At 59.1% G+C, this 115,343-nt stretch carries 103 protein-coding genes, 1 tRNA gene and 4 pseudogenes (2 of these 108 cut by a window edge); 53 read left to right on the top strand and 55 right to left on the bottom strand.

The window, feature by feature from the left end:
- The 5 genes in view from xerC to lptM are tightly spaced (at most 13 nt apart) and all read right to left on the bottom strand, a layout consistent with a single transcriptional unit that may run on beyond the window.
- On the bottom strand, positions 1–355 hold the 5' portion of the coding sequence (xerC, locus tag KP808_RS00810; RefSeq protein ID WP_058402146.1) for a tyrosine recombinase XerC. Its footprint begins 545 nt before the window's first position; 355 of the gene's 900 nt are visible here — the first part of the coding sequence; it begins with the start codon at positions 353–355; its stop codon lies off the left edge, out of view.
- A gap of 2 nt (positions 356–357) precedes the next feature.
- Positions 358–1,092, bottom strand: a complete 735-nt coding sequence (locus KP808_RS00805; protein WP_058402145.1) for a DUF484 family protein — start codon at positions 1,090–1,092, stop codon at positions 358–360.
- Positions 1,093–1,105: 13 nt separating this feature from the next.
- Positions 1,106–1,936 carry a diaminopimelate epimerase gene (gene dapF / locus KP808_RS00800; protein ID WP_005734557.1) on the bottom strand — a complete coding sequence of 277 codons (831 nt, stop codon included), beginning with the start codon at positions 1,934–1,936 and terminating at the stop codon, positions 1,106–1,108.
- A gap of 4 nt (positions 1,937–1,940) precedes the next feature.
- Positions 1,941–3,188, bottom strand: coding sequence for a diaminopimelate decarboxylase (gene lysA, locus KP808_RS00795; protein WP_004659605.1), 1,248 nt, complete (start codon positions 3,186–3,188; stop codon positions 1,941–1,943).
- 9 nt (positions 3,189–3,197) lie between these two features.
- Entirely contained in the window at positions 3,198–3,344 is a 147-nt protein-coding gene (gene lptM, locus KP808_RS00790; RefSeq protein WP_002555817.1) for an LPS translocon maturation chaperone LptM, read from the bottom strand.
- A 237-nt stretch (positions 3,345–3,581) separates the two neighbouring features.
- Between lptM and cyaY the strand changes: the two genes are divergently transcribed.
- The 3 genes from cyaY (at position 3,582) to rnk (ending at position 4,692) form a co-directional block, all read left to right on the top strand.
- Positions 3,582–3,914 (top strand): iron donor protein CyaY, encoded by a 333-nt coding sequence (cyaY, locus tag KP808_RS00785; RefSeq protein ID WP_058409780.1) that lies wholly within the window; start codon positions 3,582–3,584, stop codon positions 3,912–3,914.
- A 2-nt stretch (positions 3,915–3,916) separates the two neighbouring features.
- Complete coding sequence (locus KP808_RS00780) at positions 3,917–4,147, top strand: DUF1289 domain-containing protein (protein ID WP_044295754.1); 231 nt, start codon at positions 3,917–3,919, stop codon at positions 4,145–4,147.
- A gap of 137 nt (positions 4,148–4,284) precedes the next feature.
- Positions 4,285–4,692, top strand: a complete 408-nt coding sequence (gene rnk, locus KP808_RS00775) for a nucleoside diphosphate kinase regulator (RefSeq protein WP_057401476.1) — start codon at positions 4,285–4,287, stop codon at positions 4,690–4,692.
- Positions 4,693–4,861: 169 nt separating this feature from the next.
- Here the strand turns inward: rnk and KP808_RS00770 are convergent, their stop codons facing one another.
- From KP808_RS00770 to rimA, 7 genes are all read right to left on the bottom strand, one after another.
- The gene (locus KP808_RS00770) at positions 4,862–7,708 is read right to left on the bottom strand and encodes a class I adenylate cyclase (protein ID WP_230017267.1); all 2,847 of its coding nucleotides are present in this window, start codon (positions 7,706–7,708) and stop codon (positions 4,862–4,864) included.
- Positions 7,709–7,891: 183 nt separating this feature from the next.
- Positions 7,892–8,140, bottom strand: a complete 249-nt coding sequence (locus KP808_RS00765) for a TIGR02647 family protein (RefSeq protein WP_003367562.1) — start codon at positions 8,138–8,140, stop codon at positions 7,892–7,894.
- Positions 8,141–8,356: 216 nt separating this feature from the next.
- On the bottom strand, positions 8,357–8,632 hold the full coding sequence (locus KP808_RS00760; protein ID WP_230017266.1) for a hypothetical protein: 276 nt from the start codon (positions 8,630–8,632) through the stop codon (positions 8,357–8,359).
- Positions 8,633–8,723: 91 nt separating this feature from the next.
- The gene (gene gltP / locus KP808_RS00755; protein WP_002555824.1) at positions 8,724–10,055 is read right to left on the bottom strand and encodes a glutamate/aspartate:proton symporter GltP; all 1,332 of its coding nucleotides are present in this window, start codon (positions 10,053–10,055) and stop codon (positions 8,724–8,726) included.
- 456 nt (positions 10,056–10,511) lie between these two features.
- Positions 10,512–11,417 (bottom strand): 30S ribosomal protein S6--L-glutamate ligase, encoded by a 906-nt coding sequence (gene rimK / locus KP808_RS00750; RefSeq protein WP_003318100.1) that lies wholly within the window; start codon positions 11,415–11,417, stop codon positions 10,512–10,514.
- Positions 11,414–11,890 carry a retropepsin-like aspartic endopeptidase RimB gene (gene rimB, locus KP808_RS00745; RefSeq protein ID WP_002555826.1) on the bottom strand — a complete coding sequence of 159 codons (477 nt, stop codon included), beginning with the start codon at positions 11,888–11,890 and terminating at the stop codon, positions 11,414–11,416. The genes rimK and rimB overlap by 4 nt, the downstream gene beginning before the upstream one ends.
- A gap of 16 nt (positions 11,891–11,906) precedes the next feature.
- The gene (gene rimA / locus KP808_RS00740; RefSeq protein ID WP_122280186.1) at positions 11,907–12,689 is read right to left on the bottom strand and encodes a S6 modification regulatory phosphodiesterase RimA; all 783 of its coding nucleotides are present in this window, start codon (positions 12,687–12,689) and stop codon (positions 11,907–11,909) included.
- Positions 12,690–12,860: 171 nt separating this feature from the next.
- On the opposite strand from rimA, the gene KP808_RS00735 reads away from it, so the two are divergent.
- From KP808_RS00735 to KP808_RS00720, 4 genes are all read left to right on the top strand, one after another.
- Positions 12,861–13,268, top strand: coding sequence for an RNA-binding S4 domain-containing protein (locus KP808_RS00735; RefSeq protein ID WP_044310511.1), 408 nt, complete (start codon positions 12,861–12,863; stop codon positions 13,266–13,268).
- A gap of 172 nt (positions 13,269–13,440) precedes the next feature.
- Positions 13,441–14,343: an Hsp33 family molecular chaperone HslO gene (gene hslO / locus KP808_RS00730; RefSeq protein WP_122259072.1), complete on the top strand. Its 903-nt coding sequence runs from the start codon at positions 13,441–13,443 to the stop codon at positions 14,341–14,343.
- A gap of 179 nt (positions 14,344–14,522) precedes the next feature.
- Entirely contained in the window at positions 14,523–16,067 is a 1,545-nt protein-coding gene (locus KP808_RS00725) for a phosphoenolpyruvate carboxykinase (RefSeq protein ID WP_219170737.1), read from the top strand.
- Positions 16,068–16,195: 128 nt separating this feature from the next.
- Positions 16,196–16,699, top strand: coding sequence for a GNAT family N-acetyltransferase (locus tag KP808_RS00720; protein ID WP_003435032.1), 504 nt, complete (start codon positions 16,196–16,198; stop codon positions 16,697–16,699).
- A 95-nt stretch (positions 16,700–16,794) separates the two neighbouring features.
- Here the strand turns inward: KP808_RS00720 and KP808_RS00715 are convergent, their stop codons facing one another.
- From KP808_RS00715 to KP808_RS00695, 5 genes are all read right to left on the bottom strand, one after another.
- Positions 16,795–17,502, bottom strand: a complete 708-nt coding sequence (locus tag KP808_RS00715; RefSeq protein ID WP_044310509.1) for a hypothetical protein — start codon at positions 17,500–17,502, stop codon at positions 16,795–16,797.
- Positions 17,503–17,631: 129 nt separating this feature from the next.
- Positions 17,632–18,081: a hypothetical protein gene (locus tag KP808_RS00710; protein WP_044295756.1), complete on the bottom strand. Its 450-nt coding sequence runs from the start codon at positions 18,079–18,081 to the stop codon at positions 17,632–17,634.
- Positions 18,082–18,530: 449 nt separating this feature from the next.
- Positions 18,531–19,244 carry a cupin domain-containing protein gene (locus tag KP808_RS00705; RefSeq protein ID WP_058409785.1) on the bottom strand — a complete coding sequence of 238 codons (714 nt, stop codon included), beginning with the start codon at positions 19,242–19,244 and terminating at the stop codon, positions 18,531–18,533.
- Between the two features lie 160 nt (positions 19,245–19,404).
- Positions 19,405–20,262 (bottom strand): GNAT family N-acetyltransferase, encoded by an 858-nt coding sequence (locus tag KP808_RS00700; protein ID WP_058409786.1) that lies wholly within the window; start codon positions 20,260–20,262, stop codon positions 19,405–19,407.
- Positions 20,263–20,407: 145 nt separating this feature from the next.
- A complete protein-coding gene (locus tag KP808_RS00695) occupies positions 20,408–20,761 on the bottom strand; it encodes a hypothetical protein (RefSeq protein ID WP_230017265.1) in 354 nt (117 codons plus the stop codon).
- A 35-nt stretch (positions 20,762–20,796) separates the two neighbouring features.
- Here KP808_RS00695 and KP808_RS00690 point away from each other — a divergent pair, with 35 nt between their 5' ends.
- The 11 genes from KP808_RS00690 to KP808_RS00640 all read left to right on the top strand — a co-directional run bounded on the left by KP808_RS00690 (position 20,797) and on the right by KP808_RS00640 (position 33,813).
- The gene (locus KP808_RS00690; RefSeq protein WP_058400889.1) at positions 20,797–21,465 is read left to right on the top strand and encodes a haloacid dehalogenase type II; all 669 of its coding nucleotides are present in this window, start codon (positions 20,797–20,799) and stop codon (positions 21,463–21,465) included.
- A gap of 66 nt (positions 21,466–21,531) precedes the next feature.
- Positions 21,532–22,806, top strand: a complete 1,275-nt coding sequence (locus KP808_RS00685; protein ID WP_058400888.1) for an NAD(P)/FAD-dependent oxidoreductase — start codon at positions 21,532–21,534, stop codon at positions 22,804–22,806.
- Between the two features lie 90 nt (positions 22,807–22,896).
- Positions 22,897–24,534 carry an ABC transporter substrate-binding protein gene (locus tag KP808_RS00680; protein WP_058400887.1) on the top strand — a complete coding sequence of 546 codons (1,638 nt, stop codon included), beginning with the start codon at positions 22,897–22,899 and terminating at the stop codon, positions 24,532–24,534.
- Between the two features lie 31 nt (positions 24,535–24,565).
- Positions 24,566–25,522 (top strand): ABC transporter permease, encoded by a 957-nt coding sequence (locus KP808_RS00675; protein WP_002555958.1) that lies wholly within the window; start codon positions 24,566–24,568, stop codon positions 25,520–25,522.
- Complete coding sequence (locus tag KP808_RS00670) at positions 25,519–26,397, top strand: ABC transporter permease (RefSeq protein WP_004659576.1); 879 nt, start codon at positions 25,519–25,521, stop codon at positions 26,395–26,397. The genes KP808_RS00675 and KP808_RS00670 overlap by 4 nt, the downstream gene beginning before the upstream one ends.
- 1 nt (position 26,398) lies before the next feature.
- On the top strand, positions 26,399–28,240 hold the full coding sequence (locus tag KP808_RS00665; RefSeq protein ID WP_230017264.1) for an ABC transporter ATP-binding protein: 1,842 nt from the start codon (positions 26,399–26,401) through the stop codon (positions 28,238–28,240).
- The gene (locus KP808_RS00660; RefSeq protein WP_002555955.1) at positions 28,237–28,548 is read left to right on the top strand and encodes a (2Fe-2S)-binding protein; all 312 of its coding nucleotides are present in this window, start codon (positions 28,237–28,239) and stop codon (positions 28,546–28,548) included. The genes KP808_RS00665 and KP808_RS00660 overlap by 4 nt, the downstream gene beginning before the upstream one ends.
- Positions 28,527–29,936, top strand: coding sequence for an FAD/NAD(P)-dependent oxidoreductase (locus KP808_RS00655; RefSeq protein ID WP_058400884.1), 1,410 nt, complete (start codon positions 28,527–28,529; stop codon positions 29,934–29,936). The genes KP808_RS00660 and KP808_RS00655 overlap by 22 nt, the downstream gene beginning before the upstream one ends.
- Positions 29,933–31,087 (top strand): NAD(P)/FAD-dependent oxidoreductase, encoded by a 1,155-nt coding sequence (locus KP808_RS00650; protein ID WP_230017263.1) that lies wholly within the window; start codon positions 29,933–29,935, stop codon positions 31,085–31,087. The genes KP808_RS00655 and KP808_RS00650 overlap by 4 nt, the downstream gene beginning before the upstream one ends.
- A complete protein-coding gene (gene argE, locus KP808_RS00645; protein ID WP_230017262.1) occupies positions 31,084–32,241 on the top strand; it encodes an acetylornithine deacetylase in 1,158 nt (385 codons plus the stop codon). The genes KP808_RS00650 and argE overlap by 4 nt, the downstream gene beginning before the upstream one ends.
- 114 nt (positions 32,242–32,355) lie before the next feature.
- Positions 32,356–33,813 (top strand): NAD-dependent succinate-semialdehyde dehydrogenase, encoded by a 1,458-nt coding sequence (locus KP808_RS00640; RefSeq protein ID WP_230017261.1) that lies wholly within the window; start codon positions 32,356–32,358, stop codon positions 33,811–33,813.
- Positions 33,814–33,951: 138 nt separating this feature from the next.
- On the opposite strand, the gene KP808_RS00635 is transcribed toward KP808_RS00640, so the two are convergent.
- Complete coding sequence (locus KP808_RS00635) at positions 33,952–34,881, bottom strand: 2-hydroxyacid dehydrogenase (RefSeq protein ID WP_230017260.1); 930 nt, start codon at positions 34,879–34,881, stop codon at positions 33,952–33,954.
- Positions 34,882–35,165: 284 nt separating this feature from the next.
- On the opposite strand from KP808_RS00635, the pseudogene gabT (KP808_RS00630) reads away from it, so the two are divergent.
- The 4 genes and pseudogenes from gabT (KP808_RS00630) to KP808_RS00615 all read left to right on the top strand — a co-directional run bounded on the left by gabT (KP808_RS00630) (position 35,166) and on the right by KP808_RS00615 (position 39,599).
- Positions 35,166–36,471 (top strand): annotated as a pseudogene (gabT, locus tag KP808_RS00630) (4-aminobutyrate--2-oxoglutarate transaminase).
- An 81-nt stretch (positions 36,472–36,552) separates the two neighbouring features.
- Positions 36,553–37,209 (top strand): HAD family hydrolase, encoded by a 657-nt coding sequence (locus KP808_RS00625; RefSeq protein ID WP_058409791.1) that lies wholly within the window; start codon positions 36,553–36,555, stop codon positions 37,207–37,209.
- A 47-nt stretch (positions 37,210–37,256) separates the two neighbouring features.
- Complete coding sequence (locus KP808_RS00620; RefSeq protein ID WP_002555947.1) at positions 37,257–37,745, top strand: Lrp/AsnC family transcriptional regulator; 489 nt, start codon at positions 37,257–37,259, stop codon at positions 37,743–37,745.
- Between the two features lie 357 nt (positions 37,746–38,102).
- Entirely contained in the window at positions 38,103–39,599 is a 1,497-nt protein-coding gene (locus KP808_RS00615; protein WP_230017259.1) for a methyl-accepting chemotaxis protein, read from the top strand.
- 9 nt (positions 39,600–39,608) lie between these two features.
- Here KP808_RS00615 and KP808_RS00610 read toward each other — a convergent pair whose 3' ends face one another.
- From KP808_RS00610 to KP808_RS00570, 9 genes are all read right to left on the bottom strand, one after another.
- Positions 39,609–41,192, bottom strand: a complete 1,584-nt coding sequence (locus KP808_RS00610) for an ABC transporter ATP-binding protein (protein ID WP_044324527.1) — start codon at positions 41,190–41,192, stop codon at positions 39,609–39,611.
- Between the two features lies 1 nt (position 41,193).
- On the bottom strand, positions 41,194–42,216 hold the full coding sequence (locus tag KP808_RS00605) for an ABC transporter permease (RefSeq protein ID WP_230017258.1): 1,023 nt from the start codon (positions 42,214–42,216) through the stop codon (positions 41,194–41,196).
- Entirely contained in the window at positions 42,216–43,283 is a 1,068-nt protein-coding gene (locus tag KP808_RS00600; protein ID WP_003367615.1) for a microcin C ABC transporter permease YejB, read from the bottom strand. The genes KP808_RS00605 and KP808_RS00600 overlap by 1 nt, the downstream gene beginning before the upstream one ends.
- Before the next feature lies 1 nt (position 43,284).
- Entirely contained in the window at positions 43,285–45,168 is a 1,884-nt protein-coding gene (locus tag KP808_RS00595; protein ID WP_230017257.1) for an extracellular solute-binding protein, read from the bottom strand.
- A gap of 144 nt (positions 45,169–45,312) precedes the next feature.
- The gene (locus KP808_RS00590; protein WP_230017256.1) at positions 45,313–48,138 is read right to left on the bottom strand and encodes a TonB-dependent receptor; all 2,826 of its coding nucleotides are present in this window, start codon (positions 48,136–48,138) and stop codon (positions 45,313–45,315) included.
- Between the two features lie 99 nt (positions 48,139–48,237).
- On the bottom strand, positions 48,238–48,639 hold the full coding sequence (locus KP808_RS00585) for an ExbD/TolR family protein (protein ID WP_002555939.1): 402 nt from the start codon (positions 48,637–48,639) through the stop codon (positions 48,238–48,240).
- A complete protein-coding gene (locus KP808_RS00580) occupies positions 48,639–49,325 on the bottom strand; it encodes a MotA/TolQ/ExbB proton channel family protein (protein ID WP_003435083.1) in 687 nt (228 codons plus the stop codon). Before KP808_RS00580 ends, KP808_RS00585 begins: the two co-directional genes overlap by 1 nt.
- 74 nt (positions 49,326–49,399) lie before the next feature.
- Positions 49,400–50,221, bottom strand: coding sequence for an energy transducer TonB (locus tag KP808_RS00575; protein ID WP_456107275.1), 822 nt, complete (start codon positions 50,219–50,221; stop codon positions 49,400–49,402).
- Between the two features lie 1,166 nt (positions 50,222–51,387).
- Positions 51,388–52,542, bottom strand: a complete 1,155-nt coding sequence (locus KP808_RS00570; protein WP_230017254.1) for a cysteine desulfurase family protein — start codon at positions 52,540–52,542, stop codon at positions 51,388–51,390.
- Between the two features lie 424 nt (positions 52,543–52,966).
- Here KP808_RS00570 and KP808_RS00565 point away from each other — a divergent pair, with 424 nt between their 5' ends.
- Positions 52,967–53,437, top strand: a complete 471-nt coding sequence (locus KP808_RS00565; RefSeq protein WP_002555835.1) for an Lrp/AsnC family transcriptional regulator — start codon at positions 52,967–52,969, stop codon at positions 53,435–53,437.
- Positions 53,438–53,520: 83 nt separating this feature from the next.
- Positions 53,521–53,769 (top strand): hypothetical protein, encoded by a 249-nt coding sequence (locus tag KP808_RS00560; protein WP_230017253.1) that lies wholly within the window; start codon positions 53,521–53,523, stop codon positions 53,767–53,769.
- Here the strand turns inward: KP808_RS00560 and KP808_RS00555 are convergent.
- From KP808_RS00555 to KP808_RS00545, 3 genes and pseudogenes are all read right to left on the bottom strand, one after another.
- Positions 53,694–53,861: pseudogene (locus KP808_RS00555) on the bottom strand (DUF4411 family protein); the annotation flags it as partial. The gene KP808_RS00560 and the pseudogene KP808_RS00555 sit on opposite strands and share 76 nt — an antisense overlap.
- A 9-nt stretch (positions 53,862–53,870) precedes the next feature.
- Positions 53,871–54,545 carry an HAD family hydrolase gene (locus KP808_RS00550; RefSeq protein ID WP_005745756.1) on the bottom strand — a complete coding sequence of 225 codons (675 nt, stop codon included), beginning with the start codon at positions 54,543–54,545 and terminating at the stop codon, positions 53,871–53,873.
- 283 nt (positions 54,546–54,828) lie between these two features.
- Entirely contained in the window at positions 54,829–55,650 is an 822-nt protein-coding gene (locus tag KP808_RS00545; protein WP_230017252.1) for a helix-turn-helix transcriptional regulator, read from the bottom strand.
- Between the two features lie 97 nt (positions 55,651–55,747).
- Here KP808_RS00545 and KP808_RS00540 point away from each other — a divergent pair, with 97 nt between their 5' ends.
- Positions 55,748–56,635, top strand: coding sequence for an SDR family oxidoreductase (locus KP808_RS00540; RefSeq protein WP_230017251.1), 888 nt, complete (start codon positions 55,748–55,750; stop codon positions 56,633–56,635).
- Positions 56,636–56,762: 127 nt separating this feature from the next.
- Here KP808_RS00540 and KP808_RS00535 read toward each other — a convergent pair whose 3' ends face one another.
- The 8 genes from KP808_RS00535 to KP808_RS00495 form a co-directional block, all read right to left on the bottom strand.
- Complete coding sequence (locus KP808_RS00535; RefSeq protein WP_002555839.1) at positions 56,763–57,062, bottom strand: hypothetical protein; 300 nt, start codon at positions 57,060–57,062, stop codon at positions 56,763–56,765.
- A 148-nt stretch (positions 57,063–57,210) separates the two neighbouring features.
- On the bottom strand, positions 57,211–57,576 hold the full coding sequence (locus KP808_RS00530) for a histone-like nucleoid-structuring protein, MvaT/MvaU family (RefSeq protein WP_057403422.1): 366 nt from the start codon (positions 57,574–57,576) through the stop codon (positions 57,211–57,213).
- Between the two features lie 441 nt (positions 57,577–58,017).
- The gene (locus KP808_RS00520; RefSeq protein ID WP_268257617.1) at positions 58,018–59,565 is read right to left on the bottom strand and encodes a M10 family metallopeptidase C-terminal domain-containing protein; all 1,548 of its coding nucleotides are present in this window, start codon (positions 59,563–59,565) and stop codon (positions 58,018–58,020) included.
- Between the two features lie 318 nt (positions 59,566–59,883).
- On the bottom strand, positions 59,884–60,288 hold the full coding sequence (locus KP808_RS00515) for a hypothetical protein (RefSeq protein ID WP_230017250.1): 405 nt from the start codon (positions 60,286–60,288) through the stop codon (positions 59,884–59,886).
- Between the two features lie 204 nt (positions 60,289–60,492).
- Positions 60,493–61,212, bottom strand: coding sequence for a hypothetical protein (locus KP808_RS00510; RefSeq protein ID WP_230017249.1), 720 nt, complete (start codon positions 61,210–61,212; stop codon positions 60,493–60,495).
- On the bottom strand, positions 61,209–61,673 hold the full coding sequence (locus tag KP808_RS00505) for a GNAT family N-acetyltransferase (protein ID WP_230017248.1): 465 nt from the start codon (positions 61,671–61,673) through the stop codon (positions 61,209–61,211). Before KP808_RS00505 ends, KP808_RS00510 begins: the two co-directional genes overlap by 4 nt.
- Positions 61,674–61,704: 31 nt before the next feature.
- Positions 61,705–62,475, bottom strand: coding sequence for an SDR family NAD(P)-dependent oxidoreductase (locus KP808_RS00500; RefSeq protein WP_230017247.1), 771 nt, complete (start codon positions 62,473–62,475; stop codon positions 61,705–61,707).
- A 299-nt stretch (positions 62,476–62,774) separates the two neighbouring features.
- Positions 62,775–63,071, bottom strand: a complete 297-nt coding sequence (locus KP808_RS00495) for a chorismate mutase (RefSeq protein ID WP_230017246.1) — start codon at positions 63,069–63,071, stop codon at positions 62,775–62,777.
- A gap of 415 nt (positions 63,072–63,486) precedes the next feature.
- Here KP808_RS00495 and KP808_RS00490 point away from each other — a divergent pair, with 415 nt between their 5' ends.
- The gene (locus tag KP808_RS00490) at positions 63,487–63,828 is read left to right on the top strand and encodes a hypothetical protein (RefSeq protein WP_230017245.1); all 342 of its coding nucleotides are present in this window, start codon (positions 63,487–63,489) and stop codon (positions 63,826–63,828) included.
- Positions 63,829–64,044: 216 nt separating this feature from the next.
- Here KP808_RS00490 and KP808_RS00485 read toward each other — a convergent pair whose 3' ends face one another.
- The 3 genes from KP808_RS00485 to KP808_RS00475 all read right to left on the bottom strand — a co-directional run bounded on the left by KP808_RS00485 (position 64,045) and on the right by KP808_RS00475 (position 66,274).
- Positions 64,045–64,809, bottom strand: a complete 765-nt coding sequence (locus KP808_RS00485; RefSeq protein WP_230017244.1) for a hypothetical protein — start codon at positions 64,807–64,809, stop codon at positions 64,045–64,047.
- A 157-nt stretch (positions 64,810–64,966) separates the two neighbouring features.
- Positions 64,967–65,302 carry a hypothetical protein gene (locus tag KP808_RS00480; protein WP_005745763.1) on the bottom strand — a complete coding sequence of 112 codons (336 nt, stop codon included), beginning with the start codon at positions 65,300–65,302 and terminating at the stop codon, positions 64,967–64,969.
- A 228-nt stretch (positions 65,303–65,530) separates the two neighbouring features.
- Positions 65,531–66,274, bottom strand: a complete 744-nt coding sequence (locus KP808_RS00475; protein ID WP_230017243.1) for a hypothetical protein — start codon at positions 66,272–66,274, stop codon at positions 65,531–65,533.
- 133 nt (positions 66,275–66,407) lie between these two features.
- Here KP808_RS00475 and KP808_RS26030 point away from each other — a divergent pair, with 133 nt between their 5' ends.
- Positions 66,408–66,785, top strand: coding sequence for a DUF6678 family protein (locus KP808_RS26030; RefSeq protein WP_407692666.1), 378 nt, complete (start codon positions 66,408–66,410; stop codon positions 66,783–66,785).
- Positions 66,786–67,865: 1,080 nt separating this feature from the next.
- Here KP808_RS26030 and KP808_RS00470 read toward each other — a convergent pair.
- From KP808_RS00470 to KP808_RS00455, 4 genes are all read right to left on the bottom strand, one after another.
- Entirely contained in the window at positions 67,866–68,291 is a 426-nt protein-coding gene (locus KP808_RS00470) for a DUF1493 family protein (protein ID WP_057440765.1), read from the bottom strand.
- The gene (locus KP808_RS00465) at positions 68,292–68,723 is read right to left on the bottom strand and encodes an STM2901 family protein (protein ID WP_122258661.1); all 432 of its coding nucleotides are present in this window, start codon (positions 68,721–68,723) and stop codon (positions 68,292–68,294) included.
- A 10-nt stretch (positions 68,724–68,733) separates the two neighbouring features.
- The gene (locus KP808_RS00460; protein ID WP_057403957.1) at positions 68,734–69,237 is read right to left on the bottom strand and encodes an Hcp family type VI secretion system effector; all 504 of its coding nucleotides are present in this window, start codon (positions 69,235–69,237) and stop codon (positions 68,734–68,736) included.
- Between the two features lie 432 nt (positions 69,238–69,669).
- A tRNA-Arg gene (locus KP808_RS00455) sits at positions 69,670–69,746 on the bottom strand.
- Between the two features lie 168 nt (positions 69,747–69,914).
- Between KP808_RS00455 and KP808_RS00450 the strand changes: the two genes are divergently transcribed.
- The 5 genes and pseudogenes from KP808_RS00450 (at position 69,915) to KP808_RS00430 (ending at position 76,091) form a co-directional block, all read left to right on the top strand.
- Complete coding sequence (locus tag KP808_RS00450) at positions 69,915–71,183, top strand: FAD-dependent monooxygenase (RefSeq protein ID WP_230018991.1); 1,269 nt, start codon at positions 69,915–69,917, stop codon at positions 71,181–71,183.
- A gap of 45 nt (positions 71,184–71,228) precedes the next feature.
- Positions 71,229–71,309, top strand: a pseudogene (locus KP808_RS00445) (LysE family translocator); the annotation flags it as partial.
- Positions 71,310–71,637: 328 nt separating this feature from the next.
- Positions 71,638–73,080, top strand: coding sequence for an NADP-dependent succinate-semialdehyde dehydrogenase (gabD, locus tag KP808_RS00440; RefSeq protein ID WP_230017242.1), 1,443 nt, complete (start codon positions 71,638–71,640; stop codon positions 73,078–73,080).
- Positions 73,081–73,259: 179 nt separating this feature from the next.
- A complete protein-coding gene (gabT, locus tag KP808_RS00435; RefSeq protein WP_005732800.1) occupies positions 73,260–74,540 on the top strand; it encodes a 4-aminobutyrate--2-oxoglutarate transaminase in 1,281 nt (426 codons plus the stop codon).
- A 156-nt stretch (positions 74,541–74,696) separates the two neighbouring features.
- On the top strand, positions 74,697–76,091 hold the full coding sequence (locus tag KP808_RS00430) for a response regulator (RefSeq protein WP_122258657.1): 1,395 nt from the start codon (positions 74,697–74,699) through the stop codon (positions 76,089–76,091).
- 259 nt (positions 76,092–76,350) lie between these two features.
- Here KP808_RS00430 and KP808_RS00425 read toward each other — a convergent pair whose 3' ends face one another.
- Positions 76,351–77,349: a GGDEF domain-containing protein gene (locus KP808_RS00425; protein ID WP_044324137.1), complete on the bottom strand. Its 999-nt coding sequence runs from the start codon at positions 77,347–77,349 to the stop codon at positions 76,351–76,353.
- A 129-nt stretch (positions 77,350–77,478) separates the two neighbouring features.
- Positions 77,479–78,663 carry a delta-9 fatty acid desaturase DesA gene (gene desA, locus KP808_RS00420; protein WP_044321075.1) on the bottom strand — a complete coding sequence of 395 codons (1,185 nt, stop codon included), beginning with the start codon at positions 78,661–78,663 and terminating at the stop codon, positions 77,479–77,481.
- A gap of 155 nt (positions 78,664–78,818) precedes the next feature.
- On the opposite strand from desA, the gene dibA reads away from it, so the two are divergent.
- From dibA to KP808_RS00390, 6 genes are all read left to right on the top strand, one after another.
- The gene (gene dibA / locus KP808_RS00415) at positions 78,819–80,747 is read left to right on the top strand and encodes a phosphodiesterase DibA (protein WP_057403403.1); all 1,929 of its coding nucleotides are present in this window, start codon (positions 78,819–78,821) and stop codon (positions 80,745–80,747) included.
- A gap of 196 nt (positions 80,748–80,943) precedes the next feature.
- Positions 80,944–81,126 (top strand): sulfur starvation response protein OscA, encoded by a 183-nt coding sequence (gene oscA, locus KP808_RS00410; protein WP_002551397.1) that lies wholly within the window; start codon positions 80,944–80,946, stop codon positions 81,124–81,126.
- A 150-nt stretch (positions 81,127–81,276) separates the two neighbouring features.
- Positions 81,277–82,287, top strand: a complete 1,011-nt coding sequence (locus tag KP808_RS00405) for a sulfate ABC transporter substrate-binding protein (RefSeq protein ID WP_002551396.1) — start codon at positions 81,277–81,279, stop codon at positions 82,285–82,287.
- A 94-nt stretch (positions 82,288–82,381) separates the two neighbouring features.
- Positions 82,382–83,203 (top strand): sulfate ABC transporter permease subunit CysT, encoded by an 822-nt coding sequence (gene cysT, locus KP808_RS00400; protein WP_230017241.1) that lies wholly within the window; start codon positions 82,382–82,384, stop codon positions 83,201–83,203.
- 13 nt (positions 83,204–83,216) lie between these two features.
- Entirely contained in the window at positions 83,217–84,089 is an 873-nt protein-coding gene (gene cysW, locus KP808_RS00395; protein WP_004662918.1) for a sulfate ABC transporter permease subunit CysW, read from the top strand.
- A 2-nt stretch (positions 84,090–84,091) separates the two neighbouring features.
- Complete coding sequence (locus KP808_RS00390; protein ID WP_002551393.1) at positions 84,092–85,072, top strand: sulfate/molybdate ABC transporter ATP-binding protein; 981 nt, start codon at positions 84,092–84,094, stop codon at positions 85,070–85,072.
- Between the two features lie 561 nt (positions 85,073–85,633).
- Here the strand turns inward: KP808_RS00390 and KP808_RS00385 are convergent.
- The 3 genes from KP808_RS00385 to KP808_RS00375 are packed head-to-tail and all read right to left on the bottom strand — an operon-like array spanning position 85,634 to position 88,604.
- Positions 85,634–86,446, bottom strand: coding sequence for a sulfite exporter TauE/SafE family protein (locus KP808_RS00385; RefSeq protein ID WP_230017240.1), 813 nt, complete (start codon positions 86,444–86,446; stop codon positions 85,634–85,636).
- On the bottom strand, positions 86,439–87,692 hold the full coding sequence (locus KP808_RS00380) for an NAD(P)/FAD-dependent oxidoreductase (protein WP_230017239.1): 1,254 nt from the start codon (positions 87,690–87,692) through the stop codon (positions 86,439–86,441). Before KP808_RS00380 ends, KP808_RS00385 begins: the two co-directional genes overlap by 8 nt.
- A gap of 27 nt (positions 87,693–87,719) precedes the next feature.
- Entirely contained in the window at positions 87,720–88,604 is an 885-nt protein-coding gene (locus KP808_RS00375) for an MBL fold metallo-hydrolase (RefSeq protein WP_219170705.1), read from the bottom strand.
- A gap of 265 nt (positions 88,605–88,869) precedes the next feature.
- Between KP808_RS00375 and KP808_RS00370 the strand changes: the two genes are divergently transcribed.
- Positions 88,870–90,192 carry a sigma-54 interaction domain-containing protein gene (locus KP808_RS00370; protein WP_230017238.1) on the top strand — a complete coding sequence of 441 codons (1,323 nt, stop codon included), beginning with the start codon at positions 88,870–88,872 and terminating at the stop codon, positions 90,190–90,192.
- A gap of 360 nt (positions 90,193–90,552) precedes the next feature.
- Here the strand turns inward: KP808_RS00370 and KP808_RS00365 are convergent, their stop codons facing one another.
- Positions 90,553–91,122 carry a xanthine phosphoribosyltransferase gene (locus tag KP808_RS00365; protein ID WP_054071560.1) on the bottom strand — a complete coding sequence of 190 codons (570 nt, stop codon included), beginning with the start codon at positions 91,120–91,122 and terminating at the stop codon, positions 90,553–90,555.
- Between the two features lie 53 nt (positions 91,123–91,175).
- Complete coding sequence (rep, locus tag KP808_RS00360) at positions 91,176–93,185, bottom strand: DNA helicase Rep (RefSeq protein ID WP_004660029.1); 2,010 nt, start codon at positions 93,183–93,185, stop codon at positions 91,176–91,178.
- A 205-nt stretch (positions 93,186–93,390) separates the two neighbouring features.
- Here rep and KP808_RS00355 point away from each other — a divergent pair, with 205 nt between their 5' ends.
- Positions 93,391–95,055 carry a putative bifunctional diguanylate cyclase/phosphodiesterase gene (locus tag KP808_RS00355; RefSeq protein WP_230017237.1) on the top strand — a complete coding sequence of 555 codons (1,665 nt, stop codon included), beginning with the start codon at positions 93,391–93,393 and terminating at the stop codon, positions 95,053–95,055.
- 12 nt (positions 95,056–95,067) lie between these two features.
- On the opposite strand, the gene KP808_RS00350 is transcribed toward KP808_RS00355, so the two are convergent.
- Entirely contained in the window at positions 95,068–96,447 is a 1,380-nt protein-coding gene (locus KP808_RS00350) for a NorM family multidrug efflux MATE transporter (protein WP_230017236.1), read from the bottom strand.
- Positions 96,448–96,602: 155 nt separating this feature from the next.
- Here KP808_RS00350 and KP808_RS00345 point away from each other — a divergent pair, with 155 nt between their 5' ends.
- The 6 genes and pseudogenes from KP808_RS00345 to KP808_RS00325 all read left to right on the top strand — a co-directional run bounded on the left by KP808_RS00345 (position 96,603) and on the right by KP808_RS00325 (position 105,256).
- Complete coding sequence (locus KP808_RS00345; RefSeq protein ID WP_002551384.1) at positions 96,603–97,523, top strand: LysR substrate-binding domain-containing protein; 921 nt, start codon at positions 96,603–96,605, stop codon at positions 97,521–97,523.
- Between the two features lie 184 nt (positions 97,524–97,707).
- Positions 97,708–98,781, top strand: a pseudogene (locus KP808_RS26025) (Cache 3/Cache 2 fusion domain-containing protein); the annotation flags it as partial.
- 42 nt (positions 98,782–98,823) lie between these two features.
- Positions 98,824–99,684, top strand: coding sequence for a methyl-accepting chemotaxis protein (locus KP808_RS26020; protein WP_407692690.1), 861 nt, complete (start codon positions 98,824–98,826; stop codon positions 99,682–99,684).
- Between the two features lie 1,195 nt (positions 99,685–100,879).
- Positions 100,880–102,520, top strand: a complete 1,641-nt coding sequence (locus tag KP808_RS00335; RefSeq protein ID WP_230017234.1) for a Na/Pi cotransporter family protein — start codon at positions 100,880–100,882, stop codon at positions 102,518–102,520.
- Between the two features lie 69 nt (positions 102,521–102,589).
- Entirely contained in the window at positions 102,590–103,966 is a 1,377-nt protein-coding gene (locus tag KP808_RS00330; protein ID WP_230017233.1) for a M16 family metallopeptidase, read from the top strand.
- A 96-nt stretch (positions 103,967–104,062) separates the two neighbouring features.
- A complete protein-coding gene (locus KP808_RS00325) occupies positions 104,063–105,256 on the top strand; it encodes a DUF5924 family protein (RefSeq protein WP_058409836.1) in 1,194 nt (397 codons plus the stop codon).
- Positions 105,257–105,260: 4 nt separating this feature from the next.
- On the opposite strand, the gene KP808_RS00320 is transcribed toward KP808_RS00325, so the two are convergent.
- Together KP808_RS00320 and argH are read right to left on the bottom strand one after the other, a co-directional pair.
- Positions 105,261–106,502 (bottom strand): nucleoside recognition domain-containing protein, encoded by a 1,242-nt coding sequence (locus KP808_RS00320; RefSeq protein WP_058409837.1) that lies wholly within the window; start codon positions 106,500–106,502, stop codon positions 105,261–105,263.
- Positions 106,503–106,937: 435 nt separating this feature from the next.
- On the bottom strand, positions 106,938–108,332 hold the full coding sequence (gene argH / locus KP808_RS00315) for an argininosuccinate lyase (RefSeq protein WP_016980491.1): 1,395 nt from the start codon (positions 108,330–108,332) through the stop codon (positions 106,938–106,940).
- Positions 108,333–108,465: 133 nt separating this feature from the next.
- On the opposite strand from argH, the gene KP808_RS00310 reads away from it, so the two are divergent.
- From KP808_RS00310 to KP808_RS00280, 7 genes are all read left to right on the top strand, one after another.
- Positions 108,466–109,548, top strand: a complete 1,083-nt coding sequence (locus KP808_RS00310; protein WP_044321083.1) for a sensor histidine kinase — start codon at positions 108,466–108,468, stop codon at positions 109,546–109,548.
- Positions 109,545–110,291 carry a LytR/AlgR family response regulator transcription factor gene (locus tag KP808_RS00305; protein ID WP_002551374.1) on the top strand — a complete coding sequence of 249 codons (747 nt, stop codon included), beginning with the start codon at positions 109,545–109,547 and terminating at the stop codon, positions 110,289–110,291. The genes KP808_RS00310 and KP808_RS00305 overlap by 4 nt, the downstream gene beginning before the upstream one ends.
- 225 nt (positions 110,292–110,516) lie before the next feature.
- Complete coding sequence (hemC, locus tag KP808_RS00300) at positions 110,517–111,458, top strand: hydroxymethylbilane synthase (protein ID WP_058402445.1); 942 nt, start codon at positions 110,517–110,519, stop codon at positions 111,456–111,458.
- Positions 111,455–112,228 (top strand): uroporphyrinogen-III synthase, encoded by a 774-nt coding sequence (locus KP808_RS00295; protein ID WP_058402446.1) that lies wholly within the window; start codon positions 111,455–111,457, stop codon positions 112,226–112,228. Before hemC ends, KP808_RS00295 begins: the two co-directional genes overlap by 4 nt.
- Before the next feature lie 53 nt (positions 112,229–112,281).
- The gene (locus tag KP808_RS00290) at positions 112,282–113,403 is read left to right on the top strand and encodes a uroporphyrinogen-III C-methyltransferase (protein ID WP_057403653.1); all 1,122 of its coding nucleotides are present in this window, start codon (positions 112,282–112,284) and stop codon (positions 113,401–113,403) included.
- Positions 113,400–114,644: a heme biosynthesis protein HemY gene (locus tag KP808_RS00285; protein ID WP_230017232.1), complete on the top strand. Its 1,245-nt coding sequence runs from the start codon at positions 113,400–113,402 to the stop codon at positions 114,642–114,644. Before KP808_RS00290 ends, KP808_RS00285 begins: the two co-directional genes overlap by 4 nt.
- A 216-nt stretch (positions 114,645–114,860) precedes the next feature.
- Positions 114,861–115,343 carry the 5' portion of a disulfide bond formation protein B gene (locus tag KP808_RS00280; RefSeq protein WP_230017231.1) on the top strand. 45 nt of this gene lie beyond the right edge of the window, so only the first 483 of its 528 coding nucleotides appear in the window; the start codon lies at positions 114,861–114,863; the stop codon falls past the right edge of the window.

Genomic DNA, 115,343 nt, shown 5'->3' with positions numbered 1-115,343 from the left:
ATTGCGCGGTGCGGTCGGTGTCCAGCGTCTTGGGCAGACGCCGTTCCCCCTTGGGCGGTGACAGGCCGTTTGCCGGGTCGTGCTGGCAGATGCCTTCGCGATTGAGGTACTTGTAGAAACCGCGCACCGCCGACAGCATGCGCGCCAGACTGCGTGAAGACTGGCCCTGCTGGTGCTGGCGGGCGGTAAAGCTGCGCAGGTGCTGGATATCCAGATCATTCCAGCTCGACAGTTGCGCCTTCTGGCAATACGCCAGAACCTTGCTCAGATCGCGCCGGTAGGCTTCAAGCGTATGAGGCGACACCTGACGCTCACTGCGCAGGTGCATGCAGTAGGCGTCCAGATGCTGTTCCATAGCTAGCGAACCGAGCGTAAAGAGTGAGCGAAACGCGGCAGCAGGCGGCTCAGGACATCGGCGATGTAACTGAGGAACAGGGTGCCGACCGAGCTTTTATAATGCTGCGGATCACGGCTGCCGATGGCCAGCACGCCATGCAAGCCCAGGTGATTGAGGCTGGCGATGGCGGAAGAGCCGACTTCCTTGCCTTGCTCTGCGCCAAACAGGAACGCCAGTTCATGCTCACGCAGAGCGCCGCAGATGATTTTCTCGCCAATCAGGCCGCCGATGGATTTCTGTGCTTCGGCGCTGCTGACCCATCGCCCCACTTGCATCGGGCTGTCGCTGAACAGGATCAGGCTGACGAAGGGCACCTGAAAGTCCTGACGCAGGCTGTCTTCGACAGCGATGACCAGTTCGTCCAGGCTGGTGGCATCCATCAGGGCGAGGTTCAGGCGTCGGGTCTTTTCGAACAGGCGGTCGTTGTCCCGTGCGACGTCCATCAGTTGCGACAGGCGATGACGCATTTCGATGTTGCGCTCGCGCAGCAGCTTTAGCTGACGCTCGACCAGCGAAACGGTATTGCCACGCTGGTGCGGGATGCGCATCGACACCAGCAGCTCGTCGTGCTCGGCGAAGAAGTCCGGGTGCTCAAGCAGAAAGGCGATGACCGCCTCTGCTTCAAGGTCTGGCGCTGCGCTATCGACAGGCGATTCGCAGGGTGTGCCTGTTGAAGCGGGAGGTTGATCGGTCATGGCAGTTACTCACTCAAAGACGAACTTGGCCTTCATAAACCCTGACGGCGGGGCCGGTCATCATGACAGAATGTCCCGGGCCAGCCCATTCGATGGACAGGCGACCTCCGGGCAGGTCGATCAGCAGCGGCGAATCCATCCAGCCCTGGCTAATGGCAGCAACCGCCGCCGCACAGGCGCCGGTACCACAGGCCTGGGTTTCCCCGGCACCACGCTCCCAGACACGCAACTGCGCACGCTGACGATCCACCACGTGGAGAAAGCCCACATTGACCCGTGCCGGAAAGCGCGGGTGATGCTCGATCTTCGGCCCCAGCTCGTGGACCGGCGCGTTATTGATGTCATCGACACGCAATACGGCATGCGGGTTGCCCATGGACACAGCAGCCAGTTCGATATTCTGCCCGTCTACTTCGACGTTGTAACGGGTGGCCTGCTCCGGAGCTTCAAAAGGTATTTCTTCCGGGACAAACCTGGGTGGCCCCATATCGACGCTGATCTGCCCGTCGCTGCGGATATCCAGCTCGATGATGCCGCTTTTGGTCTCGACGCGTATCTGCTTCTTGGCCGTCAGGCGCTTGTCGAGTACGAAACGGGCAAAGCAGCGCGCGCCGTTGCCGCACTGCTCGACTTCGGAACCATCGGAATTGAAGATTCGATAGCGAAAGTCCACATCCGGGTTGTTCGGTGCCTCGACCAGCAAAAGCTGATCGAAACCGATACCGGTGTGGCGGTCGCCCCATTGTTTGGCATGCTTGGGCAAGATGTGCGCGTGCTGACTCACCAGGTCCAGGACCATGAAGTCGTTACCCAGCCCGTGCATCTTGGTAAAACGCAGCAGCATGGGATTACTCCGGCAGCAGGCTTTCGCCAGCGAACAGCTCGGCCACGGTTTCGCGACGACGCACTTCAAAAGCCTGGGAACCGTCGACCAGTACCTCAGCAGCACGGCCACGGGTGTTGTAGTTCGAACTCATGACGAAGCCATAGGCACCGGCTGAATGGACCGCCAGCAGATCGCCTTCGGCCAGCGCCAGCTCGCGCCCTTTGGCAAGGAAATCGCCGGTCTCGCAGATCGGCCCGACGATGTCATACGCACGAGGCTCGCCGTCGCGCGGACGCACCGCTGTGACGTCCATCCACGCCTGATAAAGCGCTGGGCGGATCAGATCGTTCATCGCCGCATCGACGATGGCGAAATCCTTGTGCTCGGTGTGCTTGAGGTATTCGACACGGGTCAGCAGCGCGCCTGCATTGGCCACGATGAAGCGCCCCGGCTCGAACAACAGCCCCAGATCACGACCGGCAAGTCGTTCGCGCACGGCTTTGATGTAGTCGGCCGCCAGCGGAGGCTCTTCGTCGCGATAACGCACACCAAGACCGCCACCCAGATCGATATGGTGCAGGTGAATGCCGCAATCGCCCAGGCGATCAACCAGGTCCAGCAGGCGATCCAGCGCATCAATGAACGGCTCGAGCGTGGTCAGTTGCGAGCCGATATGGCAGTCGACCCCGATCACTTCCAGGTTCGGCAGTTGCGAAGCGCGAATGTAGACGTCTTCGGCATCTGCAATGGCGATGCCGAACTTGTTTTCTTTAAGGCCGGTGGAGATGTAAGGGTGAGTGCCTGCATCCACATCCGGGTTGACCCGCAGCGATATCGGCGCACGGACGTCGAGTTCGGCAGCCACTTCCTGCAGGCGCTCCAGCTCGTCGGTGGATTCGACGTTGAAGCAATGCACGCCGACTTCAAGGGCGCGACGCATGTCTTCACGGGTCTTGCCGACACCGGAAAAGACGATCTTTTCGGCTTTGCCGCCTGCGGCCAGCACACGCTCGAGTTCGCCGCGCGAAACAATGTCGAAACCGGCGCCAAGACGCGCCAGGACATTGAGCACACCCAGGTTGGAGTTGGCTTTTACGGCGAAGCAGACCATATGCGGCATGCCGCTCAGCGCATCGGCGTAGGCACGGTATTGCGCTTCGATATGAGCGCGCGAGTAGACATAGGTCGGTGTGCCGAAGCGCTCGGCAATGGCAGACAATGCTACCCCTTCCGCGAACAGCTCACCGTCGCGGTAGTTGAAGGCGTCCATTGAATTCCCTTAAAGGTGCTTGTGCGATTGCGATTTGGCTTGTTCATCCGGAGTTTTGGTGTCATCCGGCAGATACAGCGGGCCTTTCTGGCCGCAGGCCGTAACAAGACAAGCGACCGCGACAAGCGCAGCAAGCGAAGAGATCAGGCGCTTCATGGCGAAATCCTTTGTAAAAGCATTAATTGCGCCAGAGTATACCGACCACCCGGCAGCTTGCCTATGCGATGGATCTCCCGTCTGGCGGGCCTTTGGCGTGAATGTCGGGACAGAGCTATGGCTGACGGGATTAATGCGCGCATCCGTCGCCGATGATGGGTAAGCTTTGCATTTGCCTGGCAGCGTCCGTATCTTGCCCCTCTGCGCCATCAGCAGACACTTATCGAGGTTCCCGCAATGAGTTTGACCGAAGCCCGTTTTCACGACCTCGTCGATGCGACTCAGCATAATATCGAAGATGTTTTCGATGATAGTGGACTGGATGTCGACCTGGAAAACTCGGCCGGTGTACTGACAGTCAAGTTCGAAGGCGGCTCGCAGCTTATTTTCAGCCGTCAGGAGCCGCTGCGTCAGCTGTGGCTGGCAGCCCGCTCCGGCGGCTTCCATTTCGATTATGACGAAGATAGCAGCCGTTGGGCATGCGACACCAGCGATGAGCTGCTCAGCGAGATGCTTGCGCGCATCACCCTTGAGCAAGCCGGTGTCGAACTGGATTTCGACGATATCTGATCGTGAGCCAGTCCCCCGTTCGACCGCCCAAACCGCTTTTCAGCAACGTCAGCCCGGCTGTACCGTCGCCCTGTATCAGCCTGTGTCGGCTCGATGAGCAGAAGGTTTGCCTTGGGTGCTTCCGCCATGTCGAAGACATACGCGAATGGCGCTCGGCCGATGACCATCGTCGTCGACAGATTCGCCATGAGGCGGACCAGCGTCGAGCCACTGCGGGCCAGACAGCAGGCTGATACCGTGTCGGGTTGTGTATTTACTGCGCTGTGTTAGTGTCGGACTCTGCTTCTCCAGATTGAGAGGCCCGTAGAACCCCGCCCACCCCGGCGGGGTTTTGTTTTATTCATGGAGAATAAAGGAGTCTGCCCAGACCATGACCACAGCACCTTCGATCATCCTCACCCGCCTCGATGTACAGCGTCTTGAGAGTTTCATCGACAGCCAGGACGAAAACACGCCGGGCATCCAGGCGTTGCAGGCCGAACTGGACCGCGCCGACCAGGTAGTGGGCCACGATGAAGTGCCTGCGGGCGTTGTGACCATGAATTCGCGTGTGCATTGCCGTGAAGAAGTCAGCGGCAAGGATTACCACCTCAAGCTGGTTTATCCACAGGATGCGGGCGCAGACGGCACCGTCTCGGTTCTGGCACCAATGGGCTCGGCGTTGCTGGGTCTGCAGGTCGGCCAGCACATTGACTGGCCAGCACCGGGCGGCAAGACCCTCAAGCTGACCTTGCTGGCAGTGGAATATCAGCCGGAAGCCGCGGGCGAGTACGAGTAATCGAAGGCGCTGCATCCGTAGAGCGCCTCCGCATTCAAGAGCGGACGCAGAGCGTCCAGAACGGCATTCCCACGCTGGAGCGTGCGGAACGATAGGCGGCCCGCAGAACACCTATCGTGCCAATGCTCCGCGTTGGAACGTTAGGCGCGCGGGGCAGGACAAGCGTACGTCAGGCCTGGTCCATCGCCTCGTTCAACAGCTTTTCCAGCTCGGCCTTGTGATGCAGGAAGAGGATGCTTTGTCCATGCCGGTCATCCAGCAGCCCGGACAGATCCAGGTCGGTGATGTAACAGCGATAGCGCTGGGGTTCCAGGCGTTTGCCGAGAATTTGCCGGGCAACGGCGGCATACAACTGATCGCCATATTCCAGCTCGGAAAACTCGCAGTTATCGCAGTACAGCGTGGCGGTCAGCTGTCCGGGCGAGGTTTCTTCGATGATTGCCTGCACGTCATAAAACGCCTTGTCCGCCGCAGTCGGTGCCAGCCGATGTTCAACACGCCGGGCAAGCCCAGGGCCGGAAGGCAGCACTTGGTAATACAGGGTTTCCAGCGAAACCGACTCGGACGGGTCGTCCAGCGGCAATGACGCGCCTCGGCGATAAACCAGCGATTGAAGAAAACGCTGCAGTGGCGTCAGCAGGCTTTGTTCGTCGTGATACGGCAGGCGCTGGTGCCAGAGCGAATTGTGTTCGTCCAGCACATACACGTCGGCATCCGGCTCGTTGATTCGGTAGAACACCTGAATACATTCAGGCTGACCAAGTGGCAGGATCAGGGCCAGATCGTGGCCGTCGAGTGCCTGAGGGTCCAGATGCAAAGGGCTGTACAACGGCAGCTCTTCACCCAGGTACTTGAACAGGCCTGGCAGGCTGTTGACCACTACATGACCGACCTGTCCGGGTTTGATCTCCAACACGTGATACTGCTGCTGCACCTGAATCAGATAACGGTGGTTCAACTGCCTGGCGAGTAATAACCGGGCCGTGCTGATCAACTCTTCAACCCGCTGGGCGATGGCAGGCGCCCGGTTATGACAGAAGCAGCGCACCCGAATCTGCGGCTGTTTACCGCTCTGCGGCAGGCTGCCGAGCAGTTCGCTCATGCAGTCGAGCAGGGCATGCGGGCCGTCATAGCGGCTGACCAGCGTTTCGTTCCAGGTATTGAGGGTGATCTGGTCCAGCGTCAGCACCAGATTCTCCCGGACGCCCGCGTAACTGAGCGAGTCGGTGCGCTCGGTGGTCATCAGAATATTAAGGTCGCGGTGATGCCTGAGCGGGTCGACACCGACATTGACCAGCAACAGTATCTCGCTGGGTGTACTGGGCATGAGCAGCTCGTCGTCGCTGACCTCGGGCAGCGGCAGTTCAATACTCTGCTGCAAGGCACCCAGCAGGTTGAACAACTCGAACTCGCTCAAGTCACTGGCGCCTGGATGCAGCGCCACGCGGGTCGTGGTGTCGATCACGTTGTTGCGGTGGCACCAGGTCAGCAGCTCAAGCAATTCCCGGCTGCGCTTGATCGGCGAAAAGTTCGGCCACTCGTGAATACCCAGGTTGCCGTTGTACAGGGCCCACTGATGCTTGCCTGGCTCGCGCTTGTCAGGAGAATGCACCAGCGTCAGCGTGTCTTCTGCAAGGTCCGGGGCGATGCCCGGATTGATGAACTCGACCTTGCCCGCCTTGCGCTCGAAAGCCGCATACAAACGCCGACCGAGTATGGTCAGGTCACGAGCATTGAGCGCATCGGCGGTGCTTTGCGTTCTGGCGAACCGGGTCTGAAAGCGATAGCTGTAATTGAGCTCGTTAACCAGCGCACGACGCTCGCTGGCCACCTGGCGGACTTTCCACTGGCTGCGGCTGTCGAGCAGCGCCAGTTGTCGTTCATCCCAGCCCCACTCAGAGGTCAGGCGCTCCAGCAGCAGGCGTTGCCAACCGGTGTTGCGCTGACGGCTCGAGCCGGTGAGCTTTTTGTTGACCTTCAGGTACAGGCTGCGCCGCACCAGTTCCAGCCGCTCTTGCTCGTTGCGTGCCTGTAGATGCTCTTCGATACGCCGGTACACAACCACGTACGGGTCCAGCTCATCCAGGTCCAGCTGGTTGGCAAACACCGCTTGCTTGAAACGCAGGCTCAGGCACTGCACGCGAGGATGCTCGCTGGAATAGACCTCGATCAACAGCAGCTTGAGCACAGACTTGTAGGGCGACTCGATGCCTTTGAACAACTGCCACAATCCGGCACCGATGAACTCGGCCGGAGGAATGTGCGACATCGGACCGAGATCGAGCACCTCGCTGGCGCGGATGAAGCGCTTGCTCAGCAGGGTATGGGTGTAATCCTCGTAATTCTGCTCCTCATAGACCGGCACCAGCCACCACATCGGGGTGCGCCCGGCGAGCCAGATCGCCGTGCGATAAAACTCGTCGAGCAACAGGTAATGCTGAGTAGTCCCGCAATCGTCCGAGCTGAGCTGCGAATCGCGCTCGCCACTCTTGAAACGCTGTGGGTCGATCAGAAAGAAATGCGCCTCTGCGCCCATCGTCGCAGCCCAGGCTTCAAGTGCCTGGCATTTCTTGCGCAGTTCGGCGATAGCCTCCGGGTCCAGCTCGCTGTCGTGGCAGACCCAGACATCCATATCGCTTTGTTCAGCCTGAGCCAGCGTGCCCAGGCTGCCCATCAGAAACAGGCCGTGAATCGGCTGGGGAGCGTTACCACGCCGGACCTTGTACGAGAAGGAGCGCGTCAGGCGTTGCGCTTCAGCCAGCGCCAGCGTGTCCGGTTCGTACTGCGAGACGCCGGCAGGTGTGGCACCGGAAACGTAACCGGGCAGCAGAGGGTGGTTGACGTGAAAGAACAGCGGCAGCAGGGTCAGAACGCTTTGCTGGCGGGTCGACATGCCTTCGAGGGCACGCGCGTATCGCCCGTCATTGAGAGACAGGAAACGGTTGCGCAGCTGGCTGAGAACCTTGCGGTCGATGCCCTCATCCAGGTCGGGGCGAATTTCAGGATTACGCGTCATCGCAACTCAAGGCATCTGGCCTGTGCAGGCGTGGAATTACTGAGCAAAGATGGCGGAGAAGGTTTGCAGCCGAGAGAAGAGGATTCAGTCGGGTTGTTATTCTGACGCCAGAATCCTGTATCGACCGGCGTTCAGATAAGTGAAGGGCCTGCCACGCTTTTTTGTGCGCAGGCCCTGCGACCGTCAGGCAGCTTGTTTGGAAACGTTGAGGATGGTCAACAATGATTGGGCATGTTGAGCGGCCTCAAGCCCGAGGCTGGTCAGATAACCGCCATCGACCTGGGTCGTCAGTCCTTTATCGAAGAGTCTTTGTGCTGCTGCGACGGCCGTGGGCGCCGCTACATGGTGGACTTTGAGGCCTTCCTGGGTGTTTCCCAGATTGAACAGTGCAAGGATTTCCAGTTCGGCAACCAACTCAGGGGTATACGACATAGGTACTCCAGACTTTTTGTAGTAGTACGACCTCACCGGCTGGCGGGTGTGCTCTGGAATCGACGTGTCCGATCTGCGCTCGTCGGTTCTGGATGACCGTTAAAGCCCGTTTGGCGTGTGGCCCCGGAGGATCAAGCGGCAGCGGGGCATTTGCAGTGTAGTCAGCGTCTGAAGTGTTTGCAGCATATATCTTGCTGGCATGCTCGGACCGCAGGATTACTTTTCCGGCGGCAGATCGGGCAGGGCGCGCAGCGCTGCTTCATACCATTGCGTGTCAAACGGACGGTCCTGCTCCAGCAAGGCATCGATCTCGATGGCCAGCACGTGGGCCATCATCTCCAGAATATCCTCACGCTCATAGTTCACCAGGGTCAGCATGTTGAAGACCGCTCTGGCTGCAGGCGGTTTACCAGCTTCGATCTGGTTTTCGATGGCTTCGATCAGGGTCGAGGCGGCAAATTCTTCTTCGTCATTATCGATGTCGTCGGTCATGGTCACTCCTCAGGTAAGGCAGGCAGTCTAACCGGCGACCTGAAAACAACAAACCCCGGAGGTCCGGGGTTTGCCAGCGTATTGGCGAAGATCAGTCAGCCGTCGGCTGGCCCATCGGCACAGGTTCCTTGCTGCGCCAGTGCGGCAGGGAGTTCCAGTAGCGCTCGCCCTTTTCATCGTCGTACATGCCTTCCCAGCGCGAGATGACCAGCACTGCCAGGGCATTGCCGATCACGTTCAAGGCGGTGCGCGCCATGTCCATGATCCGGTCGACACCGGCGATGAATGCCAGACCTTCCAGCGGGATACCGGCGCTGCCCAGCGTTGCCAGTAGCACCACGAAGGAAACACCCGGCACACCCGCGATACCTTTGGACGTGACCATCAGCGTCAGTACCAGCATCAGCTGCGCGCCAATCGACAGGTCAATGCCATACAGCTGGGCAATGAATATCGCCGCAATGCTCTGATAAAGCGTCGAGCCGTCGAGGTTGAACGAGTAACCCGTCGGCACCACGAAGCTGCAGATCGCTTTCGGCGCACCATAGGCTTCCATCTTCTGGATCACGCGTGGCAGTACGGTTTCGGAGCTGGCGGTGGAGTAGGACAGAATCAGCTCGTCCTTGAAGATGCGCATCAGCCTGATCACCGAGAAGCCGAATGCCCGAGCGATCAGTCCCAGCACCACGAAGGCAAAGAAAGCGATGGCCACGTACACCAGAATCACCAGCTTGGCGAGCGGCAACAAGGAGGCGAAACCGAAGTTGGCGACGGTCACCGCAATCAGCGCGAACACGCCGATCGGCGCGTAGTTCATGATCATGTGTGTGACCTTGAACATGGTTTCCGAGACGCCCTGAAACAGCTTCACCAGAGGCTCACGGACCTCTGCCTGCAGGCTGGAAAGCCCGAGACCGAACAGCACCGAAAAGAAGATGATCGGCAGCATCTCGCCACGCGCCATGGCAGCAAAGATGTTGGACGGGATCAGGTTGAGAATGGTCGCGATAAACGCGTGATCATGCTGAACTTCGGCGGTGGTCTGCTGGTATTTGGAGATATCCACCGTACCCAGCGTGCTCATGTCGATGCCAGTGCCCGGATGGAACACATTCGCCAGCACCAGACCCACCAGAATGGCGATGGTGGTCACCACTTCGAAATAGAGGATGGTCTTCAGACCGATACGCCCCAGTTTCTTGGCGTCGCCCACACCCGCGATGCCTACAATCAGCGATGCGACAACGATAGGAATAACGATCATCTTGATCAGACGAATGAAGATATCGCCCGCAGGCTGCAGGAGATTGGTGATCCACCAGGCCTTCTCGGCGCTGAAATGGTTGAGCAGCGCACCCACCGCGATACCCAGTACCAGTCCGATCAGAATCTGCCAGGCCAGACTCAGCTTTGCCTTCTTCATATTATTACCCTTGTTCAAAGTGGCTTGGGCAAGTCCAAGACCGATGCGCCGAGCGTGCTTTGCAAAGCAGTTTCAGGGCAGGGGATCCCTTTGGAAATGTCCCGAGAAGGTCACCGCAGACGAGCATCCCGGCTCTGTAGCAGGCGAAAAAAGTCGCAACTATTCCCATGGCACGCGCATACGTCTAATGCCGTAAACGACTACCTCATGCTCAATCGGCATACAAATAAGCAGAAATGTGTTGATTTATGTCGCGAGGCGAGAGGGCTATTCAGCGCGAAGGTGGCTAAAACGTCGTCTTCGGCCTGATGGGGAGAAGCGGGTTTGCAGAAAGAACATAGCGCTGCTGAATCGATTACTCGGCGCATTTAACAGATGTACGGTAGTGCAGTGCTCAGGCCAGCTTATCCGCAGACAAGCTCATGGCCTGAGCGATTGAGTCGAGTCGCCGCCCTGTCAGCCTTTTCCTTTGGTGCGAGTCATGTGCGGGCCGCTGTTTTTCTCCAGATACTCGATAATCATCCCGGCCACATCCTTGCTGGTGGTGACTTCAATGCCTTCCAGGCCAGGTGACGAGTTGACCTCCATCACCAACGGGCCGTGATTGGAGCGCAGAATATCCACACCCGCCACACTCAAGCCCATGACCTTGGCTGCACGCAATGCTGTCATGCGTTCTTCCGGGGTGATCTTGATCAGGCTGGCGCTGCCGCCACGGTGCAGGTTGGAGCGGAACTCGCCCGGTTTGGCCTGACGCTTCATCGAGGCGATGACCTTGTCACCGACAACGAAGCAGCGAATATCGGCACCGCCCGCTTCCTTGATGTACTCCTGCACCATGATGTCCTGCTTGAGGCCCATGAAGGCTTCAATCACCGATTCGGCTGCCGTGGCGGTTTCGCACAGCACCACGCCGATGCCCTGAGTGCCTTCCAGCACCTTGATGACCAGCGGCGCGCCGTTGACCATCTGGATAAGGTCGGGAATATCGTCAGGCGAGTGGGCAAAGCCTGTAACCGGCAAGCCGATGCCCCGGCGTGACAACAATTGCAGCGAGCGCAACTTGTCGCGCGAGCGGGCAATGGCGACCGATTCATTGAGCGGAAAAACGCCCATCATTTCAAACTGACGCAACACCGCACAGCCATAGAAAGTCACCGAAGCACCGATGCGCGGAATCACCGCATCGAAGCCCTCCAGAGGTTTGCCGCGGTAGTGGATCTGCGGCTTGTGGCTGGCGATGTTCATATAGGCGCGCAGGGTGTCGATCACCACCATCTCATGGCCACGCTCAATGCCAGCTTCGACCAGACGACGGGTGGAATACAGACGCGGATTACGCGAAAGCACAGCGATCTTCATGCAACACCTGAGGAAGTAGAGGCCGGGAACACCGGCTTGTCTTGTACGTAAGTTATGCCCGGATTGACCACCAGTTGGCCGTCGATCAGCGCTTTGGAACCCAGCAGCAGTCGATAACGCATCGACTTGCGGCAAGCCAGTGTGAATTCCACTGGCCAGATACGATCACCCAGGGCCAGCGTGGTGCGAATGACGTAACGCACCTGCGCGTGGCCGTTGGAGCTTTTAATGGTTTTCATGGCAACCAGTTGCGCCTCGCAGCGGCGATGGCGCAACTGAACCACAGTGCCCAGATGCGCGTTGAAGCGCACCCATTTCTGGCCATCGCGCTCAAAAGGTTCGATTTCGGTGGCATGCAGGCTTGACGTGCTCGCACCGGTATCGATTTTTGCCCGCAGGCCCGCCACCCCCAGGTCGGGAAGCGCCACCCACTCGCGCAGGCCGATGACTGTCAGATGGTCGAATGTCTTCAATGCGATTCCGTATTTCTCAAGACTTCTGCCAGGCGTCAGGTGCTATCTGCGCCAGGGCTTTGAATGCAGGTTTGGCGAACAGATAGCCCTGCATCAGGAAAATGCCGCAATCGGCGAGAAAGTCCCGCTCCTCAACCTGCTCTATACCTTCGGCAATGAGCTTAATCCCCAAGTCCGAACACATTGTGACAACACCACGAACAATAGCCTGACGCGCGCGATCACGATGAATGTCGCGAATCAGGTTCATGTCGAGTTTTATCAGGTCTGGCTGAAAATCCGCGAGCAGCGTCAGCCCGGAATACCCGGCACCGAAATCATCGATAGCGGTCATAAAGCCGAACTCGCGATATTCGCGCAGAATGTTGCTCAAATGACCATTGTTGTTCACATGCTCGCTTTCGATGGTTTCGAAAATCAAGCGCTCGATAGGGAAGTTGTGTTGCCTGGCGGCCTCCAGCGTACTGCGGATGCACAGCTCGGGACGATACACGGCGTTGGGCAAGAAGTTGATCGACAAACGCTCGGTCATGCCCAGTTTCGCGGCACCAGCAATGGCGGTGGTCCGACAGGCCTGATCGAATCGATAGCGATTCTGGTCTGTGACCTGACTCAGGACTGACATTGCGCCCTCGCCATTGGGCCCGCGAACCAGCGCCTCATGGGCGAAAATCGACTGGTCGTGATGGTTCACGATCGGCTGATAGGCGTAGTCAAACGAGAAATCCAGCTCTGGACTGCCAGTGCATCCAGCACACCCTTTTCTAGGGGCGGTCAACGAAGTTGGAAAATCTGTCACGTCGCGCTCCATTTAGGTGTGGGGCAATAAAAAGATGAATAGCTGTTTTTGACAAGCACATATCGGTTACTTCATGTTCATGGGGGCACAGAAAAAGCGGGCGAGCATGTGCCGTCGCTTTGTTTATCTGGCCTGGTAAAGTTCAGACTGTCACATTGATGAGGAATTCAAATGGCGCAAAAGCCAGAAGAAGACGATAAGGTCCGCCTGGATAAATGGCTCTGGGCCGCGCGCTTTTTCAAAACACGTGCGCTGGCCAAAGCGGCTATCGAAAGCGGCAAGGTGCACTGTCGCGGCGAACGTTGCAAGCCCGGCAAGGAGCCGCGTATCGGTGACGAGTTTCAGATTCGCATGGGCTTCGACGACCGCACGGTGGTGGTCGAGGCATTATCCATCGTTCGGCGAGGCGCGCCGGAGGCTCAAACGCTGTATCACGAGACGCCCGAGAGCATCGCCAGACGCGAGAACGCGGCGGCTCAGCGCAAGGCCGGCAACCTGGGAGTAACCACCGACGGAAAGCCGACCAAGAAGCAACGCCGGGAGCTTTTCGGTTTCCGCGCCAGCCAGAGCAACGACTGAAACACTGCACCGGGCAGCTCCGGCGATCAGCCCGAAGGGCCAACCCGCTTGGAAGCGCACCGGATAGCTCCTAAAATGCCGGTCAATCCGCATGGCCACGGCGCTTTCGAGTGCCGGACGGTGCTTGCTCAGCCGCGTGCCATCCAATGTCATTACTTCAGATACCTTCCCTATGCATGATTTACCGGACACCGATTTCACCCAGCGCTTCATCTTCGACGAAAGCGACGTTCGAGGAGAACTGGTCGCTCTGGAGCGCAGTTACGCCGAAGTGCTCGCCAAGCATCCCTATCCGGAGCCGGTCGCGCAGTTGCTCGGCGAACTGATGGCGGCAGCTGCTCTGCTCGTCGGCACCCTCAAATTCGACGGCCTGTTGATCCTGCAGGCTCGCTCCAGCGGCGCAGTGCCATTGCTGATGGTCGAGTGCTCCAGCGAACGTGAGTTACGTGGCATCGCTCGATACGACGAATCGCTGATCAATCCCGGCGCGGGCCTTCAGGACATGATGCCTGACGGATCGCTGGCGCTGACCGTCGACCCGCGCCAAGGCCAGCGTTATCAGGGCATCGTAGCGCTGGATGGGGTTGACTTGTCGGAAAGCCTCTCCAACTACTTCGTGATGTCCGAGCAGCTGGGGTCGCGTTTCTGGCTCAAGGCTGACAGTCATCGTGCGCGTGGATTGCTGCTGCAACAATTGCCTGCCGCGCAGATCACCGACGCTGAAGAGCGTGATGCCAACTGGGAGCATGTCATCACCCTGGCCAACACTCTCACGGCCGAAGAAATGCTGAGTCTGGATAACCAGACCATCCTGCATCGCCTGTTCCACGAAGACCCGGTTCGCCTGTTCGATATTCAACCGATCTGCTTCCGTTGCAGCTGCTCTCGCGAACGATCTGCCAACGCGCTGGTCAGTCTCGGGCTGGAGGACGCGCAGCAATTGGTTATCGAGCACAACGGCACTATCGAGATCGACTGCCAGTTCTGCAACGAGCGCTACCTGTTCGATGCCACTGACGTTGCACAGCTGTTTGCTGGCGGCGGTGTCGATTCGCCGTCTGACACGCGCCATTGATCAGCGCGTAAAGCCCCTCAGAATACGGTATGGGCCCTTGTAATGCTGTTCTGACAGGAGGGTCCTACCATTTCTGGGCATTTCTGGCATAATCCGGCCCACTTTTACGCTGTAGTAGTGGTTGTTTTTTTACTACAAAACCGTTTGGAGCACTCGGCTACAGGCCGACGGGGAACCTCATGACGCAAATCAACAACGCTGTGCACACCGATCTGAGCACCGACGAACTGGTCAAGGAAGCCCTTGCCCGTAACGAAGGCGTACTTTCCGACACTGGCGCACTGGTTGTGGAGACAGGCCATCGTACTGGCCGTTCGCCGGTCGATCGTTTCATCGTTGAAGAGCCGAGCACCCAGGACGCAATCGCCTGGGGCCCGATCAACCGCAAGTTCCCGGCCGAGAAATTCGACGCCTTGTGGAACCGCGTCGGTGCGTACCTCGCCGAGCGCGAGCGCTTCGTTTCCCACGTTCATGTAGGCTCCGATCCTGCGCACTACCTGCCCGTCAAGATGACCACCGAGACTGCGTGGCACAATCTGTTCGGCCGTTGCCTGTTCATCAACCCTGAACAGTACAACCCGGCTGGCAAGGACGAGTGGGAAATCCAGAACGCGCCATGGTTCGTTTGCGACCCTGAGCGTGACGGCACCAACTCCGACGGCACCGTTATCATCAACTTCGCCGCTCGCAAGGTACTGATCGCAGGCATGCGTTATGCCGGCGAAATGAAGAAAGCCATGTTCTCGGTGCAGAACTTCCTGCTCCCGGCTTCGGACGTTCTGCCGATGCACTGCGCAGCCAACATGGGCGAAGAGGGCGATGTAACCCTGTTCTTCGGCCTGTCCGGCACCGGCAAGACCACCCTGTCCGCCGACGAAAGCCGTTACCTGATCGGTGACGACGAGCACGGCTGGGGCGAAGGCGTGGTGTTCAACATCGAAGGCGGTTGCTATGCCAAGTGCATCGACCTGTCCGAGAAGAACGAGCCGGTCATCTGGAAAGCCATCCAGCACGGCGCGGTACTGGAAAACGTCGTACTCGACCCGGTCACCAAAAAAGCCGACTACGCCGACAGCAGCCTGACCCAGAACAGCCGTGCGGCCTACCCGCGCGAACTGATCGAAAAACGCGCACCGAAAAACCTCGGCGGCGAGCCAAACGCCGTGATCTTCCTGACCTGCGACCTGACCGGCGTCCTGCCACCAGTGTCGATCCTCAGCGAAGAACAGGCTGCCTACCACTTCCTGTCGGGTTACACCGCACTGGTCGGTTCGACCGAAATGGGTTCGGGTTCGGGCATCAAGTCCACCTTCTCCACCTGCTTCGGCGCACCGTTCTTCCCGCGTCCGGCTGGCGAATACGCTGAACTGCTGATCAAGCGCATCCGCGGCTTCAAATCCAAGGTCTACCTGGTCAACACCGGCTGGACCGGCGGTGGCTACGGCGTCGGCAAGCGCTTCAACATCCCGACCACCCGTGGCGTGATCGCAGCGATCCAGAGCGGCGCACTGATCGGTGTCGAAACCGAGCACCTCGACACCATCAACCTCGACGTACCGAAGTCGGTACCCGGCGTCGATACCGGCCTGCTCAACCCACGTAACACCTGGGCTGACAAAGCCGCCTACGACGAAGCAGCAAAAGCACTGGCTGGCCTGTTCGTGGAGAACTTCAAGAAGTTCGACGTGAGCGACGCCATCAAGGCTGCGGGTCCGAAGTTGTAATTAAACATCTTCAGGGTCACACGCCCGTGTGACCCTCGAAAATGCTCAAGCAAACGCCTCGACTTGTCGGGGCGTTTGCTTGTCTGAAATACTGATTTCCACTGAGAACGATGGCCAGGAGGTGTGTTGTGGGGGTAACCGGGATTCAGATACGGCGTTTCGTGCCGAGCGACGAGCAAGGTGTATCGGCGATGATTCTGCCCATCCAGCGCGAAGAGTTCGGTATTCCCATCACCGCCGAAGACCAGCCTGACCTGAAAGCGATTCCGGACTTTTACCAGACCGGCACAGGGGATTTCTGGGTCGCGGTACAAGACGATCAGGTCATCGGCAGCATCGGCCTCAGGGACATCGGCGCAGGCCAGGCAGCACTGCGCAAGATGTTTGTCGCCGCGCCGTTTCGCGGCCGGGAATTCTCCGTTGCAGCCAGACTGCTCGAGCGCCTGATCGAGGAATCAACTCGCAAAGGCGTCACCGAAGTATTCCTGGGCACGACCGACAAGTTTCACGCTGCGCATCGCTTCTATGAAAAGCACGGCTTTAGAGAGATCACGAAGGAGGACCTGCCTGCGAGCTTTCCGTTGATCGCGGTGGACAGCAAGTTCTATGTGCTGGGCCTGAAAGAACAATGACGTGGCTACACCGCAGCGGTGTCGGCGAACCGCAATGCAGCAGAACGCGGACAGCCATAGAGGGCACGCGAACCCGCGTGCTCCGTCACAGGCGCTCAAGTCCCCTGAGTGCCTGACTGGCTTTTCAGCGTGTTGAAAATGTCCATCGCCGAGCTGTCCCCCGATGTAATGTTGGCGGCGTAATGGGCGGGGTATTGGGCTTTTTCTATGGGTGGCAGCTGATCATAATGGGCGAGAAGCATGACCAGTGTTTGCGTGCTTTTGCCGGTTTCATTGTATTCGTCGGTATAGCGTTTACACATCGCCCTGTTCCAGTTTTCCTGTTGAACATGGTTTTCGGACGAAGCCGCGCTTCTCTCATTAATGGTGAAGTCGCCACTTTCGTCATACATAACCAACCTCAATTGATCCTGAGATAAGCCTGCGAACGGGTTGGTGCCTGATCCATTCTTGAACGAAGTCGCCTGCCGCGCTCTTTCGAGCCGCGCAGGGTCGTCCGTATCCGGAATCTCTGCGTCGTGCAGTTTCCTATTGGCGTGATAGCTGTTGCCTGCAATTTTGTCACTAATACTGTTTGCCAGAGACCTCAGGCTTTTGAAGTCAAGACTGCTGTCGCGAGCCTGAGCTCGTGCGGCACTACTACTTAATTGACGGGACAATGTCGAGAAGGTGGCACCGTCAATAGCAGATGCAGAATCAAGCTCTTTCAGGCTGGAGTTTAAAGTCGTGGCGGAGGTGCTTTTCTCGACAGTCGTTAGTGCAGTTTTATGGGTGAGGTGTGTGAGGGATGTTGTATCAATCATGCTGCGTCCTCGCGGCAGAGGCCAATCCATGGCTTTATATTCACTCTTTATATCGGCCCAGCCAGACACCGCTTTAGTTTTCCGCTGAAAAGCGTGCGTATCAAAATGCGACACGCACGCTCCGGGGGCTTATTTCATGGTGAATTCAGCAGCCCACGCGTAGGTGGAGAGATTGGTGGCGCGAGACGTCGCCGCGCAGACTGCGCCGCCTTCAGAGTTTGCAGTCCGGTTCCATTTCGGCACCTTGGCCCCGCCTGCACCGGGAAGCTTTATGAAGGTGGTCGAGAATACGCAAACCTTGGAACCCATGACGTAGCGAACACTGGCGTAGCTGGTATCCGGCGAGAGAGTGCTTTGCACCGAGTAAACATTTGAATCTCCAATTTGGACTTTCGGAGCAATAGCCGTTCTGGCATTAAGCCGAGTCGACATTTCGTTGCGAGTGACCGGCTTATACTCCGCCACCTCCGTTCCAAGATTCTTGAACGTCACAGTGACCGGGGGTCCCGCTTGCGCCGTAACGCTGGTGCACAGTGTTGCAAAAGCAAGGGAAGCCAATAAGGTCTTGTTGGTTTTCATCGGGAATAATCCTTGAGTTAAATGAGTAATTTCATATTGATTTTGAATAAGGTAAACGCAAGACGAAACGGGGTAGCGGTCGTTCGTGCCCATACGGATCGTTCAGCTTATAGCGTGTCGCGGAGGGTTAGTAAGTCGTGCGCACAGTGAATGCGTCGGTCAGATAAAGTATCTCCAGTCAACATGATAGATAAAGGTTAAGCGATGCATAAAGCGCATGACTGCCTTGATGGGCCCGTCAGGAGCAAGTTTTAACTTGCTGAAATTAGTTATTGTTTTTTAACACAGGCGACACGGAAGGCAAGTAGGAAACTTCTGATTCTTCGTGCATTGGCGAAAGAAATTTTTAATTCTTGTCTTTTAGCGCTGCATTGGATTAACTGCGCTGGCGAGAGCTAAACATGTAAGTATATTGCGCCCTGCAAGACTGAAGGGCGCAATAGCTTTCTTCACGTCACTGCATAAAACTTGCGCACATACCCCGTGCTGGTCCATTTGCAAGGCGCGCCCTGGGCGACGAATACGGTGTCGCCTGTGTTCACGGTCAGGCTAGGGCCGTTTTCCAGGCTCAACCCTACGCTGCCTTCGATCAGGTTCATCAGCTCATGGATTTTGTGCGGGCGCGAGATGCGCTCGTAGGGTGTGGAGTCCCAGACGCCGATGCGCAAAGTGCTTGCGGTGTCTTCAAACAGGTTGTTGCTGCGGCACTGCGGCAGCGCGCTGATCATGATCGCCGGGTCTGGCGGTGAGGACGGTGTGAGCATGGCGAGGCGGTCCAGAGCGGTAATACCGGGTTTGTCGGGGCCATTGGCCTGAGTGGATACGCAGAACGCCCAGAGGCTGTCCGGTTGCGCTTCGATACGTACTTGCGTGCCACGACCGATCACGGCACTTTCGCCGGTGCTGATGGTGATGCTGCCGGTGCCAGAGGTCAGCGTGACGCTGCCGCGATGCATCACCAGCATTTCGGTGTAGGGGTAGGCCTCCACCGAGAGCGCCGTACCCAATTCAACGATGCCAGCCGCAATACCCTGTTCATCGACAAATGCTGTGCGGCGGCCACTGTCGAACGGGTCATGCGCATCAATGGGGCCGGTGGTGAATTCGGTATCTACCGGGCTGAGGTCAGCGCGGGCCAATAGCAGGACTGTGGGTTGGGGCATTGGGTTGGGCTCCTGAAGTTGAAGAGTGACTGATCGTTCCCACGCTCTGCGTGGTAATGCCTTTCGTGACGCTCTGCGTCACATGCTCAAGACCGGACGCAGAGCGTCCAGAACTGCATGCCAACGCAGAGCATTGGCACGATGATGTTCTTCCGGGCGATCAGCCGATCGCCTGGGTAATCAGCGCAAACTGGCGCACGCCCTGGCGGGCTTGCGGAACTGCGCCCATGCTCATGCAGGTCACGCTGTCGACACGCTTGAGGCCAGCTTCGTCCAGCCAGTCGGCCAGGCCGCAGTCGGTCGGGATGTCGATGCGTACAAATGCGTAAGGCACTTTGGCCAGCAGTTGCTCGATCATGTGGCGGGCCTGTTCCACCGTCTGGGCGACAACAGGGCCGATGCACAGGCCACGGCCGAAAGGACGCAACAGGGCAAAAGCCTGCAACTGGCCATCGCGTTCGATGCCGACTGCGTGCTCAAGGTTATTCAGCACATCGCCCAGCGTTGCCGAACGGTCCATGCCCGAACCGGCGTTGGCCAGTTCCAGCACGCGAGCGTGGTCAGCCTCGCTCAGCGCACGACTGCTTTCCTGTGCTTTCAATACGGTTGTGTCGGGCAGTTGTGCCTGCCCCTGACGCTGTTGAACCTCACCAAAACTGACGAAGCCCATTTTTTCGTACAGCGGGGCGCCGGCAAGTGTTGCATTGAGGATGGCGGTGCGCGGCGGCACGCTGCCGACAGCAAGCTCCATCAATTTGCGGCCAATACCCTTGCCTTGATAGTCGTCGCTGACAATCACCAGACCGATAGTGGAAAACTCGCCCTGATGGCAGGCGAAGGCACTGCCGATCAAGCGACCGTTATGTACTGCAACAAAGCCTTGGGCGACACGTTGCAGCATGGCCCAGTCTTCCAGTCGATGCGGCCACTTCAGGGCAATGGATAACTCATGAGCGTTGCCGACGTCGGCTGCGGTCATGGGGCGAAATTCAAAGTCGAGGCGTTGCTGAGCGAGCATGACGTGTCTCCGTCCAGAAGGATGCACCGGCAAAATAAAGGCTGCGGCAAGCTTGCTGTATCCCACCTGATGCGGGCGCTGACAAGAGGTCTGCAAGCATTCGGCAGATTCCACAAACCGCCGTTCGCCAGACCACAGTTACTGCTTAAATCGGGCGGGCACCCGGCAGCAAATGCTTGTGGTTTTTCTTCGGCTTCAGGCTCTTTATATAGCCGCCGGAATTTGCTGCTCGCAGATCACTGGCGCGGCGCAGTTTCTGCGGTGCAAACCCGCGCCCTTGAGCCCGAGCGCCCTGAAAAGGGTCAAAAAAGCGCCAAAAACCGGGGGCTGCCCAAGGCTGGAGCGCCCCGCAAAGTCTGCTGAGCGCGCACCTCAAAACGGTGGTTTCTATCAAGCAGCCATCACTTTTAACGCCATCTGCTGATTTCACGGTGTTGTAATGAGGTTGTGCTGCAGCGTGCATCACCGCCCTTGGAAATGAGGCCGGATTGCTCGTCATGCCATGACCTCAACGAACTTTCAGGACCGCACACAATGAGCTTTCTTCGACCAAAATTCATTACGTTCGACTGCTACGGCACCTTGACCAATTTCCACATGGGCACCATGACGCGCGAGCTCTTTGCCGACCGCGTTCCGGCTGAACAGATGGATCAGTTCGTCAAGGATTTTTCGGCGTATCGTCTGGATCAGGTCATGGGGGACTGGATGCCGTACGACGAAATTCTCAAGGTTGCACTGGCTCGCACCTGCAAGCGCTGGAACGTTGAATACCGCGAAGAAGGCCAGCTGTATTACGACGCCGTGCCGACCTGGGGCCCACATGCTGATGTGCCCGCCGGGCTGTCGAAAATCGCCGACAAGATCCCGCTGGTGATTTACTCCAACGCCAGCGACAGCCAGATCATGTCCAACGTCGACAAACTCGGCGCACCGTTTCACAAGGTGTTCACCGCTGACCAGGCCAAGGTCTACAAGCCACGTCTGGCAGCCTTCGAATTCATGCTCGATAACCTGGGTTGCGGCCCGGAAGACATCTTGCATGTGTCTTCAAGCTTCCGTTACGACCTGTTTTCCGCACACGACATGAAAATCAAGAACAAGGCATTTGTGGCGCGTGGTCATGAACAGCCAGCTCACAGCTCTTATGAATACCACCAGATCCCGGACATCGGCGGGCTTGCCGGGCTGGTCGGCCTCTAAACCGGACAACTCGCGCAACACCGGCATTTTTCAAGGTGCTCTTCTATGAGTGACAAGGGGAACAGAATGCGCAGTGAGTCTTACTGGCTCGATACGGCTCCAGACTTTACCGGCGCGCAGGACGGCGCAGTGGAGGGGCAGGCTGACGTTGTGGTGGTCGGTGGCGGTTTCACCGGTCTTGCGGCGGCGCGTGCATTGGCCTTGAAAGGTGCCAGCGTGGTGGTTCTGGAAGCTGGCCGGGTGATCGGCGAAGCGTCGGGCCGCAACGGCGGACAGTGCAATACCGGCGTGGCTCAGGACTACGCGTCATTGAGCGCGACCCTGGGGGCCGATCAGGCGCGCGAGTATTACAAGGCTTATGAAAGTGCGGTGCAGAGCGTCGTCACGGTGGTCGAGCAGGAAAACATCGCCTGTGACATCAAGCGTAACGGCAAGCTCAAGCTGGCGGCCAAGCCAGGGCATTACGAAGGACTGGCGCGCACCTGCGAGCTGATTCGTCGTGAGGTCGATGCCGACGTTGAGTTGCTGTCTGCTGAGGACGTGCGCGCCGAAATCGGTTCAAACGAATTCCACGGTGGCCTGCTGCAGCGCAACGGTGTGCAGATGCACGTCGGCCGTTTCGGCCTGGGCCTGGCCGATGCGGCTGTGCGCCACGGCGCAAAGGTGTATCAGGGTGCCACGGTGAAGGACTGGAAAGCCAACCGTGGCGGCTTCGTGGTCAACACCTCGAAAGGCTCTATTCAGGCCGGGCAGGTGTTACTGGCGACCGGTGCCTGCCAGCACGGCGGTTTGGGCTGGTATCGCCGACGCATCGTGCCGGTCGGCAGTTTCGTCATCGTTACCGAAGTATTGCCACAGGCGCTGATTGACCAGCTGTTTCCCAACCAGCGCGCTTACGTGACCAGCCGTTTGATCGGCAACTATTTCCGTCTGACTCCGGATAACCGCCTGCTGTTCGGCGGGCGGGCACGCTTCGCCATGTCCAACAGCAGTTCCGATGCCAAGAGCGGCAAGGTGCTGCAAGCGGCGATGGTGCAGATGTTCCCGCAACTGGCGCACGTCAAGATCGACTACTGCTGGGGCGGGCTGGTGGACATGACGTCCGACCGTCTGCCGCGTGCAGGCGAACACAACGGCGTCTTCTACTCGATGGGTTATAGCGGCCATGGTGTGCAGATGTCGGTGCATATGGGGCGGGTGATGGCTGAGGTCATGGAAGGCAAGGCGTTGGCCAATCCCTGGAAAGACCTGAACTGGCCAGCCATTCCCGGCCACTTCGGCAAGCCGTGGTTTCTGCCGCTGGTAGGTGCGTATTACCGCTATCAGGACAGCCGCCACTGAGTTTTTGTTTAACCGTCGTGTGTGCTTGAAGGACGCTCCGGCCAACCGTGAGCAACTCGGAATTTCCCCTTTTCGACAGGTAGAACTGATATGGCTGACAAAAAAACCGACTCCCAGCTGATCACAGGCGAAGACAGCCTGCGTGTTTTCGAAGGTCTCAATCGTGGTCTGTCGCGGCGCGATGCGTTGCGTATGCTGGGTGTTGCAGGTGTGGTTGCGGCGGGCTCGACCAGCCTGTTCGGTGCGGCGGGCAAGGTTTTTGCCGACGACGCCGATGCGCCTGTCAAAGGCAAGCCAGGCGGGCGCATTCGTGTAGCGGGCATGTCCAGCTCCACCGCTGACACACTTGATCCGGCCAAAGGCGCGCTGTCTACCGACTACGTTCGCCATTTCATGTTCTACAACGGTCTGACCCGTTTCGACAGCCATCTGGTTCCGCACATGGAACTGGCCGAGAAGATCGAGAGCGACAACGCCACGGTCTGGACCGTCACCCTGCGCCAGGGCGTGACCTTCCACAACGGCAAGGCATTGACCGCTGGCGACGTGGTGTTCTCCCTGTCGCGCCACAAGGACCCGGCCACCGGCTCGAAAGTGCTGCCGCTGATGGCGCAGTTCTCCGAGATCAAGGCCACCGGCCCGCTGGAAGTGCAGATCACCCTCAGCTCGCCAAACGCCGAGTTGCCTTCGATTCTCGCGGTTTCGCACTTGTTGATCGTGCCCGAAGGCACGACAGATTTCAGCAAGGGCATCGGTACCGGCCCGTTCACCGTCAAGGAATTCAACCCTGGCGTGCGCTCGGTCAGTGCGCGCAACCCTAACTACTGGAAACCAGGCCTGCCGTACCTGGACGAGATCGAATTCATTGCCATTGCCGACGAGCCGTCACGCGTCAACGCGCTGCTGTCCGGCGACGTGCACATGATCAACGAGGTCAACCCGCGCTCCACCACACGCATCGCGGCCAGTGCCAAGCACCGCGTTGTGGATGCGCCGTCCGGCAACTACACCGACCTGATCATTCGCCAGGACCAGATGCCCGGCAAGAGCCCGGAATTCACCGAGGCCATGAAGTACCTGCTGGACCGTGAGCAGGTCAAATCGGCCGTGTTCCGTGGCTATGCCCGCGTCGGTAACGACCACCCGATTGCACCCGGCTCGCGCTACTTCAACGCTGACCTGCCGCAACGCGCCTATGACCCGGAAAAGGCCAAATTCCTGCTCAAGAAAGCCGGCATGGAAAAAATCACCATGGCCGTAGCGGCATCGCCTGCTGCGACCGGTTCGGTGGACATCGCCGTGCTGCTGCAACAGTCGGCCAAACAGGCCGGGCTGACGCTCAACGTCAACCGCCTGCCGAGCGATGGCTACTGGTCCAACCACTGGATGAAGCACCCGCTGAGCTTCGGCAACATCAACCCGCGACCGAACGCCGACGTGATCTTCTCGCAGTTCTTCCAGTCCTCGGCACCGTGGAACGAATCCGGCTGGAAAAACGATCAGTTCGACCAGTTGCTGCTGCTGGCCCGCGGGGAAACCGACGACGCCAAGCGCGCCAAAATGTACGGCGACATGCAGACTCTGGTGAGCCAGAACTGCGGCATCGGCATCCCCGTGTTCATCAGCAACATCGACGGCGTGGACAAGCGCGTTCAGGGCTATTCCAGCAACCCGCTGGGCGGCTTCATGGGCTACATGTTCAGCGAGCAGGTGTGGCTGGACGCATAAATGCAACGCTGAACCGAGCAGGAGGATGCAGATGAATAGCAACACACTCTGGTTGATCGTGCAGCGCTTCGGCGCGGCGATCGTGACGTTGTTGATCGTTTCCATCGTGGTCTTCGCCATTACGGCGGTGTTGCCTGGAGACGCGGCACAACAGGCCCTTGGGCAATTCGCGACGCCTGAACAGGTCGCCGCATTGCGTACAAAACTGGGCCTGGATCAGCCAGGTGTGGTGCGTTACCTGCATTGGTTGACCAACCTGCTCGGTGGCAACTTCGGTGAGTCGGTGTCCAACGCAATGCCGGTGTCCGAGCTGATTGCCGGGCGCTTTCCGAAAACCCTGATGCTGTCGGCAACTACCGCGCTGGTCTCGGTACCACTAGCGCTGGCACTGGGCATTGGCGCAGCGATGTACCGCGGCAGCCGCCTTGATGGGGCGCTGAGTTTCATCACGCTGACCCTGGTGGCGGTGCCCGAATTTCTGGTGGCTACCCTGGCGGTGCTGATTTTCGCCGTTAATCTGGGCTGGCTGTCGGCGTTGTCGTATGGCGGTGACGTCAGCTCGCCGTGGCAGTTCATGCGTACTTACGCGCTGCCGGTGATGACCCTGTGCTGCGTGATCGTGGCGCAAATGGCGCGCATGACCCGCGCTGCGGTCATCGACCAACTGGACAGCCCGTATGTGGAAATGGCCCGCCTCAAGGGCGTCAGCCCGGTGCGTATCGTACTGCGCCACGCCTTGCCCAACGCTATCGGGCCCATCGTCAACGCGGTGGCGCTCAGCCTTTCCTACCTGCTGGGCGGCGTGGTCATCGTTGAAACCATCTTCAACTACCCCGGCATCGCCAGCCTGATGGTCGATGCTGTAACCAACCGTGACATGGCGTTGGTTCAAGGCTGCACCATGCTGTTCTGCTCCGCTTACCTGGGTCTGGTGCTGATGGCCGACCTGTGTGCAATTCTTTCCAATCCGAGGCTGAGAACCCAATGACTCAATTCATTGCGAAATCGACGCCTGAAGCGCCGGCACCGGTGCTGCGCAAAAAAGCGTCCCGCCCCACCTCATGGCTTGGCTTGCTGGGCGCAACGGTGTGCTTTATCTGGCTGATGGTTGCGCTGTTCGGCCCTTGGCTCGCGCCGCATGCTGTTGGCGAAGTGGTTTCCGACAACATGTTTGAAAACATGAGCGCGCTTTATCCGTTCGGTACTGATTACCTGGGCCGCGACATGCTCAGCCGGGTGCTGGTCGGCGCGCGCTTTACAGTAGGCCTGGCGCTGATCTCTGCGGTACTGGCGAGCGGCATCGGCACGCTTTGCGCGCTGTTGTCGGTGGTCGCGCCAAAATGGCTGGACGAAATCATCAGCCGCCTGATGGACGCGTTCATCTCGATCCCCAGCAAAATGCTGGCGCTGATCATGGTCTCGGCGTTCGGCTCCTCCGAAGTGCTGCTGATCTGTACGGCGGTATTGAGCTACACGCCGGGAGCGTTTCGTATAGCGCGCAGCCTGGCGGTGAATATCGAGGCGCTGGAATACGTGCAAGTGGCGCGCACGCGGGGTGAGGGTCGTATCTACATTGCCTGCCGGGAAATTCTGCCGAACATGCTCAACCCGGTCATGACCGACCTGGGGCTGCGTTTTGGTTTTATCGTGTTACTGCTCAGCGGCATGAGCTTTCTGGGGCTTGGCGTGCAGCCGCCCGATGCCGACCTTGGCTCGCTGGTACGCGAGAACATCGGCGGCCTCAGCCAGGGCGCTCCGGCCATCGTGATCCCGGCGCTGGCCATCGGCACGCTGACCATCGGTGTCAACCTGTTCATCGACCGGCTGGCCTCACGGCGCGGTCGCCGCTCGGGAGGGCATTGAGATGAGCCAGTTGATTCGTGTGCAAGACCTGCGTGTGGTTGCCGAGGGCGACCATGGCGAGCTGGAGATCGTCAAAGGCGTCAGCTTCTCGCTGGAAAAAGGTGAAGTGCTGGCACTGATCGGCGAGTCGGGCTCCGGCAAGACCACCATCGCGCTGGCCCTGCTCGGTTACGCCCGACGCGGTTGCAAGCTGGCTGGCGGGGTGGTTCAAGTGGGCGAGCACGACATGCTCAGCCTGCCCGAAAGCCAATTGCAGGGCCTGCGTGGCAACCGCGTTTCCTACATTGCACAAAGCGCCGCAGCCGCCTTCAACCCGGCGAAAAAGCTGATCGATCAGGTGATCGAAGGTGCGCTGATTCATGGTCTGGGCAGCCGCGCGGAACTGGAAGCCAAGGCTGTCGAGCTATTCCGCGACCTGGCCCTGCCCAATCCGGAAAGCATCGGCCGGCGTTACCCGCATCAGGTCTCGGGTGGCCAGTTGCAGCGCGTCATGGCGGCCATGGCGCTGATCAGTGATCCGTTGCTGGTGATCCTCGACGAGCCGACCACCGCACTGGACGTCACCACGCAGATCGACGTGCTGCGTGCATTCAAGCGAGTCGTCCGCGACCGGGGTGCCACGGCAGTCTATGTCTCCCACGACCTTGCGGTGGTGGCGCAGATGGCTGATCAGATCGTAGTGCTCAATGGCGGGCGGATTATCGAGCAGAGCAGCACTGAAGCGCTGCTCAAAGGCCCGGAAGACGCCTACACCCGCAGCCTGCTGGCAGCGGCGCGGCCCGACAAAGTGCTGAAACCGGCCAGCGAAGTGGTCAAGGACAGCACGCTGTTGACCATCAAGGGCCTGACGGCGGGCTATGGCAAAAAGAACCTGCAAGGCATGCCGATGATTCGCGTGCTGGAAGACATCGACCTGACCATTCGCCGTGGTCAGGCCATTGGCGTGATCGGCGAGTCCGGTTCGGGCAAGTCGACCCTGGCCCGTGTGGTCGCCGGTCTTCTGGACCCGGCGCACGGCAGCCTGACATTCGACGGTGCCGAATTGTCCGGTACCCTCGCGGGACGCACCGAAGAGCAATTTCGGCGCATCCAGATGGTGTTCCAGAACGCCGACACCGCGCTCAACCCGATGCACAGCATCAGCGCAATTCTGGCGCGCCCGCTGAAGATGTATTTCGACCTGAAGGGCAAGGCCCTGCGCGATCGCATTGACGAACTGATGGACCTGGTGCGCCTGCCCCCTGAACTGGCAGAGCGGCGCCCCAACGAACTGTCGGGTGGCCAGAAACAACGTGTCAACCTGGCCCGCGCGCTGGCGGCCAAGCCGGACCTGATCCTCTGTGATGAAGTGACCTCGGCGCTGGATACCGTGGTGGGCGCGTGCATCCTTGAACTGCTTGGCGAACTGCGCCGCAAGCTGGGTGTTTCCTACCTGTTCATCAGCCATGACATTTCCACCGTCCGCGCGCTGTGCGACGACATAGTGGTGATGTACAGCGGCCACAAGGTCGAAGAGGGCAGCCGCGAAGCGTTCAGCCGTGTGCCATTCCATCCGTACACCGACCTGCTGGTGCACTCAGTGCCAGAACTGCGTCAGGGCTGGCTGGAAACCTGTGGTGTGACCAGCGGCAAGCTGCCACCCATCAGCGCCCCGGCCAACAACCCCGAGCTGTGCACCTTTCTCAACCGTTGCCCGGCCCGTGTCGAAGGCCTGTGCAACAAGACTGCCCCGAGCCGTCGCATGATCGCAGGCGGCAGCGAAATCCTCTGCCATCGCGACAGCGACGAGCTGCAGGCCGTGCAAGAAAACCTTAATCCTGTGACCGTGGGAGCCTACGCATGAGTGGCCGTTTTGTGAGACTGGGCGAACGTGATCGCCCGGTTGTGAGCCTGATGGTCGATGGCGCGCCCATAGAAGCATTGCAGGGCGACACCTTGATGGTGGCGTTGCTGACCCGCAAAGCCACGCTGCGCCAGTCCGAGTTCGACTCCGGACGTCGTGCCGGGTTTTGCCTGATGGGCGCCTGTCAGGATTGCTGGGTCTGGACCCGCAACGGCGAGCGCCTGCGCGCCTGCTCCAACGAAGTCCGCGACGGACTCGATATCGTCACCACCCAACCGGAGGCGAAATGGCCACTTCTTCACGGTTAGACGTTCAGAACCCTGCCAGCCCGAGAGTCGTCATCATTGGCGCTGGCCCAGCGGGCACCCGTTGCGCCGAAACCTTGCTGGCGGCGGGCATCAAGCCGATTCTGATCGACGAAAACCGGCGCGACGGCGGGCAGATCTATCGCCGTCAGCCAGAAGGCTTTAAGCGCGATTATTCAGCGTTGTATGGCACCGAAGCCGCCAAGGCGCGTGACCTGCACGAAAGCTTTGATCGCCTGCGCGCGCAAATCGACTATCGCCCCGACACGCTGGCCTGGAACCTCACGCACGGCGAGCTGTGCTGTGCCAGCCAGGGCGTGCATACCGTGGTGGAATACGACGCACTGATCCTGTGTGCCGGTGCCACCGACCGGCTGATGCCGATCAAGGGCTGGCAACTGGCGGGCACCTACAGCCTGGGCGGCTCGCAGATCGCGCTCAAGTCGCAGTCGGTGTCCATCGGCAGTCGCGTGGTGTTCATGGGCAGCGGACCGTTGCTTTACCTGGTCGCCAGCCAGTACGTCAAAGCCGGTGCCGATGTGGCTGCTGTGCTCGACACTTCGCCGTTCAGCAAGCGCATCGGCGCGATGCCCAAATTGCTCGCGCGCCCAGGCTTGCTGTTCAACGGCATGAAGCTGCTGGCCCAGTTGTACAGCGCCAAAGTGCCGGTGCACCTGGGCGTGCAGCCTGAGGAAATCATCGGCAGCGAGCAGGACGGTGTGACCGGCGTGCGGGTGAAGCTCGCCAACGGTAACTCGCTGTCCGTCGACTGCGATGCGTTGGCGCTGGGTTATCACCTGCGTCCGGAAACCCAACTCGCTGACCTGGCAGGGTGCCAACTGCGTTTCGACGATGCGTCCGGGCAATGGGTGCTGGCGGTCGACGAAGACGGTCGCACCTCGGTGAACGGCGTTTATGCTGCGGGCGACGGCGCAAAAATTCGCGGTGCCGATGCTGCCGAACAGGCAGGGCGGTTGGCGGCGATGGCGCTGCTGGACGATCTTGGCCGGCCTGTGGATAACTCGCGCCGCGAAGAAGTACGCAAGAATCTGCTGGTCATGGATCGCTTCCGTGTCGGGCTGACCGAAGCGTTTCCCTGGCCTGCTGCCCAGGCAGCTGCGTTGCCCGATGAAGCGATTGTCTGCCGCTGCGAGATGATCAGCGCAGGCGAGTTGCGCGGCGTGGTGCGTGAAAAGGGCGCATGCGAAGTCAACCGCGCCAAGGCATTCAGTCGCGTCGGCATGGGCCGTTGCCAAGGGCGTTATTGCTCTCAGGCCGGTGCCGAAGTAATCGCTGCCCAGGCCGGTGTGCCGGTCGAGCAGGTCGGTCGTCAGCGCGGGCAGGCACCGGTCAAACCGCTGTCGATGCTGGTGGACGAGGTGACCTCATGAAACAACCGAAAGTGGATGTACTGATTGTCGGTGGCGGCTTCATGGGCTCGGCGTCGGCGTTTTTTCTGCGTCAGCGCGGCAAGTCGGTGACGCTGCTGGAGCGCGACGTGATCGGCCAGTACGCCAGCGGCGTCAACTTCGGCAACGTGCGCCGTCAAGGCCGGCACCTTGGTCAGCTGGAACTGGCCAACCGTTCCAGAGCACTGTGGCAGCGGTTGCCGGAGCTGATCGGTGAAGACCTGGAGTTTCTGCCCAGCGGTCACATGCGCGTCTGCTATCGCGAGGATGAAATCGCTGAACTGGAAGCTTATGCCGCGGCTCCGGAAGCCCGTGAGCTGGACCTGAAAATCTACAGCGGCAAGGCACTGCACGAGCGTTTCGGGTTTCTCGGGCCGGACGTAAAGGGCGGCTCCTACGCGCCGCACGATGGCCACGCCAACCCGCGTCTGGCCGCACCGGCTTTCGCTCGTGCAGCGATTCGTGCCGGGGCGCGTATCGAAGAGCGTACCGAAGTGGCGCATGTGGAAAAGGTCGGTCACGAATTTGAAGTCACCACCACTGACGGGCGCATTTTTACTGCCGATCAATTATTGATCACCGCAGGTGCCTGGGGGCAAAAACTCTCCGCGCAGTTTGGCGAGCCCGTACCGCTGGAAACCAATGGCCCGCAGATGGCCGTGACCGAACCGGTGCCTTATGCACTGCCGACAGTGATCGGCGTGTTCACCAAAATCCCTCACGAAGTGATCTACTTCCGGCAGATCGCACGTGGCAACATCGTCATCGGCGGTGGCTTTCGCAGCAAGCCGGACATGATCAACCGCCGCGCCTACGTCGAGCCGCGCAGCATCATCAATCAGGTGCAGCAGATGCGTCGGCTGTTGCCCGGCGTCGGCAACCTGAACATCATCCGCGTGTGGAGCGGCATTGAAGGCTACACGCCGGATTCGCTGCCGGTGATGGGCCGCAGCGGCAAGGTCGACGGGCTGTTCTATGCGTTCGCCTTCTGCGGTCACGGCTTCCAGCTCGGTCCGGGTGTGGGCGACGTGATGGCTGAACTGATCAGCACCGGTACGACCAGCACCTCGATCAGCCCGTTCGACATTCGCCGTTTTGAAATTGTTACTGAACAAGCGAGTAAAGCCTCATGAGCCCCCGCGCCCTGGAAATTCTCAAACGCCTGATCGCCTTCGACACCGTGTCGTCGGAGCCGAACATGGCACTGATCGAATACGTCCGTGAACTGCTGGCCAGCAAGGGTATCGAGTCGTTGATCGTCAAGGACGAGACCGGCAAGAAGGCCAACCTGTTCGCCAGCACCGGCCCGCGTGACGTGCCGGGCGTGCTGCTTTCCGGGCACACCGACGTGGTTCCTGCGGCCGGTCAGGCGTGGACGATGCCGCCGTTTCAGGCCACCCTGCGTGACGGGCGTATCTACGGCCGTGGCACCTGCGACATGAAGGGTTTCATTGCCCTGGCCATCGACGCGATGCTCGATGCCGCGGACATGACCCTGATCCGTCCGCTGCAACTGGCGCTGTCCCACGATGAAGAGATCGGCTGTGTCGGCGTGCGGCGGCTGCTGGATGTGTTGCATCTGGCACCCGTGCGTCCGTTTCTGTGTGTGGTGGGCGAACCGACGCTGATGCAGTTTGCCGTCGGGCACAAGGGCAAGGCGTCCTATCGCACCTTCTGCCGAGGCCAGGAGGCGCATTCGTCGCTGGCACCCAGAGCGGTCAACGCGATTCATCTGGCCAGCGATTTCATCGCCGAACTGCGCAAGAGTCAGAAGCAGATCGAGCAACAAGGCGCGCGTGACGAGGGTTACGACATTCCTTACAGCACCGTGCACATCGGCCGTATCGATGGCGGTAAGGCGCTGAACATTGTGCCCAACCTGTGCACCATGGAATTCGAATACCGCAACCTGCCGGGCGACAATCCCGACGTGCTGCTGGAGCAACTGCGCGAGCGCGCCGAAGTGCTGGTACGCGAAGCGAAACAATTGTCGGGCGTGGCCGCTATCGAAATCGAAGTGATGAACGAATACCCGGCGCTTGAGACACACCCCAGCGTTGAAGCAGTGCGCATGCTGCATGCATTTGCCGAACCGGGCACACAGCACATCAAGGTCTCCTATGGCACTGAAGGCGGCCTGTTCGCCGGGCGGCTCAACGTGCCGGTGGTGGTGTGCGGGCCTGGCTCCATCGAGCAGGCACACAAGCCGGACGAGTTTATCGAGGAGAGCCAGATGAACGCGGGCGAGCGCTTTTTGCAAAGCCTGCTGGGTTCGTTGAAGCAGTAGAGGCTGCCGTCCGAGGGCAAATTTCAGCATCGGACGCTGCCGTTATCCTGCTTTCAGCATCCTGGACTGCGGCGCCTGCCTAGACTGGCAGGTATCCCGAAACAGGACTCGACCATGCTCAAGAATCAGTTGAAAGACCCCAGCCTGCTGGTAGACCGCGCCTACGTCGATGGGCAATGGATCAACGCTGACGATGGTGCAACGCTGACCATCAGCGACCCGGCGACCGGCGAAATGATCGCGCAGGTTCCGGCCCTGAATGGCCCTGAAACCCGTCGCGCCATCGAAGCTGCGAATCGTGCCTGGCCCGCCTGGCGTGCACGTCCCGCTGCCGAGCGCGCGGGCCTGCTGGAGCGCTGGCATCAGGCGATGCTCGACAACGTCGAAGACCTGGCGCTGATCATGACCCTTGAGCAGGGCAAGCCGCTGAACGAATCTCGTGGCGAGATCCGCTACGGTGCCAGCTTCGTCAAATGGTTCGCTGAAGAGGCGCGCCGCTCCTACGGCGAAACCATCCCCGCGCCCAGCGCAGACCGTCGTTTGATGACCCTCAAGCAGCCGGTGGGTGTGTGCGCCGCAATCACCCCGTGGAATTTTCCCAACGCCATGATCACCCGCAAGTGCGCGCCGGCCTTGGCTGCCGGGTGCCCGATCATCGTCAAACCTTCGGACCTTACGCCTTTGTCGGCGCTGGCGCTGGCGGTACTGGCCGAGCGTGTGGGTATTCCTGCCGGTGTGTTCAACGTCATTACCGGCATGCCCGCAGGCATTGGCGAAGAACTGACCGGCAATCCGGTGGTGCGCAAAATTTCCTTTACCGGCTCGACCCCGGTCGGCCGTCTGCTGATGCGCCAGAGCGCCGAACACATCAAGCGTCTGAGCCTTGAACTGGGCGGTAATGCACCCTTCATTGTGTTTGACGACGCGGACCTAGAACAGGCGGTGACGGGCATCATGCTCAGCAAATTCCGCAACGCCGGGCAGACCTGCGTGTGCGCCAACCGGATTCTGGTACAAGACGGCATCTACGACCGTTTTGCTGCACGGCTGGTAGAGGAAGTGAGCAAACTCAAGGTCGGCAACGGCCTGGAAGAGGGCGTGACCATTGGCCCGCTGATCAACCCGGCGGCGGTCAGCAAGGTTACTCGGCACATCGATGATGCACTGAGCCAGGGCGCGAAGTTGCTGCATGGCGGCCGTCCCGATGGCACCAGCCAATTCGTCCAGCCAACGGTATTGGGCGAAACCCATGCGGGCATGTTGCTGGCCAACGAAGAAACCTTCGGGCCTGTTGCGCCACTGATGCGCTTCACCGACGAAGCCGAAGCGCTGGCACTGGCCAACGCCACGCCTTATGGCCTTGGCGCGTACTACTTCACCCAGGACCTGCGTCGCTCATGGCGTTTCGGCGAGGCGCTGGAGTTCGGCATGGTCGGCCTCAACACCGGCATCATCTCCATGGAAGTCGCCCCGTTCGGTGGTGTCAAACAATCCGGCCTTGGCCGCGAGGGCTCCAGCTACGGCCTGGATGAATACCTGGAAGTGAAGGCGTTTCATGTGGGGGGGTTGTAACAGCGCAGTGCGAGGACGCTCCGCGTCACAGACCTGCGCCGCGCTGCTGGCTCAAGATCGGACGCGGAGCGTCCAGAACGGCGTACCGACGCGGAGCGTCGGCACGATAGGTAATCAAGGGCACGATAATCCAACGCATCAGTAACCCTGGCCGCGATCCACCTGCCCCTGCATCGCTTCACCACGCTCAAAGCGGCGAATGTTATCGAGCAGGCCAGGGAAGGCGCTTTCCGGTTGGGTCATGGCCGCGACATGCGGTGTCAGCATGATCTTCGGGTGTTGCCAGAACGGATGATCAGCCGGTGCCGGTTCCTGTTGCAGCACATCCAGCACCGCAGCGCTCAGTTGGCCGCTGTCCAGCGCGTCAAGCAGGTCCGCTTCCACCAGATGCCCGCCACGGCCCATGTTGATCAGCGCGGCACCTTGGGGCAGGCGCTCGAAAAGCTGGCGATTGAGGATGCCTTCGGTTTGCCCGGTCAGCGGCAAGACACACAGCAGAATGTCGCACTGACCAAGAAACACGCCCAGCTGCTCTTCACCCGCATAACACGTCACGCCTTCTACCTGATGCTCGCTGCGCGCCCAGCCCGACAGCTCGAAACCGAATGGTTTGAGGCTCGACAGAATATGCTGCGCCTGCAAGCCCAGTCCCATCACTCCCACGCGACGCTTGTGCGCCGGAACCAGCGGATGCGCCTTCCAGACGCCCTCGACCTGCTGCTGCCGATAACGCAGCATTTCCCGGTGCAGGCTCAGCACCGCAAAAGATGCGTACTGACACATCCCTTGACTGATGCCGGGGTCCAGCAGACGAACCACCGGCAAGGACTCGGGAATACGGCTCAGGTCCAGTTGATCGACGCCCGCAGACAAGGCGAACAGCACCTTCAGGTTGGGCAGCAATTCCTGTAGATCGTCAGGTGCCAGCCAGGCGCCCAAGTAGTGGATATCGGCCGGGTCGCCGATATCCGGCCACACCCGCCATTCAATGTCCGGCGCATGCTCGGCAAACAGGACACGCCAGCGTTCGGCGCGTGCGGGATCGGCTTTGTAGAGCAGGGCGGGCATGGGCATTTCCTGAGTGTGAAAGTGGAGCCCCATCATGCCGCAAGTCGAAAGCAGGATCTGTCGAAACAGCCTTTTGCAGAGCACCGGCATGACTGAAAAGCAGCGTTGCCCGGCAGATTGCGTGGTGCTCGCAAGGCATGAAGGAATCTGCCGTTTGCGAGGCGAAAAACAGTCGATCTGGACATCTGAGAGGGCAAGTTCGGCGTAGATCATTTCGCTGAACGCTTAACCTGAACAGCATCGCAGCCACCCCGCCGGCTGCCAGGCCCACGACAGGTAAAACCATGAACAGCAAAGTCGACGAAACACCTCATCTGCTCCGCCAGCGCGATCAGTTCGTGCCGCGTGGCATTGTCACGGCCCACCCGCTGGTCATCGACCGCGCGCAGGGTTCTGAACTGTGGGACGTCGATGGCAAGCGCTATCTGGATTTTGTCGGCGGTATCGGCGTACTGAACATCGGCCATAACCACCCCAACGTGGTCAAGGCGATACAGGCGCAACTGACCAAGGTTACCCACGCCTGCTTCCAGGTGGCGTCCTATCAGCCCTATGTTGATCTGGCCAAACGCCTGAGCCATCTCATAGCGGGCCAGAGCGGCATCGATCACAAGGCCGTGTTCTTCACCTCAGGTGCCGAAGCGGTCGAAAACGCGGTGAAAATCGCCCGCGCTCACACCAATCGCCCGGCAGTTATCTCGTTCCGCGGCGGTTTTCATGGCCGTACGCTGCTTGGCACTACGCTGACCGGCATGAGCCAGCCGTACAAACAGAATTTCGGCCCGATGGCCCCCGAAGTGTTCCACACCCCGTACCCGAACGAGTATCGCGGTGTGACCCACCGAAGTGGCCCTGGCTGCGCTGCATGAACTGCTGGCAACTCAGGTCGCGCCGGATCGTGTGGCGGCCATTCTGATCGAGCCAGTCCAGGGCGACGGCGGTTTCCTGACCGCGCCGGTCGAATTCCTCAAAGCCCTGCGTGCCCTCACCGAACAGCACGGCATCGTGCTGATCCTCGATGAAATCCAGACCGGGTTTGGTCGTACCGGCAAATGGTTCGGTTTCGAGCATTCGGGTATCCAGCCTGATCTGGTGACGGTTGCCAAGAGCCTCGCGGGCGGCATGCCGCTGTCAGGCGTGGTCGGTCGTGCCGAGATCATGGATGCACCGCTTCCGGGCGGTCTGGGGGGCACTTACGGTGGTAATGCGCTGTCCTGCGCCGCCGCACTGGCGGTGATCGACACATACGAGCAGGACAATCTGCTCGCGCGTGGCGAGCAACTGGGCGAACACTTGCGTGCCGGTCTGCTCAAGCTCAAAGACCGTTACACCTGCATCGGCGACGTGCGCGGCACCGGCTTCATGCTCGCCATGGAACTGGTCAAGAACGACGCCGCACGTAGCCCGGACGCTGATCTCAATCAGAAGATCATTGATCAGGCACGCATTGGCGGCCTGTTGGTGATCAAGTGTGGTGTGTACCGCAACGTGTTGCGTTTCCTCGCACCGCTGGTCACCACAGAGCAGCAGATCGATGAAGCACTGACCATTCTCGATGCCGCCTTGGCACGAGTATTGAAGTCCAGCTGAGCGTAGACGTGGTCGCGGTTGTCGCGAGACGCTGCGACCACCGGCGCTGGGGATCATTGTTGAATGGAGACGTTGCCTGCCATGGGGCTTATTGATTACCGCGCACTGCTGATCGATTGTGATGAGGTTCTGGTGGACCGTGATTCGGGTGTCTGGGCGGCGTTGCAGCCGTTGCTGGAAAACGGTCTGAACACACCGGATAAAGACTCGGTCCTGACCGAATTCAATGATGTTGTGCGCACGCTCTATCCGCGCTTCGACGAACTGGGATTTAGCGGCCTGCTGTGCTTCGCGCACCGGCAACTGGCCGAGCGCCTTGGCATCAAGGCCAGTTGGGAAGAAGGCATGACCTTTGCCCGTTCCGTACCGAACTGGACGCTGTTCGAGGATGCACCCGGCGCGATGCTCTACCTGCGCAAGTTTTATCGGCTGCTGGTGTACGCCGACCGGGACCTGCAGGATCGCGGCATCCTGTGCGAACGCCTGGGCCTTGAACCTGACAGCCTGCTGTCGCTGACCACTCATCCGCTGGACGATCCGGACTGGCTTGCCGGGATGGATCTGGAACCGCGTGAAACGCTTCTTGTGTCTCGCCCGCCTGCCTCGGCGTTAGGCACCGGTGGGCTGTGTCTGATCCGCCGTAGCCGTGAGCAACACTGTCAGCCATGCACTGCCGACCTGTGCATCAACAGCATGGCCGATCTGGTCGCTCAGCATCAGCTGTCTTTACGGCGCTGATTTTGCTAGAAGGTAAGCACCGTGAATGGCAATACAAGAGGTAGGTAATGGAAGGCTTGGTCAAACTGGATCGGATTGATATCAATATCCTGGTAGAACTCCAGAAAGACGGGCGCATGACCAACGTCAGCCTGGCCGACGCCGTCGGGCTTTCCGCAAGCCCTTGCCTGCAGCGCGTCAAACGTCTTGAGTCGGCAGGTTACATTTCCAGTTACAAGGCGCACCTTAATCTGGCAAAAATCACCGAATCGGTCACCGTATTCACGGAAATCTCCCTCAGCGACCACAAGCGTGAAGACTTCGCCAAATTCGAAGCCAACATCCGTCACGTCGACGAAGTGCTGGAGTGCCACCTGATCAGCGGCGGCTACGACTACCTGGTGCGCTTCATGACCCGCAGCATTCAGCACTATCAGGAAGTGATCGAAGAACTGCTGGACAAGAACATTGGCATCTCCAAGTACTTCAGCTACATCGTCATCAAATCCCCGGTCATGAAAGACGGCGTGCCACTGCGCAAACTGTTGCGCCACTGAATCTCTAGCCCGGAGAGGACGCAGAGCATCCAGAACGGCATACCCACGCGGAGCATGGGCACGATAGTGTTCGCCCGGCCACCGCGTGGGCCGCCCGTTCCGCGATCCCCCAGACACTTATCGTTCCGCACGCTCCAGCGTGGGAACGCCCTTCGTGACGCTCTGCGTCACAAATCTGCGTAGCGCCGCTTGCTCAAGCCAGAGAGATCGTCGCGCCTCAACACTGACCGAATAATATATTTCTGAAATTCTGGCATAGGGCCACCATCCAGATGGCACGTTGGCCGGGGTTTTGCTCGTGCATATCCGAAAACCGACGGGCCCCCTGTCGCCATGGATTTCAAAAGGATGTGTTCGATGCCCGTAGCCCCTCGTTTCCTGGACCATTACCGCAAGGCCGACCGGATCATGCTGGGCCTGATCTGGCTATTGTTCCTCTACGCGCTCGGGTTGGCGTTCTGGTTTGATACGTTCACCCAGGCAGTGGTGGTGGGTGGCGGCACCGCGGTGGTGCTGACCGGGCTGTATCGCGCCATCGGCGGCACCCGATTGATGCGCTGCTGTGTGGGTGTAGGCCTGATGGTCATGGCCGCGCTGCATATCAATCAGGCGCACGGGCTGATCGAAATACATTTCGGCATCTTCGTGTTTCTAGCTGTACTGACCTTCTACCGCGACTGGCTGCCGATTCTGGTCGCCGCCGTCACCATCGCCATCCACCATGTCGGCTTCCACGCTCTGCAGCATGCAGGCTTCCCGGTTTACGTCATGCACCACGGCGGCGGTTGGAGCATGGTGATGGTGCATGCGGTGTACGTCGTTGTAGAAAGCGCGATTCTGGTCTATCTGGCCGTGCAGAATCAGGCCGAGGCGGTCGAGAATCAGGACATGCTCGATCGAATGCTGGCCACCACCAACCAGTTTTCGCCCAATAGCCAGGCCAGCGAGCGTTCGGCCAAACGCGTGCCGCTGGCGCAACGTTTCGAGCAGTTTCTGGAGCAGATCACCAGCCTTGTCGACGGCGTGGTGCGCGACACACGCGGGCTCGGCGAGCTGGGTCATGACCTTGCCAAAGCCAGCGGTACGCTGGAAACCGGGGCGCAGCATCAACTCAGCGAGATCGCCCGCATGACCGGCGCGATGCAGCGCATGGGTGATGCCATGAACGATATTTCCAGCCATGTTGCGCAAGCCGTGCAGCGGGCCGGTGACGCCAGCGATCAGGTCGCCCACGGGCGCGACAGTGTCGACCGTGCGCAGAGCGAAATCACCCAGCTTGCCGCACGCATCACGACCACCGATGAAACCGTACAGGCCCTGGCCAACCAGTCAGAACAGATCGGCAAAGTGCTGGACGTGATCGGCAGCATTGCCGAGCAGACCAACCTGCTGGCCCTCAATGCTGCAATCGAAGCCGCCCGCGCCGGTGGGCAGGGCCGAGGCTTTGCGGTGGTGGCGGACGAGGTGCGCAACCTCGCGCAGCGCACAGCGTCGTCGACCAAGGAAATCCAGACCATCATCGAAGACCTGCAAAAGGGCAGCCGTCAGGCCGCTACGGCCATGAACGACAGCCTGCAAGGCGTAGGGCGTTGTGTGGAAAACAGCCAGCGGGCGTCGGAATCCCTGCGTGCAGTCGGCGAAGGTATCGGTCATATCACCCAGCTTAACGGCCTGATTGCCACGACCACTGAACAGCAGTCCACCGCCAGCAAGGAAATCGCCGATCAATTACGTTCGGTGCAGACCATCGCCGAGCACACCGCCGCCAATATCGGTGTGCTGGCGACCAGCAGCCAGAGCCTGTCACCGCTGGCCATTCGCCTGGAAGCGCTTGGCCAGAGCTTTCACGCGTAGCTTTCGGGCTCAGGCAAACACCAGCCCCGAAGAACGCAGCAGTTCCTGAGTGTAGGCCTGCTGCGGCGCGGCGAAGATCTCGCGGGACGGACCTTGTTCGACCACCTTTCCGTCCTTGATCACAATCAGGTCATGCGCCAGTGCATGGACAACCGCCAGGTCATGGCTGATGAACAGGTACGTCAGGCCATGACGGATTTGCAGGTCACGCAGCAGGGCGACGATCTGTTTCTGCACGGTGCGGTCGAGCGCTGACGTAGGCTCGTCGAGCAGGATCAGATCCGGCTCAAGCACCAATGCCCGGGCGATGGAAATGCGCTGGCGTTGCCCACCGGAAAATTCGTGCGGGTAACGATGCCGGGTTGCCGGGTCCAGGCCGACCTCCTGCAACACGCGGATCACCGTCTGCTCACGCTCTTTCGGCGTGCCGATATTGTGCGTCACCAACCCCTCGGCAATGATCTGCTCCACGGTCATGCGCGGGCTGAGACTGCCGAACGGGTCCTGAAACACCACCTGCAACTGACGACGCAACGGGCGCATCAGGTGCTGGCTGTGCAGGCTCAGCTCCTTGGTGCCAAAACGGATGCTGCCCTCTGAGTCGACAAGACGCAAAATCGCCTGGCCCAGAGTCGACTTGCCCGAACCGGACTCGCCGACAATCCCGAGCGTCTTGCCCTTGAGCAGCTCGAAACTCACCCCATCCACCGCCTTCACATACTGCGGCTCGCGCTTGAACCAGGCTTTGCCCAGCGGGAACCAGACTTTCAGGTCCTGCACCGACAACAGCGTGTTGCTGTGCGTGGACGGCACCGGCTCGCCGTCCGGTTCGGCGTTGATCAGCAAGCGACTGTAAGGATGCTGCGGATTATCGAACAGGGCCTGGCAATCGGCCTGTTCGACGATCTCGCCCTCACGCATCACGCAGACCCGCTGGGCGATGCGCCGCACCAGATTGAGGTCGTGGCTGATCAGCAACAACGACATGTTGAGCCGCTGCTGAAGGGACTTGAGCAACTCCAGAATCTTCACCTGCACGGTCACATCCAGTGCGGTGGTCGGTTCGTCGGCGATCAGCAGATCCGGCTCGTTGGCCAGCGCCATGGCGATCATGATGCGCTGCCGCTGCCCACCCGACAGTTGATGCGGATATGCCTTGAGGCGTGACAGCGGGTCACGAATGCCGACCAGTTCCAGCAGCTCCAGGGTGCGACTCAGCGCGGCCTTGCCTTTCAGGCCCTTGTGAGTGACGAGAATTTCGCCGATCTGCTTTTCGACCGTGTGCAGCGGGTTCAGCGAACTCATGGGCTCCTGAAAAATCATCGCCACACGGTTACCACGCAGGCTGCGCAATTGCTTGTCGCTGGCAGTAACCAAGTCGAGCCCGTCATAGCGAATCGAGCCCTGGGTGCTGACGGTTTTGGCCGGCAACAGACGCAGAATCGAATGCGCAGTGACCGACTTGCCAGAGCCGGATTCGCCGACCAGCGCCAGGCACTCGCCACGGCGGATGTCGAGGCTGACGCCATGCACCACTTCGTGGCCGTTGAAGGCGACCCGCAGGTCGCGAATTTCAATCAGGTTGTCTTGCATGTCAGCTCCGAGGATCAAACGCGTCGCGGCAGGCTTCGCCGATGAACACCAACAGAGAAAGGATCAGGGCCAGCGCGACGAAAGCGGTCAGCCCCAGCCACGGCGCTTGCAGGTTGCGCTTGGCTTCGCCGATCAGTTCGCCCAGCGAAGCGCTGCCTGCGGGCATGCCGAAGCCGAGAAAGTCCAGCGCAGTGAGCGTGGCAATGGCGCCGGTGATGATGAACGGCAGGTACGTCAGGGTGCTGGTCATCGCGTTGGGCAGGATGTGCCGCCACATCAGCGCGGCATCGGTCAGGCCCAGTGCGCGGGCGGCTTTGACGTATTCCAGATTGCGCCCGCGCAGGAACTCGGCACGCACCACGTCAACCAGCGACAGCCAGGAGAACAGCGCCATGATCCCCAGCAACCACCAGAAACTCGGTGACACAAAGCCGGACAGAATGATCAGCAGGTACAGCACCGGCAACCCCGACCATATTTCCTGAATGCGCTGGCCGATCAGGTCGGTCATGCCGCCGTAGTAACCCTGAATGGCCCCGGCACAGACGCCGATCACCGTGCTGATCGCGGTCAGCTGCAGCGCGAACAGGATGGAAATCCGCGCGCCGAACAGCACACGCGCCAGTACGTCACGGGCCTGCTCGTCAGTGCCCAGCCAGTTGGTGCCGTCGGGCGGGCTGGGCGAGGGCGCGTCCAGGTCATAGTTGATGGTGTCGTAGCTGAACGGGATCGGTGCGAACAGCATCCAGCCGTTTTTCGCGGCGATCAGCTTGCGCACGTAGTCGCTTGAATAGTCCGGCTCAAAGGGCAGTTCGCCGCCGAAATCGGTTTCCATGTAGGTGCGCAATACCGGGTAATACATCTGCCCGTCGTAGCTGACCAGCAGCGGCTTGTCGTTGGCGATCAGCTCGCCGCACAGGCAGACCAGCATCAGGCCGATGAAGATCCACAGCGACCACCAACCACGCCGGTTGGCCTTGAACAGGTCGAAGCGGCGCCGGGTCTGGGGAGAGAACTCGAACATCAGGCGCTCCTCGCGGAAAAGTCGATGCGTGGGTCGACCAGCGTGTAACACAGGTCACCGATCAGTTTGATCAGCAGGCCGAACAGCGTGAACAGAAACAGCGTGCCGAACACGATGGGGTAGTCCCGCGAGACCGCCGCCTCGTAACTCATGCGCCCCAGGCCATCGAGGCCGAAGATGGTTTCGATCAGCAGCGAGCCGGCGAAAAACACTTCGATCAAGGCCTGCGGAATACCCGCGATGACCAGCAGCATGGCGTTGCGAAACACATGGCCGTACAGCACGCGATGCTCGGTCAGGCCCTTGGCGCGCGCCGTGACCACGTATTGACGGCTGATTTCGTTGAGGAAGCTGTTCTTGGTGAGGATGGTCAGCGTGGCGAAGCCGCCGATTACCAGCGAGCTGACTGGCAACACCAGGTGCCACAGATAGTCCTTCACCTTGCCCCAGGTGCTCAGGCTGTCGAAGTTGTCCGAGAACAGCCCCTGCGCCGGAAACCAGCTCAGGTAACTGCCTCCGGCAAACACCACGATCAGCAGAATGGCGAACAGAAACGCGGGCGTGGCGTAGCCGATGATTACCAGCGTGCTGCTCCAGACATCGAACGCGCTGCCATGCCGCACGGCTTTGCGAATGCCCAGCGGGATGGAAATCAGGTAGGTGATCAGCGTCGCCCAAAGCCCGAGTGACAGCGACACCGGAAGCTTCTGGGCAATCAGTTCGGTGACCGGCGCGCCGCGGAAGAAGCTGGTGCCGAAGTCCAGCTGTGCGTAATTCTTGAGCATCAGCCAGAGTCGTTCGTGCATCGGTTTGTCGAAACCGTAATGTTCCTTGATCTGCTCGATCAGCGCCGGGTCCAGCCCGCGCGTGCTGCGGCTAGCGGTGCCGCTTGCGGCTACTTCGCCACCACCGCCACCAACGCCATTGGGGCTGAAACCCTGAATGCGCGCGATGGCCTGCTCGACCGGTCCGCCGGGAGCGGCCTGCACGATCAGGAAGTTGACGATCAAAATGGCCAGCAGCGTGGGAATGATCAGCAGCAGGCGTCGAATCACATAAGCCAGCATCTCAATACTCCTTGGCAGCGGCGGGCTTGCCGGTCAGTGCGGCGGCCTGAGCGTTGGTCAGCGGGGTCGGGCTGATCTGCCACCAGGTTTCCAGACCAACGTCATAGGTAGGTGCCACATCAGGCATGCCGAAACGGTTGGCGAACACCAGTGGCGTGCCCTTGGAGTAGTAGTTGGGAATCATGTAGTAGCCCCATTGCAGGACCCGGTCCAGCGCCCGCGCGTAGAGCACCATATCGTTACGCGTATTGGCGCTCACCAGCCCGTCGATCAGCGTGTCCACCGCAGGATTGCGCAGCACCATGGCGTTGGAGCTGCCCACTTCGGTGGCGCTTTGCGAGCCATACAGGTTGTACAGCTCACGGCCAGGGGAAATGATCGGGTTACCGTTTTTCGGCAGGCTGACCACGATCATGTCGTAGTCCCGCGCATTGAGCCGGTTGATGTACTGCGCCGAATCGATGCGCAAAAAATCCAGGGTGATACCGATCTGCGCCAAGGTGCGTTTGAAGGGCAGAATCAGGCGATCGAAACCGCCCTGACCATCGAGAAAGCTGAACACCATCGGCTCGCCAGCGGCGTTCACCAGCTTGTTGTCCTTCGGGTGCCAGCCCGCTTCAGCGAGTAGCTTGAGGGCCTGCAGCTGCTTGTCACGGATGTAACCGCTGCCGTCGGTTTTCGGCGGCTGATACACCGTGGTGAACACCTCGTCCGGCACCTGGCCGCGCAAGGGTTCAAGAATTTTCAGCTCGGCCGGGGTCGGCAGCTCGGTGGCGGCCATGTCGCTTTTCGGGAAATAGCTTTGTTCGCGCACGTAGAAATTGCGCATGACTCGACGATTGATCCAGTCGAAATCCCACAGCAACGACAGCGCCTCGCGCACGCGGCGGTCCTTGAACATGGGTTTGTCCAGATTGAACACAAAGCCCTGCGCGGCGACCGGACGTTGCGGTGCGAGGATGCGCTTTTGCAGGCGCCCGTCGTCAATCGCCGGGCCGCTGTAGCCGACCACGAAGCCTGAAGAGGAGAACTCGCGGTTGTAGTCGAACATCCCGGCTTGCAGCAGTTGGCGGGCGATTTCGATGTCGCCGTAGTAGTTCACGGTGAGCGTGTCGAAGTTGTACAGGCCACGGCTGACCGGCAGGTCCTTGCCCCACCAGTCCTTGACCCGTTCAAAGACCACGCTGCGTCCGGCATCGACCTTGGCGACCCGGTAGGGCCCGTTGCCCAGCGGCGGCTCGAAACCGCCGCCGTTGGCGAAGTCGCGGGTCTTCCACCAGTGCTCGGGCAGAATGTGCAGGCTGGCAATATCCAGCGCCAGCATGCGGTTGAGGTTGTTCTTGAAGTCGAAGCGAATCTGTAGCGGCCCCTCGATGGTCACCTGTTTGACGTCGGCGAACATGGGGCGATAGCTGAAGCTGGCCTTGGTGGTCATCAGCTCGAAGGTGTAGCGCACGTCTTCGGCGGTGACGGGCTTGCCGTCCTCGAAGCGCGCCTTGGGGTTGAGGAAAAAACGAATCCACAGACCGTTCGGGTCCATCTCCATCTTTTCCGCGATCAGGCCATACACCGTGTACGGCTCATCCAGCGAGCGATAGGCCAGCGGCGAGTACACCCAGCTGTCGACCTCGCGCACATTGATGCCCTGATCTACGTAGGGATTGAGGTAATTGAACTGGCCGATTTCTTCCGCTGAGCGGCTTAGTGAACCGCCTTTGGGGGCGTTCGGGTTGACGTAGTCAAAGTGCTGGAAGCCAGCCGGGTATTTCGGTGCCTCGCCATAGACGGTCAAGGCGTGAGTCGGGGCGGCCTGAGCGACCTGCCAGCAACTGCACAGCGCAACACCCAGAATCAGGCGCCGCAGAAAACGGGTATGACGCAACATGATGGGGCTTTCCTCGTACGCACTGAATGACGATGAGTCGCGAAAAAGCCCCCGGCCGGGGAAGGTGGATGAAACCTGGGCCGGAGGGGGCGAGCTCGCAATCTGACGTGGCCCAAGGAGCGTGTTTGGGCCACGTCGTCACACTCAGAAGTGGTAAGTCGCGCGTGCGAACAGGGTGCGGCCCAGCGGGTCGGCGTAACGAGGGTCGTAGCCGGACTGGAAGTTGTAGGCCTGGTTGGAGAACGGCGGGTTGCGGTCGAACATGTTGCGCACACCGGCGTCGATATCCAGCACCTTGTCGAAGGTATGACCCACCGACATGTCCCACAAAGCATACGATGCGACCCGCGCATTGGTGGTGCGGTCGTAGTCGTTGTAGCCGCTGGTGAAGCGGTTGGTGATGGAAGCGCGGGTATCGCCCAGTGCCCAGGTGCCGGTCAGCACGTGTTTCCAACGCGAAATCACGCCGTCGCCCTGGAAGTCGCCGACCTTGTCGGTGTACGGGCCGTCGATGATGTTCTGGAAGTCATAACGGGTGACGTAGGTGCCGGTCATGCCCAGACCGAACTGGCCGTAAGGTGTGTTCGGAAAGCGATAGTCGAGCGTTACGTCGACGCCGCTGGTCTTGACGATACCCAGGTTGGCGTTGCCGGTAACGATATTGGCAATCGAACCATCAGCAGCGCGCACGTAGCGGTCGGCGTAGGTGTTCGGATCATCAAACACAGTCGACTCGGGGAACGCCTGGATCTGGTTGGAAATGTGAATCCACCAGAAATCCAGGCCCATCGACAGGTTGTTGACCGGCTGATAGACGAAGCCCAGGGTCATGTTGCGGGCTTTTTCCGGGGCCAGTTCGGTGTTGCCTCCACCATTGTTGAGGAACTGCTGCTGGCAATCACGACCGGCGTTACCACCCGGCTGAACGACGCCACCGGCACACAGAACCGGGTCGTTGTAATAGCCCTGGGTGAAAGTCGTACTGCGCGGGGCATACAGCTCGTAAAGCGACGGCGCGCGGAAACCTTCGCTGTAGGCACCGCGGACCACCAGTTGCTTGAACGGCTGGTAGCGGAACGAGTATTTCGGGTTGGTGGTGCTGCCGAAGTCGCTGTATTTGTCGTGACGGACGGCGGCGGTCAGTTCAAGGCTGTCCAGCACGGGCACGTTCAGTTCGGCGTATTCCGCCTTGACGCTCCTGTCGCCTTCGACGCTACCGGCGGCATCTGCGCCCAGGCTGCTGATGTCGTTGACGTAGGCTTCGTACTGCTGATGCATTTTCTCTTTGCGGTATTCGCCGCCCAACGCCAGACCCGCAGGGCCTGCACCGAACCAGTCGCCGATTTCCCGGCTGATGCGCGCATCGAGCCCGGCAACCCGGCCCACAGCGCTGGAGTACTGGCCGTGATATTCGTTGGCATCGATCAGTGCCTGACCGGCAGTGGTTTGCGGGCCGAACGGGTTAAGGGTGCCATTGGCCAGGCCGTTGAGCATTGCAGCGTCACTGACATAACCGTTGGTGAGCGATGACAGGACTTTGTTCTGGTTGTAAGAAGCACCTACGTTGTAGTCCCAGCCGCCCACCAGGCCGTCGAAGTTCAGCAGAAAACGCTGGCTGGTGTTCTGGTCGCTGGACCCGCGTGGCCCGGCTGCGGTTTCTCGCCAGGCTGTGCTGATCGGTTGGGTCGGGTCGAGAGTAAAGTCGGTCGGTGCCGGAGTGATGCCGTTGCCGGGATAAAAAGGCGACGATGAGTCCAGAGACAGGCCGGTAAGGGGCGCAGGCCCGATATCGGTATGGTTGTTGTTACGAGCCCAGAAGTATTCGAGGCTGACGTTATGATCGTCTGCAAGCTTGCCGGTGGCCTTGCCAAAAAACGAGGTCTTTTCGGTTTGCGGGATCAGGTCGATGTATTCACGGGTGCTGAACCGGCAGATGCCGTTGCTGGCGATCAGGTTAGGGCCGCCGCAGTTTCTGCCCAGCGGGTTGGCAGAGTTGTCACCCTGGAAGTAATTGCCGGGATAGGCCGTACCGGAGGTCTGATTGAGCCCGCGCCCTGGCACGTAATCTCTGGCAAACGAGCGGTCGTTGGCGTCCAGGTTTTGCTGCTTGTTGTAGTTGAAGACACCCATGACGTTGAAGCGGTCTTGCTCCAGATCACCAAAGCCCCAACTGGCGCTCATGTCCTTGGTGGCACCGCCGCCGCTGGCGGTCGGGGTTTCTCCACCCAGGGTCAGGCTGCCGTCGGTCAGGGATTTTTTGGTGATGAAGTTGATCACACCGCCAATGGCGTCAGTGCCGTATAGCGCCGAGGCGCCGTCACGCAATACTTCCACACGGTCGATGGCGGCAAAAGGGATCATGTTCAGGTCGATGGCGCTGCCGTTGGGCGTGCCCACACCCGACAGTGCGTTATTGGCCAGACGGCGGCCGTTGAGCAGTACCAGCGTCTTGTTGGCGCCGATGCCGCGCATATCGGCAAACGAGGCACCACCTGTTCCGGCGCCGACCGAGCCTGCACTGTTGTTGATCGACTGGCTGCCAGTGATGCGCTGGACCATTTCCTGGGTGGTGGTCACGCCCTGTTTCTTCAGGTCGTCAGCGCGCAGGATGGTAATTGGCACTGCGGTTTCGGCATCGACCCGGCGGATCGCCGAACCGGTCACTTCTACACGTTGCAGCTGGGTCGTGGCAGGCACAACCGCTGCGCTGGTGGACACGGCCGAGCCGCTTGTGTCCGCGTCGACGGCGTCTGCCGCCTGAGCACCGCTCATGCCCATGGCCAATGCACAAAGCAGGGCACGTGGATGACGCCGGACCGCGAGGGCCAGTGGTTTGAGGGTGCAACCGGGAAGATTCATCAGCATGGTTAGTTCCGACTTGGTCCAGACGTTATTGAAATGGCCTTGTGAGCCCTCTGTTCCCGACGCGGTTGTGCCGAGCGGGAGTTCCACTTCTTCTTTTTCCAGCAAGCCGCTCCCCTCCAGAGGCTTTTCAGCCCACGGACAACCGCATTTACGGGGGTCGGGTCAAACGGCTTCGCGCGGCGAAGCCGTCAAATCACCTGAGGGTCATTTCGCCGTCATGACGGATATCTTCGTAATGCCCGAACGCTCGATGGACGCCATGGCCTTGGCCACCTGGCCATAATTCACGGCGGTATCGGCCTGCAACTGGACGCGGATTTCCGGATCCTTGGCCTTTTCGTCCTGCAGGCTTTTTTCCAGCAGTTCCGGGGCGATTTCCGATTTGGCGAGGTAGAACTTGCCGTCCTGATCGACGCTGACCACCACCGGGTTTTTCTTCTCGGCAGGGGCGACCGCGTCGGTCTTGGGCAGGTTGACCTTGATCGCGTTGGTCATCAGCGGCGTGGTGACGATGAACACCACCAGCAGCACGAGCATCACGTCCACCAGCGGCGTGACGTTCATTTCGCTGAGTACTTCATCGCTGTCCTGGGTGGAGAAAGACATTAGCTGGCCTCCCGAACGGCGTGGCCATTCTTGCTGGCGATGGGCTGACGGGTGACCGCGAAGGCGCTGCGCTGGGCGAGGGCGTCGAAGTCGTGGGCGAAGTCATCCATGTCGGCCACAGCGAGCTTGAGGCGGCGCAGGAAGAAGTTGTAGATCAGCACCGCAGGCACCGCGACGGCGATACCCACACCGGTGGCGACCAGCGCATGGCCGATAGGACCGGCGACCGCTTCGAGGCTGGCCGAGCCGGTCACACCGATGCTTTGCAGTGCTTCCATGATCCCCCAGACCGTACCGAACAGGCCGATGAAGGGCGCGGTGCTGCCGATACTGGCGAGAATTGCCTGACCACTTTCCAGTGCGCGACGCTCTTTTTGTATCTGCTGGCGCAGGTTGCGCTCCAGACGGTCCGAGCGGTTGATGGTGTGGGCCAGTTGTTGCGTGGTGCGCGGCGACTCATCGACCGCCATGGCTTCGAAGCCGCTGTTGGCAATACGCGCCAGCGCTCCAGGATATTGTGCAGAGTGCTCGGCGGCGGTCAGCAGGTCCGGCGCGCTCCAGAACGCCTTGGTGAACTGTTTGTTCTGCGATTTCTGACGCACGTACTGCGCCGACTTGATCAGCAACAGTGCCCAACTCAATACGGAAAACAGAATCAATGCCCAGAGCACGGCCGGGACAATCATGGAAGAGAGCGATGCGTTCATGGTTTAAACCTCACCAGCTTTAATAATTGAAGTGTCGGTTGTCAGGTGCCGGATCATTCCGGCAACTTGAAGTCGATGGTCTGCGTCGCGAAGCCTTCTATCGGCGTGTCACCCCGTTTGGCCGGTATGAACTTCCAGTTGCGCACGGCCTCAACGGCTGCTTCGTCCAATACCGGTTTGCCGCTGGATTTGGTCACCTCGACAGCGCCAGCGCGGCCGTTTGGCAGCACCTTGATGCGCAAAATCACGCGACCTTCCCAACTGCGGCGCAAGGCCAGCCCCGGGTATTCCGGCGGCGGGTTGCCCAGACTGGCGAGCCCGGATACGGCAGCGCTTTCCTTGGCTGGCGCCGGTGGCGCGGCAGGTGCCGGAGGTGCAGGCGCAGGTGCTGGCGGCGCAGGCGGGCTGGGCGCGGCAGCAGGCGTTGGCGCAGGTGGCGTCGGCTTTTTCACCGGCTCGACTTTCTTGACCGGCTTGGGCTTCTCGACCTTCGGCTTCTCCACCGGTTTTGGCGGCGGCTCTACCGCGTCCGGGTCCTCGACCGGTTGTTCCGGCTCGGGTGGCGGCGGCGGGGGTGGCGGAGGTGGTGGCTCGGGCGGCGGCGGTTCCGGAGCGGGAGGTGTCGGGCTGGTCAGCTCAATAGTCATTTCCGGAACTTGTGGTGCAACTTCCGGCAGCTCTGGCTGGGCAGTTTGCATGTACCACCAGATCACACCATGGATAAGTACTGACGCAGCAATCAACATCATTACTTGTGGCTTGTTAAGGCCACCCGGTCGTGACGTATTGGCGCTGAAAGGAATGCCCTGCCACGCCGTCGAAGTGTCATCGGGCGAAGGAGAGGGAACCGCTTTCATTATTACCGCATCATTCATTAACGCTCCCTCGGGTAGTTAAAGGGCAATAAAAATCCGTCCGAATATTTTTGTGAATATTCGACTGAGGGCGGCTTGCACACTGTTTATATGCAGCGCACCGCGGTGCCTGCGCACGGCAGGCTTAAACAGGGAAAAGCGGGTCACATCAGGGCGCTGGCATTGCTGATCCTTGCTTCTTATCGTCATGTACGGGGACGTACAGCGATGTTCCTGAATGCTTACATTGCAACCGCTGTGCCAGAAAGCCCATGCAGGAACCGTTGATTAAGAGCCGGTGTCGCATTCATGTAACTATTTATCGAATCCCGATTTCATGGACTTCGAAGGCATTCAAATGAAGGACTCCTTAAACAAAACAGCAGACAAATTCGTACCCTCTGCTGTGCCAGACGCGTTCAAAACTCGTGACCTACTAGTCACTTTCCTGGATGCACCAATACTGTGTAACGAGGATCAACTTGGTGCGTTAGTTACTCAACACTTCATAAAGGGCTGCTCCGTGTGCGTCCGTGTTTATATGATCAGTCACCGCTAAAGAAACAAAAGCCATCGCACAAATGATGGCCAAATGAAACCACTCAAAATAAAGTGTCGGACAATCTTTATATGTGGGTTGCCCGTTAATTAGAAAACAGGGGGTTTATCCTTATTGCGCGCACAGTTCTGCAAGGCCCTGATTAATCGTCAGAACATTCAAGGGCACACGCAAAATGACTTACGTCCAGACGTGCAGGGTCGTCGAAAAACAACAAGCAGATCTGGATAACGCGCAGGCACCGCCCAAGGCAGGCAATGCCTCAAGGGTAGGCAGCCAGCGTAACGGTGGCCTGACACAAGACTGATAGAGCACGGCTAGATTCCTTTCCTGGTGAGGAGAAAGACTTGTGGTCTGCCCTCCTGCACTGTTTGTGGACGCTCTGGCGTCCGTTAACTGCACTTTGGTGCGTGTAGGCACCCCTTGAATGCAGCGTGCACCAATGGTTTATGGCACGACCGTTCCACTTGAAAGAACTGTGCCAATTTGTGTCTTTTTGTATCTGAAGGGGTACATTTTATTTAGCGGCACGCTGCAAGTGGCGAGCTACAAGGCAGCAGCTTTGGCGGGAAGGGAAGAAATGGCAGCAAGCCGCCCGCTGAAAGGGCGGCTTGAGAGGCGTTGCAAATTACCAGAACGCAGCAGGTGCGCTGAGCGCCTTGCTGAATACCTCAATGGCACGCTCGACGTCTGCCTGCGTGGTGTAGCGGCCAAGGCTGACACGCACGCTGGCCAGGGCCTTGGCTGAATCCATCCCCAGAGCGAGCAACACATGCGAGGGTGCATTGCTGGCCGAGTTGCACGCGGATGTAGAAGACAACGCCAGGCTGTGGGATAGCTGCGAGCTGGTGAAGCCACTGCGGGTTATGCACAGGTTCAGGGTGTGCGGGATGCGTTGTTGCGGACAGCCGTTGAGCTGCACATCCGGCAGGCTCAACAGGCCTTCGCGCAGGTGGCGACTCAGCTCTTCGATACGGCGGTTTTCAGTTTCGGCCTGGCTGATCGCCAACGCAAAGGCTGTACCCATGCCGACGATCTGATGCGTAGCCAGTGTGCCCGAACGAAAGCCGCCTTCATGTCCGCCGCCGTGGATCTGCGCTTTCAGCAACGAATGCGCGCGTGGGCCCACGTACAGCGCGCCAATGCCCTTGGGGCCGTAGGCCTTGTGCGCCGAGAACGACATCAGGTCGACGGCCAGACTCGCCAGATCGACCTTCACCTTGCCGACTCCCTGCGCAGCGTCCACATGAAACAGCGCGCCGTGCTCGCGCACCAAGGCGCCAATGCTGGCGATATCGGTCAGCGTGCCCAGCTCGTTGTTCACCAGCATCAGTGATACCAGCAGCGTGTCTTCGCGCAGGGCAGCCTGAACCGCCTGCGGCTGGATCAGGCCCTGGGCGTCCGGTTTCAGCCAGGTGACGGGAAAGCCCTGACGCTCCAGCGTGCTGACGGTATCGAGCACTGCTTTGTGCTCCAGAACACTGGTAACGATGTGCCGACGCTGCGCGCTGCTGTCGTGAGCGATGCCCTTGATCGCCAGGTTGTTGGATTCCGTGGCACCGGACGTCCAGACGATAGTGTCGGTAGACGCACCCACCGCATCAGCCACCTGACGCCGTGCCTGCTCTACAGCCTGCCGCGCAACCTGCCCGTAACCATGCCCACTGGATGCCGGATTGCCGAAATGACCTTCGCGGCCCATACAGGCAACCATGGCTTCGATGACCTGTTCATCGACAGGCGTGGTAGCGGCGTAATCCAGGTAGAGCGCAGAGGTGGTCATGGGCAATTCACTTTGTAATCGAGTCAGAATCAAGGGCTGGCGGTACAAGGCCGATTGCTTGAAAGATTACTGATGCGCACGCGAAAATTTATTGATATTTGCACGTATACCAGCAGCCAAAGCGAAAAATTATTCGCTTTGGCTTGGATTTTTACGATTAAAAATTCTAGGATGCTGCTTCAGGCGCAGAATCGCAGTCATACACCATCGTTCCTCACGCTCCGCGTGGGAATGCAGTTCTGGACGCTCCGCGTCCAATCCGGGGATGCAAGGGGCTGCACCGTTGGGTGACGCAGAGCGTCACGAAATGCATGCCAACGCGGAGCATTGGCACGATAGTCATGCTGTGTGAGGCGCAGAATTGGAGTCAGACACCCATCGTTCCTCACGATAAGTGTAGAGCGACTAACGCAGGAAACCGCTAATGGACAAATTCGACCGGGCAATTCTCGACATTCTGCAAACCGACTGCACTCGCTCGGTGGCGGACATCGCCGAGCGCATCGGCCTGGGCAGCACCGCGTGCTGGCGACGCATCCAGAAGCTGGAAGAAGCCGGCATCATCGACCGCCGGGTTGCCCTGCTCAATCCGCAACGTCTGAACGTGTCGGTCAGCGTCTTTGCAGCCATCCGCACCAACCAGCACAACGCCGCCTGGCTCGAACAGTTCCACGCTGCCGTCGGCGAACTGCCTGAAGTGGTCGAGTGCTACCGCATGGCAGGCGACACCGACTACATGCTGCGCATCGTCGTGGCTGACATCGCAGGGTACGACGCGGTGTACAAACAACTGATCAGCATCCCCGGGATCAGCGACGTAAGCTCCAGCTTCGCCATGGAACAGATCAAGTTCACCACCGGCCTGCCCTTGCAATACGCATCGTTTGGCGGCTGAGCGCAGCCACGCTCATCGATTGAATCGAACCCTCAGCCCGATGCCACGTCCACTTTCTTTGGCAAACGAAAAAGGTGGCTGACATGACAACCGATCACATACTCACAAACAGCGTGCCCAAAGAAGACCCCGCCAGCCCGGAACTTGGCCAATACGACCGCGAAGCAGACCCGGTCCTCGCCATGAACGCGAACAGACCCGGTGTCGGCCCGAAAAAAGGCGACGAGGTGAAGAAGCGTACGGAACACGACGAGACTTACGATGAAGGTGAGCTGGAAGTGGACGACGCCGACAGCGTCTCGGATGAGGGCGGCGGCACTCTGCCGGGCTGAGGGAGCACGAATATGGCGCTGAGGCGGTGTAACAGCTCAAACGTGTTCATGTAAGGGACATTGAGCTGTTCACAGAGGTCGGGGATGATGAATACGCCGACTCAAGGCCGAGAAGCAATCTCGTCCAGATGATTCAGAAGATCCAGCGGGTCCTCATAAACCCTTAACGCGCCAGCACGCTCAAGCTCGCCAATGTCGTAGCCACCCGACAGCAAGCCAACGCCGGTTGCTTTGCAGCGGCGTGCCGCCAGCATGTCCCAGATCGCATCGCCGATCACCAGACACTCTTCAATCGGTGCGCCTATCTTCTTCGCTGCCGCCAGGAACAGATCCGGGTCTGGCTTGCCGTAGCTCACGTCATCGCGCGTAACGATGTTGATCTCATTGATGTCCAGTTTCAGAGCCTTGAGATTGATCGTCGCCGTATCAATCCCGCCGCTCGTGGCGATGCACCACTTGAGGTTTTCCTTATTGAGCGTCTCAAGCAGCTCGACAGCGCCCGGCAGCGCAATGATCTGCCCCTGTAGCCGCTCATACGCCTGAGCGTGTTTTTCGCTGAGTCGTTCGGCTTGTTCTTCACTGATATCCAAGCCGGTTTCGCGCGACAACGACTTCAACATCAGCCCGCCGCTCATGCCGATCTTGCGATGAATACGCCACATCGCAAGCGGGATATTTTCTGCATCCAGCGCTTCTTTCCAGGCGGCGACGTTTTGATAAACGCTGTCGGTCAGCGTGCCGTCCAGGTCGAAGATGAAGGAGGTTTGCGGTCTCATAGGGTTACTCTTTTTGAATTCGGGTTGACCATCTGGCGAGGTCCGGAGCGCTGTGGTCGACACCTGATCGGCGGTATCGGAATGTGGCGTTCATCAATGAAGCGAGGGCTGTACCGGGGCTTCGAACACGGAATTGCCAGATGGAGGGAAAGGGCTGGTTTTTTGAGGTCACACACTTTCGAGTACGTGATGGAATGGCGGTTCGATCTTTCGGGCGGGAGGGCGGCCTGGTAGCAGAAAAGCCTGATGGCTTTCCAGTCGGTTTGAAGACTCTCCAGCCGCGTTAAAGCTGTACGTAACCCTCCACCAGCGCCTGAACCCGCGCTGCGTCCTCATGGGTAACCGGGTTATAAACAATCATCGATAGATCCGGCCGGCCATCCACTGCGAAACCCGAATACTCCAGCTCAATCAGCCCATGAACCGGATGCCGCAGGCGCTTGGTACCTTCGCCCTGTAAACGCACATCGTTGTCGCGCCACAACGCAGCGAAATCAGCACTGAGCGTGCAGAGTTCGTCAGCGAGTTCACGGAGTTCCGAGGCGGCTCCGGCACGGGTCGCGTCGGCCCTGAATGCGGCGACGATAAAGCGCGCGACGGCCTGCCAATCGTCCTGCTTTGCACGCGTGCCAGCATTGCAAAACATCAGGCGCAGGATGTTGCGCTGCTCTACGGGCAGCAGGCTGTAGTCAGTAAATACGGCGGCAGCAGCGTTGTTCCAGGCCAGAACATCCCAGGTAGCGGTCTTGATAAAAGCAGGGCTGAACGCGAGCGTATCCAGAATACGCTGCAAGCGTGGCGATACGCCCTCGGGCGCGCTGTAGACCACTTCGGGCAGATGACCAAAAGCGAGCATGAACAGGTGTTGCCGCTCGGGCTCGGTCATCAGGAGGCTTTGCGCGATCCGGTCCAGAACCTGAGCAGACGGCGCGCCGCCGCGTCCTTGTTCCAGCCACGTGTACCACGTTGCGCTGATATTGGCGCGCTGGGCAACTTCTTCCCGACGCAAGCCTGGCGTGCGTCGACGCGTAGTGGAAAGCCCCAGACTCGCGGGGTCCAGACGCGCCCGACAGTCCTTCAAATACGTTCCCAGCGGGTTGGCCATGATGATCCTGTTGGTTTTTATACCCTGATAACGTCACGTCTTTTACGGGATAAACGTTACGCGCACTCTGCCGACTTCAGCAAAGAGAGATTTGACTATGCGCGTATTTATAACCGGCGCCACAGGTTTTATTGGCACTCGCGTCACTTGGGAACTGATCAACGCAGGCCATCAGGTAGTGGGGCTGACACGTTCGGAAGCCGGGGATCGAGCTCTACTTGCCATGGGAGCCGATCCGCATCGCGGTGATATCGAGGACCTGTCCAGCCTTCAGCGTGGCGTGGAGAAGTGCGACGCGGTGATTCACACGGCGTTTGATCACAACTTCGCGCACTTCGTTGCCAACTGCCAGAAAGACGCTCGCGTCATCGACGCATTGGGTTCTGCGCTGGCAGGTTCAAAGCGACCACTGGTTATCACCTCCAGCACGGCGATGGGCTCTTCAGCACCTGGGCAGGCCGCAGACGAGGACTACTTCGACCCAGCCCATCCCAACCCTCGCGTCGCATCGGAACTCGCCGGGCAGGCGCTGTTGCAACGTGGCGTCAACATAGTCGTCATGCGCCTCTCGCAAATTCATAACCCGGTCAAACAGGGCTTGGTCAGCGAAGTCATCAAACAGGCCAAGGAGAAAGGCTGCTCGGCCTATATCGACCAAGGCCTTAATCAGTGGTCCGCAGCGCACCTTGAAGACACGGCGCGCCTGTATCGCCTCGCCCTGGAGAAACATCAGCCGGGGGCTCGTTATCACGCGACTGCCGAATCAGGCATCACCTTCCGCCTGATTGCCGAAACCATCGGAGAACACCTCGGCCTGCCCACGTTGGCCTTGCCCGCCCATGAAGCTGCCGCACACTTTGGCTGGCTGTCGACATTTGTGGCCAAGGACATGAGCAGCCTGAGCCACAAGACACGCGAACGCTTGGACTGGCAGCCCAAGGGGCCAGGTTTGATTGAGGATTTGGAAGGTTGTTTGAAGGAATAGTGTCTGAAGACAGACTCTGCAATTGCAGATGATCATCATGCCAATGCTCTGTGACGCTCTGCGTCACACATCTACAGTCTGGCAACGCAGTCCAAGGACCCTACAGAATCGCGTGTAATCAACGTGATTACTGGTGAGTGTCCGCATTCTCAGCGGGATAAAACTCACCCTTGCTTCCCATCCTTTCCAGCCGCTCACGAACGAGCGCCTCGACGCTGGCCACTGCAGCCCGGTCGTCAGGGTTGACCAGTTGCAAGTGCAGGCGACTATTGTTCTGATCGTGGGTACCCTCGCTGAGCATGTCGTGTGTGACGACTTGTTCGCCACGCCACAGACATAGCTGAGTATGGGTATCACCAAGCCATATCTCTTTAACTGATCTGAGGTCAGTTTTAGCCAGTTGGTCCACGGTGATTGTCTTTTCCATTGCGCTGTACCTTTTCAGTGAGTCGATGCAGGTCTGACGTACTGGCGCAGCGGGTCGTTCCCGACATCGGCAGTTCGACTGCACGAACGGTGATTAACCGATGCTCCAGACCGACCCCGGTCAATCAACCGTTGCATGGCGCAAGGCTTTATTTCTTCAGCCAACTCTCGACGACATCAGAACCGTGTTCTGCTTTCCACTCCTTCAAGGCCCTGTGATTCCCACCTTTGGTTTCGATCACTTCACCGGTCTTCGGATTCTTGTACACCTTGAGCTCACGTGGTTTGCGCGTGCCCGCAGGTTTATCCGCGACCTGGCGACGCGACGAGTTCTGTGGGTCCAGCAGATTGACGATGTGCTTGAGGCTGAAGCCATAGTGCTCAAGCAGCTTGCGCAGCTTGGTTTCGAACTCGATCTCTTTCTTCAGGCCCTCGTTGCCTTTCATGGTCTCCAGTGCCTGAAGTTGCTCGGCGAGGTGTTTTTCCAGCTGACGGTATTCTGCGAGTTTGGACATGGTATTTTCCTCATAAACAGGTGTGCGTAGTTATTGAGAGAGATAGTGCCCGTTACAAGTTCAGCCTATTTTCCGCAGGTCGGTTGGCCTTTAACAAGTCGGAGTAACGTCATAAGCCGGATTGCCCGGGCTTCCGGTTATTTTCAAAAATGCGGTTTTTCGCGCACAGAATTAACAGCGGTTTTTGCCCATCTGTTCTGCAAGCCAGTGGAAAGTTTTGATTGGCCTATTTCCTGACGCAATAAAACGGCGACTCCATCTATTGACTGCGCGCCAGCGAAAAGCAAGAGCGGAAGGCGAGCGCTTTGACAGCGAACCAGGCCTGGTCGCGTTGAAAATGCAGGAGCAGTGAGCATCAATACCGCTCACTGTTCCCGCCTTGTAGGCGTCCAGGCAACTAAAGGTGGGAAGGGAGCCCACACGCTAGCTGTTCAGGTGATATCAGCTCGCGAGGTCGACGGCGGTTTGACCCACGAGCGCCACGTCTGCCGTATCGGCAACCACCAGGTCGGCGTTGGTGAGCTCTCGCGTGTAGTCAAACCCTGCTAGCGTGACCTGGAACGCATGCCCATCGGCGCCTGGCTCGCTACTGCGCAGGTAGGTACGGTCGGTGTTTTCATCGTAGGTCATGCTCAAGGTGCCGTCGCGGCCGTTGCCAAAACCGGTTACGCCGAGCGCAGCGACGTCGAGCTTGTCCTGGCCCCAGATGAAATCAGTGATCAGGTCGCTGCTGCCCGCATGGCTGTCGGCGCTGCTAGTGAACACGAAACGGTCGTTGCCTGTGCCGCCGGTGAGCTTGTCCGCGCCCACCCCACCGGTCAGCACATCGTCACCGGCGTTACCCTCGAGGGTGTCGTTTCCGGCGCCACCGACGAGGGTATCGTTGCCCCAGTAACCATAAAGGATGTCGGACTTGTCACCACCTACCAGACTCACCGAGGTAATCGGCTGCGGAGTGGTCACAACCGTCGCATCACTGGGCGGGGCGAACAGCACAGTGCTGGCGTTGAGTTCATTGACATGGTTGCCACTGAGCAGAATTTCAAAGCGGTTACCGTTGGCATCGGCCTCTAATGATTTAAGCGCGGTGGCATCGCCGGCCAGGTTGAGGACCACCTTCAGCGTACCGTTGTAGCCGTTACCCAGCCCGGTGAAGCCCAAGGCGGACACGTCGATCATGTCATGGCCGTTGCCACTGAAGTCGGTGATCAGGTCGCGGCTGCTGTAGCTGCCACTGGCATCGTTGCGGTAGCTGTCGCTGAGCCGGGTATACACGAAGCTGTCGGCACCCGCGCCGCCGCTCAGAGTGTCGCCGCCGGAGCCACCGAACAGCCGATCATTGCCCGCACCCGCTTCGACGTTGTCGCGGCCAGCGCCGGCTTTCAGGGATTCGCTGGCGTCTGTGCCTTCGAGCAGATCGTTGTGCGAAGTGCCGTTGATCAGCGGCTGGAAGTTGGCATCGGTAATAAGGCCGCTATTGGCCAGGAACTGCACGGCAAAATGTTTACCATTACCGTCTCGCTCGTAGCTTTCCAAAAAGTAAATGCCGCGCAGAGGCTCGCTACGGATGTGCAAGGTATCGCCATAGCCATCGCCTAAACGGCTATAGCCCAGGGCCGACACGTCGAGTGTATCGTGGGCGGGGTCAAAATGGCTGATGGAATCGGTGTGCTCGCCTCCGCCATTGATATAGCTGTCGCCGATGCGGTCGAAGCGGAATACATCATTACCGGCGCCGCCGTCCATACCGTCGTATCCGGCACTGGAGACCATCACATCGTTGCCACCCCCGCTGACTAGCTGGTCGTTGCCGCCCCCACCCATCAGCAGTTCATTGGCCAGCCCACCACGTATGTAGTCGTTGCCAGGAGTACCCTGCACGATGAGTTCAATCGGGTTATTGCTGGCCTGGCTACTGGCGCTTTTGACCTGCAAATTCCCAAGCGCCGTAGGGTTGGTGGCGTCCTTGATGTTGAATACCTGGGTCATGCCGTGCTCCTTACTTGCAGTTGGTCCACTGGGAGTGGGGTATGACGCCAGTAATGCCGTCTCGTTGATAGCAATGGGCCTTATCCGACGAAGGGGTTATAAGCGGCGGGGTTGATGTACATCGTTGCGCGGCAGCCGTTAGTTTTAGTTTGGGTGAGGGGCTGAGCAAGGAATGGATTGTTGCTGACTGAGCCAAGTGTCAGGGCTTATCGCTGAAGTGCAGGCAATAACCGCTGAAAGCCCTTCAGAGCGCCGTGATTGAGAAAATGCATCTGTCGAAACCTACCGTTTGCTGCAGCTGCTTTCGACACATTCGGTTCATGCGTCCAGGTCATTTATTAATTCGCGCCAGCCATCCTTTGCCTCCTGCTCCGAGGTAAAGACGTGTACTTTTGGATGCCAGAACGGCCCCTCAATGACGATGCATTCCAAGGTAGAGTCCTGAAACGTGAAGACATAATGGACAGCATCTTTTATGAACAGCCGTTCATCGTGTCGTGGATGGATGGCGTTTCTCTGCTCAAGCTCTGCTAGCCAAGGCGAATTATCTATCCGATGAATTTGGTAATGCTTGAGGCCAAGCCCAATAAGCGGATGGCCGCCCAACGCTTCATCGTTTGGTGAGCCAAACTGAAATTTTTTTACCAGAGGAAAATGGATTACAGCTATCTCTTCCCCATCGGTGCAATACCGTAAACATAGCTGAGTGTCCGTGGCGAACACGACGGGGTCGGGCGACGTGCTTGGCTGTGGCCAAGCGTCGATCAGTACTACGGTCGCGGATGACATACAGAAGCCTAGTAAATAAATAGGGGAAAAACAGCGTGCGCGAGTGACGCGTTGTCGTCAAAGGCTTCTGTTCGCGGAGGGTTGCTTCTGGTCGATAACGATCTGCCACGAATGACAGGCCGGGTATGCGCCCAGCTGTCAATTGGGCCGAAACTCGACTGTTGCACCTAACGCCTTCAACTGGTCGCGCAATTGGCGCAGTTGACGTTTTGAGTCGCTTCCGGCCTTGAATTCAGACGCGTCGGCAAGTGCCAGAGCTTCCTTCAGTGACAATTCGCGCTCTTTGCTGACTAACTGAACGACCTTGAGCTTATGAAGACCCAAGGCAATAACGATCAAGTCGCCACTTTCAAAATCAGCCAGATCATAGGCACTGATTTCGGGTGTCGATTGCTCCAGGAGCTCTGCTTCCTGACGCGCCTCGATTACTTCACGCCAGTACTGATTCGCAGAGCCGATCTCGGCCATGATCAAGCGATTGAATTCGACGACGTCATCATTCACTTCTGCCAATGCTTCCAGCAAACGGCGAAAAACCATAAGGCTCGGCGCTATCTGTATTGCGTCCCATCGACCTGCTCCGTGGGCGGCTATGTAGACGGGATAGCCGCTTGGAGCTTCGGTCGCTGCAATAAAAACCGGGTCATCCAGCCCGGTCATTGCAAGGACATGCCAATCGGGATTCCATTCGCCTTCAGTATCGGATACCAGGCTTTCGCCGGTATTCCCGTGGGTCCGGAAGCCCGCCTGAAAATCATCAAGACAATCCAGTTTTGCATAGTGCGTGGGTAAAAGAAGATCGCCCACAACGACGCCATTGATAAGAAAATCTCGAATTTCTTCGCGGGCCAAATTCATACTTCGGTAGGTCTCTCTATGGAGCTCAAGCACATGGAGTGAGTGGCATCGTCATGATCTATTCGCATAAAGCCACACTTCAGATAAAACGCGTCGCCTGCGGAAGTATCGGTGGCGAGGCGCACGCTTTGAAAGCGCAGAGCTGCATGCGCAACAAGCGCCTTTACCAGTGTCCGCCCTACGTGGTGCCCTCTTGACGAAGCGCTGACGTAAACGCGTCTTAGCCTTGCCGTGTTCGTTTTGACGTATGGATCAACTGAAAGGCCTCCGATGCCTATTAGTTGCTGGTTCAAATACGCTGCCATAAAACATTCGCCGGGGGCATCGAAGCGATTTGCCCCGGAGTGCCACTCGGCAATCAGGCGGGTGATAAACCTGAAACCCTCTCCAATCGCCTCTTTCTCTAACGCGAGAATTTGCGCGGGGAGATGGGTGATTTGTCGAATTTCCACTTGGCTCATGCATTGCCTTGGATCTGGTGAGTGAGATAAGTCACCAAACAATAGGCTTATCATCCCAAGCCCAGAAGGTCCCGCTGTCGGACGGTCCATGTGCGCCTATCACTTCAATAATGCGATCCGCCGAGAACGCCGGTTCGAACAGTTGGCCTTCGGGTACGTTCGCCTGGAATGGCTGAGACAGCTCCGTGTCCGTCGTGCCTGGGTGTATTGCCAGGACAGTAGAGGCCGGGTTAAGGCGTTTCAATTCGATACTGGCCGTGTGCAGCAACTGGTTCAGCGCTGCTTTGCTGGCTCTGTAGCTGTACCAGCCACCCAATCGGTTATCGCCAATGGAGCCAACCCTCGCGGAGAGCGCCACGAAAGTTGAAGGTTGTTTGCGCAATAACGGAAGTAGGTATTTGAGCAGCAGGATCGGTGCAAAAGTGTTGGTCGCGAAACTCGCTTGCAGGCTCGCAAGTGTCAGTTGTGCCAGGCCCTTTTCTGCTTTTGCGCCGTCCTGATGAAGAATGCCTAGCGTACTGATGACGAGGTGCAGATGCTCGCATCCATCAAGCATCTCGCTCACGAGCGCTTCGAGGGATTGTTCATTGCGCGCGTCGCAGTCGACGCGTTTGATGCGTTGGCCATATTTCTCTTCAAGCGTTGCCAGCTCTGTAGAAGTACTGGCTTTTCGCGCGACCGCCCATACCTGAGCCACATCATCGCGAGCAAGCAACGTTGCGCACAGTGCCAAGCCGATACCTCGGCTGGCTCCGCATATCAGCACGTTAGCCTCGCTGTTCAGTTCGGGTATCAAATTCATAAGGCACCTTGAGGAGCATGGCCGAAGTGTTTTTGACTTCGGGGCAAGACATTGCGTTCAGGCGGACAGTTGCTTACCAATACGGAGCTCAACGAAAGGGGGCTTATGCAATCTTGCGGATAAGTTGAGTGCTCGTTTAAACAGCTTTCGCCATGCAGCCGAGTTCGAAGCGTTTCTATTCGGCCTGCTGTGAATGGCCAAGGCGTTCTGCGGCAGCTGCCAGACTGCCGCCGCGGATGAGTTCGACGAAGGCGGGGGCTTTTAAATCAATCCATGAGTTGGGTATCAAACCCGACAGATCAAGCGTTCGCCAGCGCGGCATGGGTCTTCAATTCTTCATTGATGAAAGCAGCAATCATCGCACGATAGACCTGCTCCACTACCTCGGGCGAAGCGCCGGTCTCGCTTGCCATCTCTCGCACCTTTGCAATGACCTGTTCCACCCGGTTGGGCGCGCGGACGTCATCGGTAGTCTTCTTGAAAGCGGCAGCCTGGTTGACCAGTTTGCCCCGCTTGGCCAGCAGGGCGACAACGTCGCGGTCGATATTGTCGATGTGCGTGCGGACTTCTTCGATTGTGCTGTACATGACTTCCATGTGGGGATCTCCGAGAGGACAGGGTTGGATTGTGTTGCGAAGGGGACGTTAACGGGCTGCGGTGGCAGCCGTCTACTCGGTTGCGCGACTTTTTTGTGTGCGGCACTGCAAGCTGTGATGGTGATGTTATGCGAAGTTTTTCGCGAGCCGGCTTACCAAGGCAACGGTATTGGTCGGCGGATATTTTGAGGCCTGCACATTAGGTACGTAGACAGCTGGCAACGTGCAATCAGACCAGGCACACCCTAGGCTGGTAATCTGAGAGAGAACTCGGCTAATATTTTCTTTTTGATATGTTGAAAGGCGCAATTATAGAGCTTGTCGAGTTTAATCACATGCCCAGATACATCCTTACAGCCTTTCCAATTCCTTGAGGTTTTTTGCAATGCGCGGATATATGGAGTTGATAAGCTTTATGAAGGCGTTGAGTGACGGATTACTCGATCACCTGCCTGAAGATCAAAGGGTTGAACAGCTTACCGTCGAAGAGGTGATTGAGCAGTGGATGTCAGAAAAATCTTATTACTCCAGCCTCTCGCTGAGAAAAGATATAGTCAGTTATATAAGGCTCCAAGAGTCCGGCGACTTTTCAGTTGATGAGATACTGTCATGGTATGAACTTTGCTTCATTTCTGAAAGATTTGGCGTTGAAGAACATGTTCTTTTTAGCGGAATACTCAAGTCAATAGACTCGCACATTGAAAAGAAAAATAAATCTTTCCTTGTTAAATATTTTAGCTGGGCAGGATGCAAGTAATTATATATTAACCTATTAAAAATGGCGTCAACGGTTCAGATGCTGCACGTAGCAGATTGTCGTCTTGGTGGCTCATTTTTGAGTTCATCACACGTCAGCACCTCCTTGAAGCCGGATGCAGCAGCCAAGAAGGCCACGAGCAAGAAAATACCTAGTGGGATGCTTCTGAAACACCACCTTGATGCATGCACGACTTAGGCGGAGCAACTACAAGCCCTACCGCCTCGCCAACAACCGCGCCAACACAGCCGTCACCACCAGAGCAAGCAAAACGGCAGCCGCGATAGACACAAGCGCGCCCCATTGCAATATGGAATACCTGAGGGTCAGGTAGAAACTCACCACCCCGACAGCGCCAATGGCATTGCCTCGGACTATTGCCGCCAGTTCGTAACGCCCGCCTTGAACGTGGACAAACACTGCAAGCGGCCAGGCGATCACCGGGATCGGCGCCAGCAGCCCACTGACCAGCGGCCCGAGCCAGGTAGCGCTTGCGGTAATCGCCAGCAGCAGAAGGGTGGCCGTCAGCATTCGCATCGGGATGACCCAGCGCGGCATTGCAACGTATGACGCTACATCCGATGGTGCCTGTTTCGAGGTGGCAACAACGATCAACGCAACCATCAGCAGCGTGAAGATGATCGACAGCGCCAGTGAGCCCGACAGGTTCATCAAAAAGGCCGTTGCGCCATACAGCACCAATGCCAGGACGCATCCCGCCACCGCTGAAACGCGTCGAGTAACCAGAAAATAAAACAGATAAGTCGCCTGAATCGCCGCCAGCCCAGACAATGCCCCAGGCACCGCCATCGAGGCGAACTGGGTGCCTTGCTCAAGGCTGAGAAACAGCATGACCAGCGCCGAGGTCATTGGCAGACCAGAAAGAAGCCCCGCCACACCAGTGCCCCAGCGCCTGGCCGCTAACGAAATGGCCAGCATGAGCGCGGGGGTGATGAGTAACTTGAGGTAGAAGGCCGTCATGCAGAAAACTTCACATCCGAAAGTGGGCTGAATGCTAAACCTTTTGGCGGTGGGTAACGATGCATGTCAGCGCTTACTCCATCGCTCGATAGCGCATCCGCCAATCGCCAGAAACAGAAAAGCCCGGCGAACCAGGTTTTCTGAAACCGAGCGGTGCTTATTTAGCGGTTTTCAGCTTGATCACGTCACCAGAAACGGTAGTGGTGTAGCCGTTCAGGACCCAGGCCCAGAACCACTTCTCCTGCACTTGGGTATTGATCAGCGCATCGCCACCCTTGGCCTGAATGGCGCTGTTCTGCGCACGAACGAAACGGTCGTTCTGACGAATCGGGATCAGACCGAACAGCATCAGGCCGGTGGCGCTTGCTTCACTGTGACCTACGACGGTGTATTGGCTGCTGTCGTATTGCGGGGTTTTCATAGGGGTGCCGGTGCAACCCGCCAGAACCAGACCACATACTGCTGCGGCGACGACTTTGCTAAATGACTTCAAGGTGAAACTCCATGGGAAAACCCGGATCCACGTCTCGGGCGGCGGTACTTTACTCGCTGGGGTGGTGGTTTAGGTATTTTTTTAAGAGGTGTCGAGGCGTTCTCACATGCCCAGACGTCGTTTGAACTGGAGGCCGGTAGGCCCGTATTTGTTAGGTCTACCAGTCTTCGGTTTTTGCGGGCATACATGTGGGCATACAGAGCCCCGGCTACTGGTCATGCTCGCGGCCTACTTTTTGGGCTCATCAGGTGGCTGTTTGACGGTCAGCTCTGTTTCCCGGATCACCCGGCCAGAGCTGCCATCAAGCTTAAAGACTTTCATTCCAACAAGTAAAAATGTGCTTTTACCATCCGCAAGGATCAGGTAGCCGGTGAGTCGTTCGTTTTTGTCCGTGATGACCGTATGTATTTTATCCAGCCCTAATGGGGCTTCCAGATGCGTATATTTGTTGAAGTCCGCTAAGCCTTTATTTACTCCGTTTTGAACCCCGAGTGCCGGTACAAAGAATGCCACAAATAGGAACATCCCTATCCAGGCTGAGAGCCCCACAATAATGGCCGTTGTGAGGCGCTTCGTCACCAGGCTGACAAAAACCGCCGCAACTGCAACAAATATGAACGCCAATAGCCCTGGTCCAATGGTTGGCGATTGACTCGCCATGTCGATTGCTCTGGAGAAAAGGTCAACATAACCATTGAGCAGGAGAGAAGGGGTCCCTAGCGCTAGCTCGTTCGTATCGATTCCGAATTGCTCGTAACGTCCTACCAGAATTGAATACCCGAGGACCAGCAACGCTGCCTGCGATGCCAGAGTTCCATAGGTGATCAGTTTGAAGGCCAGTTCCGCGTTGGTGGTCGCACGCTTGTCGACCGACTGTTCTGGCGTGTCAGGTGGCGGTGGAGCTGGCGGTATGCTCAGAGCAACCGGAGTGAGTAGCTCTACTTTGAGGGTGCCGTCTCTTTTCCAAAACATGGTGCTTCCTGCGCCTGTGATTGAGTTGAAACAATACCGCTCGTTCTAAACGATGCCCAGCGTCCGTACCCATTCAATCATGCAATGTATGTTGGGTTAGACTGCACTCACCTCACACCATCGCGCGAATTTTATGCATCAGTTACCTGAGCTCGACGAGATTACAAAAGCGAAAACTCGACGACTGCTGACTACGGGCGCCATTTTTCCCGTAATGAACAACACTAAATGGGCTGAGCTGATCAACGCCATGACCAACGCCCCGCACATGAAGCCAGAATTCAGATTGCACAGCGTCTTGGCCCCAAGCGATTACTGCACAGACTGGGATGGAGAATGGCATTACCACATCCATCCGGTGGCAGAGATTGAGTGGATCGAACTCAGAGCTGATTCAATCGAATGGCTACTCTCTATCCTAAGAAAGCACAATCTGCCCTTTTCTCTAGAGGATGGGGTACCACGTCTTTGGGGTTACACCAGACCGGGAATGCAGCCGTTGTGGGTCTGAGTGTCTGAGGTTTCGTATAGTTGGCATTGTCGGACGTATCGAGGCAAAGGCCTCAGGAACAGGGATCGCTTCTCCATAAGTCTGGGTAGGTTCACTAAGCTGGGAAACGTCGGCTACTGAAGATCCGAGATTCTCTGCCGGTATGCAGCAGAGGCGCTCAAAGCCCTCGGTGTATGCCGGTCTCCATTCGCTGATGGAGCTCATTTCGTAAGGAATAGGAGCAAGCTCACCTGACCTTTTGAAAATAAATAATAAAATAGTCGTAACTAGAGTGATGCACATGTAATTCAACAATGAGGAGCTGCGTGATAGTGCCTTCGTCCATATGTTCGAGCAACCGTGTACAATGGCCGCTATCAGACTATTCTTTTGAAAACAGTCGGACGAGGCTTTCACGGCAGAAAAATAAGCACATGAGATTGAAATCTTGAATAGCCGTATAGGCTTTCGAGCACAGACTTCACGTAGCAGCGCGAAAAATATACTCTTTCACTCGTCAGGTTTCTGGCAATTCGAGAAAACCGATTTTCTCAACAGAATCAGTCGAAAGCGGTCGTTCAGGAGCTGATGCTTTCGGCCAGAGACCGTCATTCGGCAATTCAGAAAGCATGGGCAATTTAAACCGTTTGGCTATCTTTGCTGGCTGATAGAAAATTGGGAATACTGACAAGCCATGCATCCCCTTTACTATTGAAATTATCCCATTCTTACTGGACGCAAAACAAGAGCAGTCGTGGAGCTTCCAGAAATAGATGTACTCCTAGCGTGCAGTATCCGAGCAACATAACTTCTATATGTATGATTTTCTTATAAAAATCATATAGACATAACTACCCGGCGGAGACGTTTAGTTTGATATGGTACTAGTAGCACTTGAAGTGAAGATGGCCGAATTTTACAAGCACCTCCTCCCTATAAACGGCCTGAGCATCGTAGGTATGGACGACGCATTTGCGTTATGCTAAAAATCACAGCGCGCGCATTACGTCTGCTACCTTGGAATAAGCGAGTAGCCGAGACTCACTTCTGCCACATTGATTAGCGTAGTCCGACGTGCTCGGTGTGCGTGCGGTTGAGCTTCTACCTATTATTTATTTTATAACCTGGCAGAGGAATCTCAGACGTACAGTTATAAAGCGGAGCAGGACTAAACTCTACGCTTTCTAATTCTTGTGTGTTCCAGACTTTTGCTCTAGCCGCCAAATAAAGCATGCCCAAAGTTATAGGAATCTTGCCGCGCCTGTCCTTGCTTCGCCTGAAGGAGAAAAAATCATATCCCTCAGGTACGAAATACCTGTAGGGATCATAGTTATCTATGTTTATGGAAAAACGCTCAAAGAACTCGGGCATCAGCTCATTGGCATCATCCCCTTCGATGCCCAGCTCACGGTTAATATCAGTGGCCAGGCTGAGAGTTTCAAATGCATCCTTGCTGAATTCAAACACTTCTTGAATACACCTGACTATGTCGTTCAGCAGCTCATAGTCCACGCTATCTTTATTCATTCAGAACACCTGATCTTCAGCGCTTACAATGGCATTGTATGCGACGACGGTTTTATAGCCGATGAGTCCTAGCTCTGCAGCTGTGTACGCCCAACCGACCACTGGAATGGCTCGACCTACAAATGCGCCAATGTACGGTGTCACCCGCACAGTCGGAGGTCTCCAGCCGACGATAGTCGGAGCCCTGTAACCCCCGGGAAATTTACGCTTTCTAAATATCCGCCTTGAAACGATAGAGGCTACGGAAGTATTTTTTATAGTTCCACCGGGCTTACGGCGCGTTGGAATTACATTTGCCCCCGAAACGATGGACAAGGCCGCAGCGATGTCGTCAATTCCAAACTCTTCCATTGTGGTTTCGATTGCAATTGTCCACAGCAGTTGATCTGCTGTAAGCCCACAGTCACCGTCGTAGCAGTAAATTCTTGGCACTTAAATATCCTTATGCATAAGTGGTGTTTCGTTCCTGGTCCCATCCGGCAACGACTTGACCTATCATTTGCCCATTGGCTCTACTCTGCTGTGAATATGTCATCTTGATTTTTGAGTAACTAAACCAAACAACGTCTTCTGGAAAAGCGCTGGGCAATGCGTCAAATATATTCCCGCTATAAAACCCGCTTACAATAAAGTTCTCAAACGTTACTTCCATGTACTTTTGCTTGTCGCCTCCTGCACGATAAACACTCAACGTTGCTTTCTTGAAGTGTTGCCCCGAACAGCATGCGGCCAATAGTTTTGGGGTTGCAGAGTCTACGAGTTTTGTAATGCTAAAATCGCTTAAGTAAATACGGCCAGCGGTTGCGCCGCCCGCTGAGCTAGCCGTACGGGAGATTGACTGAGTAGCTGCTAAATTATATCCAGTTATCTCAATTGAGTGCTTATGATTAGCATCAGTGGAATCCCCTTGGAGACCCTCGATCTGTAAAAAGGCGTCGAATGCCATTCCCCCTCCTTGGAGCTTGATTAAATTTTAGCTGGCGTACAGGCACGCCCGCTTTAGCACTTGCTGTTTTGCTTAACCAGATCAGGCCAGCGCCCCACGCACTGATTGAGCAAGGATCGTTTGCTTCCGGGCTTGGGACTATCTATCCACAGAAAAATTCCCGAAGCACAGCAGGGCTGATCTCGACTCCATATGTTCAGGTAGCAGCGCCTGGAGTAGCTCGACGAGAGGTTTTCAAGCTGAGGACATTCTGCGGAGCTGGGGGCGGTATTTCCCTTACAAATCGGTGCGCGTGTCACTGAAATAGAGCGCCTCCGCTACATGTTCAGACCCGTTTTGCCAAGGCACCAAAAACAAAAAAGCCCGCACAAGGCGGGCTTCGGGCATTTCATAGACTGTCCACAACTCAAGACACATCCAGACTGCAAAATATGGTGCACCAGGCGGGATTCGAACCCACGACCCCTGCCTTCGGAGGGCAGTACTCTATCCAGCTGAGCTACTGGTGCGACGCGGGCGCCATGATACTCACATGGGTACGGGGCGTCCAGTTACAGGCGGCCTGCAACGCAAATCATCCCGCGCCCCGTGCCGACTGACGCCAGCGAGCCTTTCATCACCCCACACCCACTGCCCCCCACAAAGGAACAGCCCACGGCTACCGGCACAACCACCAGCTGGTGCATGATGCTCCCCATACCACTCAGCCAGATCGTTCTCACCGAGGGCATCTTATCAATCAGTTCAAAAGCATCGAGCGCAGCCCGTGCCGCGTTCTTATTACCGGGGCCAGTATCGCGGGGTGTGCCGCGGCCTGGTGGCTGGCGCAGCGTGACTGTGATGTCACGGTTGTCGAGCAGGCGTCTGCCTTTCGCGATGGCGGGCAGAATGTGGATGTGCGGGGCGCGGCTCGGCAGGTTCTGCGTTTGATGGGGCTTGAGCAGGCGGTAAAGGAGCTCAATACCGGCGAGACGGGGCTTGCGTGGGTCGATGAGGATAACCGCACGGCGGCGCGCATCGATCTGGCCGGTCTGGAGGGCGATGGTCCGACGGCTGAGCTTGAGGTGTTGCGCGGTGATCTTGCTCGTCTGCTGTATGAGGCGTCATCTGCCGACGCGTTCTATCGCTTTGGTGATCGCATTGTCTCGGTCGAGCATGATGATGAGGGCGTATCTGTCACGTTCGAGGGCGGTGGCGAGGAGCGTTTTGATCTGTTGATCATTGCTGAAGGTGTCGGTTCGCGTACGCGGGAGCTGGTGTTCCCCGGCGAGAATCAGCCGCGCCGGATGGATTTAGCCAGCGCGTTCTTCACTGTGCCCCGCGCGCCGACTGATAGCCAGACGGCACGTTGGTATAACGCGGTGGGCGGTCGGAGTGCGGGCGTTCGTCCGGATAATCGCGGTACGACGCGTGCGTTCTTTAATGTGCACGGCCGTAGCCACCTGACGGTCGGTAACAGTGTTGCCGAGCAGAAGGCGTTTCTTCGCGCGTCGTTTGCAGGCGCGGGCTGGGAGGTGCCTCGCCTACTGGAGGGGATGGAGGCGGCGGAGGATTTCTGGTTCGATGACCTGCGTCAGGTGAAGATGGACCGCTGGTCGAGCGGCCCTGTGGTGTTACTGGGCGATGCGGCCTGGTGTGTCACGCCACTGGGTGGAGTCGGTGCTTCGCTGGCGCTGATTGGCGCGTATGTGCTGGCGGGCGAACTCACCAAGACCGACACTATTGCCGAGGCGCTTGCCGCGTACGAATATGTCCTGCGCCCTGTGGTGAAAAAGTCGCAGAGCGTGCCGAAACTTGTTCCGCGTCTGGTCCATCCTCGCAGTCAGACCGGGGTGAAGATCCTGCGCGCCGTGCAGCGGCTGGTGGCAACGCCCTTCATCAGCAAGCGTGCTGCCAGGGCGCTGACCCCGGCGGTGCAGTCTTTCACGCTTCCGGATTATCGATAGCGCTACAGGCGTGGGTTAAAACCAGCGCCGGGCCCTGCGGTGCTCATGGCGCTGTCGAACTCGATCAGCCACGGCCCGGCCAGGACGATGATCGGGTCGTTCGGCAATGCCTTGAGGTTGATCGTGACCTTCGCCGGTTGCTCCGTGGTCGCTCACGGCTTTTATGCGCTGCCTGATCACACTGCGGCTGCCTTGCGGTCAGGTTCGTCGCTGATCAGAAAACCACACACCTCGATACGCCCGTTCTTTTTTTCGAACGGGCTATTGTCCTTTGCCCCCGCAATGCCTAGGATTCGTTTGAGATTTCAAACGCTCTTGTTCGGTCTTCCTGCCTTCATGCGTTGCGCAGCGCTGGAACCCGATGGAATGTTTTCCTGACGATGGCTTCCAAATGGGGTGCATCGATATCAATTGTTCGCGTCGCCTCTCGGGCGATGCTGTTTAGGAGGCCGACATGCAGCTCAAAGATTCCACACTGTTCCGCCAGCAAGCCTACATCAACGGCCAGTGGCTGGATGCGGACGGTGGTCAGTCGATCAAGGTCAACAACCCTGCCAACAACGAGATCCTCGGCACTGTGCCAAAAATGGGCGCAGCCGAGACGCGCCGGGCAATTGAGGCGGCTGACAAGGCGCTGCCGGCCTGGCGTGCACTGACCGCCAAAGATCGCGGCAACAAGCTGCGTCGCTGGTTCGAGCTGATGATCGAAAACCAGGACGACCTGGGTCTGTTGATGACCCTGGAGCAGGGCAAGCCGCTGGCCGAAGCCAAGGGCGAGATCGCCTACGCAGCGTCGTTTATCGAGTGGTTCGCGGAAGAAGCCAAACGCGTCTATGGCGATGTGATCCCCGGTCACCAGCCAGACAAGCGTCTGATCGTGCTCAAGCAGCCGATTGGTGTGACGGCGGCGATCACCCCGTGGAATTTCCCGGCCGCGATGATCACCCGTAAGGCCGGTCCTGCACTGGCGGCGGGCTGCACCATGGTGCTCAAGCCTGCGTCTCAAACGCCGTTCTCGGCACTGGCCCTGGCTGAACTGGCCGAGCGTGCGGGTATCCCGGCTGGTGTGTTCAGCGTGGTGACCGGCAGCGCAGGCGATATCGGTGCCGAGCTGACCGGCAACCCGATCGTGCGCAAACTGTCCTTCACCGGCTCGACCGACATTGGTCGCCAGTTGATGGCCGAGTGCGCCAAGGACATCAAGAAGGTTTCCCTGGAGCTGGGCGGTAACGCGCCTTTCATCGTGTTCGACGACGCCGACCTCGACAAGGCGGTCGAAGGCGCGATGATCTCCAAGTACCGCAACAACGGCCAGACCTGCGTGTGCGCCAACCGCATCTACGTGCAAGACGCGGTGTATGACGCGTTCGCCGAGAAGCTCAAGGTAGCGGTCGGCAAGCTGAAAATCGGTAACGGCCTGGAAGACGGCGTCACCACCGGCCCGTTGATCGACGACAAGGCCGTGGCCAAGGTCAAGGAACACATCGCTGACGCGGTCAGCAAAGGCGCAACCGTGCTGACTGGCGGCAACAGCCTGGAAGGCTCGTTCTTCGAACCGACTATTCTGGTCAATGTGTCGAAAGATGCCGCCGTGGCCAGGGAAGAAACCTTTGGTCCGCTGGCCCCGCTGTTCCGCTTCAAGGACGAGGCTGAAGTGATCGCGATGGCCAACGACACCGAGTTCGGTCTGGCGTCGTACTTCTACGCACAGAACATGAGCCGCGTGTTCCGTGTTGCCGAGGCGCTGGAATATGGCATGGTGGGTATCAATACCGGCCTGATCTCCAACGAATTGGCACCGTTCGGCGGTATCAAGTCGTCCGGCCTGGGCCGTGAAGGCTCCAAGTACGGCATCGAAGATTATCTGGAAATCAAATACCTCTGCCTGTCGGTCTGACCGACACTTGGGTATTGCAGCCGATGGCGCGCGAGAGCGACGTGTCATCGGCTTTTGTTGCACCGCAGTTTCCTGGTGGCCTGAAGGCTGCAGCAGTCGATCATCGTATGCTGCCGCAGTTGATCCGGTCCGCCTGATCCTTGACCCACGCCGACCGATGAGCGGCGAATGAGGAATACATGAGCAAGACTAACGAATCCCTGATGCAACGCCGCCATGCTGCCGTCCCGCGTGGCGTTGGTCAGATCCACCCGATCTTCGCTGCTTCGGCGAAGAACGCGACCGTTACCGACGTGGAAGGTCGTGAATTCATCGACTTCGCGGGCGGTATTGCCGTTCTGAATACCGGTCACCTGCACCCGAAGATCATCGCCGCTGTGCAAGAGCAGCTGACCAAGCTGAGCCATACCTGCTTCCAGGTGCTGGCCTACGAGCCTTACGTCGAGCTGTGCGAGAAGATCAACGCCAAAGTGCCGGGTGATTTCGACAAGAAAACCCTGCTGGTCACCACCGGTTCCGAAGCGGTTGAAAACGCCGTGAAGATCGCGCGTGCTGCCACTGGCCGTGCGGGCGTGATCGCCTTCACCGGCGCTTACCACGGCCGCACCATGATGACCCTGGGCCTGACCGGTAAGGTTGTGCCTTACTCGGCGGGCATGGGCCTGATGCCGGGCGGTATCTTCCGCGCGCTGTACCCTTGCGAGCTGCATGGTGTAAGCGTTGACGATTCCATCGCCAGCATCGAGCGCATCTTCAAGAACGACGCCGAGCCCAAGGACATCGCTGCAATCATCATCGAGCCGGTTCAGGGCGAAGGTGGTTTCTACGTGGCACCGAAGGCGTTCATGCTGCGTCTGCGCGAGCTGTGCGACAAGCACGGCATTCTGCTGATCGCTGACGAAGTGCAGACCGGCGCTGGCCGTACCGGCACGTTCTTCGCGATGGAGCAGATGGGCGTTGCGGCTGACCTGACCACCTTCGCCAAGTCCATCGCCGGTGGTTTCCCGCTGGCGGGCGTGTGCGGCAAGGCTGAGTACATGGATGCCATCGCACCGGGCGGTCTGGGCGGCACCTATGCCGGTAGCCCGGTAGCCTGCGCTGCTGCACTGGCGGTTTTGGATATCTTCGAAGAAGAGCACCTGCTGGACCGTTGCAAGGCAGTCGGTGAGCGTCTGGTAACTGCGCTCAAGGGCATTCAGGCCAAGTACCCGGTCATCGGCGAAGTGCGTGCGCTGGGCGCGATGATCGCCGTCGAGCTGTTCGAAGACGGCGATTCGCACAAGCCTAACGCTGCTGCCGTGGCGCAGGTGGTTGCCAAGGCGCGTGACAAGGGTCTGATCCTGCTGTCGTGCGGTACTTACGGCAACGTGTTGCGCGTACTGGTACCGTTGACCGCCGAAGACGAATTGCTGACCCGCGGGCTGGCCATTCTGGAAGAATGCTTCGCTGAAATCGCGTAAAAAGTGTGAAGTCGTAAATTGATTAATTTATGACCAAACAGACAAAAAAAGCCCGTTTCGACGGGTTTTTTTTGGTCTGGAGCAGGGTATTTCGCTCTTTTTGCTATATCCGGACGAAGGCTTTGGCTAAGGTGAACGCATCGATGTCGGAGAGTCATGATGACTGCTGTAGATTTGCCCGCGGTACCTCGCGTATTGATTGCTGAGTCTGATCCGTGGGTTCGCGAAACACTCAGCGATCTGGTGTTGGGTGTGCGAGCGGACGTCGACCTGGAAATGTGTACCGATGGCAAGCAGGCCGTCGAGTGGATGAAGAAACAACTGCCTGACCTGATCATCGCCGCACGCGAGCTGCCGGGGATCGACGGGTTGAGCCTGTTGCGTGGCGTACGCAACCTGCGTCGTCAGCCCGCCATCCCGTTCATTCTGATCAGCAATCGCAACGACAGCGCCAGCGTGCGTGAGGTCTTGCCACTGGCTCCGACTGCTTATCTGACCAAACCCCTGAATACCGAAGGGCTGCGCCAGCGCCTGGAAAGCCTGCTGCTGGAACGTCAGGCCCCGGTTGCGGGCGCAGTGCCCGCGCTGACGCCGGGTTTGACGCTGACCAAGTTTCTCGACAAGCGCCGTGACGTGGCTGACGGCGCGCCGCTGTTCGTCGATGTCGCGACGGCGATAAAACTCAGCCAGACCGCCAATGGCATCGACGCTGCCTTGCTGGAGCAGGAGCTGCGCAACGATCCGCACATCACCGCCGTGTTGATTGCCGCCGCCAACAGTGCCGCGCAACATTTGGGCAAGCCGGTGCAGACCATGGGCGGGGCGCTGGCCATTCTCGGGCCGGTGCAGGGCGCAAATATCGCATCAGGCCTGGCCAAGAAACGTATGGCAGTGCTGACCAGCGACGCGTTGCTGGCCCAGGCCAGTGAGCTTTGGACCATGTCGCAGCGCACGGCTGATTACGCGCGCATTCTGGGCGGCATGCTGGAGCTGGATGTAGAGCGTTGCTTCTGCGCCGGTCTGCTGCAGTCGCTGGGCGATCTTGCTGTGCTGGGTTGTTTGCAGGAGTGGCTGCTGGCCGGTGGCGAGCTGAATGAAGACGTGATCAAGCAATCGCTGGAGCAATATTCGGCTGCTTTCGGCTCCGCTCTGCGCACCCGCTGGCGTTTGCCGCTGGAACTGCGTGAGCTGATCGCTGCGGTGTATCAGTACAACACCGGCATCTTCACTCGCGAAGTGCTGGCAATGAACCTGGCGGGGCAGATGGCACGTCTGGGCGAGGAAGAGAGTGTTAACACGCTGATCAAGACCAAGTCGGCCAAGTTGTTGAAGCTGAGCGTCGGTGACTTGCAGCGTTTGCGCAAGAAACTGACCGGCGTGACTGACCCTAGCCTGTTGAAACCCTTGCCGACCGAACCTGAAGTGGCTGCCGAGACGGTTGAGGGGGAAGACGAGCCTGATTTGCTGGACCTGACACCTGAGCCACCTGCCGAAGAGCCTGCTGTAATCGAGGACCCGGCCAGTGCCGTTCAGGGCCCGATCGAAAAGTAGAACCTGACTGAGGCCTTCGCGAGCAAGACGGACCGCCGCCCAGTCGCTCCCTCAGGGCGTCATGCCGTGTGCACACTCGTGGGAGCGAGCTTGCTCGCGAAGGCTATATTCCTGACGCAGAAAATCCAGCGACAGCCCCGCCCTCTTCGCGAGCAAGCTCGCTCCCACAAAGCACCGCAAACTCCTGTAAGAGCGACCGGGCGGCGATCCGCTTTGCCCGCGAAGGGCCAGTCGTGCTTTCTACAGTCGAGAAGGCATGTCAGACCAGCACGATCTGATTCTTGCCCTGGCGCTTGGCCTGATACATGGCAGCATCGGCACGGCCGTAGAGGGTTTCCAGGCTTGGGTCTTCCGGGCCCAGGTTGGTCAGGCCCTGGCTGGCGGTGATGCTGAAGGTGGTGCCGCCTGACTGGAAGTTCTGGCGCTGGATCTCGCGTTGCAGGCGCTCGGCGATCTGCATGGCCATATCCGGCGCGCAGCCTGGGAATACCGCGGCGAACTCTTCGCCACCGATACGCCCGAACAAATCACCACGTCTAAGTGCCGAGCGGCCACTTTCAGCGATGCGTTGCAGCACGGTATCGCCTTCCTGATGGCCGTAGGTGTCGTTGACCAGCTTGAAGTCATCGATATCCAGCAGCAGAAAGGCCAGCGGCGTGCCGTTGAGGCGAGCCAGTTCGAACTCGCGCTGGGCGCATTCAAAAAAGTGCCGACGGTTGCTGCTCTGGGTCAGCACGTCGGTGGTTGCCAGGCGTTGCAGCTCATCCTCGAGGTGTTTCTTGTCGGTGATGTCTTCGGCGATGCCCACCACGATCAGACGCTGGCTGGCGTCGGCGCGATGGCTGACGAAGCATTTGTCGCTGAGCCAGCGTACTTCACCGTCCGCACGGATGATTCGGTACTCGCGGTCCTCTATCGAGCCTTTCTCGATTACCTCGTTGAGGCTGCGCTCGGCGTAGTTCAGGTCATCCGGGTAGATACTGTCGCGCCACTCGCTGTAATCGGCCAGCAGCAAGCCCGCCGAGCGGCCGAAGATACGCTCGTACGCCGGGCTGACATAAATCATGTGCTGGGTTTCCCAGTCAAACGCCCACAGAACAGCATTCACGCTCACCAACAATGAGCTGAACAGTTGTTCACGCTCGCTCAGGCGGGCAACTTCTGCCTGGGCGTGCATCAGGGCTAACAGGGTTTCTGCGGCTGCGGGCATATCAGTGATCGGCGTGCCGGGTAGGGAGGTAGGAGGCTGCTTTTCCATAAGATCCATCTCAAGCGTTACGGCCAGTGCCGTGCCCTATCCCGTTTGGCGGGAAAGTTGATGAGATAGATTGGCAGGGGATAAGTTCCGGGACCGGCGCACCTGCGGGAGGCGCGCCGATCAACGGTATCAGGCGTGGGCGGGGCGTAGCGAGTAGGTTTTCAGCTGGTCGGCGAACTCACGCAGCGAGTGAATACCACTGGCTTCGGCCTCGTGAATCCACTCTTTGATGGCTGAAAGCATGTCATGGCCATTGCTGCTGGTCTTGACCCAGATCTGCTGCAACGCCAGACGCTTTTCGTAGATCACTTTCAACGCATGGCTGTGTTCCAGCATGGTCTGGATGCGCAAGTGGTGCTTGTCATCGAGCAGACTGGTCTCACGTGACAGCAGCCGTTTGGCACGACTGAACTGATGACGCACCGATTCGTCGGCCTTGGCCAGTTCCTGGGTAACCAGCGGCGCAATTACCAGCTTGCGATACTGCGCCATGATCTGGAAACGGTTGTTGAGGATCGCCATGGCGGTGTCCATGTCCATGTGGCCCTTGCCTTCGACTCGATGGGCGATGGGCGCGACCCGCTGGACTTTGGCCAGACCCAGGAAACTGAACAGCTTGATCCACGCCCAGCCCATGTCGAATTCCCAGGGCTTGACCGACAGCTTGGCCGAGTTGGGATAGGTGTGGTGGTTGTTGTGCAGCTCTTCGCCGCCGATCACGATGCCCCACGGCACCAGATTGGTGGCCGCGTCACGGCATTCGAAGTTGCGATAGCCGACGGCATGGCCCAGACCGTTGACCACGCCAGCAGCCCAGAAGGGAATCCACATCATCTGCACGGCCCACACGGTGATACCGAGGGCACCGAACAGCGCCACGTCGATGACCGCCATCAGGGCGATACCCAGCAGCTTGTAGCGCGAATACAGGTTGCGCTCGATCCAGTCTTCCGGGCAGTTCTTGCCGTAGATACGCAGGGTGTCCTGGTTCTGCGCTTCTTCGCGGTACAGCTCGGCGCCTTTGCGCAGCACGGTGGACAGGCCTTTGACGACCGGGCTGTGCGGGTCGTCGACGGTTTCGCATTTTGCGTGGTGTTTGCGGTGGATGGCTGTCCACTCGCGGGTGTTCTGGGCAGTGGTCAGCCACAGCCAGAAACGGAAGAAGTGTTTCAGCCCCGCATTGAGCTCAAGCGAGCGGTGGGCTGAGTAGCGGTGCAGATAGACCGTGACGCCGACAATAGTCACATGGGTCATCGCCAGCGTGACTGCTATTACCTGCCAGACAGAAAGGTCGAGCAAACCGTTGTACCACATAGGCTGTTTGGCCCTCGTAAAGATACTCATGAAGAAAAAAGTTACGCGTGCATTATCACTGACATCCCACAGAAAACCAGTCACCCTTTCAGATAAGAGTCGCAGGATGTTTCTTGCTTTATAATTCCGGCTTTATCTGAGGTTCTTCGTTTCCGATGTCAGATTACTCCCTTGGCGCGCTGCGAACGGCCGTCCTGTATGGGCTGCTGTCCATTTTGTGGTTTGTGACGTGCGACCTGTTGCTGCCCTTTTTCATCGAAGAACCCGCTCGATTGGCGTTCTGGCAACTGATGACCGGTTACAGCTGGGTGTTGCTCAGCGCGGTCATGATCTTCATCGCACGTTACAGATTAAGGAGCCTTATCGGCGGCGATGCGCTTTTTCAGCGCCAGCAAACCGATTACGACCGGCTGCGGCTGGCGGAAGCGGTGTTCGACAGCACCCGCGAAGGGGTACTGGTCAGCGATGCGCAGGGCCGCATCGTTCACGTCAACCGCGCTTTCGTCGATATCACCGGCTATCAGGCCGAAGAAGTGCTGGGCCTCAACCCCAGCAAGTTCAAGTCCGGCCGACACGGCCCGGAGTTCTACAAACAGATGTATCACTCGATCATCAGCGAGGGCCAGTGGAGCGGCGAGATCTGGAATCGGCGCAAAAGCGGCGAGATCTACCCGCAATGGCAGACCATTCGCAGTGTTATGGGCAACGACGGCCAACCCAGGCACTTTGTAGCGGTGTTCTCCGACATAACAGCTATTAAACGCTCCGAGCAGGAGCTGGCCCAGTTGATTCACTTCGATGGGCTGACCGATTTGCCCAATCGCCTGCTGCTGACTGATCGCATCAGCCAGGCGCTGACTTCGGCGCGCGCCAGCAAACGCGGCTGCGCACTGTTGCTGATCGACCTGGACCACTTCAAGAACATCAATGACAGCCTGGGCCACAACGTGGGCGACGATGTGCTCAGGGCCGTCGCCGAGCGGCTCAAGAGCGTGTCCGGCAACGAAATGACCCTGGCGCGTCCGGGTGGCGACGAGTTCGCCCTGTTGATCAAGAATTGCTCGCAGATGGTTCAGGCTGCCGCACTGGCACAGCAGGTGATCGATGCGCTCAAGGCACCTTTCGCGATTGCCGCGCATCAGCTGTTTGTGACTGCCAGCATTGGCATCAGCCTGTTCCCCGGCGATGCGCTGACCGCCGAGCAACTGTTGCGCAATGCAGACTCGGCGCTGTTCAAGGCCAAGGGCGACGGTCGTGAGTGTTATGCGTTGTACACCGAGGAATTGACTGCTCACGCCCAGCAGCGCGTGCAACTGGCCTACGAGCTGCGTCAGGCCGTCGAACTGGAACAACTGCGGGTCTTCTATCAGCCGGTTCATGATCTTGTCACCCGCCGTATTCGCGGTGTCGAGGCTCTGGTGCGCTGGCAGCACCCCGAGCGCGGGATGGTTTCGCCGGGGGAATTCATTCCGATTGCCGAGCAAAGCGGGCTGATCGCCGATATCGATGCCTGGGTCTTGAAAACCGCCTGTCTGCAAATGAAGGCCTGGCTGGCGGAAGGTGTACCGGTCGAGTTTGTCGCGGTAAACGTCTCCAGCCGCCTGTTCAATCATGGCGACCTCGACCGTCGGGTAGCACAGGCACTGCATGAGACCGGGCTTGAGCCTGCCTTTCTGGAGCTGGAAGTGACTGAAAGCGCGGTCATGGAAGACCCCGAACAGGCGATCGAACAATTGCATCGCCTACGCGAACTGGGCCTGAGCCTGGCCATCGATGACTTCGGTACGGGTTATTCTTCGCTGTTGCGGCTCAAGCGCATGCCGGTTCAGAAGCTGAAGATCGACCAGGGTTTTGTGGCTGGACTGCCGGGCGACGATGACGATATTGCGATTGTGAAAGCGGTCATCGCGCTGGCCGGCAGCCTGGGCATGCGGGTGCTGGCTGAAGGCATCGAGCATGCCAATCAGGCTGCGTTCCTGCTGAGCAACGGTTGCCAGTTGGGCCAAGGCTACTGGTTTGCCCGGCCAATGGTCGCGCAAGCGATCGACTGGACGCATGCACCGGTCTTCGAGCAGCCCGGCTGAAGCTGCCAGAGCAAGGCTTGCCAGGGTGTGCAACGCATCTTGGCGAAATCTCCAACCGCTAAATTTCTTTTGGTTATATCTGCATTCTTAAATAGTCTTTTTAAGAATATCCGCACCTCACTATTATTGCCTTACCGCCATACGCCATCGCCCCAAGTCGCGACGGCCGGCTCCTCATCTTTCAAGGAATAAGGCAATGAGCGCATCTCTACGTAGTGTTGACGGTCAGGACGAAGCAGCAATTCTGCGTGAAATTCAAAGTGCGTTGCGTGACCTGCGTTTTGGTGCCGTCGAAATCACTGTGCACAACGCACAAGTGGTGCAGATCGAGCGCAAGGAAAAGTTTCGTTTGCAGAACCCCGCTGCCAAGCAGAGCTGAAGCGGCATCACCCGACTGGTCAACCGGAGGGTTTCATTCTGACTCCTGATACCTCCTCTGAAAAAAGCAGCGCGCCCGTGCGGATGCCGTTCTGACGCGCCAAGAAGAAATTAAAAAAGCCAACACACCGCATTTCCAGGAGCTTCATCTATGTCCATTCGCCGTTTCGCTCTGGCCGCTCTCGCCAGTGCTGTTTTTGCAGGTTCGGCTGTTGCCAAGGATTACGAACTGCTCAACGTGTCTTACGATCCGACACGCGAGCTTTATCAGGATTACAACGCAGAATTCGTCAACTTCTGGAAAAAATCCCATCCGGACGACAAGGTCGAGATCAAACAGTCGCACGGTGGCTCAGGCAAGCAGGCCCGTGGCGTGATCGACGGTCTGCGTGCTGACGTGGTGACCCTGGCACTGGCCGGTGACATCGACGAAATCGCCAAGCTGGGCAAGACCCTGCCGGAAAACTGGCAGACCCGTCTGCCGGACGCGAGTACGCCTTACACCTCGACCATCGTGTTTCTGGTGCGCAAGGGCAACCCCAAAGGCATCAAGGACTGGGGTGACCTGATCAAGAAAGACGTCTCGGTGATCACACCGAACCCGAAAACCTCCGGCGGTGCGCGCTGGAACTTCCTGGCTGCCTGGGCTTACGGCCTGAAGGCGGGCGGCGGTGACGAAGCCAAGGCCAAGGAATACGTGCAGACGCTGTTCAAGCACGTGCCGATTCTGGATACCGGTGCGCGCGGTTCGACCATCACCTTCGTCAACAACGGTCAGGGTGACGTGCTACTGGCGTGGGAAAACGAAGCGTTCCTGGCGCTGAAAGAAGACGGCGGCAAAGACAAGTTCGATATCGTCGTGCCGTCGCTGTCGATTCTCGCCGAACCTCCGGTAGCCGTAGTCGACAAAAACGCCGAGAAGAAGGGCAACACCGAAATCGCGACTGAATACCTGAAGCACCTGTACAGCAAGGAAGGTCAGGAAATTGCGGCGAAAAACTTCTATCGTCCACGTGATGCCGAAGTGGCCGCCAAGTACGAGAAGCAATTCCCGAAACTCGATCTGGTGACTATCGACAAAGACTTTGGTGGCTGGAAAACTGCGCAGCCGAAGTTTTTCAATGACGGCGGCGTGTTCGACCAGATTTACCAAGCGCAATAAACCGAATCAGGATGCCGCGCGAGTGGCATCGCAGGTTGGGTCAAGCAGCCCGGATTAACCTCCGGGCTTCGTGCAAGTGAAACCAGGGACTTTTATGTCGCGTCGTATCTCCCCCGTCATACCCGGCTTCGGGCTGACGCTGGGCTACACCTTGGTGTACCTCAGTCTGATTGTGCTAATACCGCTGGCCGCCATGTTCGTGCATGCCGCGCAGCTGACCTGGGATCAGTTCTGGACCATCATCACGGCACCACGCGTGATCGCGGCGCTCAAGCTGAGTTTCGGCACCGCTTTCTATGCGGCCCTGATCAATGGCGTGATCGGCACGCTGCTGGCCTGGGTGCTGGTGCGTTACACCTTCCCCGGTCGCAAGATCATCGATGCAATGATCGATTTGCCGTTCGCCCTGCCGACTGCTGTGGCCGGTATCGCCCTGACAGCGCTGTACGCGCCCAACGGCTGGGTCGGCCAGTTCGCGGCTGATCTGGGTTTCAAGATCGCCTACACCCCGCTGGGTATCACCCTGGCGCTGACCTTCGTCACCCTGCCGTTCGTGGTGCGCACCGTGCAGCCTGTGCTGGCCGATATCCCCAAGGAAGTCGAAGAAGCCGCTGCCTGCCTGGGCGCGCGTCCGTTACAGGTATTTCGCCACATCCTCATACCGGCGTTGCTGCCTGCCTGGCTGACCGGCTTCGCTCTGGCGTTTGCCCGTGGCGTGGGCGAGTACGGTTCGGTGATTTTCATTGCCGGCAACATGCCGATGAAAACCGAGATCCTGCCGCTGCTGATCATGGTCAAGCTCGACCAGTACGACTACACCGGCGCAACCGCTATCGGCGTGATGATGCTGGTGGTGTCCTTCATTCTGCTGCTGCTGATCAACCTGCTGCAGCGGCGCATTGAAACCCCATCCTGAGGAGGCGCAGAACATGTCTTATTCATCTGTTTCAGCCGCCGCCTCTGCCAACGCCGCCCGTCGTGGCAGCGCGGTGTCGCGACGCATTCTGATCGGCCTGTGCTGGCTGGTGTTCTTTCTGTTTCTGGGCCTGCCGCTGTTCATCGTGGTGTCTCAGGGGCTGAAAAACGGTCTGGGCGCGTTCTTTACCGCAATCCTTGAACCGGATGCCTTGTCAGCGCTGAAGCTGACGGTCATTGCGGTCCTGATCTCGGTGCCGCTCAATCTGGTATTCGGCGTCAGCGCCGCATGGTGCGTGAGCAAATATTCGTTCCGCGGCAAGAGCATTCTGGTCACGCTGATCGACTTGCCGTTCTCGGTATCGCCAGTCATTGCCGGTCTGGTCTACGTACTGATGTTCGGTGCGCAGGGCTTGTTCGGGCCGTGGTTGCAGGACCACGATATCCAGATCGTCTTTGCCCTGCCGGGCATCGTGCTGGCGACCATTTTCGTCACCGTGCCGTTCGTTGCACGTGAGCTGATCCCGCTGATGCAGGAGCAGGGTACTCAGGAAGAAGAGGCCGCACGGCTGCTGGGCGCCAATGGCTGGCAGATGTTCTGGCACGTCACGGTGCCGAACATCAAATGGGGCCTGATCTACGGCGTGGTGCTGTGTACGGCACGGGCGATGGGTGAGTTTGGCGCGGTGTCGGTGGTTTCCGGGCACATTCGCGGCGTCACCAACACCCTGCCGCTGCACGTCGAAATCCTCTACAACGAGTACAACCACGTTGCCGCCTTTGCCGTGGCGAGCCTGTTGCTGATCCTGGCGCTGTTCATCCTGCTGCTCAAGCAGTGGAGCGAATCCCGCATTAACCGTCTGCGCCATAACGCGGCGGAGGAATAATCATGTCGATCGAAGTCCGTAACGTCAGCAAGAACTTCAACGCCTTCAAGGCCCTGAACAACATCAGTCTGGACATCCAGAGTGGCGAGCTGGTGGCGTTGCTCGGCCCGTCAGGCTGCGGCAAGACCACCCTGCTGCGCATCATTGCCGGTCTGGAAACCCCGGATGACGGCAGCATTGTGTTCCATGGCGAAGATGTGTCCGGTCACGACGTGCGTGATCGCAACGTCGGGTTCGTGTTCCAGCATTACGCGCTGTTCCGCCACATGACGGTGTTCGATAACGTCGCGTTCGGCCTGCGCATGAAGCCCAAACGCGAGCGCCCGAATGAAACGCGCATCGCGGAAAAGGTCCACGAACTGCTGAACATGGTGCAACTGGACTGGCTGGCCGACCGTTATCCGGAGCAGTTGTCCGGTGGTCAGCGTCAGCGTATCGCTCTGGCCCGTGCCTTGGCGGTCGAGCCCAAAGTGCTGTTGCTGGACGAGCCGTTCGGCGCACTGGACGCCAAGGTACGCAAGGAACTGCGTCGCTGGCTGGCGCGCCTGCACGAAGACATCAACCTGACCTCGGTGTTTGTGACTCACGATCAGGAAGAAGCCATGGAAGTGGCCGACCGCATCGTGGTGATGAACAAGGGCGTGATCGAACAGATCGGCTCTCCGGGCGAGGTGTACGAGAACCCGTCCAACGACTTCGTCTACCACTTCCTGGGTGACTCCAACCGCCTGAGCCTGGGCGAGGAAGGGCACCTGTTGTTCCGTCCGCATGAAGTGTCGTTGTCGCGTCAGGAAATCGAAGACCACCACGCCGCCGAAGTCCGCGACATCCGCCCGCTGGGCGCGACAACACGGGTCACGCTGAAAGTGGAAGGGCAGAGCGAACTGATCGAGGCCGAAGTGGTGAAAGACCACGACAGCCTGGTAGGCCTGGCCAAGGGCGAGACACTGTTCTTCAAACCGAAGGTCTGGCAAAAGCTTTAAGCCCACCCCCCCGACTATCGTTCCCATGCTCCGCATTGGGACGATAGTGATCTCGAGACTTTCATCGTTCCCATGCTCCGCGTGGGAATGCCTTTCTGGACGCTCTGCGTCCGATCTTGAGTGCGCGGCGTCAGCACGAGCATATGACGCGGAGCGTCACGAACTGCATGCCAACGCGGAGCATTGGCACGATAGTGATCTCGAGATTTCATCGTTCCCATGCTCCGCGTGGGAATGCCTTTCCGGACGCTCGGCGTCCGATCTTGAGTGCGCGGCGTCAGCACGGGCATGTGACGCGGAGCGTCACGAACTGCATGCCAACGCGGAGCATTGGCACGATAGTGATCTCGAGATTTCATCGTTCCCATGCTCCGCGTGGGAATGCCTTTCCGGACGCTCGGCGTCCGATCTTGAGTGCGCGGCGTCAGCGCGAGCATGTGACGCGGAGCGTCACGAACTGCATGCCAACGCGGAGCATTGGCACGATAGTGATCTCGAGATTTCATCGTTCCCATGCTCCGCGCGGGAATGCCTTTCTGGACGCTCTGCGTCCTCGGGCGGTTAGCGCACTGACAACGCGAGCATGAATGCGGCAACAATGCCGCATACGGCGAACAGCTGTTGCAGGCGTGGGCCGGCGAGGTAGCGGGCGACTTGCCTGCCGGCTATCAAGCCGATGACTGCGCCTAGTGCAAAAGGCGCACCCACCGTCCAGTGCATCACCCCGCTCAAGGAGGCGGTGATGACGCTGCCCGTCGAGACCAGCGCAATCACCGCCAGTGACGTCGCCACAACGCTTTTCATGCCCAGGTCGCTGTAGCGGGTCAACGCCGGAATGATCACGAAACCGCCGCCCATACCTAATAGCCCGGACAATAACCCTGAACCCACGCCCGTCAGCGTCAAAGCGCGCAGGCACGGCATGGTCCAGCGCAAACGGCCTTGCAGCGGGTTGAGCACGCAGGGCAGCATTTCTGCGCGTGGCGGCGGTTGGCCGTGGCGCAATTCGCGGCTGGCCCTGATGAACATGCGCGTGCAGGCGTACAGCAGCACGACCGAAAAGACCAATGCCAGCGGTGTATTGGGCAGCCGATGGGCGAGCCACAGGCCAAGAGGTGCCATCAGCACACCAATGGATGCGATGTACCCGGCAGCGCGATAGCGGACGATACCCTGACGCAGCCCCAGTACCGCACCGATTCCCGCCGCCAGCCCGACGGCCAGCAGGCCGACAGGTGCCGCTTCGACAATCGACAGGCCAAGACCAAAAACCAGCAGCGGGACCGCGAGAATGCCGCCGCCCGCACCTGTCAGCGCCAGTACCACGCCAATGATCGCCCCCAGGCCAACGCCCAGCAGTTGATGCTCATCCATGCCTGGCGTCAGCCTTTTCCGGTTTGGCCAGCCATTCACGTCCCTTGAGCATGCCATGCCAGTAAAGTACGGGCAGCACGCGTTCTTTCAGCCACCAGGCCAGCCGGGTCGGTTGACGGCCATCCAGCAGCCAGCGCGGGAAGCTCGGCGCAACCTTGCCGCCATAGGTGAATTCAGCCAGTACGATCCGGCCTTTCTCGACGGTCAGAGGGCATGAGCCATAACCGTCATAGGCGGCAGACTCACTCAGACGACCCAGCGCGACCAGCACATTATTGGCCACCACCGGTGCCTGCTTGCGGGCGGCTGCGGCGGTTTTGGCGTTGCTGGTATTGGTGGCATCGCCCAGACCATGAACATTGGCGAACTGTCGGTGCCGGAGCGTGGCAGGGTCCACGTCCACCCAGCCTGCGGCATCGGCCAGCGGGCTGCTGCGAATGAAGTCGGGGGCAATCTGCGGTGGCACCACGTGCAGCATTTCAAAGCTGTGCTCGACGGTCTCGCTGCTGCCATCGGCCTGCGTGCGAACAAACGTAGCGCGCTTGCCCGGCCCGTCGACTGCCACCAGCCGATGGCTGAACTTGAGGTCGATGGCGTAACGCTCGATGTACTTCATCAGCGCCGGTACATAGTCCGCCACACCGAACAGCACGCCACCGGCGTTGAAGAACTGCGTGTTGATCTGCGCCAGACGACCGGTTTTCAGCCAATGATCACAAGACAGGTACATGGCCTTCTGTGGCGCACCGGCGCATTTGATCGGCATGGGCGGCTGAGTAAACAGCGCGCGCCCTTGCTTCAAGCCCTGCACCAGCTTCCAGGTATAGGGTGCCAGGTCATAGCGATAGTTGGAGGTCACGCCGTTGGCACCCAGCGTCTCGACCAACCCGTCGATGGCCGCCCAGTCCAGCTTCAGACCGGGGCAGACCACCAGTTGCTGATAGCCAAGCGTGCGCCCGTCGGCGAGCGTCAGGGTATTGTGCTGCGGTTCGAACGTCGCCACGGCGGCCTTGATCCACTGCACGCCTTTGGGAATCAGCGACGCCATGCTGCGTGCCGTCGACTGCGGCGTGAAAATGCCCGCGCCGACCATGGTCCAGCCCGGCTGGTAATAGTGGGTATCGGCAGGGTCGACCAGCGTGATCTGCAGGGCAGCATCACGGGCGAGCAGGCTTGCGGCGGTGGCGATACCGGCAGCACCGCCACCGACGATCAGGATCTGACAGCTAGTTGTCGAAGCATTCATCACAGGGTTTCCCAAGGCGGGCAGCAGTCAAAAGGCATTGAGCGGGATCTTCAGGTAGACGACGCCGTTGTCTTCCGGCTCGGGAAAGTGCCCGCAGCGCATGTTGACCTGCACCGAAGGCAGCATCAGTACGGGCATATCCAGCGTCACGTCACGGGCTTCACGCATGCTGACGAACGCGTCTTCATCTACGCCGTCATGAACATGGATGTTGCTGGCGCGCTGTTCGGCGACGGTGGTCATGTATTTCAGCTCACGACCGTTGGGCAGGTAGTCGTGGCACATGAACAGCAGGGTGTCAGGTGGCAACGCCAGCAACTTGTGAATGGAGCGGTACAGCGTGCGCGCATCGGCTCCGGGAAAGTCGCAACGGGCGGTGCCGTAATCGGGCATGAACAACGTGTCGCCGACAAACGCGATGGTTTTGTCGTCGACCTGCACCAGGTAACTCATGCACGCCGGTGTATGCCCGGGCGTATGCATGGCCTTGACCTGAAGTGTTCCGAGGGCAAACGGGGCGTTATCTTCCAGCAGCACATCGAACTGGCTGCCATTGCGGGCAAAGTCAGACGGTGCGTTGAACAGCGCGCCAAAGGTTTCCTGCACGGCGGTGATATGGCTGCCGATGACGATTTGTCCGCCAAGCTGCTGTTTCAGATACGGCGCAGCCGTGAGGTGATCAGCATGCACATGGGTTTCGAAAATCCACTGCACCGAAGCCCCCAGCGCCTGTACCCGGCCGATCATCCGGTCGGCAGACTCGGTCCGGGTGCGGCCCGACTTGGGGTCGTAATCGAGCACGCTGTCGATCAGCGCGCACTGCTTGCTGTCCAGGTCCATCACCAGGTAGCTGATGGTCCAGGTATGGCTGTCGAAGAGGGCTTCGACATAAAGTTTTTCACCGATGATCATGTGCAATTCCCATGGCTGTAAATCGCCTCGAGGCCCGTTTGGTCAGGCCGGACGGTTGGCAGTCGTTGCTATGACTTCTCAATAACCATGCCAACGGCCGGAAAACCTGTTGAGCATAGTAAATACAGGGCGTCGAGGGATTCTGCGGAAACCCGCATGATGGCTGCCAAGGCGCTGACTGCCACATTTTGGCAGTCGCTTGGCAGACAGTGGCATAAGCTGGCAGCGAGATGGGTTAAGCTGCGACCAATCCACAGGAGCAAGCATGAACCTCATCGCCACCGATTTTCCCGGCAGTCGCATGCAGTCGCTGGTGTCATACCTCGAACATGACCTGCGACCGACCATCGTTCTGGACACCAACTACAACATCATCGCGGCCAACACCGCCTATCAGCGCCAGTTCGGCGTTGAAGGCACGCCACATGTGGGCGAGAAGTGTTATCGGGTGTCACATCAGTTCGCGGTGCCGTGCGATCAGGCCGGTGAGCATTGCCCGATGCGCAAGGCCCACGAAACGCGGCTTCCGGAGCGTTTGCTGCATATTCACCATACGCCTCGCGGCCCTGAGCATGTGGATGTGGAGCTGCGGCCGATTCTCGATGACGGGGGTGAAGTCATCGCCTACGTCGAGCGACTGAGTTCGGTGGCCGTGGCGTCGGTCCAGCCGCAGCAGCACGGGCTGGTCGGTCGTTCAGCGGCGTTCAAGGAAGTTCTGGGTGCCTTGCAACGCGCTGCGCCCGCGCAGATTCCGGTGCTGCTGCAGGGTGAGTCGGGTACCGGCAAGGAATTGTTCGCTCGCGCACTGCACGCCAGCAGCGCCAGATCCGCCGGGCCGCTGGTGGTGGTCGATTGCACCGGGCTTACCGAAACCCTGCTGGAGAGCGAGCTGTTCGGCTATGAAAAGGGCGCGTTCACCGGCGCGTTGCAGCGCAAGACCGGTCTGGCCGAAGCCGCTCATGGCGGCACGTTGTTCCTTGATGAAATCGGCGAGGTGCCGCTGGCCATGCAGGTCAAGCTGTTGCGGCTGATCGAGTCAGGCAGCTTCCGCCCGGTGGGCAGCCTGCGAACGGTGCATTCGGATTTTCGGCTGGTGGTGGCCACCCACAAACCGCTCAAGGAGATGGTCACCAACGGCAGTTTTCGCCAGGATTTGTTCTACCGCATCAGCGCTTTCCCGATCCGTCTGCCGGCACTGCGCGAACGCAGTGAAGACCTGCCGCTGCTGATCGACAGCCTGCTGCAACGCATCGCGCCCGGCGCTGCTCCGCGTGTCGACCCCTCGGCCATGAACCTGCTGAGTGTGTACAGCTACCCCGGCAACATTCGCGAACTGCGCAACATACTCGAGCGCGCCCGCCTGTTTACCGATGACGGCGTTATTCGCGTGCAGGATTTACCCGCTGAAGTGCGCGGTCAGGGCGAAGAAGCGGGTGGCGTGACTTACCGGCAGCAGGACGACGGCCTGGAGAAACTCGCCCATGCACTGCGAGTGTTCAACGGCTCGCGCAGTGAGCTGGCCAGAGAGCTGGGGCTGAGCGAACGCACTCTTTATAGACGTTTGCGTGCCCTCGGCATTCCGCGCTGAAGCACGCACACGGCGACGCAGAGCGTCGAGAACTGCATTCCCACGCTGGAGCGTGCGGAACGATCATCGTAACTATCGTACGGCGCTCCGCGTCGTATGCCTTTCTGGACGCTCCGCGTCCTCTTGGCGACGCAGAGCGTCGAGAACTGCATTACCACGCTGGAGCGTGGGAACGATCATCGCAACTATCGTGCGGCGCTCCGCGTCGCATGCCTTTCTGGACGCTCTGCGTCCTCTTGGCGACGCAGAGCGTCGATACCTGCATTCCTACGCTGGAGCGTGAGAACGATAACCGCAACTATCGTGCGGCGCTCCGCGTCGCATGCCGTTCTGGACGCTCCGCGTCCTCCCTTGAACACGTTACTTGAACGTCACAACCCCTCCGGCCAGGGATTCAACCCGCGCCAGCGATTCAACGCGATAGCCCTGTGCATCCAGTTCAGCACGACCGCCCTGGAAGGACTTCTCGATCACGATCCCCAGCCCGGCCACAGTCGCACCGGCCTGTTTGATGATCGAGATCAGCGCCTGCGAGGCTTTGCCGTTGGCGAGGAAGTCATCGATGATCAGCACGTGGTCGTCGCTGCTCAGATGACGCGGCGAGATCGCCACCGTGCTCTCCACCTGTTTGGTGAACGAGTACACGGACGCCGACAGCAGGTTTTCGGTCAGGGTCAGGGACTGGTGCTTGCGGGCGAAAATCACCGGCACGCCCATGTTCAGACCCGCCATGACGGCCGGCGCAATGCCGGAAGCTTCGATGGTCACGATTTTGGTCACGCCAGCGTCGGCGAACAGACGGGCGAACTCGTCACCAATTTCCTTCATCAAGGCCGGATCGATCTGATGGTTGAGAAACGCATCGACTTTCAGCACCTGGTCGGACAATACGATGCCTTCTTCGCGAATTTTCTTGTGCAGTGCTTCCACTTCAATTCCTAGACTGCGCCATTGCGCAATAAATGATCAATTTCGTTTGTCGACTAGCGTTTCAGCATGGCGCGAATATCGGCAAGCGCGGTATTGCCGCGAACCGCTTTGACTTCCGTCGGAGTGTCGTCATTGCCTTCCCAGGCCAGGTCATCCGGGGGCAGCTCATCCAGAAAGCGGCTTGGCGCGCAGTCGATGATTTCACCGTACTGCTTGCGCTTGGCGGCGAACGTGAAGGCCAGAGTCTGCCGCGCGCGCGTAATACCGACATAAGCAAGACGGCGTTCTTCTTCGATGGTGTCGGCTTCGATGCTGGAGCGGTGCGGCAGGATCTCTTCTTCCATACCCATGATGAACACGTAAGGAAACTCCAGACCCTTGGAGGCGTGCAAGGTCATCATCTGCACGCCTTCGGCACCATCTTCCTCTTCCTGCTGACGTTCAAGCATGTCGCGCAGGACCAGCTTGCCGATGGCTTCCTCAATGGTCATGCCGCCTTCTTCGTCCTTTTCCAGCGTGTTTTTCAACGCCTCGATCAGGAACCAGACGTTACTCATCCGGTAATCAGCGGCCTTTTCGCTGGAGCTGTTCTGCCGCAGCCAGTTCTCGTAGTCGATGTCCATGACCATGCTGCGTAGCGCGGCAATGGGGTCGTTCTGCGCGCATTGCTGGCGCACGCCGTCCATCCAGCGCTTGAAGCGCTGCAAGCGGTCGGTGTAACGGCTGTCCAGGTGCTCGCCCAGGCCGATTTCTTCGGTGGCGGCGTACATCGAGACCTTGCGTTCGGTGGCGTAGTTACCGAGTTTTTCCAGCGTGGTCGAGCCGATTTCTCGACGCGGCACGTTGATGACCCGCAGGAAGGCGTTGTCGTCATCCGGGTTCACCAGCAAACGGAAATACGCCATCAGGTCTTTCACTTCCTGGCGACCGAAGAAGCTGTTGCCGCCCGAAAGTCGATACGGCACCTGGTGATGCTGCAATTTGAGTTCGATCAGCTTGGCCTGGTAGTTGCCGCGATACAGGATGGCGAAGTCGCTGTAGGGTCGGTCGGTGCGCAGGTGCAGGGTGAGGATTTCCATCGCCACGCGCTCGGCTTCGGCATCTTCGTTACGGCAACGGATGACACGGATTTCGTCGCCGTGGCCCATCTCGGACCACAGTTGCTTTTCGAAGGCGTGCGGGTTGTTGGAGATGAGCACGTTGGCGCAGCGCAGGATGCGGCTGGTGGAACGGTAATTCTGCTCCAGCATGACCACTTTCAACGACGGGTAGTCGTCCTTGAGCAGCATCAGGTTTTCCGGTCGCGCACCGCGCCAGGCATAGATCGACTGGTCGTCGTCGCCCACCACGGTGAACTGGTGGCGCGAGCCGATCAGCAGTTTAACCAGCAGGTACTGGCTGGCGTTGGTGTCCTGATATTCGTCCACCAGCAGGTAACGCACCTTGTTCTGCCATTTCTCCAGAATGTCGGCGTGTTCCTGGAACAGCTTGACCGGCAGCAGAATGAGGTCGTCGAAGTCCACCGCGTTATACGCCTTGAGCGTGCGCTGGTAGTGGGTGTAGACGATGGCGGCGGTCTGTTCCTTGGGGTTGCGGGCGTTTTCCAGCGCGTCGGCAGGCAGGATGAGGTCGTTTTTCCACGAACCGATCATGTTCTTGATTTCGTCGACACCGTCGTCGCCCGAATACTCTTTCTGCATGATGTCGGTCATCAGGGCCTTGACGTCGGTCTCGTCGAAGATCGAGAAGCCCGGTTTGTAGCCCAGCCGCGTGTGTTCCTTGCGGATGATGTTCAGACCCAGGTTGTGGAAAGTCGAGACCGTCAGGCCGCGTCCTTCGCCGCCTCGGAGCAGCGTACCGACGCGCTCCTTCATCTCGCGCGCGGCCTTGTTGGTAAAGGTCATGGCGACAATGTACTGGGCGCGGATGCCGCAGTTCTGGATCAGGTGCGCAATCTTGCGGGTGATCACACTGGTCTTGCCGGAACCGGCACCGGCGAGCACCAAAAGAGGGCCGCCGACGTAGTTCACGGCTTCCTGCTGCCGGGGATTGAGTCGGGACATGGCGGTATGAAGAGTCGTCTGTAAAAAAGGTCGGGCATTTTAACAGGCCCACGGGTTTGTGCAGCGGTCATCGTAGCCAGACAGTGATCGCTATCTAATTCTTCTGTTTTTGTTACATTTGCGCCGCGACGCAACGATACGTGTATTTGTCACGCTCCAGCGGGAGTGCGGCCACCGGTTTTTCCTTTGCACTTAGGAAGTTAGATTGCCTACACCTGTCGAACCCTTGCGATTGCTGTTATTGGCGCACGAGCCTTTCTGGTACGCGCTGCTGCGCGATTGCCTCACTGCGCCGGGCAGCAACGTAATACTTCTGCATGGCGAGAACTGGGACGCTTTCAGCGCCGGGTACGCTAACGAGCGCAGCACCGTGCTGCTGACAACGCCCGACCTGCAGCCCAGAACCGGAACCTGCCTGCTACCCACCGTGGTGCTGCTCGAAAAGGAACCGCTGGTCGGACCGAGTGGCGTCAGTGACTGGCTGGTGCGCGATGCATTGACCGGCGATGCGCTGCGCCGCTGCCTGCGCTATGTCCACGAGCGCAGTCGCCTGGAAGACAGCCTGCGGCGTCTGGTCGGTCAGGACCCATTGACCGGCATCGCCAATCGTCAGGGTTTTCAGACGCTGTTGACGGCGCGTCTGGCCGAGGGTGGCAGCCTGGCGCTGGGGCATCTGGACCTGGACAACTTCCGCCGCGCCAACGATTCGCTGGGGCATCAGGCCGGTGACCGACTGATTCTGCAAGTCGTGGCACGTCTGAAAAACCAGCTCGCTGCGGGCGATCAGCTTGCACGCCTGGGCGGCGACGAATTCGCCCTGTTGATTGACACCCGCACAACACCTGCACGCGCCATGCAACTGGCCGAGCGAATTACTGACGTGCTGTCCGAACCCTACTGGGTCGATGGCGAAAGCCTGCTGCTGGGTTGCAGCCTGGGCATTGCCCATTCACAAACCCGGCCCGAAGCAGACCCGCTGATGTGGCACGCCCACATCGCCATGCGCCAGGCCAAGAGCATGCAGGGCTGCACCTTTCATCTGTTCGACGAGCGCATCAACCGCAACGCCCGCAGCCTGGCCGATCTGGAAGGCGAGCTGCGACGAGCCCTGCGCCGCGATGAACTGGAGCTGCATTATCAGCCGCGGCTGTGCCTGGAGACCGGGCGCGTTGTCGGCCTGGAAGCGCTGGTACGCTGGCGCCACCAGGCGCGCGGGCTGCTGCCGCCCAGTGAATTCGTGCCATTGGCCGAGCAAAGCGGCCTGATCGTGCCGCTCGGCTACTGGGTCATCTTCCGCGCCCTGCGTGACATGCAGGCCCTGCGCGAGCAAGGATTTGCGCCGTTGCATATGGCGATCAACCTGTCGTTCCGGCAATTTCAGGACAGCCAGTTGTTGCCGACACTGAGTCGCCTGATTGAGGAGCTCAGCGTCGACGCGCACTGGCTGGAGTTCGAACTGACCGAAACTGCCGTCATGCGCCGCAGCGATCAGGTCCTGCAGACCATGGACGCAATGCGGCGGCTGGGTGTGCGCTTCTCGCTGGATGATTTCGGTACGGGCTATTCATCGTTCATGCACCTCAACAGCCTGCCCATCGCGCTGCTCAAGATCGACATGGGCTTTGTCGGGCAGATGGAGCTACGCGAAGAGAACCGCAAGCTGGTCAACGCCATGATCAAGCTGGCCCACAACCTGAACCTGGAAGTGGTCGCCGAGGGCGTCGAAACCGCCGGGCAACTGGAGTTGCTGCGCGATTTCGGCTGCGACCAGGTGCAGGGTTATCTGATCAGCAGGCCGCTGCCGATAGCGGATCTGGTGGCTTACCTGCGCTCGGAAGCCGCCAATACGGGTGCATCAAACTCCGGATGACGGCGCGCCGGATCAGGCCGGCACCGCCAACCCGGCTGCCTCCCGACGCAACAGGCGAGCCGTCTTCCATTCAAACGCATAGGTCAGCGCCACGGCCGAGCAGAACAGACCCAGCGCCAGCCCCCACCAGACGCCTGAAGCACCGGCATCGGTAGAAAAGCCGAGCAACCAGGCGGCAGGCGCGGCAATCAGCCAGTAACAGCCCAGACCGATCAGGAACGTGGTGCGCGCATCCTTGAGCCCGCGAATCGCCCCCATCGCAATCGTCTGAGTACCGTCGAAGAACTCGAACAGGGCCGCAATGGCCAGCAGTTTTGCGGCCAGCACGACAATCTCGGCAAAGGCCGGGTCATTGATATCCAGAAACAGACCGATGACCACATTAGGCGCCAGCCAGAACAGCAACCCGAACATCAGCATCACGCAGCCGCCAAAACCGATGCCCAGACGGCCAGCCATGCGCACCATCAACAGGTTGCCCGCGCCATAATGCTGGCCGATACGCATGGTCACCGCATAGGACATTCCCACCGGAACCATGAACGCCATGGACACTGTCTGCAGGGCGATCTGGTGCGCGGCCATTTGCGTACTGCCCATTGCCCCCATGCAGAACGCTGCGAAGGTGAACAGGCCGACTTCCACCGCATACGTGCCGCCAATCGGCAGGCCGAGACGCCAGAGTTCTTTCAGGTGGCTGCGCGACAGCTTCGACAGCCCCTTGCTGATCGGGTACGCCGCGTAGGCCGGATGGCGCTTGATATGCAGTGCCAGCGCCAAGGCCATGCAGTTGGTCACAATCGCGGTCACCAGCCCGATGCCCATCAGCCCCAGATTCGGCAGCCCGAACCATTGATGAATCATCGCGTAATTGAGCGCGAAGTTTGCGGCCGCACCGGCCAGACTGATGGTCATGACCGGCCCCGCACGCCCGAGTGCGCTGGTGAAGCCGCGCAATGCCATGAAGCTGAGCAAGCCAGGCAAGGCAAAGGGCAGGGTGATCAGAAACTGGGCAGCCATATGCACGTTGGCTTCGGCCTGACCGAACTGCAACAGGATGGGTTCGAGGTTCCACAGCAGCAGCGCGGCAACCAGCGCCATGCCCCACGCCAGCCACAGACCGGCCTGGGTCAGGCGCGTCGCACCTTCGGTATCACCTGCACCATGGCGAATCGCGACCAGCGTGCCGACCGCAGCCATCACGCCCACGCAAAAGAATGAAACAAAGCTGTACGTGGCCGCACCCAGGCCACCGCCTGCCAGCGCCTCCGGGCCGATCTTGCCCATCATCACCGTGTCGGTGAACACCATCAGCATGTGCGCCATCTGCGATGCAATCAGCGGCCCGGCAAGGCGCAGGATGATCCAGAGTTCTTTAAGTGCGGGCTGCATGTGGGCGGTGCTCTACGGCGGAGTTCGGATGAGGGCCTATTCTGGGGGGTTGCACGCGCAAGCACAAAACGATAAACCTGATGCGCTGCATGAGTAAAACTCATCTGAAGCGATTTGCAGTAAAGTAGCCACTCATCGCCAGCAGGAAGCGCCATATGCCTCGCAGTCTCCCCCCTCTTTATGCACTAAGGGCATTTGAAGCTGCGGCGCGGCATACTTCGTTCACGCGGGCGGCCGAGGAGCTTTCGATCACTCAAAGTGCAGTAAGCCGTCACATCCGCACGCTGGAAGAGCACTTTGCCTGTCGTTTGTTTCAGCGCAACGGGCGCAACTTGCAACTGACCGAATCAGCGCGTGCGCTGTTGCCCGGCGTGCGTGATGGGTTTCTGGCGCTTGAGCGAGCCTGCAGCACCTTGCAGACCGACGAAGGCATTCTGCGCATGAAAGCGCCATCGACGCTGACCATGCGCTGGTTGCTGGCGCGGCTCAGTCGCTTCCGTCATCTGCAAGTAGGCAACGAGGTGCAGCTGACCAGCGCCTGGATGGATATCGATGCCGTGGACTTTACTCTGGAGCCTTTCGACTGCGCGATTTTACTCAGTCACGGGCATTTCCCCTCGGACTGGGAAGCCACCTTGCTGTTCCCGGAGCTGTTGATTCCGGTGGGGGCACCTACGTTGTTGAAGGACCCGCCATGGGACGTGAAGCGGCTGGCCAAGGCCGAGTTGCTGCACCCCACCCCTGACCGGCGTGACTGGCGCACCTGGCTGAACCGCATGGGGCTGGCCGATCAGGTGTCGCTCAAAGGCGGGCAGGTGTTCGATACGCTTGAGCTGGGAATGATTGCAGCGGCACGCGGTTACGGCGTATCGATGGGCGACTTACTTATGGTCGCCGAAGACGTGGCGCAGGCCCGTCTGAGCCTGCCGTGGCGCACCGCGGTATTCAGCGGAGAAAATTATTATCTGGTCTGGCCGCGCACAAGGCCCGGCGCAGAGCGGTTGCGTCGCCTCAGCGATTTTCTGCAGACGGAAGTCAACGCTATGGAGTTGCCGTTAGTTGAAGTACTGCATTAAAAATTAGTTTAGTATTGAACTGCCATCATTGGTTAATGTCGCGACCGTTACTCAAGTAACGACTCTGGTGGCCGAAGCACTGCTTAACGACTGCATGTTCAGGCAGCTTAAAACACTCATTAATTTGTTCGCTGAATGGTAAGCCACGGATCAGGCAACTCCAATCATTCGGCATGGAGTCTCTATGTCCAAGCCCCGTACCCGAATTGCCTCGCAACTCGGTATTGCTCTGGCCGTGATCCTGGCTGTGGTTATCAGCGGCAGCACCCTGTTCGCGTTAAGGTCTCTGGACGCGTCCAACCTGGTCATTCGCGAAGAGCACATGTCGAGCGAAGCCAGATTGCTCGCCGACCAGTTGAGCACATTCCACAGCACCCTGCGTGATAGCACTCAGCGCCTCAGTGGTCTGTTCGAAAAGCGCTTTGCCGGTGGCCTGAGCCTGCAACCCGACAAACCGGTCACGGTAGCGGGCACCTCCACGCCAGGCCTGTTCCTGCGTGATACCGCACTGAACAACGATTTTGCCGAGGTTGATGAATTCCGCTCGATGACCGCGGGCGTGGCGACGATTTTCGTGCGCAGCGGCGACGACTTCGTCCGTATCAGCACCTCTCTGAGCAAACAGGATGGCACGCGCGCCATCGGTACCGTGCTGGATCGCAAGGGCGCAGCCTACGAGCGTTTGATCGCCGGTCAGAGCTATGTGGGCAAAGCGGTGTTGTTTGATCGCTATTACATGACTCAGTACAGCCCGGTTCGCGACAGCAGCGGCAAGATCATTGCGGCGTTGTTTGTAGGCTTCGATTACACCGATGCACAGAAAACCCAGTTCGATAACCTCAAGAGCTTCCGTATCGGCTCTACCGGCTCGCTGGCACTGCTCGACGACAAGGGCACCTGGCTGGTACCACCGGCAGGCGTCAAATCCCTGGATGGCGCCGCGGAGTCAGTGGCCGACCTTGCCAGCAAACCGGGCAAGGCGCAGTTCTGGGATGACGGCGATGACGACTACTACAGCGTTGGCCAGCCGTTTGCCGGTGGCCCCTGGACCGTCATCGCCAGCATGCCGCGTGACGAAATCAGTGAAGTGACCTGGAACGTCGGCACCCAGCTGGCCATCGGCAGTGTGCTGGCCATGCTGATCGCAGTGATCAGCGCGATCTGGCTGCTGCGCAGCAAGCTGCGTCCACTGTCCGAACTGGTACGCCAGGCCGATGCATTGGGGGCGGGCGACCTGAGCGTACGCCTCAATGTGACCAGCAACGACGAGATCGGGCAACTGTCGGGCAGCTTCAACAAGATGAGCGAAGCGCTGTCGTCGATGGTCGCGCATATCCGTACTGCGGCGCAGGAAGTCAGCACCCGCGCTCACGCATTGTCCGGCCTGTCCGGTGGCGCGTTCGAGGGCATGGAGCAACAGTCCGGCGAGATCACCAGCATGGCCGGTGCCGTCGAGGAGTTCAGCGCCACGTCGATGAACATCGCTGACAACATGAGCAATACCGAGCGTCTGGCACAGGAAAATGCGCAGCAGACGCGCATTGGTCGTACCTCGATGGACGAGGCGTCTTCATCGCTGCAACAGATCGCAACCTCGCTGAGCAGTACGGCAACGGTCATCGACACACTGGGCCAGCGTTCGCAGGAGATCGGCAGCATTGTCGGGGTGATTACCTCGATTGCCGACCAGACCAACCTGCTGGCACTCAACGCCGCCATCGAGGCCGCACGTGCCGGTGAACAAGGCCGCGGCTTTGCCGTGGTGGCTGATGAAGTGCGCAGCCTGGCTTCTCGTACCCGTGAAGCGACGGACGAAATCTCCGGCATGATCGCCAGCATTCAGCAGGAAACCGGCAACGCCATCAGCACCATGCAACAGGGCAACACCCTGATGCAGGAAGGCCTGTCGCTTAACGCCAAAGTGGCCTCGGCACTGGCCCAGATCGACGAACAAAGCCGCTCGGCCGGTCACCAGTTCGCCGCCATCACCACCGCCACCCAGGAACAAAGCAGCACCGCCACCATGCTCAGCAGCAACCTGCAAAGCATCGCCATGGCCAACAGCGAACAGCGCCAGGTGATGTCCAACCTGGCGGTCACCGCTCAGGAGCTGAATGGGTTGGCGACTGAACTGCGTAACGAGGTTGACCGGTTCCGTTGATGGCTGCTGGAAGCCTGACACTATCGTACCCATGCTCCGCGTGGGTACGCCGTTCTAGACGCTCTGCGTCCTCTCCTGAATAAGCGACGTGGCGTAAATCCATGACGCAGAGCGTCACGAACGGCATTCCCACGCTGGAGCGTGCGGAACGATAATCCCAACTGTCGTGCCGAAGTTTTTCAGCCATCGTGCGATGCTCCGCGTCGCATGCCGTTCTGGACGCTCTGCGTCCTCTCCTGAATAAGCGGTGTGGCGTAAATCCATGACGCAGAGCGTCACGAACGGCATTCCCACGCTGGAGCGTGCGGAACGATAATCTCAACTGTCGTGCCGAAGTTTTTCAGCCATCGTGCGATGCTCCGCGTCGCATGCCGTTCTGGACGCTCTGCGTCCGGTCTTGCGTTTGCGGTGCGGCGCAGACTTGTGACGCAGAGCGTCACGAACGGCATTCCCACGCTGGAGCGTGCGGAACGATAATCCCAACTGTCGTGCCGAAGTTTTTCAGCCATCGTGCGATGCTCCGCGTCGCATGCCGTTCTGGACGCTCTGCGTCCTCTCCTGAATAAGCGGTGTGGCGTAAATCCATGACGCAGAGCGTCACGAACGGCATTCCCACGCTGGAGCGTGCGGAACGATAATCTCAACTGTCGTGCCGAAGTTCTTCAGCCATCGTGCGACGCTCCGCGTCCGGTCTTGCATTTGCGGTGCGGCGCAGACTTGTGACGCAGAGCGTCACGAACGGCATTCCCACGCTGGAGCGTGCGGAACGATAATCCCAACTGTCGTGCCGAAGTTTTTCAGCCATCGTGCGATGCTCCGCGTCGCATGCCGTTCTGGACGCTCCGCGTCCTGTCTTGCGTTTGTGGTGCGGCGCAGACTTGTGACGCAGAGCGTCACGAACGGCATTCCCACGCTGGAGCGTGCGGAACGATAATCCCAACTGTCGTGCCGAAGTTCTTCAGCCATCGTGCGACGCTCCGCGTCGCATGCCGTTCTGGACGCTCCGCGTCCGGTCTTGCATCTGCGGTGCGGATTTATGACACTTTTATTTCAATGAATCCCACCCTGTGCGATGCTGGCGCCAAGGCTAATAGCCGACTAAAAGCTTAGTAGAGCGTTACACCCTTTCCCCGCTCGCTACATGCGCATCTTTCAATTCATCGCCTGAACGGGCAAACCTCAGGGGGCTTTCAGCATGCTGACCCTGCTCGATTTGCTATCTGCCGTCGCCCTGCTGATCTGGGGCACGCATATCGTGCGCACTGGCATCCTTCGTGTTTACGGTGCACAACTTCGTCGTTTACTCAGCCAGAACATGTCCAAGCGACCACTGGCGTTCATCGCCGGCATTCTGGTGACAGCCATGGTGCAGAGCAGCAATGCCACTGCCATGCTGGTGACCTCATTTGTCGGCCAGGGGCTGATGACGCTGACACCGGCGCTGGTGATCATGCTCGGCGCCGATGTCGGCACGGCATTGATGTCCCGCGTGCTGACGTTCGATCTGTCGTGGCTGTCGCCGTTGCTGATTTTCCTTGGCGTGGTGTTCTTTCTGTCGCGCAAGCAGACCCGTGCCGGTCAGTTGGGGCGGGTCGGTATCGGCCTGGGCCTGATCGTGCTGGCGCTGCAATTGATCGTCGCAGCGGCTGCACCGATCACCCAGGCGGCCGGGGTCAAGGTGTTGTTTGCCTCGTTGACCGGCGACCTTCTGCTGGATGCGCTGGTGGGCGCCATGTTTGCGCTGATCTCCTATTCCAGCCTGGCGGCAGTTCTGCTGACGGCCACCTTGGCGGGCACGGAAGTCATTGGTCTGCCAGTGGCGATCGGCCTGGTGATCGGTGCCAATATCGGCAGCGGTCTGCTGGCGTTTCTCAGCACCAGCATGCAGAACGTCGCTGGCCGGCAAGTCGCCTTGGGCAGTCTGCTGTACAAACTGTTCGGCCTGTTGCTGATCTTTCCGGTGCTCGACCCGCTGGTTGCCTGGATCGACACGCTGGGCTTTCGTCCGCAGGAGTTGGTGATTGGCTTTCACCTGATCTACAACACGTTGCGCTGCCTGATCATGCTGCCTACCGTCGGCCCGATGGCGCGGTTGTGCGCGGCCTTGCTGCCGCAGCAGAACGAGGTCGGTGGCCTGGCCAAACCTCGCCACCTGGACCTGACCGCATTGTCGACGCCCAGCCTGGCGCTGGCCAACGCGGTGCGCGAAACCCTGCGCATGGGCGACTTGATCGAGAGCATGCTGGGCTCGATGCTCGCGGTGCTGCGCGGCACGCAGACGGCGGTCACTCAGGAAGTGCGGAGTCTCAACGATGACGTGGAAGCGCTCTACAGCGCGATCAAGCTATACCTGGCGCAGATGCCGCGTGAGGACCTCGGCGAGCACGATAACCGGCGCTGGGCAGAGATCATCGAGTTGACCATCAATCTGGAACTGGCCAGTGGCCTGATCGAACGCATGCTGCGCAAGATCCAGCAGCAGAAGACCTCGCACCGCCGCTCATTCTCGGAAGTCGGCCTGGAAGAACTCGCCGATCTGCAGATCCAGTTGCAGTCGAACCTGCGTCTGGGGCTCTCGGTGTTCCTCAGCGGTGACGAGGAAAGCGCGCGTCAATTACTGCGTGAAAAACGCCGTTTTCGAGCCCAGGAACGCCGTCTGGCGCATGCTCACGTCAGCCGCCTGCGGCAGAAGGTTGTGCAGAGTATCGAGACCAGTTCGCTGCACCTGGAACTGATTGCCGACATGAAACGCCTGAACTCGCTGTTTTGCAGCAGCGCTTATGTGGTACTGGAAACGGCCGACACCGGGGCCTTGTCGAGCGAGAGTGAGCCCTGACGATCACTATGAACGTAAGGGCCTAGGTGAAGTCTGTTAAACATACCGGCCCGCCAGGAAAGCTGTTTTATGCGTTGCCTGCTGTTCGCTTGTCTGCTCCTCGGTTCACTCCCTTCGTTTGCCCTTGACCGCCTTCAGGTCGAGGGCTATCTGCTGCCCAATGGTTTGCAAGTCCTTCTCAAGCCCGGTTCCGAAAAGGGTCACGTCGCCATCCGGCTGGTGGTAGGTATCGGTTTCGATGACTTCCCCTGTCAGGACAAGGAGCTGCCGCATCTGCTGGAACATCTTCTGTTCAGCGGGGTTGATGACAGCGGTGAAGGCGGTCTGGAAGAGCGCATGCAGGCACTGGGCGGCGAGTGGAACGCATTCACCAGCAATGCCGATACCACCTTCGTGATTGAAGCCCCCGCGCGAAACCAGCGCAAGGTGCTCGACCTGCTACTGGAGATCATGACCAAAACCGAGCTCAGTCAGGCACGACTGGACGGCGTCAAACGCGTTGTAGAGCGCGAAGACGGCGGGCACTTTTCACATTTGCAGCGCCTGCTCGACCGGCGTGACTCGGGGCGCAGCGCCAGCAGTCAACTGGCGGTGGAGCTGGGCCTCAAATGCGCCGAGCGTCCTGAAGTGGATGACATCAAGCTGGGCCATATCGAAGATGTATTTGCCAACTGGTACGCGCCCAATAACATGACGCTGATCGTGGTTGGCGATCTGGACAAGCTGCTGCCGGCCTATCTGGAGCGCACTTACGGCAAACTGGCACCCACCGACCCGATCGATCACCCGCCGCTGGCGCAAAGCACGGGTTCAGCCGAGCCGCGACGCGAGCTTGAGCGCGGCGGACTAGGCGAGAGTGTCAAGCTGCACCTGATCTACCCCGAGCCACAGCTCGACGACCAGCACGACGAAACCTGGGAGCTGGTCAAAGCCTATCTTGACTGGACGCTCTACACCGAGCTGCGTCTGAAACACAGTTTGTCGTACGGTCCTTCTGCCGAGCGGGAAGTGTTCGGCGATGTCGGATTTCTGAGCCTGAACGCCGATGTCGAGCGGGACGATGCCGATGAAGCCGAGCGGGACATCCGCAGTATGGTCGAGCGCCTGCAAAAAGAAGGCATGCAGCCCGCTACATTTGCACGGTTACAACAGCTCGCCATCGACCGGCAATCGTGGGCCACACAAGGCAATAGTGCACTGGCCGACTATTATTGGAGCGCGCTCAATGATTACGAAAACGGGCGCTTCGAAGACCCAGCCAAACGCATCAAGGCGGTGAAGCTGGAGACAGCCAGCCAGGCCATGCGCCAGCTGCTCGCCCAGCCGGGCTACATGCGAATTGAAAAACCTCTGTTCAGTTATGACGGTCTGTACTGGCTGATTGGCGGGGTGCTGGGCCTGATAGCCTTGTTGGCCGTGTGGCGCTGGCGTGTACGCAACAAATAGAATCCTGACGCCGAACTGCATTGGTGGTGTTGGCTGCGCGCTGCGCTTGTTACGCTGCGCGGTTTTTTGTATGAACAGAACCGAGTGAACCCCCGAATGTTTGACGTGAACCGCTATGTGACGCCCGTGCTCAACTTGATGCAGCGCTATCCGGGGCTCATTGCGGCGTTTGGTTTCGTTTCAGGTATCGCCAGTTTTATCCTGGTTGACCGCCAGGCAGGGCTGGCCACCTGGATTGCCGTGGTGATGCTGATCAGCTGGCTGTGGCTGATGGTCGAAAACACCATGGTCGGGCTGCTCAACAAGGCGCTGGGCCGCGAGATTCCGCAGGGTTTGCTGCGCTACGGCACGCAGATGATCCATCAGGAAAGCCTGTTTTTCGTGTTGCCGTTCTTTTTCATCACCACCACCTGGAACAGTGGTCAGGCGGTATTCACTGCGGTGCTCGGCGCCGCCGGGCTGATCTCCATCATCGACCCTCTCTACTACAAGTGGCTGGCGCCCAGACGCTGGCTGTTCATGACGTTGCACACTCTGACACTGTTCGCGGCACTGCTGACCGCGCTGCCGATCATCCTGCACCTCACCACCGCCGAGAGTTACAAACTGGCGCTGGGCGTGGCGATGCTGCTGTCGGCACCCAGCCTGATGTCGAACTTCCCGCTCAACACCTGGCGCAGCGCGCTGGCCGTGATCAGCATCATCCTGGCCATCGGCGCGGCGGGCTGGTTGCTGCGCTCCTGGGTGCCGCCTGCGACGCTCTGGTTGACCGAAGTGGCGGTCAGCCCGGACTTCGATAACAAGAACCGCACACCGGGCGACAGTATTTCGCTGATCAGCGCCAAACAGCTGCGCAACGGCGGCCTGTATGCGTACACCGCCATCAATGCGCCGCGCGGTCTGGATGAGCGTATCTACCATGTGTGGTGGCATGAAGGCGAAGAGATGGACCGCATCGCGCTGGATATCCACGGCGGCCGCAAGGAAGGCTATCGCGCCTGGACACGCAAACAGAACTTCCCGGAGGACGTGACAGGGCGTTGGCAGGTGAGGGTGCTGACCGAGGACGGCCAGATGATCGGCGTGCTGCGCTTTGTCGTCACCGACAACGATCAACCGGCCGTGAAACGACCTACAGGCCGGATAATCAAACTCAAGCCGGGCGGCGACTCGGCTGAGGAAGTCACACCTGAGTCTGCACCCGCCGATCAGCCGAAGCAGGAAAAGCAGGAGGCAGCACCTGCCGAGTCGGCACCTGCTGAATCTGCACCGCAGGCTCCGGCGCAGTGAGCCGTCAGGAAGCGGTCGCGCCGAAGAACCAGTAGCAGACGAAGATCGCAGCCACCACACCGGCAAACTCGGCCAGCAGTGCGCAACCCACTGCATGGCGAGCGCGCTGAATGCCCACAGCGCCAAAGTACACCGCTAGCACGTAGAACGTGGTTTCGGTGCTGCCCTGAATCGTTGCGGCGGCCAAGGCTGCGAAGCTGTCGACGCCTTGGGTCTGCATGGTTTCGATCAACAGTGCCCGGGCGGCGCTGCCTGAGAAGGGTTTGACCATCGCGGTCGGCAACGCATCGACGAAGCGTGTATCCAGCCCCAGCCACTGCACCACATGCCGAATACCTTCCAGGCCAAAGTCCAGCGCGCCGGATGCGCGCAGCACACCCACTGCGCAGAGCATGGCGACCAGATAAGGCAACAGGCTTTTGGCGACGTCGAAGCCTTCCTTCGCACCTTCGACAAAGGCCTCATAGACCAGCACCTTGCGCAGCGAGCCGATGATCAGAAACATCATGATCAGGCCAAACAGCGTGAGGTTACCCAGAATGGACGACAGGCCCGCCAGCGCAGCCGCCGACAATGTGCCGAGAAAGGCCATGAACGTACCCAGCAGCAGGGCGCCGGGGATCAGGTAAGCGAGCACCACCGGGTCCCACAGACGCAGACGCTGCATGAGCGCGACCGACAGCAGGCCGACGATGGTCGAGACGCTGGTGGCCAGCAAAATCGGCAGAAATACCAGGGTAGGGTCGGGAGCACCCTGCTGGGCGCGATACATGAAGATAGTTACCGGCAGCAGCGTCAGCGAGGAGGCGTTGAGCACCAGAAACAGGATCTGCGCGTTACTGGCGGTGGTCTTGCTCGGGTTGAGTTCCTGCAGCGAGCGCATGGCCTTCAGACCGATAGGCGTGGCGGCGTTGTCGAGACCCAGCGCGTTGGCGGCGAAGTTGAGGGTGATCAGCCCGAGTGCCGGGTGGCCGGGCGGCACTTCCGGCATCAGGCGCAGAAACAGCGGACCGAGAACCTTGGCCAGCCAGTCGACGATGCCCGCCTTCTCGGCGATGCGCAAAAAGCCCAGCCACAGCGTCAGTGTGCCGAACAGCAGCACCATGACCTCGACCGACAGTTTGGCCATGGCAAAGATACTTTCGACCATCGCCGCAAAAATGCCGGCGTTGCCGCCCACCAGCCACTGCACCAGCGCGGAAATCGTCGCCACGACAAAAAAACCAAGCCACAGGCCATTGAGCATCGGATAAGTCCCTCACAAGATGCGGCGATGATAGCGGCGGGGTGCGCTGGAGGGAAATCGGCGGAGGCCGTACGGCGCAATCAAGAGCGGACGCAGAGCGTCCAGAACGGCATGCGACGCGGAGCGTCGCACGATAGTTGCGATTATCGCTCCTCACGCTCCAGCAGGGAAATACAGGTCTCGACGCTCTGCGTCGCCAAGAGGACGCGGAGCGCGCCAGAGCTGCATGCGACGCAGAGCGTCGCACGATAGTTGCGATTATCGTTCCTCACGCTCCAGCGTGGGAATGCCGTGGGTGACGCTCCGCGTCACAAATCTGAGAGGCGCCGCATACTCAAGATCGGACGCGGATCGTCCAGAACGGCATGCGACGCGGAGCGTCGCACGATAAGTTGAGTTGTGGTTCCACAGGCTCCAGGAATGCCTTGGCGGTACTCAGCGCCCGGCCAGCAGTTCCTGACCGCGGACCACGGCGGCGCGGACCTGTTCGGGTGCGGTGCCGCCGATGTGGTTACGGGCGTTGACCGAGCCTTCCAGGGTCAGCACGGCAAACACGTCCTGCTCGATCTGATTGCTGAACTGACGCAGTTCTTCCAGGCTCATTTCTGCCAGGTCCTTGCCGGTTTCCACACCATATTTCACGGCATGGCCGACGATTTCGTGGCAGTCACGGAACGGCAGACCACGACGGACCAGATAGTCGGCCAGATCGGTTGCGGTCGAGAAACCGCGCAGCGCCGCTTCACGCATGATGGCGTGCTTGGGTTTGATTGCCGGGATCATGTCGGCGAAGGCACGCAACGAGTCACGCAGGGTGTCGGCGGCATCGAACAGTGGTTCCTTGTCTTCCTGATTGTCCTTGTTGTAGGCCAGAGGCTGGCCTTTCATCAGGGTCAGCAGGCCCATCAGGGCACCGAACACGCGGCCGCTCTTGCCGCGTACCAGCTCAGGCACATCGGGGTTTTTCTTCTGCGGCATGATCGAGCTGCCGGTACAGAAGCGATCCGGCAGATCAATGAACTGGAACTGCGCACTAGTCCAGAGCACCAGCTCTTCGGAGAAGCGCGACAAGTGCATCATCGCGATGGACGCCGCCGAGCAGAATTCGATAGCGAAGTCGCGATCCGATACGCCGTCCAGCGAGTTGCCGCCCACGACGTCGAAGCCCAGCAGTTTGCAGGTCAGTTCGCGGTCGATCGGGTAGGTGGTGCCTGCCAGCGCAGCGCTGCCCAGAGGCATGCGGTTGAGACGCTTGCGGCAGTCGACCAGACGCTCGTAGTCGCGGCTGAGCATTTCGAACCATGCCAGCATATGATGACCGAATGTAACGGGCTGGGCGGTCTGCAAATGGGTGAAACCGGGCATGATGGTTTCAGCTTCGCGCTCGGCCTGGCCCAGCAGGCCTTGCTGCAGACGCGTGATTTCGCTCAGGATCAGGTCGATTTCGTCGCGCAGCCACAGACGGATATCGGTGGCGACCTGATCGTTGCGGCTACGGCCAGTGTGCAGCTTCTTGCCGGTGATACCGATGCGATCGGTCAGGCGTGCTTCAATGTTCATGTGCACGTCTTCCAGATCGACGCGCCACTCGAAATTGCCGGCCTCGATCTCGGCCTGGATGGTGTTCAGGCCGTCAACGATGGTGTCACGCTCGGCGTCGGTCAGAACGCCCACCTTGGCCAGCATCGTGGCGTGGGCGATGGAGCCCATGATGTCGTGGCGATACAGACGTTGATCGAAGGTGACGGAGGCAGTGAAACGCGCGACAAACGCGTCGACGGGTTCACTGAAGCGGCCGCCCCAGGACTGATTGGTCTTGTCGGTGCTCATGGATTCGCTCGTTGCTAACAGAAAGTGGCGTGCCCGTTACCTGGCACAAGGGCGATTGCGATGATAACAGGGTTGATGCATTTTTATCCCCGGACAGCTTGCCGCTGACGAGGCCAGGGCAGAGACTGGAGGCATGCGAATCGAACCTGTGAAACACGATGCCCGGCCTGTGCCCGGCAAAGACTTTTTCCTCCCCGAACTGTGCCTGCCGCAGGCATTGCTGGTGCTTGTCGTTCTGGCGGAGCTGCTGGTGCTGGTTCTGGTGCTGGTAGAACCGATGCGTACCGGCTTCGACTGGGTACGTCTGGCGCTGATGTCGCTGTTCGTGCAATGGATCGTGCTGCTCTCCGCAGCGCTGCTGTGTGGTTTGCGACCCTGGCTGGCGCGCCTGACACCGGGGCTGGCAGGCATGCTCAGCTGCCTGCTGGTGGTCGGCCTGACGTTGCTGTGCACAGCCGTCACCGATGTCTGTCAGCTCACCGGACGGATCTCGATCGGCGGGATGGTCGAGCGCTACCTGCGCTACTCGACCATCGCGTTGATCATGTCCGCCCTGATGCTGCGCTATTTCTATCTGCAGAGTCAGTGGCGCAAGCAGCAACAAGGCGAGCTGCGCGCCAGGATCGAATCGCTGCAGGCGCGGATCCGCCCGCACTTTCTGTTCAATACCCTCAACAGCATTGCCAGCCTGGTTGCCAGCAACCCGGTCAAGGCAGAGCAGGCGGTACTCGACCTTTCAGACCTGTTTCGCGCCAGTCTGGCCAAGCCCGGCAGCCTGGTAACGTGGGGCGAGGAGCTGGCATTGGCAAAACGATATTTATCGATTGAGCAATATCGTCTTGGCGAGCGTCTACAGTTGGACTGGAGGGTGAGTGCAATTCCCGATGACTTGCCGATTCCCCAGCTAACCTTGCAGCCATTACTTGAAAACGCTTTGATTTATGGCATTGCTCCGCGAGTCGAGGGGGGCGTTGTAACGGTCGAAGCGAACTATGAAGGGGGAGAGTTCATATTGAGCGTCAGTAATCCCTATGAAGAAGTTGCCAATCGGCAGACTTCCAACGGTACTCAGCAGGCTCTGACGAATATAGGCGCACGTATTGCGGCACTTTTTGGCCCGCATGCCAGTCTGAGCGTGGAGCGCCGTGACGGTCGTCACTACACCTGTCTACGCTATCCTTGTGCGAGACTCACGCAGGAAGCCAGAGCTATATGAATGTCCTGATCGTTGATGACGAACCCCTGGCCCGCGAGCGATTGAGCCGCATGGTCAATGAGATTGAGGGTTATCGAGTACTGGAACCCAGCGCCTCCAATGGTGAAGAAGCCTTGGCGCTGATTGAAACTCACAAACCGGACGTGGTGCTGCTCGATATCCGCATGCCGGGTCTCGATGGCCTGCAGGTTGCAGCGCGCCTGTGCGAGCGGGAAGCTCCGCCTGCGGTCGTGTTTTGCACTGCCCACGATGAATTCGCCCTGGAAGCTTTCCAGGTCAGTGCAGTCGGCTATCTGGTCAAGCCTGTGCGCTCCGAGCACCTCGTCGAAGCATTGAGGAAAGCCGAGCGGCCAAACCGCGTGCAACTGGCGGCGTTGACCCGTCCGGCTGCAGAAAGCGGATCGGGCCCGCGCAGCCATATCAGCGCGCGGACCCGCAAAGGTATCGAGCTGATTCCACTCGACCAGGTTATCTACTTCATCGCCGATCATAAGTACGTGACCTTGCGTCATGAGGGTGGCGAAGTGCTGCTGGACGAGCCGCTCAAGGCGCTGGAAGACGAATTCGGCGACCGTTTCGTGCGCATTCACCGCAATGCACTGGTGGCCCGCGAGCGAATAGAACGGTTGCAGCGCACGCCGCTGGGGCATTTTCAGCTGTTTCTCAGAGGGCTTAATGGCGATGCGTTGATCGTCAGTCGCCGCCATGTAGCCGGTGTACGCAAGATGATGCAGCAGCTCTAGAGCTCCCCGCTCTGGAGCCTGGGCATCAAAACCGAGTCACGGAACTGGTCGGGTTTTCAGATCTGTGTGTTCTCCGGTTTGTCTGCGGGGCACCGTCCTGCCCCCTCAGCCACTGGCCGATTCGGTGATCGAAGTCAGTGGGCTGACGCAAGTTTTCAGTCGGCGCTGAAGCCACCCTGACTGAGCTGTTATTATCCGTCGCATTCACTCAGTACGGATTGTTCAATGTCCTCTCGCGAAATCCGCATCGCCACGCGCAAAAGTGCGCTGGCACTCTGGCAGGCAGAATACGTAAAGGCCCGTCTCGAACAGGCTCATCCCGGCCTGCTCGTGACGCTGGTGCCCATGGTCAGTCGTGGTGACAAGCTGCTCGACTCCCCACTGTCGAAAATCGGCGGCAAAGGTCTGTTCGTCAAGGAGCTGGAAACAGCGCTTCTGGAAGACAACGCCGATATCGCCGTGCATTCGATGAAAGACGTGCCGATGGATTTTCCACAAGGCCTGGGCCTGTTCTGCATCTGCGAGCGTGAAGACCCACGCGATGCGTTCGTGTCCAACACCTTTGCCAGCCTGGACGAACTGCCAGCCGGCAGCATCGTCGGCACCTCCAGCCTGCGCCGTCAGGCGCAATTGCTGGCGCGTCGTCCCGATCTGCAGATCCGCTTCCTGCGTGGCAACGTCAATACGCGCCTGGCCAAGCTCGATGCCGGCGAGTACGACGCCATCATTCTTGCCGCGGCGGGCCTGATCCGCCTGGGCTTTGAAAATCGTATCACCTCGGCAATCAGCGTTGACGACAGCCTGCCAGCGGGCGGCCAGGGCGCGGTGGGTATCGAATGCCGCAGCGTTGATGCCGAAATTCATGCCTTGCTTGCCCCTCTGCATCACGAAGACACCGCCGTGCGCGTGATTGCCGAACGCTCGCTGAACAAGCACCTCAACGGTGGTTGCCAGGTGCCTATCGCCTGTTATGCCGTGCTGGAAGGCGATGACGTCTGGTTGCGCGGGCTGGTGGGCGACCCGTCCGGGAGTGTATTGCTGCACGCCGAAGCCCGCGCACCACAGACATCCGCCCAGGCGCTGGGTGTACAGGTGGCCGAAGCATTGCTGGCGCAGGGTGCCGCGGACATTCTGAAAGCGGTGTATGGCGAGGCCAACAACGAATGAACACCTGGCGCCTGTTGCTGACCCGCCCGGCCGAAGAATCGGCAGCGCTGGCGAACGTGCTGGCCGAGGCCGGTATCTTCAGCAGCAGCCTGCCTTTGCTCGAGACAGAGCCATTGCCCTTGACGCCTGCACAGCGTTCGATCATTTTCGAGCTGCTCAATTATTGTGCAGTGATCGTGGTCAGCAAACCTGCGGCGCGGCTGGCCATCGAGCTGATCGACGAAGTGTGGCCACAGCCACCCATGCAACCCTGGTTCAGTGTGGGTTCAGCAACCGGGCAGATACTGCTTGATTACGGGCTCGATGCGAGCTGGCCGGAGCAGGGCGATGACAGCGAAGCCTTGCTTGAGCTGCCGCGCCTGAAACAGGCGATTGCCGTACCGGGAAGCCGTGTGCTGATCATGCGCGGTGACGAAGGACGCGAACTGTTGGCCGAGCAATTGCGCGAGTTGGGGGTGGGAGTTGATTACCTGCCGTTGTATCGTCGCTACCTGCCGCAGCATGCCCCCGACGCCCTGCCGCAACGTGTTGCGGTGGAACGCTTGAACGGGCTGGTGGTCAGCAGTGGGCAGGGTTTTGAACATTTGCTTCAGCTGGCGGGTGATTCATGGCCGGACCTGGCCGATTTGCCACTGTTCGTACCAAGCCCCCGGGTTGCCAGCATTGCGCAGGCAGCTGGAGCCCGGACCGTTATTGATTGTCGTGGCGCCAGCGCCACGGCATTGCTGGCAGCGTTGCGGGATCAACCTCAGCCTGCCGTCAAGGCGTAATGATCGACACTTGTCGTTTACGCTATTACGCCAAAATGCAAAGGATGGGATACGTGAGCGAAACAGCCTTGCCTAAAGACGATGAATCGGTGTTGAAAACGCCTGCACCCAAGCCTGACCCAGTACGTGCCGAGCGCACCGGCAGCCGCAGCAGTGGCCTGGTATTCCTGGCCTTGCTGCTGGGTATCGCGGGTGTCGCGGTCGCAGGCTGGGGGGTCTGGCAACTGCGCATGCTGCAAGCCGGCCACCAGCAGCAGCGCGGCCAGGTTGAAGACATCGCCGAACAGACGCTGGTACTGGCCCAGAATGATCAGCAACTGAGCGCACGCCTCGCGCAATTCCCGCCTGCCGATCAGTTGGCAGACAGCAGACGTCTGGTCGCGCAATTGCAGGGCGATCAGCAGCGCCTCAGCCAGCGACTCGAAACCGTGCTTGGCGCGAGCCGCAAGGACTGGCGCCTGGCCGAGGCCGAGCATTTGCTGCGTCTGGCCAGCCTGCGTCTTTCAGCACTGCAGGACATCAACAGTGCTCAGGCGCTGGTTCAGGGTGCCGACGAAATTCTGCGTGAGCAGGACGACCCCGGCTCCTTTGCGGCCCGCGAGCAACTGGCCAAGAGCCTTGCCGCCTTGCGCAGCGTTGAGCAGCCAGACCGCACCGGACTGTTCCTGCAACTGGCCGCCCTACGCGAACAGGCTGAGCAGCTCAATAAGCTGGCACCTGAATACGAAGACAAGGGCGAGTCTCTTCTGGGCCTGACCGCCGACAAGACTGAACAAAGCCGGTGGACGCAATGGTGGGACGAAATTTCCCATTACTTCCGTATCGATTTCAACGCCGACAAGGATATCCGCCCGGTATTGGCGGGCCAAAGCCTTTCCCAAGTGCGTCTGGCTCTGAGCCTGGCGCTGGAGCAAGCGCAATGGGCGGCGCTCAACGGCGAGCCGCAGGTCTACACCAAGGCCATTACCGAAGCGCAGAGCGTTCTGAAGGCCAACTTCGATCAGGACGACCCACAGAGCAAAGTGCTCGGCCAAGGGCTTGAGGCTCTGGCCAAACAGCCCGTATCGGTCAAGACCCCTGATCTGGCGCAGAGCCTTAGCTCGGTGCAGGCCTACCTTGAACGCCGTCATGCCGCGGGCCAGCCAGCCGAGGCGCAACAGGGGACCAGCCGATGAAGCGCTTTTATGTGCTGTTATTCATCGCTATCGCCGCCGCGGCGCTGATTGGTGTCGCCATCGCCGAGCATTCCGGCTACGTGCTGATCGCCTATCAGAACTTCCGCTATGAATCGAGCCTGTGGGCAACGCTGGCGCTGCTGGTCGCAGTTCTGCTGGTGATCGCCCTTCTGCGGCTGGTCATCACGCTGCTGACGACGTCAGGCCGCGTGGTCAACCCATGGTCGCGTCGTAACCGCCGTCGCCGTGTGCAACTGGCTATCGAGCATGGCCAGATGGACCTTGCCGAGGGACGCTGGGCCAGCGCACAACGTCATCTGCAACGGGCGGCGGAAGCCGATGCCCATCCACTGCTTTACTACATTGGCGCCGCCCGCGCGGCCAATGAGCAGGGGCGTTACGAAGACTGCGATGCCTTGCTGGAGCGTGCGCTGGAGCGTCAACCACAAGCCGAACTGGCAATAGCCCTGAATCACGCTCAACTGCAACAGGATCGTGGCGACACCGAAGGTGCGCTCACCACGCTGCTGGCAATGAAAGAGCGTCATCCACATAACCCTCAGGTGCTTCGCCAGTTGCAGCGTCTGTATCAGCAACGTGGCGACTGGTCCGATGTTGTTCGTCTGATGCCGGAGCTGCGCAAGGACAAGGTCCTGCCAGCCAAGGAGCTTGCCGAGCTGGAACGCCGCGCCTGGGGCGAGAACCTGACCCTGGCGGCGTACCGCGATGGTATCGAAGGCTCACCCACCGGGCTGCCATCGCTGGAAAGCGCCTGGCAAGGACTCGCCTCCGCACAGCGTCAGGAGCCGCAACTGGTGCTGGCGTATGCCGATCAATTGCGTCGTCTGGGCGCCGAAGCTCAGGCTGAAGAGGTGCTGCGTAGCGCCCTCAAGCGCGAATACAACAGCCATCTGGCGCGTCTGTATGGCCTGGTGCGCGGCAGCGATCCGCTGAAGCAACTGCAAACGGCAGAAGGCTGGCTCAAGCATCATCCTGCCGATCCAAGCCTGTTGCTGAGCCTGGGGCGTATCTGCCTGCAAGGCCGACTGTGGGGCAAGGCGCGGGATTATCTGGAGAGCAGCCTGCGTCTGGAACGCAATCCCGAGACCTGCGCAGAGCTGGCTCGTCTGCTGGCCCAGCTGGGTGAGACGGATCGCAGCAATACGCTGTTTCAGGAAGGCCTGGGCCTGCTCGACGAACGCTTCCTGTCGCGCCCTGTGCCTGTGCTGACCAAAGCATAAAGCTGCCGGAGAGCCCCGTGCGAGGGCTCTCCATGCTGTCTCGAAGACCATCAGAAAATAGTTCGTGAGAATCTTCCTACGCCGATGTGTAAAAGAACCACGCAGTAGTGTGTTTGTTTTCCCAGGTAAACAGCGACTTATCCGCACGCCGCCACCTTGAATGCGCCGTACCCTTTCCTCTACCGTAATCGCCTCGTCCTTTGTTACGGATTTGCCATGTATCTGGCTCGCACACGCTTCCTGTTTTTCCTGGCATCGCTGGCCTGTGCATCAATCATTGGCACCGCCTTTTATCTGCAGCAAACCTTCGGCCTCGACCCTTGCGTCCTTTGCCTGATACAACGCGCGGCAATCATCGCCTGCGGTGTGTTGGCATTGTGCGCTGCCTGCCACGCTCCCGGCCCGACAGGCATGCGGCGCTACAGCCTGGGCTTTCTGCTGATCGCGCTGACAGGGCTTGTTACGGCAGGCGCTCAGGTATGGCTGCAAACCGCCTCGGCAGATCAATTGATACCTTTCATTACCAGACTGGAGCATCTGTTAAGCCTGCTCTCGCTGGAGATGTGCATTGACCGGTTGCGAAGCGATGCAATGTTTTGCGCAGAAATCACCTGGACCCTGTTCGGTATAAGCCTGCCGGAGTGGAGTCTGCTGGCATTTACCGGCCTTGCGCTGTTACCCCTGTATCCTCTTTTCAGC

The sequence above is a fragment of the Pseudomonas savastanoi genome (assembly GCF_020917325.1).
GTDB lineage: Bacteria > Pseudomonadota > Gammaproteobacteria > Pseudomonadales > Pseudomonadaceae > Aquipseudomonas > Aquipseudomonas amygdali.
This window is presented reverse-complemented; position numbering and strand designations above follow the sequence as displayed.

Coding starts and splice junctions, on each gene's coding strand:
- KP808_RS00805 (WP_058402145.1), bottom strand. CDS start 1,092: ATGACCGATCAACCTCCCGCTTCAACAGGCACACCCTGCGAATCGCCT.
- dapF (WP_005734557.1), bottom strand. CDS start 1,936: ATGCTGCTGCGTTTTACCAAGATGCACGGGCTGGGTAACGACTTCATG.
- lysA (WP_004659605.1), bottom strand. CDS start 3,188: ATGGACGCCTTCAACTACCGCGACGGTGAGCTGTTCGCGGAAGGGGTA.
- lptM (WP_002555817.1), bottom strand. CDS start 3,344: ATGAAGCGCCTGATCTCTTCGCTTGCTGCGCTTGTCGCGGTCGCTTGT.
- cyaY (WP_058409780.1), top strand. CDS start 3,582: ATGAGTTTGACCGAAGCCCGTTTTCACGACCTCGTCGATGCGACTCAG.
- rnk (WP_057401476.1), top strand. CDS start 4,285: ATGACCACAGCACCTTCGATCATCCTCACCCGCCTCGATGTACAGCGT.
- KP808_RS00770 (WP_230017267.1), bottom strand. CDS start 7,708: ATGACGCGTAATCCTGAAATTCGCCCCGACCTGGATGAGGGCATCGAC.
- KP808_RS00765 (WP_003367562.1), bottom strand. CDS start 8,140: ATGTCGTATACCCCTGAGTTGGTTGCCGAACTGGAAATCCTTGCACTG.
- KP808_RS00760 (WP_230017266.1), bottom strand. CDS start 8,632: ATGACCGACGACATCGATAATGACGAAGAAGAATTTGCCGCCTCGACC.
- gltP (WP_002555824.1), bottom strand. CDS start 10,055: ATGAAGAAGGCAAAGCTGAGTCTGGCCTGGCAGATTCTGATCGGACTG.
- rimK (WP_003318100.1), bottom strand. CDS start 11,417: ATGAAGATCGCTGTGCTTTCGCGTAATCCGCGTCTGTATTCCACCCGT.
- KP808_RS00735 (WP_044310511.1), top strand. CDS start 12,861: ATGGCGCAAAAGCCAGAAGAAGACGATAAGGTCCGCCTGGATAAATGG.
- hslO (WP_122259072.1), top strand. CDS start 13,441: ATGCATGATTTACCGGACACCGATTTCACCCAGCGCTTCATCTTCGAC.
- KP808_RS00725 (WP_219170737.1), top strand. CDS start 14,523: ATGACGCAAATCAACAACGCTGTGCACACCGATCTGAGCACCGACGAA.
- KP808_RS00715 (WP_044310509.1), bottom strand. CDS start 17,502: ATGATTGATACAACATCCCTCACACACCTCACCCATAAAACTGCACTA.
- KP808_RS00710 (WP_044295756.1), bottom strand. CDS start 18,081: ATGAAAACCAACAAGACCTTATTGGCTTCCCTTGCTTTTGCAACACTG.
- KP808_RS00705 (WP_058409785.1), bottom strand. CDS start 19,244: ATGCCCCAACCCACAGTCCTGCTATTGGCCCGCGCTGACCTCAGCCCG.
- KP808_RS00700 (WP_058409786.1), bottom strand. CDS start 20,262: ATGCTCGCTCAGCAACGCCTCGACTTTGAATTTCGCCCCATGACCGCA.
- KP808_RS00695 (WP_230017265.1), bottom strand. CDS start 20,761: ATGACGAGCAATCCGGCCTCATTTCCAAGGGCGGTGATGCACGCTGCA.
- KP808_RS00690 (WP_058400889.1), top strand. CDS start 20,797: ATGAGCTTTCTTCGACCAAAATTCATTACGTTCGACTGCTACGGCACC.
- KP808_RS00685 (WP_058400888.1), top strand. CDS start 21,532: ATGCGCAGTGAGTCTTACTGGCTCGATACGGCTCCAGACTTTACCGGC.
- KP808_RS00680 (WP_058400887.1), top strand. CDS start 22,897: ATGGCTGACAAAAAAACCGACTCCCAGCTGATCACAGGCGAAGACAGC.
- KP808_RS00675 (WP_002555958.1), top strand. CDS start 24,566: ATGAATAGCAACACACTCTGGTTGATCGTGCAGCGCTTCGGCGCGGCG.
- KP808_RS00670 (WP_004659576.1), top strand. CDS start 25,519: ATGACTCAATTCATTGCGAAATCGACGCCTGAAGCGCCGGCACCGGTG.
- KP808_RS00665 (WP_230017264.1), top strand. CDS start 26,399: ATGAGCCAGTTGATTCGTGTGCAAGACCTGCGTGTGGTTGCCGAGGGC.
- KP808_RS00660 (WP_002555955.1), top strand. CDS start 28,237: ATGAGTGGCCGTTTTGTGAGACTGGGCGAACGTGATCGCCCGGTTGTG.
- KP808_RS00655 (WP_058400884.1), top strand. CDS start 28,527: ATGGCCACTTCTTCACGGTTAGACGTTCAGAACCCTGCCAGCCCGAGA.
- KP808_RS00650 (WP_230017263.1), top strand. CDS start 29,933: ATGAAACAACCGAAAGTGGATGTACTGATTGTCGGTGGCGGCTTCATG.
- argE (WP_230017262.1), top strand. CDS start 31,084: ATGAGCCCCCGCGCCCTGGAAATTCTCAAACGCCTGATCGCCTTCGAC.
- KP808_RS00640 (WP_230017261.1), top strand. CDS start 32,356: ATGCTCAAGAATCAGTTGAAAGACCCCAGCCTGCTGGTAGACCGCGCC.
- KP808_RS00635 (WP_230017260.1), bottom strand. CDS start 34,881: ATGCCCGCCCTGCTCTACAAAGCCGATCCCGCACGCGCCGAACGCTGG.
- KP808_RS00625 (WP_058409791.1), top strand. CDS start 36,553: ATGGGGCTTATTGATTACCGCGCACTGCTGATCGATTGTGATGAGGTT.
- KP808_RS00620 (WP_002555947.1), top strand. CDS start 37,257: ATGGAAGGCTTGGTCAAACTGGATCGGATTGATATCAATATCCTGGTA.
- KP808_RS00615 (WP_230017259.1), top strand. CDS start 38,103: ATGCCCGTAGCCCCTCGTTTCCTGGACCATTACCGCAAGGCCGACCGG.
- KP808_RS00610 (WP_044324527.1), bottom strand. CDS start 41,192: ATGCAAGACAACCTGATTGAAATTCGCGACCTGCGGGTCGCCTTCAAC.
- KP808_RS00605 (WP_230017258.1), bottom strand. CDS start 42,216: ATGTTCGAGTTCTCTCCCCAGACCCGGCGCCGCTTCGACCTGTTCAAG.
- KP808_RS00600 (WP_003367615.1), bottom strand. CDS start 43,283: ATGCTGGCTTATGTGATTCGACGCCTGCTGCTGATCATTCCCACGCTG.
- KP808_RS00595 (WP_230017257.1), bottom strand. CDS start 45,168: ATGTTGCGTCATACCCGTTTTCTGCGGCGCCTGATTCTGGGTGTTGCG.
- KP808_RS00585 (WP_002555939.1), bottom strand. CDS start 48,639: ATGTCTTTCTCCACCCAGGACAGCGATGAAGTACTCAGCGAAATGAAC.
- KP808_RS00580 (WP_003435083.1), bottom strand. CDS start 49,325: ATGATTGTCCCGGCCGTGCTCTGGGCATTGATTCTGTTTTCCGTATTG.
- KP808_RS00575 (WP_456107275.1), bottom strand. CDS start 50,221: ATGAATGATGCGGTAATAATGAAAGCGGTTCCCTCTCCTTCGCCCGAT.
- KP808_RS00570 (WP_230017254.1), bottom strand. CDS start 52,542: ATGACCACCTCTGCGCTCTACCTGGATTACGCCGCTACCACGCCTGTC.
- KP808_RS00565 (WP_002555835.1), top strand. CDS start 52,967: ATGGACAAATTCGACCGGGCAATTCTCGACATTCTGCAAACCGACTGC.
- KP808_RS00560 (WP_230017253.1), top strand. CDS start 53,521: ATGACAACCGATCACATACTCACAAACAGCGTGCCCAAAGAAGACCCC.
- KP808_RS00550 (WP_005745756.1), bottom strand. CDS start 54,545: ATGAGACCGCAAACCTCCTTCATCTTCGACCTGGACGGCACGCTGACC.
- KP808_RS00545 (WP_230017252.1), bottom strand. CDS start 55,650: ATGGCCAACCCGCTGGGAACGTATTTGAAGGACTGTCGGGCGCGTCTG.
- KP808_RS00540 (WP_230017251.1), top strand. CDS start 55,748: ATGCGCGTATTTATAACCGGCGCCACAGGTTTTATTGGCACTCGCGTC.
- KP808_RS00535 (WP_002555839.1), bottom strand. CDS start 57,062: ATGGAAAAGACAATCACCGTGGACCAACTGGCTAAAACTGACCTCAGA.
- KP808_RS00530 (WP_057403422.1), bottom strand. CDS start 57,576: ATGTCCAAACTCGCAGAATACCGTCAGCTGGAAAAACACCTCGCCGAG.
- KP808_RS00520 (WP_268257617.1), bottom strand. CDS start 59,565: ATGACCCAGGTATTCAACATCAAGGACGCCACCAACCCTACGGCGCTT.
- KP808_RS00510 (WP_230017249.1), bottom strand. CDS start 61,212: ATGAATTTGGCCCGCGAAGAAATTCGAGATTTTCTTATCAATGGCGTC.
- KP808_RS00505 (WP_230017248.1), bottom strand. CDS start 61,673: ATGAGCCAAGTGGAAATTCGACAAATCACCCATCTCCCCGCGCAAATT.
- KP808_RS00500 (WP_230017247.1), bottom strand. CDS start 62,475: ATGAATTTGATACCCGAACTGAACAGCGAGGCTAACGTGCTGATATGC.
- KP808_RS00495 (WP_230017246.1), bottom strand. CDS start 63,071: ATGGAAGTCATGTACAGCACAATCGAAGAAGTCCGCACGCACATCGAC.
- KP808_RS00490 (WP_230017245.1), top strand. CDS start 63,487: ATGAAGGCGTTGAGTGACGGATTACTCGATCACCTGCCTGAAGATCAA.
- KP808_RS00485 (WP_230017244.1), bottom strand. CDS start 64,809: ATGACGGCCTTCTACCTCAAGTTACTCATCACCCCCGCGCTCATGCTG.
- KP808_RS00475 (WP_230017243.1), bottom strand. CDS start 66,274: ATGTTTTGGAAAAGAGACGGCACCCTCAAAGTAGAGCTACTCACTCCG.
- KP808_RS26030 (WP_407692666.1), top strand. CDS start 66,408: ATGCATCAGTTACCTGAGCTCGACGAGATTACAAAAGCGAAAACTCGA.
- KP808_RS00470 (WP_057440765.1), bottom strand. CDS start 68,291: ATGAATAAAGATAGCGTGGACTATGAGCTGCTGAACGACATAGTCAGG.
- KP808_RS00460 (WP_057403957.1), bottom strand. CDS start 69,237: ATGGCATTCGACGCCTTTTTACAGATCGAGGGTCTCCAAGGGGATTCC.
- gabD (WP_230017242.1), top strand. CDS start 71,638: ATGCAGCTCAAAGATTCCACACTGTTCCGCCAGCAAGCCTACATCAAC.
- gabT (WP_005732800.1), top strand. CDS start 73,260: ATGAGCAAGACTAACGAATCCCTGATGCAACGCCGCCATGCTGCCGTC.
- KP808_RS00430 (WP_122258657.1), top strand. CDS start 74,697: ATGATGACTGCTGTAGATTTGCCCGCGGTACCTCGCGTATTGATTGCT.
- KP808_RS00425 (WP_044324137.1), bottom strand. CDS start 77,349: ATGGAAAAGCAGCCTCCTACCTCCCTACCCGGCACGCCGATCACTGAT.
- desA (WP_044321075.1), bottom strand. CDS start 78,663: ATGTGGTACAACGGTTTGCTCGACCTTTCTGTCTGGCAGGTAATAGCA.
- dibA (WP_057403403.1), top strand. CDS start 78,819: ATGTCAGATTACTCCCTTGGCGCGCTGCGAACGGCCGTCCTGTATGGG.
- oscA (WP_002551397.1), top strand. CDS start 80,944: ATGAGCGCATCTCTACGTAGTGTTGACGGTCAGGACGAAGCAGCAATT.
- KP808_RS00405 (WP_002551396.1), top strand. CDS start 81,277: ATGTCCATTCGCCGTTTCGCTCTGGCCGCTCTCGCCAGTGCTGTTTTT.
- cysT (WP_230017241.1), top strand. CDS start 82,382: ATGTCGCGTCGTATCTCCCCCGTCATACCCGGCTTCGGGCTGACGCTG.
- cysW (WP_004662918.1), top strand. CDS start 83,217: ATGTCTTATTCATCTGTTTCAGCCGCCGCCTCTGCCAACGCCGCCCGT.
- KP808_RS00390 (WP_002551393.1), top strand. CDS start 84,092: ATGTCGATCGAAGTCCGTAACGTCAGCAAGAACTTCAACGCCTTCAAG.
- KP808_RS00385 (WP_230017240.1), bottom strand. CDS start 86,446: ATGGATGAGCATCAACTGCTGGGCGTTGGCCTGGGGGCGATCATTGGC.
- KP808_RS00380 (WP_230017239.1), bottom strand. CDS start 87,692: ATGAATGCTTCGACAACTAGCTGTCAGATCCTGATCGTCGGTGGCGGT.
- KP808_RS00375 (WP_219170705.1), bottom strand. CDS start 88,604: ATGATCATCGGTGAAAAACTTTATGTCGAAGCCCTCTTCGACAGCCAT.
- KP808_RS00370 (WP_230017238.1), top strand. CDS start 88,870: ATGAACCTCATCGCCACCGATTTTCCCGGCAGTCGCATGCAGTCGCTG.
- rep (WP_004660029.1), bottom strand. CDS start 93,185: ATGTCCCGACTCAATCCCCGGCAGCAGGAAGCCGTGAACTACGTCGGC.
- KP808_RS00350 (WP_230017236.1), bottom strand. CDS start 96,447: ATGCAGCCCGCACTTAAAGAACTCTGGATCATCCTGCGCCTTGCCGGG.
- KP808_RS00345 (WP_002551384.1), top strand. CDS start 96,603: ATGCCTCGCAGTCTCCCCCCTCTTTATGCACTAAGGGCATTTGAAGCT.
- KP808_RS26020 (WP_407692690.1), top strand. CDS start 98,824: ATGAGCGAAGCGCTGTCGTCGATGGTCGCGCATATCCGTACTGCGGCG.
- KP808_RS00335 (WP_230017234.1), top strand. CDS start 100,880: ATGCTGACCCTGCTCGATTTGCTATCTGCCGTCGCCCTGCTGATCTGG.
- KP808_RS00330 (WP_230017233.1), top strand. CDS start 102,590: ATGCGTTGCCTGCTGTTCGCTTGTCTGCTCCTCGGTTCACTCCCTTCG.
- KP808_RS00325 (WP_058409836.1), top strand. CDS start 104,063: ATGTTTGACGTGAACCGCTATGTGACGCCCGTGCTCAACTTGATGCAG.
- KP808_RS00320 (WP_058409837.1), bottom strand. CDS start 106,502: ATGCTCAATGGCCTGTGGCTTGGTTTTTTTGTCGTGGCGACGATTTCC.
- argH (WP_016980491.1), bottom strand. CDS start 108,332: ATGAGCACCGACAAGACCAATCAGTCCTGGGGCGGCCGCTTCAGTGAA.
- KP808_RS00310 (WP_044321083.1), top strand. CDS start 108,466: ATGCGAATCGAACCTGTGAAACACGATGCCCGGCCTGTGCCCGGCAAA.
- KP808_RS00305 (WP_002551374.1), top strand. CDS start 109,545: ATGAATGTCCTGATCGTTGATGACGAACCCCTGGCCCGCGAGCGATTG.
- hemC (WP_058402445.1), top strand. CDS start 110,517: ATGTCCTCTCGCGAAATCCGCATCGCCACGCGCAAAAGTGCGCTGGCA.
- KP808_RS00295 (WP_058402446.1), top strand. CDS start 111,455: ATGAACACCTGGCGCCTGTTGCTGACCCGCCCGGCCGAAGAATCGGCA.
- KP808_RS00285 (WP_230017232.1), top strand. CDS start 113,400: ATGAAGCGCTTTTATGTGCTGTTATTCATCGCTATCGCCGCCGCGGCG.